The sequence below is a fragment of the Neobacillus sp. NPDC058068 genome (assembly GCF_042885335.1).
Classification (GTDB): domain Bacteria; phylum Bacillota; class Bacilli; order Bacillales; family Cytobacillaceae; genus Neobacillus.
Genome location: NZ_JBHVSI010000010.1, coordinates 1 through 115,343, shown reverse-complemented (window position 1 = coordinate 115,343; position 115,343 = coordinate 1). Strand labels below are relative to the sequence as shown.

Sequence of the window (115,343 nt, the reverse complement as noted above, 5' to 3'; positions counted from 1 at the left end):
ACGTGGAGCCAGTCCGCCTTGGCGAGATTAATGGCGAAACGGAGTATGCACTGAAACAATTCAATGCCGAGGTTCCGCGCTTGGTTGAAGCGGTGGCAGCTGAAGTTAATTCCGTTATTTTAGTTGACCATAATGAACGCCAGCAAAGTGCCAATGATATTACGGATGTGCGCGTCCTTGAAGTCATTGACCACCACCGCATTGCCAATTTTGAAACCAGTGACCCTTTATATTATCGCTGCGAGCCTGTTGGCTGCACGGCGACCATTTTAAATAAAATGTATAAAGAAAACGGCAAAGAGATAAAACCGGAAATTGCTGGGCTAATGTTATCAGCGATAATTTCTGACTCATTGTTGTTTAAATCACCTACTTGTACGGCTGAGGATGTGGCAGCAGCGCGTGAATTAGCGGCAATTGCCGGAGTTGATGCTGACGCATATGGGCTTGAAATGTTAAAGGCCGGCGCTGATTTAAGCGATAAGACAGTGGAGCAGCTCATCTCACTTGATGCAAAAGAATTTGAAATGGGCGGGAGCAAGGTGGAAATTGCTCAAGTCAATGCCGTTGATACTAATGATGTCCTCGCACGTCAAGCGGAATTAGAAGCAGTAATTGCGAAAGAAATCGCGAACAAGAACTTAGATTTATTCTTATTTGTTGTGACCGATATTTTAACAAACGATTCCGTTGGGTTAGCGTTAGGAAGCAAAACCGCTGCAGTTGAAAAAGCTTATAATGTAACATTAGCGAATAATACGGCTGTTTTAAAAGGCGTTGTTTCACGGAAAAAACAAATCGTTCCGGTGCTAACCGATATTTTTAATAAGGGTGAGATTTAACGAAAAACCGTTCATGCTTTGGTTGCATGAACGGTTTTTTGTTCATTCGGGTCCTCCGGGAGGATAGTAATAGGGAGGAGTCTTAAGCCAGCCGCGATCTTGCATCATTTTTTTTAAAGATGTTCCATACTTAATCATTTCAAATTGAATTTGGAAAAATGTTTGGCCGACATCCGTTCTAATGGACATCGCTAAAGCTTGACCAAGGAGTGTGATTTCGGCAGCAAGCTTTGCAGATATTAAATTTGCTAGTTCTGAATCGGTATATTTGACACCAAGTGGAACCGAGTTGGGATTAGACTTTGGTTTAGGTTCCGAGATGGGCGGCATCGATACTCCTTCTTTAATAAAAAAATTTCTTATCTGCTCAATCGTTTTAATCGATTCTTCTTGTCCGTTGGTGAGGGCATGGATTAATTGCTTATCAGTTGTCGTGTTAAGCCCTAATTGATAGACAGCTAAGCCTTCTTCCAGCAAAGTAAGCAATAACCAGAGGTTGTTAACTTCCCCCACATGTAACGGTTTTTTTGGCTCACCATCAACAAGTGGAGCTAAATAGTCTTTAATGGCTTCAAGTAAATTTGTCATATTAGTTGCTCCTTTTGCTGCACTCATTTTATGAAATAAAGCATGCTGTAAAATGCTAATTATAGATTGCTCATTATTCGGGATTTTATTTCCAATTTTTTAAGCTTTCATCCCACTATGTTGGCAAAATATTGTTTTAATAACAAACAATCTATAAAATAGAAGAGATAAAAAATAATCTAGGGGATACAGATATGCGTCAGGATATACGCATCAACCCCGCAAATGGAATTCAACAACTTCAAAGGGAGGCATGACAAACATGAATAGATGCGGCTGGGTTAATCAGGACCCGCTATATATCGATTACCATGACAATGAATGGGGTGTACCCGTTTATGATGATCGCTTACTATTTGAATATTTAAATCTCGAAGGGGCCCAGGCAGGACTAAGCTGGTATACGATTTTAAAGAAACGCAGCAATTACCGCCAAGCCTTTGATCATTTTGAAGCTGAAAAAATCATCCGCTACGATGATAAAAAAATCGAAGAACTTTTACATAATGAAGGAATTGTTAGAAATAAACTGAAAGTTAATGCGGTGATATCGAACGCGAGGGCCTATTTGCAGGTGATCGAGGAATTTGGCTCTTTCCAAAAGTACATCTGGTCATTTGTAGGTGGGAAACCGATCCAAAATCATTTCAAAGAGATGAAAGAGGTTCCGGCCACGACTGAAATAAGTGACAAACTAAGTAAGGATCTAAAAAAACGCGGTTTTAAATTTGTTGGTTCCACAATTTGTTATGCATTTATGCAGGCAACTGGCATGGTAAATGACCATATCGTTACCTGTGACTGTTATCAAAAGGCAGCCCTAAAAATAAAATAAAGAAAAAAGCGATTATCTCATCTGCGAGACATCGCTTTCTTTCGGTTGGGTAAAGGAAAAGATACAGCAGCCTGGACTGTTACTAAAGATATCAAAAAGCCCACCACGGTTGTGATGGACTTCCGGGGAAACGGAAAGGCTATGACTGTGTTGGTTTATCAATCAGAAAATCAGAGGCGGGAATCGGAATGATTTTTCCGCCGATTTGCACATGAATGGTATCGTTAAAAATGGCTTTTACAATTCCTTTTAAAGAAATGGTGGAATTTACAGCAATTTTTTTAGAGTCAGATTGATTCGCCAAAGTAATCAACACCTTTCTAATGTTGTAAATCATATTTATCATGAAATGAATTAAAATAACGATACATTAATGTATTCGCAAAAACATCATGATCTCCTTCATAGCTGATCATTTTTTTTGAAAAAAATTGTTCATGTTACCTTCAGTTCATTATTCAAGGGGTGTGAACAATAGCGAAGTGAGAGTAACATGAACTTTGGTTCAAGTATCACACGAATGGTCTTGTCTGTCAACTGAAATGTGAACTATGGTTCAATTTTTTATAATGTGATATGATAGAGTCTGAGGTGGTAAAATGGCAGACCGTGAAGAATTACTTGTTGGCGAATTTCCATTTGTCCCGAAACAGGAACGTGCCCAACAAAAAAGAAATGCATTGCTCGAGAGCGGGCATTCGTTGTTTTTTTCTAAGGGGTACGAACAAACGACGGCGAAGGAAATTGCTGCCCATGCAGGAGTAGCTACGGGGACCTTTTATCGTTATTTTTCAGATAAACGGCAGCTTTTAATGGCGCTTTTAGAAGATAAATTAGACAAACTTTTGCCTCCTGAACCGACTTGGTTATCCTGTGACCCTGAAGCCTTGCTAGCATCACTTTTGAAGGCCCATAATAATCGACTTCAAGAGGTAGGGCTTCGCCGTGTCCTGCCTGAATTATTGCCTAAAGATCCGGAATTGGCAGAGGTTTTAAGTGCAGCTAGAAGAAAAATTCATGGCAGAATTCTGTCAGGATTAAAGCATGCCAGTGATAGTGGGTTAACCTGGAAGGATCTGGATTTAGATACAGTTACTTGGTCGATTATGGTTTTAGCGGAGAATGGACCTGAAAAAGGTCAGCAAAGCGGAAAACAAGCAGATTTTCATGAACTTGCTAAAGTGATGTGCCGCTTGGTATTTCCGCCGGATGTACTGGAGCAACTACGGTCCAAGGAATCGGGTCCAGCAGAATAACCGGCAAACACCATAGAGAGGACGTTGCTGATTGAATATTGAGGAAATGATTGATATGAGAGAATTGAAAGCATTAAAAGTGGAACTGACAAGGTTCATGATGGCCTATAAATTTGCTTTGGACGAAATGAGTACGAAAATAAATATTCTAAAAGATGAGTTTAATTATATTCATGACTATAACCCAATAGAACATGTAAAGTCGCGGATTAAGTCGCCGGAAAGCATTTTTAAGAAGGTATATCGTAAGGGCTATGATTTTTCTTTAGCTTCGATAAAAGAGAATGTAAGGGATATTGCGGGGATTCGGATTACTTGTTCCTTTATCTCGGATATATATGAATTGAGTAAAATGATTGCCGGCCAGAAGGATGTTCGCGTTGTGGATTATAAGGATTACATTAAAAATCCGAAGCCGAATGGCTATCAAAGCCTTCATTTGATTTTGGAAATTCCGATTTTCATGTCTGACCGCGAGGAATTAGCCTATGTTGAGGTGCAAATCCGGACGATTGCCATGGATTTTTGGGCTAGTTTAGAACATAAAATATATTATAAGTACAATAAAGAAGTGCCGGACCGGATGGTCGCTGAATTAAAAGACGCTGCCGTAATCGCAGCGGAGTTAGATCGAAAAATGGAACGGCTTCATAAAGAAGTATCTGAAATTAAACAAGCTGAACAAGAAAAAGAAGAACTCCTGTCATTAAATAATGGAAGTTTTAATCTGCCATTTTTTGAAAATCTACTGCAACGAAGATAGATCCTTATTGGTTTTGAAGTGCAAAAAAGCCTCTCATTTTTAGTTAACATGAGGGGCTTTTTTTAAATTAGGCTGTATTAAAAGTGAATGTTGATTTCCGTTCCAGGCGCGAGCGGTTCGCGGGGCGGGAGGTGAGCCACCTCGGCGCTAAAGCGCCTGCGGGGTCTCACCTGTCCCGCTGCTCCCGCAGGAGTCTCGCGCCTTCCATTCCAATCAACATTGTGCTCAAAATCAACAATGTTCTTTAACACAGCCTTAAATTAAGATAAGAATTAGCGGGTCGGTTTTTCCAGTAGATATTCTGATGTTGGAAGGGTGATGATTTTTCCGCCAATTTGTACATGAATAGTATCGTTGAAAATGGCTTTCACGATTGCCTTTAAAGAAACCGTCGAATTAACGGAAATTTTTAGTGACTCAGATTGGTTTGACAAACGGAACCAACACCTTTCAGATTAGTTATGAAATTATTATAAATGATTTCCGCCGAATAATGCGAGTGTAAAGAACCAGAGATTTGGAAAAATCTAAAGAGATGTTAACAGAGGTTTTTTAGAATGAAGATAAAGCAGTATATCGTTTTACCCTACCGGGGTATGATATAATAAGCGAAAAAGGGGGCGGTTGAATGTCGTTTGATCAAGATAATATGGAAGAAATAGTGGATGAATCCTGCTGTGGCGATGAGGGCAGCCAGCGAAAAAGTCATCATTCAGATAAAGTGAAAAATAATCTAGTTACAAGACTTAACCGGATTGAAGGCCAAATTCGCGGCATTAAAGGGTTAATTGAAAAAGATACGTATTGTGATGATGTGATCAATCAGATTTCCGCCACTCAATCGGCATTAAATAGCGTTGCAAGGATTTTGCTGGAAGGTCATATGAAGAGTTGTGTGGTGGAACGAATTCAAGAGGGCGATTTCGAAGTTTTAGATGAAGTCCTAGTCACCATCCAAAAATTAATGAAAAAGTAATAGAATGGAAGTGGGTGTCAGGCACCAATTTCCAAATTAAGGGAGACTTCACGATAAGGTGAGGTCTCCTTTGGTTTAGTGTGATATTGAATTTGTTTTTGCTAGGTTGTTTGGTTCTGGTACGCGCAGGAGGATGATGCCGCCAATGATGAATAGGACGATTAGGCTGAAGACGCCGCTATTGGTGTTACCGGTCATTTGTGCAGTGAATCCAACTAAAAATGGTCCTAAGATGGCCGCGAATTTGTAAAATATGCTATAGAATCCGAAAAACTCGTTGACATTTTCTTTCGGGACAAGTTTGGCGAAATAAGAACGACTTAATGCCTGGATTCCCCCTTGTGAAGAGGCAACGAGCATCGCGAGAATCCAAAAATCTAAAGTCGTTTTTAAGAAATAGGCATAAGAACAAATTACGATATAAACAAAAATCCCCACTAGAAGCATTGTTTTGCCTTTAAATTTATCGGCAAGCTTCCCATAGATAATCGCGAACGGTGCCGCGACAACTTGGGTGGCAAACAGGATAATTAGCAGATTGTTGGAATCAATCCCTAAATCGGAACCGTATGCTGTTGACATTGTGATGATGGTATTAACCCCGTCAATATAAAAGAAATAGGCGATTAGAAACAGAAACAATGGGCGGTAAAGCTTTATTTTTTTGAACGTTTCAAACAGCTGTTTAAAACCATTGCTAATTGGGTTTGGCACCCGTTCCTTATAATAAACCTGGTTTACATTTTTTAACATCGGAATGGTGAACAAGCCCCACCATAATGCTGTAATCGCAAATGCGGCCTGGCTTGCGATGGTTACGGATAATGGTATTATGTTTTGCTGTGACAAAATGATAAGTGCAATGCTGATAATGAAGGGAATTGTACTTCCAATATAGCCATAGGCATATCCTTTGGAAGAAATCTGATTCATCCGGTCTTCTGTCGTCACGTCAACTAGGAAGGCATCATAGAAAATATTGGTTCCGCCAAAACCGATGACGGTGAGCATATAACAAATTAATAGAATGAGCCATTGGTTGCTTGGCACAACTGCAAGCAGCAGGGTGAAGACAACTCCGAGACCTAAGAAAAAGCTGAAAAATCGCTTCTTAAAGCCTTTGAAATCAGCGATGCTCCCCAATATGGGTGCGCAAAGGGAAATCAATAGTGTCGCAAAGGAATTGGCATAACCCCAGTAAGCAGTAGAAGTAGCTCCCGCTAGTCCAGCCTCATTGGCAGCTGCTTTAAAGTATAATGGAAAGATGGCGGTAGTAATGAGAATGGAGTAGGCAGAGTTTGCCCAATCATAAAACACCCAGCTCTTTTCTGGCTTTGACATTCGACTCATTCCAGTTCCCCCTTTTTAATTCATTAATAGTTCTTCGATCACCCTGCCGTCGGTACTTCCTAGGCTGACACCAAGAAGCCTTGCAAAGGTCGGTCCTTCATCAATCAGCCGAATGCTGGGCAGCGTAATCGGGTTAATCCCGGAGCCTGCTGCCATCAAAATCGTGTCGTAATTTTCTTTCTCAGGTGAATATCCATGGGAGGCTAAGGTGTACTTTTTATCGGCGGTGACATCCTCCTGCGAAATGGTTTTGAGATACTCCCCCTCAAAGTCTTCTAAAAAGTAATAACCCCTCTGGGCCTCGAGCATAAAGGCACAAGTACCGTCTGCTCCTTTTTCTGCCGCTTGTGCACCGGTCAGGACCTTTTCAATTCCCGAATCAGGGTTCTGGAGCAAAGAATCTACCAGAAGTTGCACTTCGTTAAATGCCGCGGTGTCGTGTTTGTCTCTCATGTAAATATATGCAGAGCCATCGCAACTTTTACAATAAGCCTTCCAATCAATGAGTTTAGATTTAGAGTTGGTTGTAATAAGCTCTTGTTTATGTAAAAGGACATTCAGGTTAATTGCTTTGTTTTCATCGAGAGCACTATGGTCTCCCAACACGACTATCGTTGAGTTTTCATCGAGACCGCTCTCCTTCAAGGCTTCCATAATTCTCCCCAGCCGCTCGTTGTGGCGATGGATTGCGGCAATTGCTTCATCGGCAGAAAAACCATGATAATGGCGCTGGGTATCCAGATCAGTAAAGTGGACCAGCAATAAATTTGGTTTCTTTGTTTTTATCGTGTGGACGGTTGATTCTAGAACAAAGTCATCCAGCGCCGGCTGATTCAATCCGTCGCGGATATGACCGTAGCGGTTATTAAGCTCCAATTGATATCCGGGAGTGCCGTTCATAAGCGAAACAAGGATTTGATTTTGCCAGGGGCGGTTAGCAAAAATCTCAGGCATGTTGTAGTCAAGCCCCTTCGCCTTCGCTGTTACTGGCCATAATAAAGCGGCGGTTATCAGATTGGCCTTTTTCGCTTCATCATAAAGAGTCGTGCCATGAATGCAATCACGGTACCAATTCCAATCCGGGGAAAGCCTGCCAGGCTGCAACATGGTGTTATTAATGACACCATGCCGGTTCGGATAATTTCCAGTGACAATCGTCGCATGACAAGGATAGGTGACAGATGGATAAATCGTTTCGACATTTTCGACATACGCCCCTTTTTCCAATAGGGTTTGGAAATGAGGTAAGTCTTTTAAAATCGGGAAGTCTAAGGCTGATAAGCAATCAAAGGAAATAATAATGAGATGATCGGTAAGTCGCTTCACGAAAAAACCTCCAGATTACATTTTTCGGTTACCTTAATTGTACAATACGCAATGGACAACTTGTTACAGAATTTTTACAAAAATCTTTAAGTTTCAGTAAATAACGCAGAATTTTTGACTGGAAGTTATCTGTAAAAAAGGCTTTTTCAGTATAATGAAAATAAAGAAATCGAAGCTTGAAAGGGAGATTGGGGTCATGCCGAGTTTCAAAAGTTATTTTTTAGAAAAAGTAATTAAACTTACGGCTAAGAGTGTGGGCGGAAAGAGTTTGGAAAAAAGGGGGATAGCGGAAAGGCGGCAAAAGCTGGATGCCGCTTCTAAAAGGTTGCGGATGCCAGAAAACTGCCTGGTTGAGCCGCTTCAAATCGAGGGAATCTACGCAGAGTGGCTTTCCTATCGTGACTCGCCGGATGACAAGGTGATTCTTTATCTCCATGGCGGCGGTTATGGCTATTGCTCTGTCCAAACACATCGAACGCTTGCCGCTGGGATTGGAAAAGCGGCGGGGGTTAAGGTGATTATCCCGGCTTACCGGCTTGCTCCTGAACATCCATTTCCGGCTGCGATTGAAGATGCTGTCCGGGTTTACCGCTGGCTGCTTGAGCAGGGTTTCCATTCCAGCCAGATTATTTTTGCCGGGGATTCTGCTGGCGGCGGATTGAGCATAGCCACTGCTTTGGTGTTAAGGGATCAGAATGAACCGCTTCCGGCCGCGCTTGTCTGTCTTTCACCCTGGGTGGATTTAACAAGCAGCGGGCAAAGTTACCAAAGAAATGGGAGTGTCGATCCGTATTTGAACGTGGACGGCGTGAGGAAAACAGCCCGCATGTATGCCGGAGAGGAAGCGCTTGACCACCCGCTGATTTCACCTGTGTTTGCCGATTTAGCGGGTCTTCCGCCGTTGTTCATCCAGGTTGGCAGTCACGAAATTCTGCAAAGCGATGCAGAAATGCTGGCGGCCGCGGCCCGCCATGCCGGAATAACAGTGAAGTTGAAAGTTTGGAATGGGATGTGGCATGTTTGGCAAATGAGCGGCGATTTTATACCAGAAGCGAGAAGGGCAATTAAGGAAATTGGGGATTTTGTAAAGAGGACATTCAGGGGTTGATAATGGACAGATCATCCGGTGCCTAACACTTTAAATTTACTACAAAGTTGAAAAATCTGAAAAGGTTTAAAGACCTTTTTATGGAATGATAGGTTAACAAGGCCATGGGATATTATTAAGAAAATCGTTTCTGCTCATACAGGAACGTTTTTTAAATTGAACAATATCGCTTTTCTGCCAATTTTGGATTATAAAATGATTCTAGTTGGCGCATAATGGGAAAGGTCTGAACTACAACATGAAAGAGGATAAAAATGAAGATTTGGTTTAACCGCTGGTTTACAACAGTTTCGCATTACATTGATATGATACGGGCTAATGAAGATAAGCGGCAATTTATCATTTATGGAACACATCCGAATAAAGATGCACTCTATTTACAAAATTGCGATTTTGCCTTCGTGGAACCCGATATATCTGGAGATGACTATATAGCGTTTTGTCTTGATTTTTGCAAAACGTATGGGATCGACATTTTCATACCCCGAAAAGAAAATGTGCTAATTTCGAAACGGCTTGCAGAATTTGCAGCACTCGGTGTCAAGGTTTTAGTGTGTCCAGATGCTGAACTGATGGAGACGATGGATAATAAAGCTGCCGCATACGAAGTGTTATCAAATGGACCGCAAATCTTTTCCCTTCCTGACTATTATGTGGTCAATACGGTCAGGGATTTTAAAAAGGCTTACATGCACCTTAAAGAAAAGGGCCATAATGTTTGTTTCAAGCCTGTGGTTGGTGAAGGGGCAAATGGATTTCGCGTGATTAAGGATGAAATTGAGTCAATTAATCAGCTTTTTAATAATGGGGTTGGTTATCGAATTCCCTACAGCTATGCTTGCGAGATATTAGCTCAGCAAGAAACCTTTCCTTATCTAATGGTTCTGGAGTATCTAGAGGGCAGGGAATATAGTATTGATTGCCTTGCTTCGAGTGAGGAGCTGCTGGCTGTCATTCCAAGGATGAAGGGGGACGGAAGGGTGCGGGAGCTTGTTGAAAGTCTGGAGCTAATCCAATTAGCACACAGGTTTCATCAAGAATATCGATTGCCCTATATGTTCAATATTCAGGTGAAGTATAACAATGGGTTGCCGAAGCTGCTGGAAATTAATCCGCGCATGAGCGGGGGAATGCACGTTAGTTGTCTCTCCGGCATCAATATTCCGTATCTTGCCATTAAGATTTTATTGGGGGAAAAAGTAGAACCTTTGAAGCCGCAATTTGGAATTCGCGCTAGTCATATTGAAAAAGAAATGATTCTTAAAATAGCTGATATCAGTTGAAAAATGACAAGTGCAGCTTTTCGAAACTTCGTACCTGCACTTGCCACTATAGGGAATTACTTATAGAAAACCTTGTCCACATTGTATTTTGCGTGAAGAGTATTAATGGCATAGGTTTCGTAAATTTCTCGTTCCATCGGATTATCGACGACAATGACGGCAATCTTGTAAACTTCATCACGATACGATTTAATCGGGGAAACAGTATCTTCAAAATGCCGCTTTACCCGGGGTCTTAATTTTCTGGCTTTGCCGACATACATTAATTCATCATCCGCATTGAAAAATAAGATTATTCCGCCCTTATCCCGTGGAATCTTATTATAATCTGTAAAGCCATATACGCTGCTTAGCGGTGCTTCAACCTTTTCGCCAACTTGTTTCTTTTTCGTAATCACGATATCCGGATTAGGTATTTCAATTTTTATCATCTGTAAGAATCGCTCCCTGCTTAATATAAACGGTCAACCCGTTTTGCTAATAGTTCATTATAGCACAACTATTATATCCGAGGTTTGACTTTCTTAATTTAACCCAATTTCTCTGCTGTTAATCTAATGGGGGATGAGATGACAGGGGGGTAAGGAAATAATGGTAGCAAAATATGGCTGGTTTTTGTACACTTAAGATAGGTATTGTTATTTTTAGTCTTAGATTTTTTTTTAGTCCATAATCAGTTGTGTGGATCCATTTTGTTATTAGCTTTCTATTTTTTTGGCTCTGTTAAAAGTGAATGTTGATTTCCGTTTCAGGCGCTTCGCTTTCCGCGGGGCGGGCGGTGAGCCTCCTCGGCGCAAAGCGCCTGCGGGGTCTCACCTGTCCCGCTGCTCCCGCAGGAGTCTCGCGCCTTCCACTCCAATCAACATTGTGCTCAAAATCAACAATGTGCTTTAACACAGCCATTTTTTTAGAAAGTTATATAAAAAATTAATTTCGAAAGGGTGTTTTTATGGCAATCTCATTGTCTAAAGGTCAAAAGGTAGATTTAACGAAAACGAATCCAGGTTTGTCGAAGGTCGTTGTTGGTCTTGGCTGGGACACGAATCGCTATGATGGCGGCAACGATTTCGATTTAGACGCAAGTGTATTTTTACTAGATGCAAATGGCAAATGTGCTTCAGACCGTGATTTTATTTTCTATAATCAGCTTGAAGGCGGAAATGGTTCAGTAATACATACAGGTGATAATCGCACGGGTGAAGGCGAAGGCGATGATGAGCAGGTAAAAGTTAGCTTAAGTGCTGTTCCTGCTCAAGTGGAAAAAATTTCGTTCGTGATTACAATTCATGATGCGGAAGCACGGAGCCAAAATTTTGGACAAGTGTCGAATGCATTTTGCCGGATTGTAAACGAAGATACCAATCAAGAAATCATCCGTTACGATTTGGGAGAAGATTTCTCCGTAGAGACTGCCATCATCGTTGGTGAATTATACCGCCACAACGGCGAGTGGAAATTCTCTGCAGTCGGTTCCGGCTACCAAGGCGGCCTCGGCCGCATCGCCACAGACTTCGGTCTGAACGTAGGCTAAACCACACAAAAAAATAGATTTAAAAAAAGGACACGCAGGCAATAAATAAACATCCTGCATGTCCTTTTTTCCATTTAAACTGTTTTCCTGCTAAATAGTTTTCCTTTTTTTAGTGTCCTCTCCACGTGGACAATTGTCTTTTTGTGGTGCCTGACACCCTGTTTGTGGTAAAATTATTTCCTATTGGGAAGGGAGGTTTGAAGTTGAGGTTTTTTGTGAAGTTACAAGGTTTTGCTATTTTGTTTGCGCTTTTTTGGGTTGTTTACATAAATATTTTGGCGTTTTTTGATCAGCCGGGGCGTGCTATGCAATATATTAACTGGTTTGTTTACGGGTTTGGCTTTTTGTTTGCTATTATTTATTTTCTCATCACCAAATATTTTATCGGCCGTAATTGGCGGGCGGTTCCACTTATCCTGATTCCCTATTTCCTTGTTTACCAGCCTATTTTCCACCAGCTGCTATTTAGTCTGGTTCATGATGGGTATGGGATGATGATCCGGTTCCTTTCACTTTCAACGGGAACCATCCATTTTTTGATGGTGCTTTTCGGCGTTATTTTCGGGATCATTTTCTCTGGTCGACACCAGAAGGCCTAGAAAGAGGGAAGAGGTGAAGACTTTATGGAAGGTAAGTGGCTGATAGCTGATCGGGATTTGAATGAGCGTGAGGGGCTAAAATGGCTGTTGAAAACTTCTTCAATTCCGGTGACGAACATTTTTTTGGCGGCGGATTATCAGGAATTTATCGTTTTGTTTGAGAAGGAAGCTCCTGATGTGGTCCTAATGGAACTCGATATGATCAGTAAAGAAGAGTGGTCAACCTTTCGAGGGCTGGTGCAAATTTACGCTCCCGTTTTATTGTTAACGAGTGCGGAAGCAACCTTCGAAAAGGCCCGCTTGGCGATTGACATGCAGGCACTTGATCTGATGATAAAACCTTTTTCGACAACCAAAGTAAAATCAGCCTATCAAAAAGCATCAAGAAAACTAACTGCAAAAAATAGTGCGGATGGAAGCTTCCATTCTAGCTATTATCATAAAGATATTTCATATGAAGCCTTATTTCTCTCACAGACAGCTGTCGTAGTGAACAGCCATATTGCTGCTTTTCAAACTGAAAATAATGAAACGACTCACCCCCTGCATTCTTTTTTAACAGAATATCCATTCAAAAATATTCAAGGTATTTTCCCTTTAAGCGATATGGTCATTCTGTTATTTAAGGAAACATGTGCAAATATAACGGAACAGTGCCAAAAAGCGATGCGAAGGTGGGAGGAGGAGTTTTCTGACCCGCTCGCGATTGTTATTCACAAAGGGCAATCTCAAACGCTTACGTTAAATCAAAAATATTTGCAAACTAGAAAAATGCTCGAGCTTACCTATTACAAGGGGTATCAGCAGATAATGGAGTTTGACCATCCGCCGGATTGGGTTCACACCGATCCCTTTTTAACGCCGCCCGAACAGCGTGCCTGGGTCGACATGCTGGCAAACTTTGCAATGGAAAAAATAAAAAAGTGGCTTTATGACGAGTTCTTACATTTAAATCATCCTTTTCCTGAACCAGGCTTAGTAAGAATCAGGCTGACTAGCATTCTCGCTCAAGTAAGAAGATTTATGAAAACGCATAATCTGAATAAAGACCAGGATTTTGAACGGGAATACCGCTATATTTTCAATTCGATTTTATATGACACCGTTCTGTATCGGACCGTTCAAAACCTGATTCTGTTTACTCAAAGACTTTTTTGGGGTGCCAAAACAAGCGCTCAAAATCTGAAGCAAAATCCGATAGAACGGGCAATCGCGTTCTTGGAGGCTAATTTTTCCAAGAGCAGCCTTCGTCTTGAAGACGTTGCGAAATATGTTGACCGCAATCCTTCCTATTTCAGCCATCTTCTTGCATCGAGCACGAACTCGAGCTTTACAGATGTTTTGGCCGGCATCAGGATAAAGGAAGCGAAACGGTTATTAGTGGAGACAAACAAGCCGGTTAAAGAAATATCCGCTCTGGTCGGCTATCATAATTCGAATTATTTTAGCAGAATCTTTAAGGAGCAATGCGGGTCGTCACCGCGGGAGTTCCGAATGAAAAAAGTAGAAATATTGAACGGAGAGATAGGCTCAGAATAAAACCTGAGTCTCTTTTTTATAAAAATAATGCTTATTACTAAAATTATTATCATTTAATTATGATAGCAGGCCTATATTATCTATCTATAGCTAAAAATTCTACCGTTTATCTAAGTTTTCAGCTGTTTTTTTCAGAAGATTTAATTTTTATAATATAGATAAATAAAGTTAAAAAGGGAGTGGCGATAATGGAAACAAATACGGCAAAACCACGTGTGATTAAAAATTATCAAGGGACTGAATTACACGCAAAGGGTTGGATTCAAGAGGCCGCACTAAGGATGCTGATGAACAATCTCGACCAGGAGGTTGCCGAAAGACCAGAGGATTTAGTCGTTTACGGCGGGATTGGCAAGGCAGCACGGAACTGGGCGTCATATGATGCGATTGTGAAAACGCTGCTTGAATTGGAAAACGACGAGACCTTGTTAATTCAATCTGGTAAACCAGTGGCTGTTTGGAAATCCCACAAGGATGCACCGCGTGTGTTACTGGCCAACTCCAACCTCGTACCGGCTTGGGCGAATTGGGAGCATTTCCATGAGCTTGATAAAAAGGGATTGATGATGTACGGACAAATGACCGCAGGAAGCTGGATTTATATCGGCAGCCAGGGGATAGTCCAAGGAACGTATGAAACGTTTGCCGAGCTTGCCCGTCAAGCGTATGGCGGAACCTTAAAACACACGATTACTCTTACAGCAGGTCTTGGCGGCATGGGAGGTGCGCAGCCTTTAGCGGTCACGATGAACGATGGGGTTTGTTTAGCGATTGATGTCGATGAGACAAGAATTGACCGTCGAATTGAAACCGCTTACCTCGATGTGAAAACAACTGACCTTGATGAAGCTTTAAAAATGGCTCAGGAGGCGAAGGCGGCCGGAAAGCCGTTATCGATTGGTTTATTAGGAAATGCAGCTGAAATATTACCAATAATGATTGAAAAAGGCTTTACTCCAGATGTGTTAACGGATCAAACCTCCGCACACGATCCATTAAATGGCTATCTGCCGATTGGCTTTACATTAGAAAAAGCAGCAGCAATGCGTAAGGCGGACCCGGTCAGGTTTGTGAAGCTCGCGAAGCAAAGTATGGCTGTACATGTGCAGGCGATGTTGAAAATGCAGGAAAAGGGAGCGGTCACATTTGATTACGGTAACAATATCAGGCAAGTGGCGAAGGATGAAGGTGTGGAAAACGCATTTGACTTCCCAGGCTTTGTTCCCGCCTATATCCGCCCGTTATTCTGTGAAGGAAAAGGGCCATTCCGCTGGGCTGCACTTTCTGGTGATCCTGAAGATATTCGCAAGATTGACGAAGCATTGCTACGCGAGTTCAATGAGGATGAGCATCTGTGTAAGTGGGTGAAAATGGCCCAGGAAAAAATCAGCTTCCAAGGGCTGCCGGCGCGGATTTGCTGGCTTGGCTACGGCGACCGGGCCCGTTTTGGAAAAGTGATCAATGACATGGTTGCTTCTGGTGAGGTTTCTGCTCCAATCGTTATTGGCCGCGACCACCTGGATGCAGGTTCGGTTGCCTCGCCAAACCGGGAAACTGAAGCAATGAGAGACGGCAGTGATGCGGTTTCTGACTGGCCGATTTTGAATGCGATGATCAATGCAGTTGGAGGCGCAAGCTGGGTGTCTCTGCACCATGGCGGCGGTGTCGGCATGGGTTATTCGCAGCACTCCGGAATGGTTATTGTGGCCGATGGATCGAAGGATGCGGAGGTTCGCCTTGAGCGGGTTTTAACCACTGACCCTGGCATGGGGGTTGTCCGCCATGCGGATGCGGGCTATGAGCTGGCGATTAAAACGGCTAAAGAAAAGGGCATCAAGATGCCAATGCTGCAACAAGACTAATAGACTGAGAGGATGTTGGAATTGACTAAAGCCATTTTTATTAGAAACGCGAATCAGCTTGTCACTTTACAGGGGAGTTCCCATGGTCCCCGTGTGAAAGCAGAGATGTCTGAGCTTGGCATCATTGAAAACGGCAGTGTCTGGATTGAGGACGGCGTCATTCAGGCGGTTGGTACGGATGAAGAACTGCTTGCAAAGTATGAAGCACGTTTGGCCGAAGCGGAGGTAGTGGATGCGAGCGGAAAGCTTGTGACACCAGGGCTTGTTGACCCGCATACCCATCTTGTTTTTGCCGGGAGCAGGGAAAATGAGTTTAACATGCGCCTGCAGGGTGCCACCTACATGGAGATTATGAATGCCGGCGGCGGAATCTATGCGACGACAAGACGGACGCAGGCGGCGACGCATGAAGAACTTTTTCAAGAAAGCTACGAACGATTGAATCAATTCTTGCGCCATGGTGTAACGACGGTTGAAGCAAAAAGCGGTTATGGAATGGAATGGGAGACCGAGTTAAAACAGCTGGAAGTGGCGAAGCAGTTGAATGAAAAGCATGTGGTCGATATTGTTCCAACCTTTATGGGGGCTCATGCGGTCCCGAAGGAATATAAGGACCAGCCGGATGAATTTGTGCGGCTCCTGATTGAGGAAATGATTCCGAAGGTGGCCGAACTTGGGCTTGCGGAATTTAACGATGTCTTCTGTGAGCATGGTGTATTTACCCCGGAACAATCTCGGAAAATTCTGGAGGCAGGAAAGCGCCACGGGCTGCTGGCGAAAATCCATGCCGATGAAATTGAGCCATATGAAGGGGCAGAACTTGCCGCTGAAGTTGGTGCGGTTTCGGCAGACCATTTATTAAAGGCATCGGAAAAAGGCATGAAGGCAATGGCTGAGAAGGGTGTTGTCGGTGTCCTGCTCCCGGGAACGGCTTACTTTTTAATGGCAGAGTCAGCGAATGGCCGGAAAATGGTTGATTTAGGGGTGCCAGTGGCATTGTCCACCGATTGTAACCCCGGCTCATCACCGACTGTATCGTTGCCATTTATTATGAATCTTGGCTGTTTAAAAATGGGGATGACACCTGCAGAAGTCATCACGGCGACGACGATTAATGCGGCGCATGCGATTAACCGGGGCGGCGAGATTGGCAGTTTGGAAGCCGGCAAAAAAGGCGACGTGACGATTTTTAACGTTGAGAATTATATGAAACTTCAATACTCGTATGGCGCCAATCATACGGATACCGTGGTGAAAAATGGTCAGGTGGTTGTTAGAGGGGGTCAGCTAGTTGAAAAGCTTTTTCTATCCTAAACTAAATCCACCGAGCTTTACATGGGTGAGACCGGAAAAGGGGGCTGTTGTTTCCAAGGTTCACGAATGGATTCAGCCCTTGACGGCTGGCTCAGTTCCAGAGAAAAACAATGTTGATTTTGTCGTTGTCGGCGTCCCGCTTTCCCGTTCATCGATTAGCGCCTCGGGGGCATCAGAGTTCCCTGATGCCTTCCGCCGTGCGTGGAAGGGTTTTACAACCTATAATCTGGATGAAGACGTGGATTTGGCGGAGAGGATTGCGGTGGACGCGGGCGATGTTCCCATGCACGTCACAGATATCCGGCGCTGTCATGAGAATATCATTGAAGCATCGGCGGCTCTCCATCAGCATTTTGAAAGCGCTAAGGTGTGTGCGATTGGCGGCGATCATTCGATTACGGCGATGATGGTTAAGGGCTTGCATCAAACGAAGCCTGCTGAAAAAATCGGCATTCTCCAGTTTGATACCCATTTTGATTTACGGGATATGTCAGATAATGGCCCTTCGAACGGCACACCGATGCGCAATTTGATTGAAAGTGGTGTGGTCAAAGGCTCCGATATGTACAATATCGGTCTGCATGGTTTTTTTAACACGAAGGATTTAAAGCAGTACGCCGATGAACAGGGCGTCAATTATATTACTCTTCGAAATGCAAGGAAAAAAGGCCTCGAAGAAACAGTCCGTCAATGTTTAGCGGCGCTCGAGGTAAAAGTGGATACGATTTATTTAACAGTGGATATGGATGTCCTTGATATCGCATATGCCCCAGGGGTACCGGCCTCAACGCCTGGGGGCATGACAACATCTGAACTGCTCGAAGGAGTGCTGGCAGCCGCCAGACATCCAAAAGTCAACGCCATGGACATCGTCTGCCTCGACCCGCTCAAAGACACACAAGCCCAACCAACCGTCAAACTCGGCACCCACGTATTTTTAACCTTTTTAACAGGTGGAATGTTGCGCTAACGAGTGGTGTCAGGCACCATATGTGATAGACAGTCTAAATCCCTTTTAAAATAGCAACCACCGTTCGAATTTCTCGATCGGTGGTTTTTTTATGGTTAAGGGGACGGAGCGCAGTAAAGATGCATCATATAGTTTTTTTGTATTTTAGCCGCTTGCCTATACATTTTCTTACATCCATGAATTAAATATAAAAAGAGACAAGACTCCTATTGTTTAAAAATAATAGGTTTTTATCAGACAAGCGTCTGGGTCAGGTCAAAAGATGGAAATTAGTAAATTGGCTTACGATCAACAATTGGATAACGATTGTTTGCTAATTTTTATAAGATTTTAAGGAGGTTATTATGGATACTAAGCAACTAAAAGAATGGATTAAAGATATCCAAGTTATAAATGCGGTAAACTCGGACGTTGAAGTTGTGAATAAGTCACCTTTAATAATGCTTGGAAAAGGGCGTCAAGGAGCGGTATTTCAAGTTTCTGAAGATATTTGCGTGAAAGTGTTTGGTAACACTGAAGATTGTGACCGGGAACACTATGCCTTATCGCTAGGACAGAAGGCAGAGATATTTCCCAAAATACATGCAAAGGGTCCGCTCTATATTGCGATGGATATTATTAGAGGGGTCGATGTGCGTGAATACCTGCAATCCCAGCCACTAACGCCGGCACTTTCTTCCAAACTAATTGAGATGTTAATCACATTTAAAGAAATCGGTTTTGAACGGATTGATCATCATAAGCGGCAAATTTACGTACAAGAAAATGGCAGCCTAAAAGTAATTGATGTGGCCAGAACGGTTTGGCGTGACCGAGTATATCCATATCCAAGGAAATTATTAAATTCGTTAGGGGATGAAAATAAAGCATTATTTTTAACACATGTCCAAGAAATGGCGCCAGACTTATACGAGGAATGGCTGCACTACATCCGGCTGGAAGAGATATCCCATCAAATTTACCAAACACTGCTACCGGAAAAACCTAACAAAGAGACATTGAAAAATCTCAGTAAAATGTTGTTAACAACCGAGGATGAGCAAAAATACGTTTATCAATTACAAGGCTTAGTTCAAAAGGTGTTCAAGGAAGAATGGGTCAAAACGATGCTTGCTCGCGGAAAGGACCCTGTAGCTGTAATGGAAAAAATCGATCAATATTGGGATTCACTTGAGCAGGGAATATCCCGCGGCAGGTATCGAGACAGGGATCGAGACAGGGGGCGAGACAGGGAACGAGTTAGGGATCGAGACAGGAATCGAGACAGGGATCGTGAAAGGGAAAAAGGACATAAAGGAGAAAAACGATTTGAAGGGGAAAACCGGCGCCCGCATGATAAACATCACCATGGGGGGAAACGGTATGAAGGAGAAAGACACCGTGAACGTTCAAGTGGCAAACGCAAAAGCCGGCACCATTAATAAATTACCGACAGGGCATGGTGAATTCGACCACTATTAAGGAGACAGGCGAACACAAAAGCCACACACAATGAGGAGGGGACCCAATCATACAAGGAGCTGACAAAATGAAAGTACTTGTAATTTGGCGGCTGCTCACTGTTGGCGGTGTCAATGCCGGATGGCGAAATCGTTCGATTTATTTTAAAAAGCAGGGAATTGAAACTGAGTTTCTCTATACGACCGACCACGGCGGGCTCCATATTATGCAGGATGTTGCCAACGTATATTTAACAAAAGATGAACGAAAGATTATTAAGATTATCAAGGACAATGCTTATGATGCAATCATTGTCGTCGACACGGGCGCCGCCTATAAATGGATCCGAAAGGCCAAATTTATAGGTCCTGTTTTTATTGAAGCTCGCACACCTGAGCTGATCAAGCTCCAGCCCCATTTAAAAACCTTCAAAGGAATTCTGCCGGAACTAATTATCGTTCCTTCACAATATCAAAGGCGTTTGGTTTCCATTCTTACAGAGGATATTCCTATTCACGTTATCCATAATGGCGTTGATACGTCTTTTTTTCGAGCATTATCGGATGAGGAAATTGATTACGACAGCGCTCCCACACTTCCGACCGGTAAAAAAATCATTGGCTGGATTGGCAGGCTGGACAAGCGGAAAAATTGGCCAATGTTGATTGAGGTCGCTAAAAAGATAAACAGTGAACGTGATGATATCGAAATTTGGGTTATTGGCGGAGCGCAAAGTGTGCAGCGTGAAGAATTCGCTGCTGTATGGCAAGAGGAGGAACTCACCGAAATTATCAAGTGGTTTCCTGTCATTCCCTATCAGCAAATGCCTCATGTTTATGCAAAAATCCGTCAATCTGGCGGCTGTACACTCGCCACTACTAAAGCAGAATCATTCGGCAATACCTTTATCGAATCAATGGTATGCGGCGTGCCTGTAGTTGCCTCCAATATTATGCCAATCAATGAACTCGTTGTAAATGGGGAAACCGGACTGCTTTATCGTGGCCAAAACGTAGAGGATGCTGTTAATCAAATTTATGGAATTATCGACGAATCGGAAGTGCATCAACATATGTCACAGGCCGCGATTCAAAGGGTGGAAGATTTGTTCGCGATTCAGTTGGTCGCGGAACAATATATTCATTTATTACAAAAATGGGTTCCAACTGAAACGAATCGCAATGGTGAGGTGGATCCACAATGACCGAACCCATTGCTTACCTAAGGAAACTAGAAGGAAAATCGAATGCTCATTTAATCACTTTTAGTGATGGAAAAGACTATGTCGTAAAATATTTTCAACCGGGTTTTGAAAAATCATTAGCAAATGAATGGGTCGGATATTGCTTAGGAAGATATCTTGGACTGCCGATTCCCTTTGCAAAAATTATCGAAATTCCTCCAGAATTCTTAGCACAGGTGCCCGAGCTCAGAGAGATGAGCCTTTCTCAGCACCAATTTGCTTCGTTGTATATTCCCAATTGTTTGGATGGTCATCAGGTTTCCAATATTTCGCAGATTATTAATCATCAGCCATTAGCAGGAATTATTCTTTTAGATTATTGGCTTTGTAACCGGGACCGCACGCGGAAAAACATTCTTTTGCGTGAAGAAACCGCGAATTCCTACCAATTATGGATGATTGATCAGGCGGAAATTTTCGGATCATACAGCTGGCTTCTGGATGAGCTCGATCATCTTCCCGTTGAATTGCTCAAAAGTGCAACCCATCAAATAATGGCATCCTTTATCGAGGAAGAAGAACTATTTTTCGAACAATTGGAAGTCATTCAAACCATTCCAATTCTATTAATAGAGGAAATCGTTGAAATCATCCCTGATGACTGGAATGTGTCAAAGGATGAAAAAAAGGCGATGGTCACGGCGCTAGTGACAAGACGAAAAAAAATACTGCCCGAACTAGTTCATAAATTTATCAAAAAAATATACAACCCCATCCATGCAAACAGTTAGAACACCAAGACACAACTAGGTCTGGAATTGAAATTCTTGATTTTTTTTTTCCAAAATATAAAGGGGTTTCAAAGAGGGTGTCAGGCACCACAAAAAGACACTTTCGGCAAATGTCCACCCCAGGTGGACATTTTGGTTTTTTTTGTAATTTCTTCAGTGATCCTCGTAATTTTAATGTGCTTTGTTTCTTTTGCACTGCTAATATAGTATTTTATCGTTCATCGTTTATAATGTAATTATTGCTTGGGAAAGCGCAAGAACTGACAATTATCGAGTTCAGGGGCGGCTTTCCCATTTTCATAGATAACCTGTGAAAAACCTAGAAAGAGGGGAAAATGATTAATGAAAAAACAGGTCATCGTCTATACGACAAACGACTGCATTGAATGTGATATGGTCAAAAAAGTCCTGACACAGGAAGGGATTTCGTTTGAAACTAGAAACGTGTCAGCCAATTCTCAATATCAAAAGGAAGTGGAGAACCTCGGCTTTATGGGTGTCCCAGTCACCGTGGTCGCTCATCGCGCGGTAAAGGGATTTACAAATGAACTAAAAGAGCTTATGGAATTAGCGAAAAGCTAAAATAGGGAATGGATATTCGACGAATGAGATTCTTAAAGCTAAATTCCATGGGCGAATTCGACGTTCCACCGGGCGAATATAGTGATTCTATGTGCGAATTTAAGAAATAAACAAATTTTAAGGAATGAGCATAAAACTGTTAGGAAAATGAGATTACCATTTAAACTGGAACAATTTTCTTTACAACTATGGGAGTTAGCGTTACTATGAACATAATTTAATATGTGATGTATCTACTAGGGGTGCCCTGAATTCAGGCTGAGAGAAAACGTTATGTTTTTAACCCTTTGGACCTGATCTGGGTAATACCAGCGTAGGAAAGTAGTTAAGTGAAATAAAGTTATTTTATTCACATGCTTACTAACCAGGTCCTTTTTGGGGGATCTGGTTTTTTTATTTTTAAAAAAAGGGAGAGAGTAAAATGGAAAAAATTAAATTATCCGAGACTTTACAAAAAGTAAGGGAGGTAAATCCACTTGTCCATAACATCACCAATGTCGTCGTCACAAATTTTACGGCAAATGGGCTTCTTACCCTCGGTGCGTCACCCGTCATGGCCAATGCCGTCGAAGAGGCAGCAGACATGGCACAGATTGCTAGTTCACTAGTTTTGAATATCGGGACGTTAAATTCACAGACGGTGGAGGCAATGATTTTGGCTGGAAAAGCCGCCAATGAGCACGATATTCCCGTAATTTTTGATCCGGTTGGCGCGGGTGCTACCCGGTACCGAACGGAAACTGCACAAAGAATCATGAACGAAGTCAAGGTTTCAGTGATTAGAGGGAATGCCGCCGAAATCGCCAATGTCATTGGGGAGAATTGGGAAATTAAAGGCGTTGATGCAGGGGATACAAAAGGAAACATTCTGGATCTCACCATCACTGCTGCCAAAAAATTAAATTGTGTCGTTGTCGTTACTGGAAAGGAGGATGTTGTGTCAGACGGAGAAACCACCTATCTAGTTGCCAACGGACACCCGATTTTGACAAAAGTAACAGGCACCGGCTGCCTCCTAACCTCCGTGATTGGAGCTTTTGCGGGAGTGGAAAAGGATCTGCTCACGGCCTCTGTAGCCGCCCTAGCATACTATGGCATTGCAGCGGAACAGGCAGCCCATAAAACCGCGGAAATGGGGCCGGGCAGCTTCCAAATCGAATTTTTAAATCAATTGTCATCGGTTTCGACTGAAGAGATAAAATTATATGCTTCTTTTAAAAAAATAACCGGAGGAATGTAAGATGAAAAAGGCATTAACAATTGCAGGTTCTGATAGCGGCGGCGGTGCGGGGATTCAGGCTGATTTGAAGACATTCCAAGAGTTAGAGGTTTACGGCATGTCGGCTTTAACTGCAATTACAGCTCAAAATACTTTGGGAGTTCATGCGGTTTATCCGATGACGGTTGAGGCAGTTGCCAAACAGATTGAGGCCATTGGGGAGGATATCGGTATGGACGCCGTGAAAACAGGAATGCTTTTTAGCGCAGAAATCATCGAGGCCGTTTCGGAACATCTCAAAAAATATCAATGGGAGAATGTAGTGGTTGACCCTGTGATGATTGCAAAAGGCGGCGCCTCCTTGCTCCAGCAGGAAGCTATTTTTTCAATGAAAAAGAATTTATTGCCGCTGGCTAAAGTGGTGACTCCGAATATTCCTGAGGCGGAAGTGCTGACTGGCATGGCGATTCAGACATATGAGGATAAGAAGGAAGCAGCCAAACGACTTTATGAAATAGGTGTGAAAAATATCGTTATCAAAGGCGGTCATGATGAAAATGAATCTGAATCAACTGATTTATTATTTGATGGCGCCGAGTTCTACACCTTTACGAGCAAGCGCATTCAAACAAAGAACACGCATGGAACAGGATGCACTTTCTCCGCCGTCATAACCGCTGAATTAGCTAAGGGCTCAAATGTATATCAAGCTGTTTTAACAGCAAAGGATTTTATTCAAGCAGCAATTGAAGATGGCCTAACGATTGGACAGGGACATGGACCCACTAACCATTGGGCTTATCGAAAAAGAAAATACATAAAGGAGTTGGCAAGGTCATGAAAGACTTGCGTGAGGCATTAAGTGTTTATTTTATCATGGGCACTACGAACTGCAGGAAAAATCCAGTCGAAGTATTAATGGAAGCCATCGCAGGTGGAATTACCCTTTTTCAGTTCCGTGAAAAGGGAGAAGGGGAATTAACGGGAGTTGAAAAGCGCGCACTTGCCAAAGAACTCCAGGCAATCTGCAAACAGCACCAGATTCCTTTCATTGTCAATGATGATATTCAACTAGCACTTGAGATTGAGGCAGATGGTGTTCATATCGGGCAGGAGGATGAGGCGGTCAAAACCGTGAGAGAGAAGATTGGCGACAGGATCCTTGGTGTTTCTGTACATAACAATGAAGAGGCGATGATCGCCATAAGGGATGGGGCTGATTATTTCGGGATTGGACCTGTTTTTCCGACAAAAACGAAGTTGGATGCAAAGCCGTCACGGGGGACAACTCTCATTCAAGCATTAAGGAAAGAGGGATACACCGTTCCAATCGTGGGTATCGGCGGAATCACAAGTGAAAATGCCGCTTCCGTTATCAAAGCGGGAGCAGATGGAGTTTCGGTGATTACTGCCATCAGCCAGGCAGATTCACCAATGGATGCTGCAAGTGTATTAAGAAATATTGTTGGGGAGGAAAAATGTTATGAACAAAACGTATAAACTGACGCTTACGGCAATGATGATTGCGATTGGCACGATTTCTAGCTCCATGATATCAATTCCGATAGGATTCACAAAAGTATTTCCAATGCAGCATTTTTTGAACGTTTTATCAGCAGTGCTATTAGGTCCCTTTTACGCCGTCGCTCAAGCCTTTTGTGTCTCCCTGCTCAGAAATATGATGGGAACCGGTTCTATGTTTGCCTTTCCCGGAAGTATGGTCGGGGCATTGCTGGCATCGCTACTATTTTTAAAAACTAGAAAAATCTATTTTGCATTCATTGGGGAAGTAATTGGAACGGGGATTATTGGCGCAATTCTTTGTTACCCTGTTGCAACACTTTTACTTGGAAAAGAAGCAACCCTTTTTGGATTCATCCCCTTATTTATCTTTAGCTCGTTCGCTGGAGCCCTGCTGGGGTTAGTGATCTTAACGGTTTTTTTAAGAAAGAAAGTTTTAATTAAGGCAGGTCAATCTATTAAAAACTGAGCACACGGTAAATATAGTTGGATGTGCAGATTCGCCGATAGGACCTCAAAATTCGCCGATAGACGGGTTGGCTCGTTAGAACAAAGACGATTTTTCAGGAATTCTGTCCGGCAAAAGGCAATAATTGAAGTTAAATGAAGAAAATGGGGGAGTAATCATGAAGTTTTCGTTGCGACTACATGAAAAGGTAAAAGAAATTTGGGAGAAAACTCATCAACACCCTTTTGTTGTCGGAATAGGCAAGGGGGACCTCCCTGTGGAATCATTCATCCGGTATATGAAGCAGGATTATGTGTTTTTAATCGACTATTCCAAGCTGTTTGCATTGGGTTCAGTTAAAGCAAGAGACCTCGACACGATGGCAGTTTTTGCAAAGCTGCTCCATGAAACATTGCATGGAGAAATGGAGTTGCACCGGGGATATGCTGCTAAATTCGGAATTACCCGGCAAGAACTTGAGGAAACAAAGCCGTATCCAACCAATTTAGCCTACACAAGGTATATGCTGAATGTCGCTCAAAATGGGACACTTGAGGAATTAATCTCGGCCCTTCTGCCTTGTATGTGGAGCTATTGGGAGATTAGCAAAATGCTATTAATAAACTATCCAAATGCTAGTGATCATCCTCTCTATGGTAATTGGATTAAAATGTATTCCTCAAACGAATTTGGTTCACTTGCCATTTGGCTTATTGAGTTGTTAGATCAATTGACAGAAGGAAAGTCAGAACGGGAGTTAACTATTTTAGAAGAACATTTCTTGACGACCTCCCGCTTTGAATACATGTTCTGGGATATGGTTTACGAGGGAGAGGAATGGCCTGTCTAACCCATCGATAATATCAATCGAAATACTTACATACCCTATCACGATGAGACAAGAACTGGAGCGTTTGATTCACCATGAAAATTAACTGGAAAAAATGGCTGGGAGAGTATGGTCTGTTTATACTTGTTTCCCTTCTATTAATTAGTGGGTGGGAGTGGGTTGTCAGGAATGGGTTGGTGCCGCCATTCATATTACCGTCACCTTCCGCAATTTGGGGGTCACTTATAGAAAACCGGCAGCTCCTATTGCAAGAACATCTGCCCGCGACCCTAATAGAGGTTTTGATTGGTTTTGCAATATCACTTGGATGCGGGTTGCTGCTTGGTGCGGGGATGCATTTTTCCCGTGCCTTAGAGAAAATATTGTACCCGTTTCTCGTCATTTCACAAACGATTCCGCTGATTGCGATTTCGCCGATCTTTATCATGTGGTTCGGATATTCGATCTGGAGCAAAATCGCTGTGACGATATTAATCTCTATTTTTCCAATCGTTGTAAGTACATATGATGGGCTGAAGTCAGGAGGGACGGAATACCGTGACTTACTGCTGACAATGGGTGCCAATCGCTGGACGATTTTTAAAAAAATTCAGGTGCCGATGGCCTTGCCGGCAATCCTGTCTGGGTTGAAGATGGCTGCCGTTTATTGTGTTGTCGGAGCAACGATTGGTGAATGGCTTGGTGCAAGTGTTGGCTTGGGCTACTTCAGCAGGCGGATGTCAGGGAATTTACAAGCGGATGCCGTGTTTGCCGCGATCTTCCTGCTGTCATTGCTGGGCATTGTGCTATTTTTATTGATTAGTTTAATAGAAAAACAGTTATTGAAAAATAAGATTCGCAACTTGAGAGGATGACTTCGCCAGTGAAAAAATGTTTTTTCATTATGATTTGTGTATTGATAATTATAGTAAGTGCATGCGGGAAAGGGGCATCAGAGAAAACCTCTGGTAGTGCTGATAATTTACAAAAGGTGAGTTTGATGCTGGACTGGTATCCAAATGCGGTGCACTCTTTTCTATATGCTGCTAAAGAAAAGGGCTATTTCAAAGAACAAGGGCTGGATGTGGAAATAGAAATGCCGGCTGATACGAATGATCCCCTTAGACTTGTTGCAGCAGACAAAATAGATATGGCGATCAGCTATCAGCCACAGGTGCTGGTGGCACGTAGTGAGGATATTCCGGTGCAATCATTTGCAGCAATTGTTCGCCATCCATTAATTCAATTGATGGTACCCACAGACGGGCCAATCCATTCACCTAAGGATTTAACGGGCAAAACAATTGGCTACCCAGCGATTCCGCTCGACGAAGCGATTATTCAAACGATGATGAAAACAGATGGCGGGGATGCGAAGAAGGTAAAGATGGTCGATGTCGGCTGGGACTTAATCCCGGCGATGGCGACGAAAAAAACCGATGCCCTGATGGGTGGATTTATCAATCATGAGAAATTATTGTTGGACAAAGAGGGCCACCCGATGCGTACCTTAAATCCCGCAGACTATGGGGTTCCGGATTATTATGAATTGGTTTTGGTCGCTAGTGAAAAAGGGTTAACAGCAAAACCAGAAGTATTTAAAAAATTCCTCGCTGCGATTACCAAGGGACAACAATTTGTTGTTGATCATCCAGAAGAAGGCTTGTCTATATTAATGGGGCATGAAGAGAAAACCTCACCACTGGAAAAGGATATCGAAACGAAAAGCTTACAAATCCTGCTCCCGCTGATGGACGCAAAAGACAAACCATTCGGCTACCAAGACAAAGAAACCTGGGAACAGGTCGCCGAATGGTTAAAAAGTACCAAAATGATAAAACACGCACTCAAAGCAGAAGAGGCATTTGTTAATTTCTAAGGTCATTGGGGTGTCAGGCACCACAAGTGTCCGCGGTACGCGGACATTTGTCCACGAGTGGTGCCTGACACCCAAGTTTTAAAGTGGTAAACTATTGATATAATCTATGTTTTGAGGTATGGGTATGATTATTTATGTGACGTTGAAGGGTTTGGGGAAGCGGAAGGATGTTCTTACGAAAAGGGAGTTTTTTATTCAAGGGGCGCCAACGACTCTTAGGAATTTTATCATTGAGTTAGTGACAACTCAGGTTCAGCAGTTTAATGAAAAGGATGTGGGGGTTCAGCTTGTTGACTTCCTCACGAACGAGGAAATCGAACGGCAGGGGATGGGCGGAAAAGTAGGCTTTCGGTCGAAATACAATGATCAAAAGGTGGACCCAAAGACGGCATCCCTGACGGCTGTTCAAGCATTTGAAGATGGTTTATTCAAGGTGTTTATTAATGAGGAAGAGCAAACCGAGCTAGACAAACCGTTGGACTTACAAGCTGGGGATCAACTGACTTTTATTAAGCTGACGATGTTGGCCGGCCGCATGTGGTGATGGAGGAATTTCGATGAAAACAAAGGATAGGCACATTTATTATAGTCAACTAGAAGCGAAGGCAGCCGCAAAACTAACAGAAACACAACAAAATATAGCGCTTCAAATAATAAAATTAAAGGAATGTAATTATCTCGAGAAAGAGGAACATTTACGAACACTCAAAAGGGCTTTAATTGAACAAAATGATCCTGTTGTGCCTAAATCTTTTCAACCACTTGTGGAAATCGTGCGAACCCTTTTAGGACCTAACTACGGAGGACTCTTTCAATACATTATTGATCATAAATGTGAGTATCCATACAGCACAGGCTATGAGCGCAGGCCATTCCGGACGAAAAATATGGAATATCACATTGACGGGATTATTAACGCACTTATCGATATCATCGAGCTCGACTTCGAAGATTTTTCGCCCCTAGATTACCTAACAAGCCGCGATGAGTCAACCAATTATTACGCAGTTATTAGTGATTTTATTGCCTATGAACTTGACCGCAACAATGAACAGGTATTTCAGGCGCTTAAAGAAATAATATTTGGTGACAACAATACGGCTTTACTTACCTCGTTCATGATCAAAGGTATTTTTAAAAGTCACCAGCAAGAAGGATATAAAATGTTGGGTGACCTATTAATTGCGGCCAGGCTTCAAGAAGGTCTTAGGCAGAGCATCGTCGAAAGCATGGACGAAGGTGTCTTAGAAGCCACTATTTATATGGTAGAAATCATCACTGCTAACGATCTCATTCGTTATAGTTCGGTCCTTCGGGCACTGAATGTTTGGACCGGCCTCAATCTTGAGACTTCGAATAAGCGAGTGGCCATTCAGTTGATTGATGATGTGAGCGTGAGTCTTACCAATCCCGAAATCCGGCTACAAGGGCTAAATAGTGAAAATCTTACTAAACTTTACATCAGTTTATGGGCAACGGCTGTTCAGGAAGAAGAGGATGTGAGAGAGACAGTCCAATTCCTGATGGAGAACGGGATGACTTATCAAAAAATTACCGCCCAATACTTTTTGACACAAAGTCAAAACACTAACCTTAAATTTTCATTGTCCTCCCCATATTTACACGAAAGCAATCAGGAATTGCAGAATTTCCTAGTCCAAAACTATCATTATGAAGGTGAGATTTCCTGGTCTTACTATTCTGAAAAAAACGAAAGCACGATGACGATTGAACGGGTACCAGTCTTAGAGGATAAACACATACGTACCCAACATTTTGAGCAGTTCATGAATATGCTTGTTCAAATGCCCAAAAAAGAAATTTCCATCGAATCGAAAGCCATACAAGGTCTTACGATCATATTCTCCACGGATGAAATCGCTAGAAAGTTGATGTTCCTAATCGCCTATGATATGGATCATGAATGGCTCGCTCAATTAATAAAATACAAAGACAAGCTGAGCTCTGAGCTAAGAGAAATCCTGTTAACCTTTTTTATTAAAGATATAACGGACAAAGTTCAACGAGAATTTTTGTTTGCGAGCCTCTCTGATAGAAGCGTCACCATTCGAGAAACTGCGCTGTCGCGAATCAAGTCTATCGAGCTTTTCGTGGAGGAAATCGAAAAAATAGAGGCAATATTAACATTAAAAACAGGTGCGCTGCGGCAAAGTGCGATTCAAATTCTTCTAAAACTTCCGAATGAAAACCTAGAACCGACCATTGAACGGTTACTTAACAGCAGACATGAGCTGCAAAAAACAGGCGCTATCGAGCTCTTAACAGAAATTAAAGGTCAGCCAGTGCACGCCGCGATATTCAATCGTTTTAAAACGAAAATAAAGCAGGTGAAAACCACCACTGCCAAAGAGCAAATTTTAATCAACAAGCTTTTTCAAATGGAAGAATACAGCTTGAAAAATGGGTTTGGCTTATTTGATCCCAATCGAACGGCAAACATCCATCTTGAGTACCCGAAAATTGATTTAATCGGATTTTTATCGGTCCCAATTGAGTCAATTAAACAATTTTTGCAAGGCTTAGCGAATTTGGTTCATGAACATCGTCATGTTGAATATGAAGCAGAGTGGTTTGATGGCTCGAAGGAGACGGTTCATGTTGGTGAGTATTTAAGGTGGCCGCATTCTAACAATGACAGCGAGACAATACATGATCTTCCATTAGCGGAAGTGTGGCAGGAGTATTTTAATAATCACAACTTGACAGCGGATGAGCTTATTCAAGCCGCGTTTTATCTCCATTCTGACAGGATTTACAGTTATTATTATCAGTTCATGGAAGTTTGGGAGGTAATGGAATACCCGCGAGTCGAAGGATGGCGGAAAGGATTTTTAGCAGAAATTTTTCCAATCGAAAAAATTGCAGAAATGAATCGCTATCTTTACGATTTCGATTACAGATCACAGGTCATTACCATTTTCGATGCCTATTTCGAAAGCCAAAATTCAAAGGAGATTTTTGGAAAAGTAAGTGCGGTTTTAAACTTTATGATCCATGCCATTCCGAAAGAATATCGAAAAAGCGAATTCAAATTGTATGATTTTATTTGCGGCCCGTGGCTTGAATGGACGAAATTATTTGCTGATGATGATGAAAGATTTGATGTGTATTTCAAACTGCAGTACCAATTATTTTCGCTGACGGATTTTGTGAACTTCCATTCTGCGCTGGAAGACTTAATAAAGGCCTTTCAACGAAATATCATTGACGAACAGATTATTTTCCAAGAGTTATTGATGCGTGGTGATCAAAGTAGATATCAAATCTCCGAATTAACCAATCCGAAAAGTGAGATTTTAAAAAAGTTTCCATTTATGGATCGGTTTAAAAATCTGGTGGTAGAAAGAATCCTAGAAATAGAATTAACTAGAGGAGACCTGCCAACAGAAGTAACCACCTTAGCATCGGGAATCGAACGATTTGCCGGCATGGAGTATTTTGTTAAGATCCTAATTGGTCTTGAAAAAGAATCGTTTGTGCGCGGCTATATCTATAGTTATGGAAGAGAATTAACGAAAAAAGAGATATTCAGCCAATTATTAAAGGTTTGCCAGCCAAATGAGGGAGAAGACAAGGAACTTCTTAATCGATTACTAAATGGCAAGAAAATTTCTGAACAAAGGCTGCTGGAAGCAGCGATGTACGCGCCGCGGTGGCTTGAGCTTGTAGGTGAGTTTTTACAGTGGGAAGGTTTACAAAGTACAGCTTGGTATTTCCATGCACATATGAATGAAACCTTTTCTGCAGAAAAAGAAACAAATGTTGCCAGATATTCGCCGATTTCACCACAAGATTTCCAAGATGGCGCGTTTGATATTGAGTGGTTTAAAGAGTCATATGAACAGTTGGGCGAAGAAAAATTTCAACTCCTTTATCATTGTGCCAAGTATATTTCCGGTGGAGCCAATCACCGCAGATCACAGCTTTTTGCTGATGCCGTGCTGGGGAAATTGGACCTTGAAAAAACGGCGAATTTGGTTCGAGAAAAACGGATGAAAGATCAAGTTTTATGCTACAGTTTGATTCCTGTCAATAATAATGAAGATGTTCTTGAACGGTACGAGTTCTTACAGCGCTTTTTCCAAGAAAGCAAGAAATTTGGAGCGCAGCGCCGGGCAAGTGAGGCAAAAACAGTGGTGATCGCCCTTGATAACTTAGCGAGAAATGCAGGCTACAAGGATGTTACAAGGCTGAAATGGGATATGGAAGCCAAGAAAATGGAAGAGATTATCCCCTATCTTGAGCCAAAAGTAATAGATGATCTAACCTTACAGCTTGTGATTGATGCAAATGGCAGAAGTGAAATTTTGGCTGTAAAAAATGATAAGCCGTTGAAATCAGTCCCAGGCAAGTACAGCAAACATGAATATGTTGTTCGCTTAAAAGACAAAAGAGCTGAATTAAGGGACCAATATAAACGGGCAAAAGCAGAGCTGGAACGATCAATGGAGCTTGAAAATGGCTTTACATTGAAAGAAGTCAGCGGCTTGAGAGAAAACCCAGTCCTGGCCCCGCTCCTAACATCATTGGTATTTAAAGTTGGAAACCATTTAGGGTATTTTGACGAGGGGGCTTTAAAGGAAGTTGGCACGGGTGAAAGGTATACCATTCAGCCCTATGATGAATTGTTCATAGCTCACCCCATCCATCTTTATGAAAGCGGGCAATGGAGCTGCTTCCAGAGGGATTTATTTACTCGAAAAATGAAACAGCCATTTAAGCAGGTATTTCGCGAATTGTTTCTAGCCAATCAGGATGAATTAGCGGCAGTAATGGGATCTAAAAGGTACGCGGGTCAGCAAATTCAGCCGAAGAAGACGGTTGCTTTGTTAAAAAGTCGAATGTGGACGGTTAGCTATGAAGAAGGGCTGCAAAAAGTTTATTATAAAGATAATATCGTCGTGAAGCTCTTTGCTCTCGCTGATTGGTTCTCACCATCGGATGTCGAGTGTCCAACATTGGAGACGGTTGAATTTTTCGATCGAAAAACGGATAAACCACTCGCTGTCAGGAGTATTCCAAAGCTTATTTTCTCGGAAACGATGAGAGACATTGATTTGGTTGTAAGTATTGCTCATGTGGGCGGGGTAGACCCTGAAGCAAGCTTAACAACAATCGAATTGAGAAAGGCAATTGTAGCAGAATCGATTCGACTGATGAAACTGGACAATGTCAAGTTAGAGGGGAATTTCGCGCTGATTACGGGAAGTCTTGGGGAGTACAGTGTCCATCTAGGGAGTGCGAATGTTTATAAGCAAGCCACTGGGGCCATCTTTATTGTACCTGTACACTCCCAGCATCGGGGACGAATATTTTTGCCATTTATGGACGAAGATCCGAAAACAGCCGAGATCGTTTCAAAGATTCTGCTGCTTGCGGAAGATAAGAAAATAAAAGACCCGTATATTTTGGAGCAGATAAAGAAGTAAAAACGGAGAGAAAATTGCAATTAGTGGGTAACAGTAGTAGCGTATAACTATACCTATTTATAGAAGGGGGTATGGATTTGCCAAAAGGGGGAAAGGTTTTACTGATATTTTGTCTGCTGTCTTTGGTAGGTGTCGGTGTAATTTTTACGCAAAATATACGGGATAAGGAAGTACAGAGTAAACCAACGGAAGAACAGGAAGAACCGAAGGGGGAAGAGGTAATGACGCAGAATATTTATATTGACCCAAAGATTAATATGAATAGCCCGGCAGAGGTAACGATCATTATTCACTTTAAAACAAAGCCCGCAAAAACGGCTGTTGCCTTGGCAGAAGCAAGTGGAATTCCCTTAACATTGGAACAAGCGGAACAGGACGTCAAAGATAGTCATGAACGGTTTCAAAAGGACGCGGAAAAGTATTTAGGCGAAAAGCAAATTCCCTATCGCATTGTCCATACCTATACAGCTGCCCTTAATGGCGTGGCCATCAAACTGCCTGCAAATGAGATTCAAACGTTGTTACAATCCGCTGAAATAGAGGCTATTTATGCCAACCGGGAAATCAAGCTTGTACCGCCGGTGCAGCCGTCTTAAATAAAAAATAGAAGCTTAGCGAGGGGAAGTGCCCCACCGCCAAGCTTTTTTTAGTAAAAAATCAATTGATAATGCGGTCTTGTAATCATACTCATGAGGTAAGCTGAAGTCTTCGGTTCGGGCTTTCTTTTTTTATTCAAAAAGTCAATAATGGTTTTTGCATTTTGGATTCCTACCCCGTGTCCGTAGTATTGATCGTCACCAAAATAAATCACATTTTCAGCCCGCCACCATGGCTGTTTCGGATCGAAGTCGGGATTATTGAAATGCAGGACATCCCCAGGCAGGTAATCATCTCCATATTTCTGTTGAATCGGCAGGTCGTCATCAAATTGCCAATCCATCAAGTAAAGCCTGGCAAACAGGATATTAAACCTCTCTTCTCCCAACGAATATAATGCAGCGATATATAAAACAATGGCAATCCCGGTGGAGCATTCAAAGGCGTATAGCTTTCCATTTTTAATGATGTCCAAAATGCCGACAGAAGGACGAACATCAGGCTTTAAGAGGAAGCCGCCGTTAGCTAGGCGACTCCAATACTTCTTATTGCTGAAGGCATAGCTATATGTGGTAAATTTTGCCCCACTTTTGTTCAGCTCCCGAGCTGCCTTCATCGTATTTGACCTAAACAGAAGTTCAAATTTTAATTGCTCAACAGTGCGATATTGAAAATTTTCATTAAAGGCTGCCATTTGTTTAAGAATGGATTTCTGTTCATCGTTTGTAATAGTGGAAAGGAGCTCCTCGGCCTTGACAGGTTGATGATTGATTAAGATCATGTTTCTCCCCCCGTTTTGCTAAAAATCAACTCACCTTCTAAAATATGAAACTTAGCATCGTTATATTTGTATTTTTCCTAAACCTTTTTTGCTTTTCATAAATTTAATATACATGAGTAGGAAGACAAGCGAACTCATAAATCTAAATATGGAAATCATCCCCATTGATTTTTGCATTCCGGTAGTTTCTAAAAGCCAGATTCCGATTTGCGGTGCCATAAAGGCGACAAACGATAACAGGACATTGTAGGTGGTAATACAGTATGTCCGTTTTTCCTTTGGAGATTGTTCGAGCAAAAGGTTGAACAACAACAGCATTGTTCCAGATACAAAGAAACCCGATGTCATTTGCACGAAGGTTAGATAGATAAGATTAGTAGACAATACCGTTAAAAACGGTGCTGTAGCCATCCCGGCTGCAACCCAGACAAGCATTAATGTGTTTGACTTCTGTTCTGCCCATTTTTTCCATAATGGGAAAGAGAAGATTTGCACCAACTGACTGCCCACGGAAAAGATACTAATCCAAAGAATGGTGGCATGTGCATACCTCACATTGTATATATTGAAAAGCCCCCAAGCCATCTGCCAAGAGAAGTTAAAGCATAATGCGGTAATCAGAAACCATTTATACCCCTGATCTTTAAAGATAGACCAGTCCATCGAGGCCTTCTTCTTCTCATTATTCAGTTTCGACTGCACGGTTTCCTTATGCTTCATTAGGAAGTATACTTCTATCAATCCAAAAATAAAGGCGAGAAAAAACAAGCCTTGGTAAGCAGCGGCATTATCGGTTTGTTTTTTCATTACCACACCGATAATTAAGGTAGTAACCATCCCTACTATGGTTAACAGCCGATTGCGGTCACTAAAAAAGGCTCCTCTGCGCTCATCACGAATCATCCCGCTAATCAGCGTTTGCCAGCCGATGTTCGAAATCGTTCCCGGAACATTCATCAATGCGATGATCATTAAAAAAGCCCATGCTTGGTAAGGAGCAGGTATAAAAATAACACCAACTAACAGGATAAATAGTGCCCGCGCTCCTAAAACTGACATCGCGACCGTCTTTTTTTGTTCGTCTAAGCGATTTAATAGAATCGCAGCTGGTATCGTCATGATTAAGGCGATTAGCGGCGGTAGGGAACTGATTAACCCAACTTGATAATTAGTGGCTCCCAGGATGGATATGGCAAATATCGGAAAGAAGTTACTTGCCAGATTTGCAGCAATGGTCGATACCATTCCATGATAGATACTTATTTTTTCATTATACGCACGCATGTGTTCCTCACCATTTTCACTTTAAAATTATACAATTCATTATACAATCGAATCGCGTTATTTCTACTAAATATTTTAAAATAAATATATTTTACAATAATTTTATTTTCAATAAAACGATTGAATTATCAAAAAAAAACACTTCGTTTCCTGACTGGGAATTTTTTCGAAAGCATTCTGTACTACCGTTGAATTATTTCGTTGACATTTTGACAACAACATCATATATTTTAATTAATCTAATAAACACTTAAAGTATTCTGTTAGGTGAGGCTCCTAAATAGAGAAACGCTTCTGCCCAAAAATGTCGAGAGACGCCAATGGGTCAACAGGAAAGATCGGAAGAAGGTCTTTTTTAATGAAGCTGGTAAACGTACCTATGCTATTTAGTGCTAAAACTTGAACGAGGGGAAACTTAGGTAATAATCTATTAAGCTGTCAATTTTCTAAAAAATTGTCGAGCGAATATAGTTTTTTTATGTGCAAACATAGCCTTTATTTCCACTAATTGAGAAATAAAGGCTATTTTTTCTGCCTAAAAAATTTATCTAGGTTGTGTCGAAGTTCACGATAATCGTCAACAAGAGGTGATGAAATGGACCTGAAACGGTTAAAAAAAATCGATTATTTATTAGTCATAACGACCATTTTCTTATGTTTGTTTGGACTTGTAATGGTATATAGTGCGAGCTTTCCGATCGCTTCGGTGGATTTCCACGATTCTCGCTACTTTTATACAAAACAACTTCACTCATTAGGAATCGGAATCGTCCTGATGGTCATAACTGCTGTATTTCCTTATCGTGTTTACGGTAAACTGAGCCCTATTTTGGTAGTAATATCGATTATTTTATTGATCATGGTGTTAATTCCAGGGTTCGGTGTGGAAAGGAACCATTCGCAACGCTGGCTCCAATTAGGCCCCATGCTGATCCAGCCTACTGAAGCGATCAAACTGGTGATGATTATTTATTTTGCTAACGTATATGCCAAAAAACAAGCCTATATTGCCCATTTTTGGAAAGGTGTCATGCCGCCGCTGTTCATTTTGGCTGTCGTTTTTTTACTGATCTTAAAACAGCCGGATTTAGGAACAGCAACGGCCATATTATTACCTTGTGGGTTCATCCTTCTGTGTTCGGGAGCGCGGATTATTCACCTGATCCTTTTGGGGGGTATAGCTGTAGGAGGAATTGGTTTTTTGGCCATATCCGCCCCCTATCGCATGAACCGAATATTGTCGTTTCGAAATCCGTTTGCCGACCCATACGGCGACGGGTATCAGTTAATAAGTTCTTACCACGCGATCGCATCTGGAGGGACATGGGGGAAGGGCCTAGGACATAGTATTGAAAAATTTGGCTATCTTCCTGAAGCACATACGGATTTTATCATGGCTGTTATTTTGGAAGAGCTTGGGATATTTGGATTATTGCTAGTTATTTTTTCTTATCTTTTTATCATGTACCGCGGGGTCCGTATTGCCCTTAACGCAAAAGATCCGTTTGCTAAATTATTGGCAATTGGTTTAACCTTTCAAATCATGGTACAGGTCATTTTTAATTTAGCGGCCGTTTCGGGTTTACTCCCGATAACCGGAGTACCTCTTCCGTTCGTAAGTTATGGAGGATCTTCATTATTATTTATGTTAATTTCCTTGGGGATTTTAACGAATTTATCAAGAAAAACTAAACATAGAATACCTCAAGTCAAGTTAAAAAAAGGAGGTTTTGATCATGGAACAAAACATGATGCTTGAATTGAAAACCATTTTACAAGAGCAAAATCAAGGCAATTTAAATGAATTAATAGGCGATTTACAGCCATTTGATATAGCTGAAATGGTGAGTGAGCTAGATACGGAAGAACAATTAACATTTTTCTTTTTAGTGCCAACCTCACTAGGGGCAGAAATTCTTGAATATTTAGAACCGGAGCTGCAATATAAAATTCTGCTTCGAATGAAGGAACAATATAAATCGGATCTTTTAAATGAAATGTCAAGTGATACGATCGTAAATCTGCTTTTATCGGTTCATCCGAATCAAGCGAAAAAACTAATGGACTATTTGCCAGACGATTATCGGGTCAAGATTAATACGCTGATGAACTATGAACCAAATACAGCCGGAAGATTGGCGGCAATCGATTATGTTGCGGCACGAATTCACTGGACTGTCGAGCACGCATTAGCACACATTCGAAAAGTGGGCCATGAGGCAGAGATTGTTTCCTACATTTATGTGGTAGACAAACACGGTGAACTAGTCGGGGTTGTTTCTTTAAAGGATATCATCTTGGCAAAGGAAGGAACAGTCTTGGAAGAAATCATCCAAGGAGAACCGATTTCCGTTTCTGTTGATGTTCATCAGCAGGAAGCAGCTGATATATTATCAAAATACGACCTTGTTGCCATTCCGGTCGTCACCCACAATCAGAGAATGATTGGAATCCTTACCGTTGATGACTTAATTGACGTCATTCACGAGGAAGCAACCGAAGATTTTCAAAAGCTTGGCGGAAGTCAACCGTTAACGGAACCATACTTTAAAAATTCGATCTGGAGCATTTATCGAAAAAGAATCGGCTGGCTGTTAATTCTGTTTGTTGCCGAGGCTTATACGGGAACAGTGTTACGACATTATGAGGACACACTTTCTGAGCAAATCGCCTTAGCCTTTTTTGTACCGCTTTTAATCGGGACAGGAGGAAATACGGGCTCACAAACGGTAACAACATTAGTACGGGCGATGGCCGTAGGGGAAGTTGAATTTAAAGATATTTTCAAAGTGTTTAGAAAAGAAGTATCGACAGGTTTTTTCCTTGGTGTGACGATGGGGACCGTGGCTTTAATCCGCGCCTTCTTCCTTGGTGTTAATTTCAACGTCGGGGCAGTTGTTGCGATTGCGGCATTATTTATCGTGATCTGGGCTTCGATGGTAGCGGCTGTTTTGCCGATGATTTTGAACAAGTTGAAGGTTGACCCGGCAATCGTTTCTGGTCCATTTATTACCACTTTAGTCGATGGAACAGGTTTAATTTTATACTTTACTGTCGCAAAAATTCTATTACATCTATAATTTTTATCAGAATTATATTATTGGCTGTATCACGGAAGAAGGCTTTAGACACAAGGCAAGAGCAGGCCAATCCCTCTTCAGGATTCTTTAAGAATCCTGAAGAGGCTGATGTCGATAACTCAAGAGAAATTGGCTGGTTAGAAGCGGTAAATCCAGGTGTGGCATTATCAGCGAATGCTCTTACGAATGGCTTAGGTGCCGGGCTTCTCGGTTTTTCTCCGCTTGCTATTTCACTTACCGCAGCGATTGGCAGTATTATCAGTGTTTGGACCGGAGTGAAGTTAGGCCATAAATTAGCTGCCGTCCGTATTGGTTCTTTTACACTAGGGGAATTTGGAACCATCATTAGCGGGATTATCATTTTAATCATTGCCGTTACAGCTTTCTTTTAAATTTTTCTAAATTGCCATTTTTGTTGACAAAATGTCAATTATCCGGTATATTCCACAATGATACAACTTTATTAATCTAAAAAAATAGTAAAAAATTCATTTTCTTATGTGAATAACAAGCTGAATTTTTCTGGTTGAAGGGGATAGAAGAGTATGGCGGATCAACCTAAAACGAGTAAACTTGGTTTATTGTTAAAAGAATTACTGAAGGAACGGTCATTATCAATGAGAAAGCTTAGTGAGCTTACTAACATTGATACAGCAACCATTTCAAGGATTATTAATGGAAAACGAAGGGCCAATCCTGAACATTTACAAAAAATCGCCGACTGCCTTAAAGTTCCAATCACTAATTTATTTGTAGCTGCCGGGTATCCGGTAGACCAAGGTCAGGAACAGCAGAGTTCAGATATTCACTCGTCGATTGACAGCATTCAAAGCATTCTCGAATCAACTGAATTGAACAACAAAACGTTTTCGATTGAGTCGGTTGAACAGCAATTGGCAAAATATCAACAATATGCAGAGACCGACGAGGGAAAAGAGACTATTCTTACTGGCTTTAAGAAAAAGCTGCGAAAAGTCGGCAGTATTGGTCCGTTTATCAGTCAGTTAAAGGAAATGTTTGAGCGGTTTCGCTTAAAGAAGGGTACTCCTTTTGAGCTAGCTATCATTGGCAGTGTGCTCATATATTTTATTATTTCGGTAGATGTGATCCCGGATTACATTTTTCCGATTGGCTATGTAGACGATGCAGTCGCCGTAAAACTTGGTTTAGATTTATTATCCAAAAATGCTTAAAACAAAAATGATATTGACAGGTGATAGGTGAAATGGAAAACAGAGTTAGAACAAAAAAGAAACGAAAATGGCTTAGAAACAGCCTTTTAACCCTGCTACTATTATTTATATCCGTCGTAATTTATTGTGTCTATCAATATAAAAATGGCTTAGCAGAAGCTAGTAATGGGAAGCATATGGACGAACAAACATCGTATGATGACTTCCAAGGCGCTGAACCTCAATTTGGCGAGATTAATATTTTATTGCTTGGCAGTGATTCGCGCGGTGAGGAGCATGCACGTTCTGATACCTTAATGATTGCTCACTATAATCAAAAAACACATAATATGAAGGTCGCTTCGATTATGAGGGATTCGTATGTCGATATTCCCGGACATGGCAAGAAAAAAATCAATGCGGCTTTTGCCCTTGGCGGCCCAGAATTAGTCAGGAAAACGATTAAGGAAAATTTTGATGTCGATATTAATTACTACGCCATTGTCGATTTTGAAGGGTTTTCAAAAATCGTTGACCTCGTTGCCCCTGACGGTATTGAAGTGGATATACCACATGAAATGTCCTATGGAATTGGGATGACACTTCTTCCTGGTAAACAAATATTACATGGGGATAAATTATTAGGCTATGTGCGCTTTCGTCATGATCGCTTAAGTGATTTCGGCCGGGTGGAAAGACAGCAAGAAGTAGTTTCAAAACTCAAAGAACAAGCAGTCGGTGTCCATAGTTTATTAAACCTGCCAAAAATCCTTGGGATGGCAACACCGTACATTGATACAAATGTCGATACGCCAACGATTCTATCAATTGGGAAAGGGTTAATTTCTGGCGACTCCAAAAAAGTGGAAAGTATTCGGATCCCACTTGAAGATGCCTATGAGGATGAAACGGTTAACGTCGGAGCTGTGCTTAGACTTGATTTAGAAAAAAATAAGCAGGCTTTACGTGATTTCTTGTCATCGTCAGATGGCAGCAGCCAATGAGCAAGGCCCGGATTTTAACCGATGTGTAAGCGGGGCATGCGTAATGGTTGATCAATTTGGTTTGAAGGTGAAATAAATGAACTCAGAAACAACAATTTTTAAACGATTAGATGGTGCCATCATGCTTATTTTGATGGCCTTTTTTATGATAAGCATCGTATTTATTTATAGCAGTCAGCAGACAGGGCAGTATGGTGCGCAAAACTTCGCCTTGAAACAGGGAATCAATTATTTGATTGGTTTTACCCTTTTATTCATGGTTGCTAAGCTCGATATTGACCAAATTGAAAGGTTAGCGTGGCCTGCTTATATTACGTTATTTGTAGCCATCATTCTATTGCGATTTTCACCGGAAAAGATTGCTCCGGTGATATATGGGGCGAGAAGATGGTATAGCATTCCCCTAATAGGTTCAATTCAGCCTTCAGAATATTTCAAAATAGCATTAATTATTCTGGTTGCCAGACTCATTTCAAGGCATAATGCAACGCATTTTCTTAGAACAGTTCAAACTGATTTATTACTTGTGGGGAAAATTCTGCTTGTAACGATTCCACCCTCCTTGTTTGTCTATCAGCAGCCAGATACAGGGATGGTCTTTCTCTATTTTATTGCAATTGCGAGCATGCTGTACTTAGCAGGTCTAAAAAGGAAGTTAGTGGCTGTTTTTGTTCTGGTGCCAACCCTTATTGCCGGGGTGCTCGTTTATTTGTATTTCTACCAGCCGGACATCATTTATAAAGATTTAATTCCTTTGTTAAAGCCGCATCAGCAGGAGCGGATTATCGGGTGGCTGGATCCTACAGGGGATAGTAAAGGAGCCTATCAAAGCCAAAAATCCTTGCTAGCTGTAGGGAGCGGTGAATTTGTAGGAAAAGGATACATGCAGGGGAATGTTTATATTCCTGAGAAACACACTGACTTTATCTTTGCAACTGTAGCAGAAGAAGGCGGTTTTCTTATTGCTGCGTTCGTTGTACTTTTATTTATGCTCCTGCTCTATCGAATTATTAGAATCGGGCATAAATCACAAACCTCTTTTGGTACATATATTTGTGCGGGAATTACCTTTAGTATGTGTGTGCAAATTTTCCAAAATATCGGAATGGTCGTAGGGATCATGCCGGTTAAAGGGATAGCCCTGCCCTTTTTAACGTATGGCGGCAGCTCCTTGTTTTCTAATATGATTTTATTGGGAATGATCTTATCAATACGAAAAACGTTTGGTTTATATATGTTTGGAAAAACAAAAGAGGAATCGAAACTATCTTAAAGAAATAAAAATCTTGTCCCAGTGCTTATTAATTTATTAGGTTGCATTATCCAATAGCATCTGTTATAGTTAAGTAGAATTATTTTTGTCTGGTCGGAAAGAACGATAAAGTGAAACTGCTTTCTGTCTTGAAGATTTGAGCAAGGATAGTAATACATTGTGCACAGCGCACAGCAGGAGGATATACAAATGGAACAAGGTAAAGTAAAATGGTTTAATGCAGAAAAAGGTTTTGGATTCATCGAACGCGAAGCTGGAGACGATGTATTCGTTCACTTCTCAGCAATCCAAGGAGAAGGTTTCAAATCTTTAGACGAAGGCCAAGCAGTAACTTTTGATGTTGAGCAAGGTCAACGTGGACCACAAGCATCTAACGTTCGCAAAGCATAATTTAAACCAACATAAATGAAAAAGACTCTCTCGCAGAGTCTTTTTTTTTTGAAAAAAAAGACTGAGCACTATGTTTTCTGCCGGAGTTCATGAAGCTTATTGTTTTCTCCCTGAAATGGTATAATCAAACCAAATACATAGTGGAAGGAAGTGAAGGAGTAGTTATGGCGCAAGCACATATCGAACAAACAGAGTTAACCCGCTATATTCCGCCGAAAGGGGACTACGAGACTTTTCGTGATGAGGAACATTATAAAGACAAACTGAAGGAGTGGGGACTTTCCTCGGCCAAGGAAGCGAAAAAGGAGTTTTGGTACAAGGATCGAAACTATCAGCGTCAGGTAACCATTAAAGGATATGAAACGTACGGGAGTGGAGGCGGATTTGCTACACTTGTGATTGAGTTTCAAGACGGGAATGTAACTTGTATCCACCCTGCATATTTAAAAGAAATGCAGCAATCCAGTTTTGGAAAAGAAAGCATGTTTACAGTTGAGGACAAAGATCCTGCAACATCAAAACCGGGTGGAGAGGTTACAAAAGAAATCGATCCAGCTAAGGACATAGAATCTCCCAAAAAAGAAGCAGCATCGAAACCTGCAAAAGCAAAAGAAGTGAAACCAAAGAAAGAAAAGGCTCCAAAGCTCGAACTTCCTGCCGATAAAGTTCACTTTACAGCCACTGTCAAACAATTTGCCCAAACTTACAATCCTTTTAATGAAGAAAATGATGAAGTAGTGGTTTTAGAACATGTACAAATTGTTCAGGAATCACCGCTAGAGCTCGGGCTTGCCTGGTGCAGCCACAGCAAAACACTTAAGAAATTCGAACTAGCCCCCGGTGATTTACTTGAATTTGATGGAAAAGTGGTCGCCAAGAAGTTGGCTAAAGGAAAAGATGTGGCTGAAGAATTCGTGGTTGATGCAGCGGTGCTGTACAAAATCAACAATCCATCAAAAATGATCAAGAAATAGGGCAAGGAAGGTCCGTGCTTTAAAATCTTAAGGAGTATCCTGTTATGAATCAAACGTTTACCATCAAAGAAAAGACAAAACAAATTTTTGTATTATTAATTCCAATTTTAATTACCCAGCTTGGCATGTTTTCAATGGTGTTTTTCAACACGATTATGTCAGGCAAATATGATTCCTCCAACCTTGCTGGTGTGGCGATCGGCTCCTCGATTTGGAGTCCGATTTTCATGGGAATCAGCGGGATCTTGCTTGCTGTATCACCGATTGCGGCGCAACGTTTCGGGGAGAAGAAAAACGCAGAGGTTTCCTCAATTGTCAAGCATGGAATCTACCTATCCGTCATCATTGCTGCAGTCGTAATCATCGCAGGTTTTTTCCTGTTAGATCCTCTCTTAGATAAAATGAAGCTGCCCGTCCGTGTGCAAGTAACAGCTTTTGATTATTTGGTTGGCCTCAGTTATGGACTGCTTCCTTTGTTTATTTTTAACGTGCTGCGCTCGTTTATTTATGCACTCGGAAAAACAAGAGTCGTAATGGTCATCCTCCTGTTAGCCTTACCACTCAATTTCTTCTTGAACTATTGTCTCATCTTTGGAAATTTGGGTTTTCCGGAACTCGGCGGAGCCGGGGCGGGGTATGCGACCTCGATTACCTATTGGGCAATAATGGCCATGACTATTTTCATCGTGAAAACACAAGTTCCATTTTCTTTATTTCCTGTGTTTGTCAATATGAAGGAGTTTTCATGGGATAAATGTAAGGAAATTTTAAAAATTGGCGTGCCGATGGGGCTGTCCACCTTTTTTGAAACGAGTATGTTTGCCGTCGTCACGATTCTTTTAAGTAAGTTTAGCGTCACGACAATCGCGGCCTATCAATCGGCGTTAAACATCGTCTCCTTTCTCTATATGATTCCAATCAGTATCTCGATGGCCCAAACGGTTCTTGTCGGATATGAGGTCGGTGCCCGCCGTTATAAGGATGCGAAACAATACAGCTGGCTCGGGATTTACCTAGCGATTTTAAGTGCGGTGATTAGCGGAGTATTTGTCGTTATATGTCGCTACCAGGTTGCCGGATTTTATTCCAATGAAGCAGCGGTCATCAACTTAACGGCGAACTTTTTAATTTTTGCTCTCTTTTTTCAAATTTGTGACGCGATTCAGGTAACAGCGCAGGCTGCGTTAAGAGGGTACAAGGACGTCAATCTTGCCTTTATTATGACGTTAATAGCTTACTGGCTGATTTGCCTTCCGGTCGGTTATCTCCTCGCCCATTTTACTAGCCTAGGAGCTAGAGGCTACTGGCTTGGATTAACTGTTGGATTACTGGCAGCAGGCATCGCTTTATCATTCAGACTGAACTACATTCAAAAACGGAAGTTCGTGGAAGTGAAAATAAAAGAAGTAGTTTAGAAATGCTTGTAATCGCTAAAAATATGAAATGACGCCATTTCCGAAGAAATGGCGTCAATCTTTTAATATAGTTTTTTAGAGCTGAACAATTTCGAAAATAGATTTTGCTGTTTATCGGTAATCATTAGTTCTTCCATTATTAATTTCTCGCGATTATTGGTTATCCAATTCTGTAATTCTTGTTTATCTTTGCAAAGAGTATAATATGTTTCCCCACCTTTTCCAAGTGCGTTGACAACATACCTGCAAGTGTTCCCCATAATGTCCACCTTTAAATAGTAATGTTTAGTATCTATATGGATTATAGCAGGCTTAAAAAATAAGTCCACCACTTTTTTTCAGCAAAATCATCCAAAATTTTATCAGGTTAAATAGACACTAATATTTCATAAGTGTCTTCGGGTGAAGGAAGCGATTTCACATCGAATTGTGATGTTTTATTAAAAAATTTCTAATTGAATCCGTTATAATAAAAATAGCAAACCATTAAAAAAAGAATTGAGGGATGCTTGTGGTGAAAACCTATCAAGCCAGAGCGGAAGTGCCAGAGAAGGAAAAATGGAACATGGAGGACATTTATCCATCGTTAGAAACATGGGAAGAGGACTATCGCGGTATCGAAGAAATGACAACCAAATTAAAACAATATGATGGCGCGATTCAAGATGGAACATCCCTTTATAATTATTTAGCAGAAAAAGAAGAAGTATCGAGCAAATTCAACCTTGTGTATGTGTATGGAATGCTGCAGTCAGATGTGGACACGAGGGATATCGAAGCGCAGTCACTGGTTGACAGGGCCAAGCAGCTAGCTGTCAAACTAAATGCCGCAACAGCATTCTTTATGCCCTATTTATTAAGCCTTGAAGAAAGTACCTTAAAAGAATTTATTCAACAAGAACCACGGCTGGATTACTTTGAAAAGGATCTATTCGAAGCGTACCGTTACAAGAAACATGTCTTAAGTAAGGAAAAAGAAGAAATTCTATCCCATCTAGGGGAAGCACTCTCAGCTCCTAGCCAAACCTATAACATGCTTAATAATGCTGATATCAAATTCGGTGAGGTAACAACGGATGATGGCGATAAAGTGGCATTAACGCGCGGCATGTACTCCAAATTGATTGAAGATGACGACCGAAATAAGCGCCAGGAGGCCTATAAGGCCTATTACCAACCATACCTTCAATTGAAAAATTCGCTTGCCTCCACCTTGGCTGCCAATATTAAAACAAATGTAACCCTGGCACGCCTAAGGAACTATCCTTCAGCATTGGAGAAGGGATTGTTCGGGGACATGGTTCCCAAGGAAGTCTATGAAAATCTGATTGCGGCAACGAAGGCTAATATCGCTCCGCTCCACTGTTATACAGCGATTCGAAAAGAAAAGCTGGCGGTAGAGGAATTGCATCAATATGATCTAAATGTCCCGCTTGTGAACGGGGTGAAAATCGAAATTTCTTATGACGACGCCTATGGCACCATTCTGGAAGCATTAGCGCCGCTTGGCGAAGAATACGTCAACACACTGAAAACATTTAAAGACGCCCGTTATATTGATGTACGGGAAACGCCAGGAAAGCGTTCCGGTGCTTATAATTTAGGGGTTTATGGTGTCCACCCATTTGTCCTGTTAAATCAACATGACGACCTAGACAGTATGTTCACGATGATTCACGAATTCGGTCATGCAATGCATTCCTGGTACTCTAGTTCACACCAGCCTAGAATCTCAGCCGGTTACAGCATTTTTGTCGCCGAAGTGGCCTCAACCGTGAATGAAGTATTGCTGATTAACTATTTACTTAATAAAGAAACAAATGAAGCGATTCGAAAGCATTTACTCAATCATTTTATCGATCAATTTAGAGGAACCTTCTATACACAGGTGATGTTTGCGGAGTTTGAAAAAATCACCCATGAGCTCGCGGAATCAGGCAAGCCGCTAAACGTAGCCGTATTTAATCAAACGTACGAATCGTTATTCAGGCAATACAATGGCGAAGAGGTTGTTTTTGATGATGAAGTCAAATACGGCTGGTCAAGAATCCCGCATTTCTACCGTCCGTTTTATGTATATAAATATGCAACCGGCTATGCCTCTGCTATTCATATTGCCGAGAAGCTGCTTGCCGGTGACCAAGCGACCTTAATGGCCTATTTAGAGTTTCTAAAAAGTGGAAGTTCCGATTATCCACTTGAATTATTAAAGAAAACAGGCGTCGATTTAACCTCGCCAGAACCGATTAACAACGCCTTAAAGCGTTTCGACCAGCTGGTAACAGAATTCGCGTCGCTTTGATATTAACTAATAGGCGGAGAGAATGTCCTTCATATGAGCTATGAAGGACATTACCCGCCAAGCTCAGTTAAAAGCCAACAAATGAATCTTTATCTTTTTCTCTCATCGCTGCTTTCATGGTGGTGTTCCTCTTCAAATTCCTCCGGAGCAAATCCAAACGGTCCTCTTGGCATTGGTTCGGCATGATAAATTAACACTATCGATTCGATTCTTATTGCCAAATTCACCGGACGAATTCTGCCCCTTCTTTCCAAAACAATCACATCCGTACCAACATTTATCAGCCGTCCGCTAAAATCCCTTCGAAGCGTAATAACCTCAACTTCCTTTTTTAGTAATTCATGGGCAATTTGATGAAAATTCGTTTCAGTCATGATCATCATCCTCCTTCACCTTACATTAAATGCAGCTATGTAAAAAGTGGCATCGTTTTTTGAAAAATATTTAGGTAATTGCCCTGATTTTGATACTAAAATGGCTTGTCTAACTATTCGAGGTTTTTTATATTGGCTGTGTTAAAAGAGAATGTTGATTTCCGTTCCAGGCGCTTCGCTTTCCGCGGGGCGGGCGGTGAGCCTCCTCGGCGCTAAAGCGCCTGCGGGGTCTCACCTGTCCCGCTGCTCCCGCAGGAGTCTCGCGCCTTCCACTCCAATCAACATTGTGCTCAAAATCATAAAACCCTTGGTTAAACACCGGATTTCCTGTACTGTTCATAAAACACTTTAAAAAGCCGTTCATCTCCTCCTCGATCAGGATGAAGAGCTTTAAGTAATTTTTTAAACTCTTTTTTTATCAAAGCTTTGTCAGCATCCGGATCTAATCCTAAAAATGCGGAATATGTAAAAGGTGGAGACTCGGATAGAGCATATTCTGCAGTTAACATTTTTTTTAAGCCGCGAACTTTGGATTGTTCGATGCGAATTATACTTTTTAATTCTTCGATTTCCTCTTTTAATTTCTGGTTTTCATGGAACGTTTTTTCCCAGTTTTGATAATCAACGCCAAATTGTTTGCTCTTTTTCTCAATCAGCATTTTTAATATGAATGCTGCTAAATCAGCTGGTTTGATTAAGTAATCAATATTTAAATTCTTCGTCCGCTTAGCTTTAATTTTCCCTTCCAAAATCCAACGTATAACGATCTGTTCGCTATCTGTTATCCCTGCGACCTTTAATTGGACAGTAACTTCTTTTACGCTCAACATGTAATCAACTCATTCTTTTTCGCTAAATAGAAGCAAAATTTATTCTTACAAACTCTCATGTTTTTTTAAAAGGCTAAAATCAATGTATCATACATAAAACCACTATTGTTTTACTGGATTATATAATTTTTATTAAGAATTCTTTTCGAAAGTAACGAATATATCAAAAGCTATACAATGTTACTTATTGCTGCTTGTTTTTCAAATTCGTTATCTATTATGTTAAAAAATCACAAAAAACACTCCAAAGGAATCTGTTTTAATAGATTCAGAATTGTTAAACTATTACTAACAGCATGGGTTGGCTTCAATTAAATCTGTTAGGAGGGAATTAGATGGAGCGAAAAGTACGCTTGATTCCGTACCAGGTGATTGCAGAGTTTGAAGAGGTAACCGAGGTGCCAACAGGGGTGGAATTGATTCAGGCCCCGGAAGTGTGGGGAAAAACAAAAGGGAAGGGGATCACAATCGCCATTTTGGATACTGGCTGTGAGAGTTCCCATCCCGACTTGAAGGATCGAATTATTGGCGGAAGAAATTTCACGAAGGATGACCGCAGTGATCAAACAATCTACAAGGATTACAATGGTCATGGCACACATGTTGCTGGTACGATGGCTGCAACCGCCAATGATCTCGGAGTAATAGGAGTTGCACCGGAAGCAAACCTATTAATAGTTAAGGTTCTTGATAAACATGGCTCCGGACAATATGAGTGGATTATTAATGGAATCTATTATGCGATTGAACAACAGGTGGATATTATCTCGATGAGCCTTGGCGGTCCTGCAGATGTTCCTGAATTGCACGAGGCCATTCAAAAGGCCGTCGCAAGTGGGATTCTCGTTGTTTGTGCGGCCGGAAATGAAGGGGACGGACGGGATTCAACAAACGAGTATTCCTATCCTGCTGCTTATAACGAGGTAATCAGTGTAGGCGCAACCGGACTGGGTCGCCATATCTCGGACTTTAGCAATTCAAATGAGGAAGTAGATTTAGTCGCTCCAGGTGAAAATATACTATCAACTTACCTTAATGGAAAATATGCAAAACTAAGTGGAACGTCAATGGCAACACCGCATGTATCGGGCGCACTCGCGCTGATTAAAGCGATATCGAATCAAGCTTTTGAAAGAAAGCTAACTGAGCCGGAACTATATGCTCAACTGATTAGAAGGACCGTGCCACTAGGAAATTCTCCAAAGCTTGAAGGGAATGGCATTCTATATTTAACGACCATCGATTATTTAGCCAATTTATTAGGTGCAGAGGAAAAACGAGAAGTGCTGAATGTTAATTAATCGATTTTACGAGTAAACTAGCTTTTTAAAAAGACTCTTCTCTATTAAAAGATGTAAGTCCTTTAACCTATTAAATAAAAATCAATAGTGTGAAAATTGGTAATTTATGCACTATTGGCAGATCCCTCCATATCCTACAATTGAATTTAATAGGGTAAAGGAGGGATTTAATGAAAAAGAGAGCGTTTTCTCTAGTAACCACTTTAGTAACAACCATTGCTTTAACGCTATCATCTGTGAATTATACAAATGCGGAAACAGTAGTGCCGAAAAAGAGTCAAGCAGTAAACTCGTTTGCAAATGTAAAATCAGAGGCGAAATATTCCTACAAGGATGCCATCCGCGAGACCGTTTTTGTCCAATCAAGCCTTGACACGGATGAAAACGGGGTTCCTGATCGAATTGCCGTAGACATCATTCGGCCGAAAGAATCTGACGCAGGTCTGAAGGTACCTGTGATTATGGATGCCAGCCCTTACTATGAGAGTTTAGGAAGAGGCAATGAAAGTGAAGTAAAGGACAAAGATAAAGACGGGATTAATGAGAAGTTTCCGCTTTATTATGATAATTATTTTGTTCCAAGAGGATATGCAGTTGTCTTGCCGGATATGGTAGGAACCAACCAATCAGATGGCTGCCCAACCACCGGCGGTTATGAAGAGATTGAAAGTATTAAAGTTGTAATCGATTGGCTTAATGGAAGGGCAACGGCAGTTGATAAAAATAATAACGAGGTAAAGGCCTCGTGGACAACCGGTAATGTTGGGATGATTGGTAAATCGTATGATGGCACATTAGCAAATGGTGTCGCGGCTACGGGAGTAGAAGGCTTAAAAACAATCGTTCCGATTGGCGCAATTAGCAATTGGTATAATTATTACCGCTATGCAGGGCTTACATACTATAATAATGGGCCTGGTGGATTGGCAAGCAGGGTAGTAAACAGTTCCCGGAAAGCAACATGTCAGCATGTGTTCGATCGTGTAAATCAAGCGGCAGATGACGCCACCGGCGACTACAATGATTTTTGGAATGAAAGAAACTATGTTAAAGATATCAAAAACGTAAAGGCCAGTGTCTTCGCCATCCACGGTTTAAATGACTTAAACGTGAAGATGAACCATTTCAATGACTGGTGGGAAGCACTAAATAAGGAGAAAGTGCCTCGCAAACTATGGCTTGCCCAAACAGGCCACGTCGATCCATTTGATTTCCGCAGAGCTGAGTGGGTCGATACGCTGCATCGCTGGTTTGACTACTGGCTCCTTGGCATGAAAAATGGCATCATGGATGAACCTGCTATAGATATTGAACGAGCAGCAGATGTTTGGGAAACCCATGCCTCATGGCCGGAGAAAAATGTGAAATCAACGAAAATTCGCTTTGCACCTGGGGAAAACGAAAATTCACCTGGAGTTTTAACAACTGGTCCGGTAAAAGGAAACTTTACGCAAACCTTTACAGACAATCCGAGGCAAACAGAGACGGCGATGGTCACAAATGAAATGACCGTGAAAAGCGACCGTTTAGTATTCCTCACTGAACCACTGAGCGAGGATGCCCGCATGAGCGGTGTACCGGAAATCTCACTTCGAGCAACTGTAGATAAGGATAATTCCAATTTAACCGTGATGATTGTCGATTATGGAATGGATACAAGGGTCAATCATACCGGAAGTGGAGAAGGAATCAAAACATTGGCAACTGTAAGCTGTTGGGGGGAAAGTTCGGATACAGATAGTGCTTGCTATCGAGAGACAGAAAAAACGTTCCGTACAGCAGCATATGAAATTGTCTCTAGAGGCTGGTTTGATCCGCAAAATTGGAAATCACTATTAGCAACAGATCCACTAAATCCAGGTAAAAATTATAAATTTGAGTGGGGCGCATTGCCTCATGACTATGTCTTTAAGAAAGGCCATCGCATCGGAGTCATTATAGCAGGAAGCTCGTATCAGCGGACACTTCCTTCGGCAACTGGAGCTACTTTCAATGTCCATCTTGGCCAAAGCGTTATAAACCTGCCAATCGTGGAAGGGAAAAAAGGCGTTAATTTTTAAAAGTAAGCTGTGTTGCTAAATCCTCCAATGATTTATTAAACGGTAGACTATGTTCCTCTGTAAATGAAAGCCAGCAGTTTCCCTTTGGAGGCTGCTGGTTTTAAATTTGCTTCCTATGAATCTATCTGTCTAAAAAAAGAGGTAATTCCCAAGGGGTATTACCTCTTTAACTATTATTCTTTAATTTCCATTACCAGGACCAACACGACGAGTCACGGTAGATTTCTTTCCTGCATCAGTCTCAGATGTGCTTGTGAAGGTAAGGTTTGTTGGTGTTGGCTGAAGCTGACCTTTGCCGCCTTTAGGAATCTTTACGTAAACTGGTACGGAAACCGTTTTACCAGCTTCCACTTCAATCACGTTATGTTGTAACTGAATTTCCCAGCCAGCATTAGTTTTGGCATTAAGACGAATGAGATCTGTTGCATTTCCTGTATTCTTTACATTGAAATAGTAGACTGCTACTTTACCTGGTGTAGCAAAGTCTGAACTACCGTTTGCAACAGATACACCACGTGCAAAGGAGCCAGCGCCATCCAGATGCCGCACTGCTACCCGATAGGAAAGAGCACCTGTTGCGTCATATTTTTTATCTAACATGTAGAAGTGAAGACGGTTATATTTATCTGTGTACTCACTGACCACGTCATCACCGGTCCCAGCCTTAAAGAGGGCGTCGGCTAACTGTTGATAATCCCCCTTGGAGAGCATGGCAGTGGATCCATCTGGACGTTTGAAGTCTACTTTATTGATATCTTCTATATGTGAGTCTACTACCCAGATGTTTGGTGCAGATTCGCTATTCTTTGTTTTCGCCAGTAATACACCTGAGTCCGGAACAAAAGAATCTGAACCTACGCGGTCGACTACTTCGACAGTATAGTTATCGTACCATTTAGCCCCGCGCTGCATGTCAGCACGCCAATCGTCATTTAGTGAGTTTGCTGGTGTGTTATCCACCATGCTGATATTGATGCCGTGTAATCCCTCGCGTCCAAATTCGCTGCCAGTAGGCACCTCACGCGCAAGAATATCGGCGAACACAGGTCCAGTTTCAGCAAGTTTGTCGCGGTCTAGACTCAGATATTGGTCCGGCGCGAGGAAGCCTTGTTTGATTTTATTTCGCAGCATATGGTGTGATGGTGCGGATGCTCCAAGAGTAGATGGGACCATCCAGCGAGTGTGTGAACCACCTGGACCGTTGAAGCTGCCGCGGCTCATAATTTCCCAAGGACCCGAGTAAGTTCGGGATACAGGAATAGCATATGGATTGTTATAGTTGTCGCCAAGATTCATAATATGACCAAATTCATGAGCAAAAACGCCCATTCCATCATTTTCACCTTGGATGGATGTGCCACCGCTGGCACTAGACCAGATACTTTTGGCAGCATACCAGGAGGTCCACGGTACGTACCGGGTAATCGCCGAATTGGGCATACCAGGTACATTTGCTCCAGCAACAATTGGTCCGAATGGATTTGTTATCGCATCGGCATTTTGAAACATCATTTCGCCAAATTCCTGCCAGACGCCTGATTCGTCATATCCTGCATGGATGACAAAATTAAAATCGAACTTTTCACCGGAAGCAGCCATATCAGCCTTCGCTGCGTTAACAGCTTCTGTCCTTAGGTTTCTACCTTTGAAGCCGGCAGGCATGTTTACCGTCTGCCCGAACTCGTTAAGACCATACTCGAATTCATTGCCCTCCATCCGATACGTACCAAAGGATTTGACCTCAATTTGCCATTTACCGAAGGAGTTTTCACGCCAATATTCATTTACTGTCCGATAGTTGTTTAGCGCTTGAGGTTTGTTGAGGAAGTCCTCCCAAAACTTTCCAAGATCATTGCGAGGTATTTTTCCTGATATGACCGGGTTGCCGGCTATCTCTGACCCTTTAGGCTGGCTCAAGATAAAATCCTGGTCTTTGAAATCCACAATAATGAGAGCGCCCCTGATGACTCTTTCGGCCTTAACGTCAGCAGTGTTCCAGTCTACTCCTGGAACAGGCTTGTAATCATTCCACGTCATATCCCGTGGAAGAACCCAGGACTGTGGGTCAACTGGTTCGGGGAAATCAGATAATCCTGGCTGCGCTGCATAAACGGTCGAAGATACAGCAACAGTCAAAATACTAACTAAAAAAATAAGTGTTCTCTTCCATAGCCTCAAAACATTATCCTCCTAAAATATAGTATGTACAGGTAAATAATAACATCGTAATATAAGACTGAATATATGGAAGAGTCATAATTTTAAAAATGATTAGGAGGTCCTGATGCTTAAGTCTCAAATACACCGTTTCTAGTGGCAGGTGCCTGACACCACTGTATCGTGGTAGTTTTTTCAAAACTCTGCCGTACTTGAACATTGCCCTGTGGAGCCTGACTAAGAGAGGTTTATATTGCCAGTGAAGCTGGAAAAATCCCGTTACAGTCATTAAGAGAGGTTCATAATGCCCGTGAAGCTGGAAAAAAGCCCGTCACGGTCACTAAGAGAGGTTCATAGTGCCCGTGGAGCCTGAAAATAGCGTGACATGGTCACTAAAAGGGGGGAATTATGCCTGTGGAGCCGGAAAAAAGGCAGTCGTGGTTACTTAGAGCGAGTAGTGGGGCAGGAATTAGTTTTTCCATTAACATTTACCAATAACTAATAAATTTTTTATTAATTTTTAATAATTAATGTGTAAAATAGAAGATACAGCTAGACCAGCTGTGTCAATTCTTTTTAGCTGAAAAAAATTTTTTGAAGGGTTAGAATTTAACGCTAATATAGAATATAATAAACTTATCTTTTTTTTCACTAGGAGGGGTACCTTATGAGCATAAAACAAAAAAAGTATAATGTTTTTCAACGGCTTGGACGTGCTTTTAAGTTAAACTTCTTAAAACTTCTTCGTTCTCCTGAAGGAGCCAAAAAGGTATCATTGGGATTTGCCCTTGGCTTTGGCTTGGAAATGCTCGTAATTTCAACTGCTTCACTTATATATATATTATTTGTACCAATTGTCCGTTTGGCAAAAGGATCATTACCAGCGTCTATCATCGGAAATGTCATTGGAAAACTAACGCTACTTCCCGTGATTCTTTTACCTTTTGCGAGAACACTTGGAAAAGCAATCTTTCCAATGCAAGTCAGAATCGGGCACCATACATCTTTCTCTTTTCATCAATTAATGCAAGGTGATTTCCACAGTTTAGTTGGCCTCCTTCATGGGGGAGTCCATGCTTTAATCGGAATGACCATTTTTGGAATTATCCTTAGCATTATTTCTTACTTTATTGTTCATTATTTCTATGAAAAAGAAAAAGCTAATAGACTAAAGAGAAGAAGACATAAACATGAGATTCGTATCAATAAAATCAATGAGAATTTAATATAAAATATGTCTTTTGAAAGCTCTTATGTTAAAATTAAGGGCTTTTTTTATGGAAAAGGGCGGAGCGCCGCAAAAACTAGTCAGTTTACCTAATCGAAGTGCACGGGACGAATTAGATTCGAATCACACGCCCCTTAAACGTGTTTTTCCAATAACCTTTCGTCATGTCGGCAATGGCGACACCGGTAGAGCTTTGGGATCCAATGAATTTTCCGTTTCCAAGATAGATCCCCACATGTCCGTCTCGTTTATACGTGTCAAAGAAGACAAGATCTCCTGGCTGCATTTCTTGAGGAGAAACTTGACGACCGTCTTTTTTTATCGAATCTGTATGGCTGCCAATTTCGATACCTGCTTGTGCAAACGCCCAATGAACAAAGCCGGAGCAATCAAACCTGCCTTGGGCAATATCACGGGCATTTCTTCCGCCGCCAAACACATAAACAGAGTTTCCAATGTACTTGTTCCCGGCGGTGGTGACCGTACTTATGTACTTATTCTTTACTTTCGGAATGGGCTCAATGTTTGTATGAGCAATCTCCTTTTTCCTAGATGCTTGGTCAAGCTTTTCTTTTAACACCACATATTCTTTTTGTTGTTTTGTTAGGTGAGCCTGCATTATTTCAAGATTTTTTCTCATACTGGCAAGCGCCGTAAGTTTCTTTTCTAAGGACAGCTTTTTGTTATCGTATTCCCGTTGCTGGCTTTCCTGCTGTTCCAACAGATTTCGGTCTGCCTCCGCTATGGCAGCTACTGCCCCAACGCGGTCAACAAAATCACTAAGACTTGTAGAACCTAGCAGTACGTCAAGATAGCCAGCGTGTTTTTCACTTTGTTGATAGGAAAGAGCACGCTGCTTTAATACCTGTGTCCGTTTATCGATACTATCTTTTAAAATAAGAACCTCTTGCTCAAGTTTTTCCACTTCTAATTTCGCCGCATAAGCCTCACGATCTGTTTTTTGGATTGCCAGATTATTCTCTTGAATAGCCTCGGAAACACGCTTCATTTGCTCATTTATGCTAACAAATTTCCCTTGGTGGTTTGGAATTGCTGGTTCAGCTGTTAATGGCCTTGTTTGAATGGCAGCCTGCTTTACTTGGGTTAAATCGTCTTGATTATGTAAGTCACTAAACGATTCAGCATATACCATATGTATAGAAAATTCTTTCCCGACGGCGGTAAGCATGATGGCTAAGCTAAACAATATAAGGATTCTTTTGATCACTCAACATCACTACTTTCTTTTTAGAATAATTATTTTATTATTAATCTTCCAAATGTTCATACTATTCAGTGTATCAAAATTGTAACAGATAATTCTGTCAACCATGTTATAAGAGTATTACAATTTGATAACAGTGAAATATAGCAGTTGAAACCCGCTTCATTAGATATTTTTTTATCTCTTGAATTGAATTAGCTTCCATGGTATGATAAAAAACATCAAATGTGAACAAATTGTGAACTTTTAAAAAATTATGAGTCGCTTTTAATACGAAATAGCGTTCCTGTTGATCGGTTAAAGGTATTTATTACTCTAGTAAACAATAACTGTTGGTACTTAACAGCGTCCCTGTTTAAGGCAAACCGTTGTAAGAATTCATTAAGATTCCTTTTTCTAAGGAACCTACAGTGAATTTTTTCAACGGTTTTTATTTGTTCACAAAGCTTTTACATAACATGAATTCCAAAAGGGAGAGGTAGGTAAATATGAAAAAGACAAAAAATAGGTGGCTGATTGCTTTATCGGCAGTTGGAATTCACATTTCAATTGGTTCCGTGTACGCATGGAGTAATTTTACAACCCCATTAAAAGACTTATTCGGTTGGACTGATTCTGAAGTGGCGCTGACATTCAGTATTGCTATATTATTTTTAGGTTTGTCAGCCGCATTTCTGGGTCACTTTGTTGAAAAATATGGCCCTAGAAAATCAGGGTTACTAGCTGCGATCTTTTTTGGAGTGGGAATCGTCGGGTCTGGTCTGGCTGTCCATTTAGGTTCAAAATACCTATTATATGTTTTCTATGGAGCACTTGGCGGAATTGGATTAGGAGTGGGGTATATTGCGCCTGTTTCCACTCTTGTAAAATGGTTTCCAGATCGAAGAGGACTGGCAACCGGACTTGCGATTATGGGTTTTGGATTTGCAGCCGCTATTGCTAGTCCAATTATGAACATGCTCATTGAGTCAGTAGGTGTTGCCATTACGTTTTACATACTTGGAATTTCGTACTTCATCATCATGATGCTATCTTCGCTTTATCTTGAAAAACCTGAAGAAGGATGGCTCCCAGACGGATATAAAGAGAAAATTAATAGTGGAAAAGCAAAACCTAATATGGATTTATCACAACTGATGGCCAATGAGGCGGTTAAAACAAAACGTTTCTGGTACTTATGGCTGATGCTATTTATTAATGTAACCTGTGGAATTGCGATTTTAGCAGTTGCAAAGCCACTTGCGATGGAAAGTATCGGCATTGATATGACGGCAGCCGCAGCTCTTGTCGGAGCGATTGGAATCTTTAATGGTTTAGGAAGAATTGGCTGGGCTAGTTTTTCAGATATTATCGGTCGACCTGCTACCTATACATCGTTCTTTGTCCTGCAAATGGTGATTTTCTACTTCTTACCAGAAGTATCGATTAAATGGTTGTTCATGGGGATGTTAATTATCGTCTATACATGCTATGGCGGTGGATTTTCCTCGATTCCGGCCTATATCGGTGATTTGTTTGGCACAAAGCAGCTCGGAGCAATCCATGGATATATTCTAACGGCTTGGGCAGCAGCAGGTCTTGCGGGTCCATTATTTGCCGCTTGGATCAAAGATACAACAGGCAGCTATTCAGGCAGCTTAACGGTCTTCTCAGGATTGTTTGTCATAGCGTTTGTCATCTCAATACTTATCCGTGTTGATATTAATAAGCTAAAACGAGGCCAAATGAATAAAAATACACCATTGAAAAATCAGGTAAGTTAAGAAAGTTGCAAATTTTCTAGTAAACTAATACAATATTAACAACGTTAACAGTGTGTTAACCTGAAGTAATAGCAAGTGAGATGAGTTTATTGAATAAATATGAGGCGGAATTTAGTAATATTGTTCGCGCGTATCGTAAACGGCATATGGGGAAAGGTCCTAGTCAAGTACGAACAACCTTTTGTAAGAACTGGGCAATCTGTGAATTAGAGGGGAATCTATCTCCGATTGAAAAATTTATTGCCACTGCCGAAGATGGAAAACAAATGCTGCGGGCAGCTCGGACCGAAATGGTAAAGGAGATTTATAAGAAAAATCATCCTGCTGAGATGGAGGAACTTTTAGGAGTAGAATTCGTTAAGGTATTTGTTGATATCAATATCGAAGAGGACAAAGGAATGTCCATCTTCGTCTTTGATCGGGATATTGAAGAGAAGTTTAAAAATTAATGACTACTAAAATAGTTGGTACTTGGCAGCGAACCTGTTGAAGACTAACCACCTTGGTGCATTCATCCTTTTTCGAGATGAATGCTGTCCTGGGTGGTTTTTTATTTGTTTTTTTAAAATTGGAGATTTTGAGGAGGAATGAAGGATGGGAAAAACATTACATCCGGGGCCACAGAAAAAATCAGTTGTGCCTGCACCCGAACACTGGGTGAGTCCAATTCCTTTTGGACTAGGAAAAATGAAACCAAAACATATTCGCGATACGATGAAGGTCGCTTGGGAGAATAAAGATAATCTCGGCTATGCCGCCAATATTTTAACAAAAGGGGTTTGTGATGGCTGCGCGCTTGGTGTATCCGGTTTATATGACCAGACGTTAACAGGGCCACATGTGTGTACAACTCGCTTAAATGTCCTACGACTCAATACCATGCCTGCGATTAAGCCTGAAATTCTTCATGCAGATATAGATGAATTAAGGAAATATGACAGCTCGGAGCTTCGGAAGCTGGGCCGAATTCCCTATCCGTTAATCCGCCGTAAAGGGGAACGAAAATTTTCCCGGATTACTTGGGATCATGCGATGGAAATGATTGCGTTGAAAATGAGAAAGCTGGATCCAAAACAATTTGCTTTTTATTTAACAGCACGCGGGATTACAAATGAAAGCTATTATGCAGCCGGTAAAGTAGCCCGTTTTCTTGGGACCAATCACATTGATAATGCATCACGGATTTGTCACGCACCAAGTAAAACAGCTTTAAAGCGTTCAATTGGTGTCGGAGCTTCAACATGCAATTATTTAGACTGGATTGGCACAGATGTCCTGTTATTTTGGGGAAGTGTCGCATCTAATTCCTCACCTGTATCATCGAAATATATGCTCGAAGCTAAGAAAAAGGGAACTAAAATCATTGTTGTCAACCCTTACCGGGAACCAGCGATGGATCAATATTGGATTCCTTCAAACCCGGAATCGGCCTTGTTCGGAACCAAAATTGCAGATGATTTCTATCAAGTCAACATTGGTGGAGATATCGCGTTCATGCATGGGATTATGAAGCATTGGTTTGATATGGAAGAAAAGGTGTATGGTTCTGCGATCAACCACGAGTTTGTTGAGGCACATGTGAATGGTTATGAAGAGCTTAAGAAAAAGGTTCAAGACCAATCATGGGAAGCCATCGTTGAATCTTCCGGCGTTTCGAAAGAACGGATTATTGAATTAGCTAAACTGTTAGCGGGTAGTAAAAATGCTGTGTATGCATGGGCATTGGGACTTACTATGCATTCATTCGCCACTGATAATATTTCTCAAGTAGCAAACTTGGCACTTCTTCGCGGACACCTGGGACGAAAGCATGCAGGTCTTATGCCGTTCCGGGGACATTCAAGCGTTCAAGGAAGCGGTGAAATGGGTGCTGATCCATTCGTCTTACCCGGCGGCGGCTGGGATGGGAATACTGTCGAGAGAATCGAACAGCTTTGGGGATTTGAACTTCCAAAGTGGCAGGGAGATATCGTGGGAGTTACTCTGGAAAACATTGTCCTTCCAGAAACCCATGAGCGCAAAGTTAAACTCTACTACTTATCTGGCGGTAACTTTTTAGAGACGATGCCTGACCCTGATTTTATAAAAAAGGCCTTATCTGAATTAGAAATTCGTGTGCACCAAGATATTATTTTAAACACCTCGACATTAGTCGATGCAAAAGAAGCAGTCATCATATTGCCGGCAAAAACACGTTATGAGCAGGAAGATGGCGGTACGAGTACTTCAACAGAACGGATGGTTTATTTTTCACCTGAGATACCCGGTAACAAACAAAAGGTGGAAGAAGCAAGGGCAGAATGGAAGATATTTATCAATCTTGCTAAGCGTGTGAAACCGGAAACGGCTCATTTGGTTGATTTTGCTGACGGTTATGCCGTTCGTCGGGAAATTGCGAAAGCAAACCCTGATTATGAGGGCATCCAACACTTGAAAGAACAGGGAGACGTCTTCCAGTGGGGCGGCGCTTGGCTATGTGAAGACGGGATTTGTCCAACTCCTGACGGAAAAGGAAGTTTAATACCTGTTGAAATTCCCGATTTAAATAAGAAACCTGAACAATTTATCGTCACCTCCCGCCGTGGGAAGCAGTTTAATTCAATGGTTTACAATGAGGTGGATCCGTTAAACGGGGCAGGTCGTTATGACGTGTTAATGAGTGCTGTCGATGGGCAAAAACTAAGCATTGCCGAGGGTGAAGGAATCGTCGTATATAACGGATTCGGCGTATTCCAAGGCACAGCAAAATTTGTTGAGATTGCACCAGGTAATATCGAAGTGCACTTCCCAGAGGGGAACTTCTTGCTGCCGCGGGGCAGATATGAGAAATTTGCTGGAATCCCTGATTACAATATCACCGTGCATGTGGAAAAAGCAGAACGATATAACGCTAGGAAAGATACTGTCTATCTTGAAAAGCCAATTCCTGAACTTGAAATAGAAGTAGGATAGTTTTCCATAGAAAGGGGCGAAGCATGTGTTAAATGAAATTACTACTTCACAAAACATTCTCAGGTTTAACGGACAAGACTTTTTTGAGGATGAGGATGATGTTGCAGTTGAATCAGCTTTAACAATTGTAGTAGATGGAAATGAGTTTGCCACCATGGTATGTACCCCTTCTGACTTGCAGGAATTGGTGGTTGGATTTTTAGCATCGGAAGGTGTTATTCGCGTTTACAAGGATATCAAATCCCTTCAAATTGATGAAAATAGGGGATTCGCGTATGTTGACCTGATAAACAAACATTCCGTTTTTAAAGAGTTTCATTCGAAGCGATTTATAGGTTCCTGTTGTGGAAAAGGTCGGCAGTTTTACTTTCATAATGATGTGAAAACAGCAAAAACGGTAATGACAAAATTGACGATCACGCCGGAGCAATGCCGGAAGTTAATGAGGCAGATGCAGGAGAGCTCTTCTCATTTTCAGCAAACAGGTGGCGTTCATAATGCAGCTCTGTGTACAAGTGATGGAATTGTAGTATCAAGAACTGATATCGGCCGTCATAATGCCTTAGATAAACTGTTTGGCTACTGCATTATCCACCGAATTTCACTAAAGGATAAGATAATAGCTTTTAGCGGCCGAATCTCATCAGAGGTGTTGCTGAAAGCCGCCAAGATTGGGGTTGGAATAATCCTATCGAAATCAGCGCCAACCAATCTTGCCTTAACCTTAGCCGAGGAACTAGGAATTACCGCGGTAGGCTTTATTCGCGGAAACGGGTTTAACGTATACACCCATCCGCACCGAATCCAAGGGATCGGATCACTTCCTGCAATCATTGGTTTAGATGATTGTTAGAAAGAGAGGTTCATAGTGCACTTGAAGCTGCAATAAACCGAATTAAGCTGCCTGCCCCCCAGTAAGTTAATACGTTACTTCACTGGGGGGCAATCATTCATTCCCCTTTTTATCAAAAAAAATTGATTATTAGTAAACAATCATTCTTTGTTACATAAACGATATAATTAGAGAGAGATTATTTACTAAGGGGTTGATATTTTTGGAGATTGGCAATCCATTTAAAAATATTATTGAGTCAGAAGAAGAACTGCGTTCCTTTGTTGGTTTTCCAAGTGAATTAGTTAAAAATAAGGTGATTACATCTATTGATCACCATTGTTCAAACTTTATTTCCAAGTCACCATTTTTAGTTCTTTCTACTGCTGATGCTTCCGGTTTTTGTGATGTTTCACCACGCGGGGATAGTCCTGGATTTGTTCATGTTTTAAATGAGAAATATCTAATTATCCCCGAAAGACCAGGGAATAAAAGAATCGATTCTATGCGAAATATTTTATCCAATCCAAAAGTAGGGCTGCTATTTCTCATACCTGGTTTAGGAGAAACGCTTAGAGTTAATGGCAGGGCAGCTTTAGTAAAAGATAACGAGTTGCTTGAAACGATGGCAGTACGAGGACGAAAACCACTTGTCGGGATTGGGGTAGAAGTAGAGGAATGTTTTATCCATTGCGCGAAAGCCATTAAACGCTCAGGATTATGGGAGCCGCACATATGGGCTGATCAAGAAACATTACCTTCAGCTGCTCAAATATTATTTGAACACGCAAAGCTTCCAAATAGCAGTGCTGAAACAATCGAAGCAAGCTTAAATGAAAGCTATACTAAACGGCTTTATTGAAATCAAACGACAGTTCACTGTCGTTTTTTATGATACAACATAATAATGTTATGTAAATCGGACTTTATTATTTGTAGCCATTTTTAAAAATACATAATAGTATTATGTAAACTGATTAAAATTAATTTCATTACCAAGTTTTATTCAGTCTGTTCAAGTGAAAAATAGGTTAATTAGCATATTATGTTTTAAAAAAGTTTTTGACCCCGTATCTTTTTATCCTTCTTGAAACGTTTATTGGGTAGAGAGTGCAAAAGGAGTGAAAACCATGCCACAAAAGCTTAGCCCTTTCAGCAATGAAAATTCACAGGTTGATGAGAGGCTGTGGAGCGAATATTATCCAAAGCTTCAGCGATATTGCCGCTTTCTAACCCAAAACTCATGGGATGGAGACGATATCGCCCAGGAGACCTATCTTAAGGCATTAAAATATAACCAGCAACAAATGAGTTCAGCTTTGTTAAATAAAATTGCTTATCATCATTGGATTGATTTGCTTCGAAAAAGAAAAAATGTGACGGTCGAGGCTGATTTTGATCATTCCATTCATGAATTAACAGCTCAACTCGATGATATGTCACATGCTGTTAAACTGCTCTTGACACATTTTACGCCAAAGCAAGCCGTTATCTTTATGTTAAAAGAGGCATTTCAATATCAGTTAAAGGAAATAGCGGAGCTGTTAAACACGACAGAAATGGCTGTGAAGGCAAGTCTTCATCGGGTGAAAAAACGTCTCGAAAAAGATGATCATTCCTATTCAGCCGAATCATTTTGGGATCAGGAAGAGCGGGTTCAGCTTTCAGACATTTTTTATGATGCCTTGAAAAATCAAGACCCAACCGTCTTGATTCAATCCATTCCATCGCTAACAAGTATTAGTGAAGTGCCAAAGCTTGTTTCACGGAATTTACAACCGATTCAAACTTATTCCCCTTCAAGCACTCTCTGTATGGCGGCATAGCCAATTAATCGCTTTAAGGAGGAAAAGTAAATGAGTACCATTCCATATGTGATCGAACAATCTAATCGTGGGGAACGTTCTTATGATATTTATTCAAGGCTGCTAAAGGACAGAATCATTATTATCGGTGATGAAATAAATGACCACACAGCAAATAGTGTCGTGGCCCAATTATTATTTTTAGCAGCGGACGCCCCAGATAAAGAAATTTCTCTCTATATTAATAGCCCAGGTGGGTCAACTTCAGCAGGATTTGCTATTTTCGATACGATGCAGTACATTAAGCCGGATGTTCGAACGATTTGCACTGGTATGGCCGCCTCATTCGGGGCCATGTTACTGCTTGCAGGTACAAAGGGAAAACGGTACGCCCTGCCAAATAGTGAAATCATGATTCATCAGCCCTTGGGTGGTGCCAGGGGGCAAGCAACAGAAATCGAAATATCAGCGCGGCGTATCTTAAAATTAAAAGAACATATCAATCAAATTATTTCAGAACGCACCGGTCAGCCAGTTGAAAAGGTGGCAAAGGATACCGATCGGGATTACTTTATGAGCGCTGAGGAAGCGAAAGAGTACGGGATTATCGATGAGATTCTTTATCCAAAATAAAACATCGCAATTTGACATTACAGGAAAAAAACGAGGAAGGCGGTCTCAAGCTGCCTTCCTCGTTTTTCTGTTTCCAACTTTGAAAAATAACCTAAGGAGCGGTGGTACGGCAAAATAGATAAAAAACAGCCGGAATAATTGGTACCCGGTTACCATCGATAAATCTGCATGGACTTCGTGAGCAAGAATCGCCATTTGATCCATACCGCCGGGAGCTAAGCTTAATAAACTGGTGGATGGGGTAATATGGTAATAATGAACAAGCACCAAACCTAAACCGACAGATCCGATAATCATCAGCAGCCCACTAAGCAGCGCAAGGGTAATTATTTTTGCCTTATGCTCCAGCTTCTCAGGCTTCAATAATAAGCCGATGTAGCCTCCAATCATAAATTGCGAAACGTCCAATATTGGCGACGTAAGAGCAGGACCATGGAAACCTGAAATGCTGGCGATGGCTGTTCCAAGTATGGGTCCCAATAAATAGGGAGTAGGAAACTTGAATTTTTTGGCAAGAAAAGCACAGAGCACACATATCACGGCAAACAAAACAATGGTTGAAAATAGCGGTCCTGAAGTTTGAATTGTCTTTACAACCAAATCCGATGTCGGTTCAATAGCCGTATTTTTAAAAAGCGGCCCAAAAATGAGAAAAGGGACGAAGAAAATGATCATCATTAATCTGGCCACTTGCAGGAACGTCACCGTGGTAATATCGATTCCTTTCATTTCTTCGGCAAAAATAATCATTTGCGAAAGTCCTCCTGGAATGCTGCCGGTAAGTACAGTTGGATAATCCACGCCCGTAAGCTTGGAAACAACCCAGGCAATTCCGGCACAAAAACAAACGAGTAAAACGGTCATGATCAGCATCGAAGGCAGTTTCGCCGTAATTTGCATGAGCGCTTCTTTCGTGAAAGATAAACCAATTGAATAACCGACAATGATTAATCCCGTATCCCGTATATAAGTTGGCCAATAATAATGAATCTTTCCAAACCTTGCACCAATTAAAACAGCCGCCATTGGTCCAAGCAGCCATGGAATTGGTGTATGAAGTGCGGTGAACACCAGGCCGCCGGTGAATGCAGTTAACACGGTTATCGAAAAACGAAGCATTTTAATGTCCTGTTTTTTTGAAAAATTAACCAAGGGAGCCATTCCTTCTGTCTATTAAAGTTTTTATACGTCTTTGTATTTTAGGTGATTAGCCTTCGTTTTATGTCTATAAGAAGGGGTATTTAAGACATTGTGGTTGTTTGGCCAGCGTAATTTCTCTTGCTATTCAGATCCCATCACCGTTTCCCCAAGAAAGAGCACCTTTAATTGTTCTTCGGGGAGCTGCCGCTTTTCCCATTCACGAAATAACCGTTTTAATGCTTCCGGTCCCGTGTCATCGGCTAAGCGATAGGCGCCATAATGCATCGGCACGAAGTGTTTCGCTTTTAATTCGATGAACGCTTTCACACTGTCTTCCGGAGAAATATGGGATGGGGCCATAAACCACTCCGGCTCATAGGCGCCAATCGGCATAAACACGGTGTCGATTGTAAAGCGGTCCGCAATCTGGTGAAAGCCGCTGAAATAGCCTGTATCGCCCACAAAATAAAACGTTTCTTCGGTAGTTTGAAAAATCCAGCCGCCCCAATGGGATGTATTCATATCACGCAACGTTCGTCTCGTCCAATGCTGGGCTGGGACGAAATGAACGGTTATCCCTCCGTATTCGGTGCTTTCCCACCAACTCATCTCAGTCACATTCTGATAGCCTTTTCGGATAAAAAGGGACTTTAACCCAACCGGAACAAAGTAATGCGGATTGCCTTTTAATTTTTTCAGCGTCGGGAAGTCCAAATGGTCGTAATGGCCATGGGAGATGACGACGAGATCAATTTCCGGCAGATCAGCTAAGGAAATGCCCGGCTCCGTTAATCTTTTTTGAAACCCCATCCGCATGGCCCACACAGGGTCAGTTAGGATATTGATGCCATTTAGTTGAAGCAAAAAAGTAGAATGGCCAACCCACGTATACGTAGTTCGACTTCTGTTTTCGAATAGTTCCCTCACTTTTTTAACGGGAGATTGTTCGATGTTTACCGATAAATCCTTTACTTTACTTCGACGTTCTTTCTGCCATTTCCTCATGTCTTTAAACGATTTGTTGTTTGACACATTATCTAAATTAGCGTATCTCATTGTCATCCACTCACCTTGATTTTCTTTGGAAAACTATCATTAGGAAAAGTATAGCAAAATACCCAATCAATCATCAAAAATTTGTTAACAGGAGGAATGTTCATGAGGAGAAATCAGCTGCGATATGGAAAAATATTGGAAATTAATTGGGTTAAGGATGGTTTTTCATGAATGGATAACTATACAAATGATAATAGCGCCAGACGTTATTAAGCGGGCGTGCAGAACTCCATTTTTTAACAACTTTCCCCCGATTTGAATAAAAATAAACGAATGGAGAATGGGGTAATTCAGAGTTGTTAATTGGGGGGAAACACTTGAAAATCGAATACGGATATACCTTCGGATTACCAAAGGGCATTGTATGGAGGGAATTAAAGGATGAAAACATCCTTCGGAACTCGCTGCCGGGTTGTAAATCATTCATAGAAAAGGCAAAAGGATTTTACCAAGCCGAGCTCGAGATTAACATCGGCCCGATTGAAGATGTTTTTATATTTGAAATCTGGCGGAATATAGAAAAATCACCTTCTTACTATCGCTTGATCGTGAAAGGGAAAGGGAATCTTGGCGAGATTGATACTACAATTGATATCTTGATGGAAGAATCCCAGGGTACGACCAAATTAACCTTTAGTGCTGATGCTCAGGTAATGGGTGCACTTTCTTTGGCAGGAGAGCGCATTTTAGCGGCAGGGGCGAAAAAGAGTTTAGAAAGTTTTTTTCTAAAGATGGAAAAGGAAATAAAGAGGCGGCTTTATCAATTGAAAAGGGGCAGCAGATAAACGGTGCCTCTTCTCTGCAGTGGAGTGGGGGAGAGGTACCAGTTTTATAGTTAAGGAAAATAGATTTCTAATTTGTTAGTCCCGTCCTTCTTGAAGAATGTATCACGCACTCCCATTTTTATCCAAATAATTTGAAATCCATCGACAAATATCTACATAAATCTGCTATACTATAAGCAATAAACGAAGGAGGTGAAAATAGATGGAAAAAACACTCAAGTTGATATTGGACAAGCTTGATAGTCTGGACCAAAAAGTAAATCAAGTAATTAATACCGTAGCTGCCACGAATGTTAAGATTTCTGAAACAAACCAAAGAATAGATGCCCTTGAAACGAAGGTGGACACTGTCGTAGAAGATGTCAAAGAAATCAAAAGTTCTATGGCGACAAAATTTGACCTTGAATTTTATGATCGAAAAATTTCTGAACACTCCAGGGAAATTTACAAGTTAAAAAACAACTAAGTCTCTCCAAAAATAATCCACAAATATACCTATTTCCATATATTATATTCCCCGATTCTACTTTTATAAGATACGGGGTTTTTTGAATTCCATAAACCAAGTAGCCCGTTTTTATGAATTTGATAAACAGAGCCAGTCCCCCAACAAATTAACAGGTTAATTGACCGGGAGACTGAGTCCATTAAAAAGAATTTTTAAAATATTTAGTTTTCCTATTTACATTAAACCCATTGGCATGGTAGGATTAATTTCATTAATCATTCAATTCTTATCTAGAGTGGCTGAGGAACTGGTCCAATGAAGCCCGGCAACCTGCAAAGCAAGGTGCCAATTCCAGCAAAATGACCTTCATTTTGGGAGATAAGGTGTTAACTGTGGTAGTTCTAACGCCTTTCCTTGATGGGGAAGACGTTTTTTTTTGAAAGGAGACGGATCAAACTGAAGGCAGATGAAAAGGAAGAACTGATCGCACATATTGAGAAAATGATGGAGACCTTAAAATATGGCTCGATCACCTTAGTTGTTCAGGATGGAAAAATTGTCCAAATAGAGAAAAATGAAAAGGTTCGTCTTAAACCGAATAAGCATCGCTGACTAGACAAACTAGAGGCGGTCTTCACTTTATCAAAGTGGAAGACTGCCTTTTTTTGTGGAATTTCGGACGGAGCGAATATTTTTCAGACAGGAATAACTGATTCGTTTTTCGATAGATGAAACTCAATTTAGTTTTAGTGATAAAGGAGGCATTAAGTCATGACTGAAGTAATAACGTATCAAAACTGGCAGCAAATATCTGATACTTTCCCAATTGAGGATAAAACCAAGGGGGCCCTTTCTGTGCTGGAGTGGGCTTACCGGGCTTACCAATCCGAGGAAATTGTGTATGCGTCCAGTTTCGGGGCTGAAGCGATTGTTTTGATTGACCTCATCCAGCAAATTAAAGCGGATGCCCGGATTGTTTTTTTAGATACGGGACTGCATTTCCCAGAAACATATGAGGTCATAGACAAGATTGAAGCTCGATTCCCGTCGTTAAGGATAGAGCGAAAACAACCGAAGTTAAGTCTCGATGAACAAGCGGAACAATATGGTTCGGCGTTATGGAAGGGTGACCCTAACCAGTGCTGCATGATTCGCAAGGTTATTCCGTTAAGGGAAGCATTAACGGGAAAACAAGCGTGGATCTCGGGGCTTCGCAGGGAACAGTCACCGTCAAGAGCGAGCACTGAATTTCTTAATAAAGATGAAAAATTCAGGAACATCAAAATCTGTCCTTTGATTCACTGGACATGGGATGAGGTTTGGAGCTACATCAGGGGACACGAGCTCCCGTACAACACCCTGCATGACCATCAATATCCAAGCATTGGCTGTTTTCCTTGTACCCAACGGGCTGCAGCTGATGGGGACTCACGTGCGGGACGCTGGGTTGGAAGCGGCAAAACGGAGTGTGGCTTACACAGCAAATAGGGAGGGCTAAAGCTTTGCTTACAATTATTGCGATAACAATTGGGTTATTTTTTGCAATAAATATTGGTGCCAGTGGTGCGGCGGCTTCGATGGGAATCGCCTATGGAGCCGGTGTCGTGAAAAAACGGCTGGCCTTACTGCTGTGCAGTATCGCCGTGTTCCTTGGTGCTTGGCTTGGCGGCGGTGAAGTAGTCAAAACGATTGGCAGCGGGATTGTCCCATCTAGTACATTTACCGTGCCTGTAGCCTTAATCGTATTAGCATCAGCGGCATTATCATTGTTTTTGGCCAATATTTTTGGTATTCCACTTTCTACCAGTGAAGTGGCAGTTGGATCTGTCGTTGGTGCCGGGATTGTTTACCAATCTGTGTTTGTCGGTAAGCTTGTCTGGATTATGTTGTTTTGGCTGCTTACACCTTTTACAGCGTTTTTCATCGCCATTGGTGCTTCGTATTTGTTGGAAAATAGAAGGCTTAAAGGCTGGATGAAGGCTCGGAAAGCTGTTCCATTTCTGACTGTGCTGGTTGTATTTATGGGCTTGTTCGAAGCCTTTTCAGCCGGGATGAACAATGTAGCCAATGCTGTCGGCCCGCTTGTGGGTGCCAACATTCTTGCTGTTGGAAGTGGTATTTTCTGGGGTGGGTTGTTTGTCGCAGCGGGTGCACTGCTGCTGGGTCAGCGCGTCCTAGAAACGAATGGAAAAAAAATAACGACGCTTCGGCTCGAAGAGGGCTGTGTCATCTCGGGAACAGGTGCAACCATTGTAACCGTTGCCTCGGTATTCGGGATACCTGTCCCACTTACCCAAATCACAACCTCTTCCATCATCGGAATGGGTTTCGCCAAGCATGGCAAAGCAGTATTGAAAAAAGACATTGTTGTTCAGCTCCTGACCGTTTGGATTGTTTCACCCGTCCTATCGATGGTGCTGTCATACACTCTCATCCAATTGATCATCGAACATAATTTTTACCCAATCATTGCCATGGTTGGGGTCCTGATCTCAGTGTTCGGCGTGTCGTCGTTGATGAAGCGGCAGAAACCCGCGGTAGCGGTGCAGCAACAAGCTGCAAAAGAATAGCCGGTTTTGGGTGGTGGAAGTGGGTAGCCGCCAGTGAACGGCGGTAAGTCGCCAGTAATGGGCAGGTTGTCGCCAGTAACGAGCGGTAGTCGCCAGTAAATGGCGGTAAGTCACCAGTAACGAGCGGGTAGTCGCCAGAAACGGGCGGTTATCCGCCAGTAAACATCCGATATCCGACACTAAGCCGCACATCGATACTGGTAAACAGTTAAATTTAGCAAAGGAAGGATTTGATTTAAATGTCATTTTTACCAAAACCACATGGAGGAACGCTGGTTCAAGCCTTTAATCCAAACTATGATGTAGCCCAAATTGAAAAAGAACTTGAGATTGACGCGATTGCTTTGAGTGACCTGGAGTTAATCGGCGTGGGGCTGTTCAGTCCGCTGACCGGGTTTCTTGGCAAAGCAGATTACGAATCGGTTGTCGACCACATGCGTTTAGCGGATCAAACGATTTGGTCGATTCCTGTAACGCTGCCAGTATCCGCTGAAACAGCAGCTTCCCTCACAGTCGGGGAAGAGATCAAGCTTATTTTTCAAAAAGAGGTTTATGGCGTGATTAAAGTAGCGGAATGGTATGAACCTGACCTAGACAAAGAAGCACTTGAGGTATATAAGACACACGAACTTGCCCACCCGGGAGTCAAGCGGCTTTATGAAAGAGGTCCAGTCTACGTGGCTGGTGAAATCACACTCGTAAAAAAACCTGAAAAAGGGGTTTTCGCCGATGTGTGGCTTGAGCCGAAGGAAACCCGGGCATTGTTTGAAGAAAAGGGCTGGAAGACAGTAGTTGGCTTCCAGACGAGAAATCCGATTCATCGTGCACATGAATACATTCAAAAAGCAGCACTGGAAACGGTTGATGGGCTATTCGTCAACCCGCTTGTCGGCGAAACAAAGTCTGACGACATCCCGGCTGATGTCCGCTTGAAGAGCTATCGGGTCCTGCTGGAAAATTACTACCCTGCAGAACGGGTACAGCTTGGTGTTTATCCTGCTGCCATGCGTTACGCAGGACCAAGGGAAGCGATTTTTCATGCGATAGCCCGTAAGAATTTTGGCTGCACTCATTTCATCGTCGGCCGCGACCATGCCGGCGTCGGGAATTACTATGGAACGTATGATGCCCAGCTTATTTTCAGCGAATTTCCTGAAGGGGAACTTGGCATTAAGCCGCTTTTCTTTGAACACAGCTTTTATTGCAATAAATGCGAGGGGATGGCGTCTGATAAAACCTGCCCCCATAGCTATCATGATCGTGTCATCCTATCCGGAACAAAAGTTAGAGAATTGCTGCGCGCAGGGAAGCTGCCGCCGTCCACCTTCAGCCGGAAAGAAGTCGTCGAAGTGCTGATTGAAGGATTGAAAGAACAGCAGACGGTGTAAGGAGGGGAAATAACCATGTCAAAATCAACAAATATCACATGGCATGCCGCGGCAATAACGAAGTCAGACCGCCGAATTCAAAATCGCCATGGAAGCTGTGTTCTCTGGTTCACAGGTCTCTCGGGCTCGGGAAAATCAACAATAGCCAACGCCGTTTCAGGTGAATTGCATCGCCGGGGAATTAATGAATATGTCCTTGATGGCGATAATATCCGTCATGGCCTTAACCGAGATCTTGGCTTTTCGGACAATGACCGGACTGAGAATATCAGGAGGATTGGCGAAGTGGCCAAACTATTTGTCGATTGCGGCACCGTCGTGACAACGGCATTCATTTCGCCTTTTCGTTCCGATCGTGACCAGGTCCGTGCCCTTTTTGAAAAAGAAGAATTTATCGAGGTCTACGTCGAGTGTCCGTTGGAAGAATGTGAACGCCGAGATCCAAAACAGCTATACGCAAAGGCCCGCCGTGGCGAAATAAAGGATTTTACTGGGATAGATTCGCCGTATGAGGCGCCGGAACGCCCGGAAATTACCGTCCGTTCCGATCTTTTGACAGTTAAGGATGCAGTAGGACAAATTTTTCAATACCTTCAGGAAAAAAACATCATTTAGTTGGGAAAGGATGGGAAGCCATGGCTGGCAAGGTTTATTTAGTTGGTGCGGGACCAGGAGATCCAGATTTAATTACCGTTAAAGGACTGCGGTGCCTCGAACAAGCCGATGTCATTCTCTATGATCGGCTCGTCAATCCCGAACTGCTGCAGCATGCAAAAAAAGAGGCACAGCTGGTGTATTGCGGCAAGCTCCCCCATTATCACACTATGAAGCAGGAGACGATCAATTCCTTTTTGGTCAAATATGCGAAAAAAGGGTATCAGGTTGTCCGCTTAAAAGGAGGAGACCCATTTGTTTTCGGCCGCGGCGGGGAAGAAGCGGAGGAATGTGTCAAGCATGATGTGCCGTTCGAAATAATTCCGGGCATCACGGCCGGGATTGCGGCTTCTGCTTATGCGGGAATTCCGGTTACCCATCGTACCTTAAGCAAAAGTTTTGCGTTTATTACTGGGCACCAGGCAGGCGATGTCGCGGCGGAGCACCAGTGGTACCATCTGGCAAACGGAGTCGATACCATTTGTGTCTATATGGGGGTTTCTCAGCTTTCAACGATAATAAAGCAATTAATCCGGCATGGTAAACCACCGCAAACGCTAATCGCCCTTGTTCAGTGGGGGACATTAAGCGACCAGCGAACCGTGACAGGCACGCTCGAGACAATTGAAGAACGGGTGAAACAAGAAGGAATTTCGAATCCAAGCATGATTGTCATTGGCGAGGTTGTTCGTCTACACAAAAAATTAAATTGGTTTCATGAAGAAATTGTTCCCAATTTGCCGGTCGTTCATGGATAAAGTTAGTGGGGGCGGTTAGGATGAAAGCCATTTTATTTATTGGCCACGGCACACGCTCTAAAAAAGGAGCAGAAGAAGCGAGGGCCTTTATCGAAAGAGTAATTGGTCGAATCGATCTTTCCATTCAAGAAATCTGTTTCCTTGAGCTGACTGATCCGTCGATTGAGGAAGGCTTCAAGCGCTGTGTGGATAAAGGGGCAACTGAAATCATTGTTGTTCCGTTGTTTCTGTTGGCTGCGGGCCACATCAAAACAGATATCCCGCAGGCCCTGTCTTTATTGCAGCTAAGATATCCTGATATTGAGGTTCAGGTTAAGGATCCTTTTGGGGTCCAGGAGAAAATTCTTGATGCAGCAGCTGAACTTGTCAATGATGCTGCAGGTGCCTTGGAGCCGCAGGACGGGTTATTGATTGTTGGAAGGGGAAGCAGTGATCCTGGAATACACGGTAACTTTGCCGTTATTGCGGAAGGTATCAGGGATCGGCTCGGAATAAATCACGTATCGGTTTGCTATTTGGCCGCAGCCGAACCAAGGCTCCAGGAAGCTTTACAGAATATTTGTAAAAAAAATGACGGCAAAATCATTGTCGTCCCTTACTTATTATTTTCAGGCCTGCTTATTGGCGAAATAAACAGAGAGATACTTAAACGGCAAAAACAGGGGTTTAAGATTCTCGACACTGGCCCATTGAGCGGGCATCAGATATTTGAAGATATCGTGATTGAACGGGCAATATGTAATAAACCTTGTGTAGCTAAATGAAGATACTGTTCATAGTGCCCGTCAACCGGAAAAAAGCGTGCCCACGGGCATTAAGAGAGGTTCATAGTGCCCGCCGACCGGAAAAAAGCGTGTTCTCGGGCACTAAGAGAGATTCATAGTGCCCGTTAACCGGGCAAAAGCGTGTCATCGGGCACTATAAGAGGTTCATAGTGCCCGTCACCCGGAAAAAAGCGTGTTCTCAGGCACTAAGAAAGGTTCATAGTGCCCGTCACCCGGAAAAAAGCGTGTCATCGGGCATTAAGAGAGGTTTATAGTGCCCGTCACTCGGAAAAAAACGTGACAACGGGCACTATGCCTTCAACTATCAAAAAAAATTTTGCGGCACTCCGCCGATATCCATAAAAACCTTTTATTCCAGAACGAGGTGGTTATATTGCAACTTCAGGTATTGAACAGTCCGTTTAGTCAGGAGCAGGCAGAGCTCCTAAATCGCATTCTGCCAACATTGACAGAATCTCAGAAATTTTGGCTCAGCGGTTTTCTCGCTGCATCTCAAATGAATTCCGCACTGAAAACATCAGATGCACAAATGACACAACAACTGGCAAAAGAACAAACACTCCCAAAAGAAATAACCATTCTTTACGGATCACAGACAGGCAATGCCCAGGGACTGGCGAAGAAGGCTGCCAAAACGCTTGAGGGGAACGGTTTTCAAGTAAACCTTACATCCATGAGCGATTTTAAACCAAATAAACTAAAAAAAGTCCAAAACCTTCTGATAATCGTCAGCACCCACGGAGAAGGTGACCCGCCAGATAGTGCGCTCACATTTCATGAATTTCTTCATAGCAAACGGGCACCGAAGCTTGAAGACCTTCATTTTTCCGTCTTAGCGCTAGGCGACAGTTCGTACGAGTTTTTCTGTCAAACGGGAAAAGAGTTCGACCAGCGCCTCGAAGAACTCGGCGGTACCCGGCTTTACCCGCGCTTTGACTGCGATGTCGATTATGATGAACCGGCGGCAGATTGGCTGGAAGGAGTCCTTGGTAGCTTAGGGGATGCAAAGGGCGAAAGTCCAACTCCGTCGAAATCAACAGCGCCTAAAGGAGTAGAATCGGCATACGACAGATCCAATCCTTTTCGAGCAGAGGTACTTGAAAATATCAATTTGAACGGCCGCGGCTCGAATAAGGAAACACGTCATCTTGAGATATCTCTTGAAGGTTCAGGCCTAACCTTCGAACCGGGAGACAGCCTTGGCATCTACCCGGAAAACGATCATGCACTAGTCGACCTGCTTATTGAGGAAATGAAATGGAATCCAGAGGAGCTTGTGACGATTAAAGCGGGAGATGTTCGGCCGCTTAGAACAGCCTTACTTTCCCACTATGAAATTACGATTCTCACAAAACCACTGCTAGTGAAGGCTGCACAACTTTCAGCGAGTAAGGAACTAAAAGAGTTGACCACACCGGGTAATGAACAACCGTTAAAGGCGTACCTTGAAGGCCGCGATTTATTAGATTTAGTTCGGGATTTTACCCCTTGGATTTGTTCGGCTCAAGAGTTTATAAGCATTCTTCGAAAAATACCGGCCCGGCTGTATTCGATTGCGAGCAGTTTAGCAGCCAATCGGGATGAAGTCCATATAACAATTGGAGCAGTCCGCTATGATGCACACGGGCGTGAACGAAATGGCGTCTGTTCGATTTTGGCTGCTGAGCGACTCAAGCCAGGAGACACATTGCCAGTTTATATTCAACATAACGAAAACTTTAAGCTGCCGAAGAACCCGGAAACACCGATCATCATGGTAGGACCAGGCACAGGTGCAGCGCCGTTCCGCTCCTTTATGCAGGAGCGTGAAGAAACCGGGTCCCCCCAAGGGAAATCATGGCTGTTCTTCGGAAACCAGCACTTCGTCACCGATTTCCTTTACCAGACCGAATGGCAAAAATGGCTGAAGAACGGCACACTGACGAAAATGGACGTTGCCTTTTCACGTGACACCAATCAAAAGGTATATGTGCAGCACCGTATCCTGGAAAACAGTAAAGAATTTTTCGAGTGGCTTCAAGAAGGAGCAGTGGTATACATTTGCGGCGATGAGAAACACATGGCCCACGATGTCCATCAAACGCTCCTCACGATTATCGAAAAAGAAGGCGGTATGAACCGTGAAAAAGCAGAAGAATATTTGGCCAAGATGCAACAAACCAGACGGTATCAGCGTGATGTTTATTGATTGTGTGGAAAAGGGGCGGAGCGCCGCAAAAACAAATCATTTTAACCAATTTGAGTGGTTTTTTCCAATTTTCACTTCGAATAGGAGAAGTTCTGCTCTGCTCGCACCGCCTTTATTGGCAGGGATGGACCTTTGAATAATTTTTCATAGTAAATGGTAGTGTAAAACGCTATATTGAATTTGGAGTGAAGGGAGTTTTTTCAACATGGTGAAGCAAATGTTAACAGCGCCAGTGGGAGAACCAAGCGATGTTGAGCGTATAAAAGAAGAAAGCAACTACCTTAGAGGCACTTTGGTGGAAGTAATGCAGGACCCCATCAGCGCCGGAATACCAGAAGATGATAACCGCCTAATGAAACATCATGGCAGCTATTTGCAGGATGACCGTGATCTCCGCAATGAGCGTCAAAAGCAAAAACTCGAACCTGCGTATCAGTTTATGCTCCGTGTCCGTGCTCCGGGTGGTGTGGTTACACCTGAACAATGGCTTGTATTAGATGAACTTGCAGAAAAGAATGCGAACGGAACGATAAAGCTGACGACACGGCAGTCGTTTCAAATGCATGGCATTTTAAAGTGGAACATGAAAGAAACGATTCAGGAGATTCATCAGTCCCTTTTGACCACACTTGCAGCGTGCGGCGATGTAAATCGGAATGTGATGTGTAACCCGAATCCTGATCAATCTGAAATCCATGCTGAAGTGTATGAATGGGCGAAAAAGTTGAGTGTTTACTTATTACCGCGCTCAAGGGCATATCATGAAATTTGGCTCGATGAGGAAAAAGTGGCTGGGACTCCAGAAATAGAGGAAGAACCCATGTACGGAGCACGCTATTTGCCGCGGAAGTTTAAAATCGGAATTGCTGTCCCGCCCTCGAATGATATCGATGTTTTTTCACAGGATCTTGGTCTCATTGCGATTGTTGAGGATGGTAAACTAAGCGGTTTTAACGTGGCCATAGGCGGCGGGATGGGGATGTCACACGGTGATAAGGCGACATACCCACAGGTAGCAAAGATCATTGGCTTCTGCCCCCCAGACAAAGTGGTGGAGCTGGCTGAACAAATAATTACGATTCAGCGTGATTACGGGAACCGTTCGGTCCGGAAAAATGCCCGCTTCAAGTACACAGTAGACCGCCTCGGACTCGAATCGGTTAAAGCTGAATTGGAAAAACGAATTGGCTGGAGCTTGGAAGAGGCAAAACCCTATCAGTTCAATCACAATGGCGATCGCTACGGTTGGATAAAAGGAATGCAAGGGAAATGGCATTATACGCTGTTTATCGAAAATGGTCGCGTCGCAGATTTTGCGAATTACAAGCTCAAAACAGGCTTACATGAACTTGCAAAAATCCATTCGGGAGACTTCCGGTTGACAGCGAATCAGAATCTAATCATTGCGAATGTATCAAGTCAGAAAAAGAAAAAAATAAATGAATTAATGGAAAAATACGGCTTGTCCGACGGCAAACATCACTCCGCATTAAGACGGAGCTCGATGGCGTGCGTCGCTCTTCCAACGTGCGGCTTGGCCATGGCAGAATCAGAACGCTACTTACCAGAACTTATCGATAAAATTGAGGAGGTTGTCGATGAAAATGGTCTGCGTGACGAAGAAATTACGATTCGGATGACCGGATGTCCAAATGGCTGTGCCCGTCCTGGGCTCGCGGAAATTGCCTTTATTGGCAAAACGGTCGGCAAATATAACATGTATCTTGGCGCAGCTCACAACGGGAGCCGCTTGAATAAAATGTACCGCGAAAACATTGGCGAACCTGAAATTCTGAGTGAGCTTCAGATACTTCTTTCCCGCTTTGCCAAAGAACGCCGGGAAGGTGAGCACTTCGGTGACTTTGTCATCCGCACAGAGATTGTCAAAGCAACAACAGACGGCACGAATTTTCATGAATAATGAGATGAAAAAGAGACAGGTTTCTGTCTCTTTTTGCACATCAAAAAAACAGCCGCCATTGGCAGCTGAAGTGAACATGCGAGCTAAGGTAATCACAGGTATTGAAGATGCTGATTTCCATGAAACATCTTCAAAATATACTCGGAATCCGGAACTTTAAGCCTGCTATATCCCAATAAAAATTCTTTATTATCATAAGGGACTTCTTTAAATGTTACGCCGATTTCACCATGTTCGCCGATCGACAAAATAGCATAAGAGGCGAACGGCTTCGGATAACATCCCAGCGAGCAGGGATTAAGATAGAGCCGTTTCTTCGTTTTATAATGATGGATTACATGATGATGGCCAAAACAGACGATATCAGCAGATGAATCTCGGTAAAGGAAGTCCAATTTTTTAATGGTGGGTTCATAATCAACTGCTAAAAAATCACCGAGTTCATCTAAATGATAGTGGACAAACAATAATTTTTTTCCATTAAATTCAGCTTCAATGGTTGTTGGAATAGAAATTAACCATGGCAGGAATTTCCGGTCTAATTGGGAGGCAATCCACTCGTGGTGCTCCTTTTCCCTTTTCTGACTGTATGGTTCTCTGCCTTCGATGATATCTAGGATTGCTTCATCATGATTTCCCATTACAAAAGAAATATCGCCACGAGAAAAAAGCAAATCAAGCACTTCGTTTGTTTCATAGCCAATTCCTACTAAATCCCCTAAACAATAGATGTGGTCCATTTTACTTTCTTGGCTGACATCTTCAAGTACAGCTTTTAAAGCAGATTGATTGCCATGAATGTCTGATATTATAGCGATTTTCTTCTCCATACCAAAATCTCCGTTTTTCACTAGTCTCCCTATTTTGGTAAAATTAATTCCAAAAAATTATTACTCATCGATGGCTATTTCTTTTTCTTTTTTGAATTATCAACAACCACTTTATTTTTAACGGTTTCTAAGACCACTTGTACATGAATATTTTTTTCATCTATTTGAATAACATTTGAAACTTTTGCTTTACGACCTTTAATTTTTAAATCTTCCCCAACAACTGGTACCCGTTTAAGCAACTGTGTTAATAAAACATTTTTCTTTTCTAAAAAATGAACAGCAAACATTTAGCCTCACCTACTCCATAAAGTATCTGTTACAAAAAAATGCTAATTTGTAACCTTACCAATAAAATATTTAACTATAGGTAGATTTAGACCAATTTACTACTATACTTCGGCTTCAAAAGTGATTTTTAAAGCCGTTTTTTCATATTGAGGTAATTTTTCTATCATTATGTTTTTGTTCGCCCCGGAAATTGACTTTTGAAACGATAACCAACGTTATCTGCGTTGAGTAAACATTAGTGCGATCCTATCCAAGACAGTGCCGACAATAATCCCTGCAGAATATCGAATTAGATCCGCAGTAAGAAAACCTTTGCCCAAGACCAGCGCACCAAGCACTGTCCCCCGAATCTGATTAATCCAGTCTGCCTGATAGAGCTGGCTGAATTCAATGCCGAAGCTGAATATAAGGCTGAGCCAAATGGCTGTGGGCAGGCTCTTACCAACCAATAAGAAACGGAATCCAAAATAGACCATCATTGCCCAGAGTGCATCCCCGGCGTTTTGCGCTACAAATTCCGGAAGGAGAGGGCTGTATTTTCTGGAGGCTAGGCCTAAGAAAATGGTGATCACAATGGCTAGAAAGTAACCAATCCTCATGTTACGGTAACTCTTATCCGTGGATTCGTTTTTTGATAGTTTGAAAGGCTGCATATAGATCACTCTCTTTTCTACATGGTATTAATATTCAAGTATTGAGTATGTGAAGTGCTGGCTCATATTCTTCCCTTAAGGTAATATAGATTTTGTCATGTATAAATAATAAGCTATTTTAAAAAAATACATAACCACTAATCTTCGATGAAAGAGGCATAAATATGAAAATTGACTCCCCTAAAATTTCAGCTGAATTACCGACAAGGAATTTCCAAGATATTTTTTATGAAGAAGATCGGGAATTAGAAATGTGTCAGGTTATTGACTCCGTTTTTGAAAATGAAGCTGTTGGCAGAGTTCGTTTATCGAATATGGTCATTAAGAATTGTCGGTTCAACAATACTGATTTTAAAAATATTGATATAACGGATGTGCGGTTTGAAAACTGCGATTTTTCCAATGCCAATTTAAGCAAGTCTTCTATTCACAGAGTGGTATTTAAAAATAGTAAATTAGTAGGTGTGGATTTTACCGAATCACGATTTGGAAATATTCAGTTTGACAATTCCGTCTTAAACTTGACGACTTTTGCAAATTCAAAGCTGGAAAAAGTAAAATTTCAGGAAACGTTATTAAAAAGTACCGATTTATTTGACTGTAAATTAAAAAATGTTGAATTTCTACATTGTAATCTCGATGGCGCAAACTTTGACCAAACGTCATTAAAAGGAATTGATATTAGCACTTCCACATTTGATACAATGACCGTGGCAATAGAGGATTTAAAGGGCTGCAAGGTCTCATCTTATCAAGCAATTCAATTTGCGACACTTATGGGATTAGTCATTAAGGATTAGGGGGGGTTGGTACTAAATCCCAGTTGGTGTCAGGCACTGAAACGATTTCGATAATATACATAGACTTTCTAGGTATAGTCATTATAGAATGATTGAGAAAAGAATTAGCAGGCTGGCACCAATTTTTTCGTGAGGTGGATTGTATAGTGAAAAATATCCTACTTGGGATTAGCAGTTTAATGTTGGCACTCTTAATCATCGTCTTAATTTATTTTCAATCTTCATTTGAACCGAGACAACATCATGAAAATCAAAGAACGGATATACAAGATAATCGAAAGGAACAAACCCGCTACACTGACGGCACCATTGATTACTCCTTTCAAAATGACTAACTCAAGATTTCCTTCGATAAAGGCAAAACCTGGAGGACCGTTCCAATTGTAAAAGATAAACTATTTGAAGGCGAGTACAGCGGCAATAAACAAGAGCTTATCGAAAATAGCTATATCCTTTCAACAAATCGGTTCGCATTTTTATATTCAGATGGCCCTGACTGGATCGCTAAAAAAATTATTTTAACGTATTCGCTTGACCAAGGTGACCATTGGCAGGACGCTGTTGTCGCCGAACAATATCCATCGCTCCGGTTTCGAAAAGTAGATTTTTTGAATGAAAATTTTGGTTATGTCATTCTTACCGGGGATCGGACAGTGTCACAGGAAATGTCCAATGTCTATGTCACCCATGATGGCGGCAAGTCGTGGAAGGAAACGAATCCAACGAACGTGACTAGGTTAATAAAAAACGGTGGCTTTGTGGATGAACAAACAGGTTTCTTATCCTCTGGATTTATCAATCCTGAAGAACCTGACCTATCTGTGACCCAAGATGGTGGGAATTCTTGGGTAAGAGCATCGATTCCGATTCCCGAACAATATAATAAAGTTTTCGTTACCGCCGAACTGCCCTTTAAAGAAGAAGACCATTTAGCCGTCCTTATTAATCAAGGACCAAGCGGTGATTATCGGGGCGGAAAAGTAAAAGGAAAGTTTCTATCGAAAGATAACGGCATGACATGGGAGTTTTCCACGGAAGTACTGCCAAATGAAACAGAATAGGAATCAAATGAGAAGAATCTTTGTCTGGGTTCTTTTCTTTTTTTACGTTGACCTCTTAAAACTTCTGATTTGTATTAACGGGAAATTTGGTGCCTGCCCCTATGTTGGTTAAAGAGTTAGCCTGCGGAGGGACAGGTTTTTTATTAATAAAATTTAATCCACTTAAAGTCTCTCTTTTTTAAATTATTAAAAATATTCTAAAAATTCTTTGACATTCTGAAAAGCATTGGGTTATTATAAAAAAAAAGAGGTGAGTTGGCTATGTTTGAAAGTGTTAACAGTTTACACTTTACGTTATTCTCAGGAAAAACAGTCATAGTTACCGGTGCTGCTCATGGGATAGGTGCAGCGATCTGTTGTGCATTTGTAGGTCAAGGCGCGAATGTAATAGGGACGGATATTTTAGCTGAGGAACTTGAACAGGTTAGAAATGATATAAATGATCGTTTTAAGGATTCTGAAACTCAAAATCAATTTGATATTTTTCCGTGTGATATAACGAAGGAAAGTCAAGTGATGGATCTCATTCAATACATAATTGATAAATATAAGAAAATTGATATCCTGGTGAATAACGCAGGCGGGGTTTGTGGACAGGTGAATCAACCAATTGAAGATGTTCAGGAAGATGAATGGCGAAAAATATTTAATGTAAATCTTGATGGGGCTTTTTTTACAACAAAAGCTGTCGCCCCATATATGAAGAAGCAAAAGTATGGACGGATTATCAATATTTCTAGCGGAGCCGGTCGAAGTACTAGTTTAACAGGTATTCAAGCATATGCGAGCGCCAAAGCTGGTCAAATTGGATTTACTCGTCAAATGGCTCAGGAATTAGGTCCTTTCGGAATCACGGTTAATAATATTGCACCAGGATTTGTCCTTTCCAATCCATCTACTCGTAAACAGTGGGAAAGAATGACTAAATCACAACAAGAGGGTTTGATTGAATCTATTTCTGTGAAACGACTTGGAGAACCGGTAGACATAGCAAACCCTGTGTTATTTTTTGCCTCAGATTTTGCTAGCTATATTAGTGGTCAAACGATTTCAGTAGATGGAGGGCAACAATTATTTTAAGGGGGCTCGATCATGGATATTACCATTATTGGAGCAGGTGCAATCGGAGGTGTCCTAGGGGCTTACCTTGTAAAGGATGGGAAACCAGTTACTTTTTGTGATATTGCTGAAGAACATGTAAATAAAATGAATGCCGAGGGTCTAACCATTGAAGGACCGGATCAAACCTTTACAGTGAAATGTTCGGCGTACACACCCAACGAATTAATCAAAAGGGGAAAAATGTTAGATACAGTTTTTTTATGTGTGAAAGCTCAGCACACGGAAGAAGCCATTAGATCAGTATTGCCTATATTGTCGGAAAATTCAAAAATAATATCATTCCAAAACGGACTTTGTGAACATGTGATATCCAAGATAATCGGGGATGAAAGAACAATTGGCTGCTTTGTTAATTTTTCCGCAGATTATTTATCTCCTGGGAGGATTCTTTATGGAGGGGTTGCCTCCATCTATTTAGGCGAGTTAGACGGAACAATAACGAAAAGGCTGCTGGATTTACAGGAAATTCTAACATGTTGGGGGCCAGTTGAGGTAACAAACAATATTTGGGGCTATTTATGGGGGAAACTATCCTATGCAGGGCTATTATTTGCAACGGCATTAGTTGATGAAACAATGGCAGAGGTTGTGAGAAAACAAGAGTTTCGTCCAATGCTTATGGAACTATGTACAGAAATACTAGAGGTTGCAGCGAAGGAAGGAATCCAGCCTGTAGGTTTTGATGATTGGGAACCAACCTATATCTATCCGAGAGAAACTAGAGATGAACTAGTTTTGAACGCACAATTAGAAAAACTCGCTAAGCGGATGGCATCCAATAAAAAGGCGAAAAGTGGAATCTGGCGGGATTTAGCAGTGCGAAAGCGCAAGACAGAAATCGATTTTCAATTAGTCCCCATTATTGAAATTGGTGCAAAGCACCAGATTCAAATGCCAGTAACTCGATTACTTATTTCCCTTATCAAAGATATTGAATCAGGGGCTGCACAAATGGATTGGAAAAATTTATCTAAACTAAAAGAAAAATATGAATCTGGTGAAACAGTATGTTAATAAACTATCAAAATCTTTCAGATCACGTGGCAGGTTTAATTAGGAAAATGATTATGAATGGGACGCTAAAACCTGGTGAGAAGGTAAATCAGGTTCAACTTGCAGAAAAGCTAAACATTTCGCGAGGACCCATTCGTGAAGCGTTAAGAATGCTTCAGAATGAAGGACTGATTAATCATGAAACAAATAAGGGCACATATGTAACGACATTATCTGATCAGGATGCTTATGAAATCTATACAATGCGAGCCTTGCTTGAAGGAAAAGCAGCTGAATTGGCCGCTCCAAACTTAACTGCCAAAGACTTTTTGAGATTAGAAGAATTATTGGGGGAATTTAAAACGGCCTATCAAGAGGAAGATTTGGAACGTGAGGCAAAATGCGATATTTCTTTCCATCATACGATTGTGCTCGCTTCAAAGCATCAACGGTTAATCCATATGCACCAGCAGTTAGATACTCAGGTTGGAGCAATGTTCCTTACTGTAGCAAGCGTAGTTCCTGAAAGGACAAAGCTCGTGGTCGAAATCCATAAACATCTTTTAGATGTCCTAAAATCAAAAGATTTAGAGAAAGTAAAAAAGGCATTCTCCGATCATTATCTCCACACCCTTAAAGACTTGAAAAATATGAATGTTTTTTGACATTAGGAGGAGGTGTTTTACCTATGCTGCTTCAAGTAAAAAACGTAGCTCTATCCTTAAAAAGAGAAGGAAAATATACAAAAATTTTAGATGATATTTCTTTCCAAGTTGAAAAAGGAGAAACAGTAGGAATTGTCGGCGAGTCTGGTTGTGGAAAAAGTTTAACAGCTTTATCGATCATGAGACTTCTTCCTGATAAGGCAAAGCTAGAAGGATCGATTCTCTTGGACGATGAGAATGTGACCGAATTTTCTAAACGGCGGCTGGAGAAAGTTCGCGGAAATCAAATGTCGATGATCTTTCAGGATCCGCTTACCTCTTTAAACCCGCTTCATACAGTTGGCAGGCAAATCGAAGAGGCGCTAATCCTTCATACGGATAGTAACAAGACCGAGCGAAAGCGAAGAGTCATTCAACTGTTAAAGGAAGTCGGCTTACCAAGAGCTGAAGACCTTGTGAATGAATACCCTCATCAATTATCGGGCGGGATGAGACAAAGAATCATGATTGCGATTGCCATGGCTTGTCATCCAAAGTTGTTAATTTGCGATGAGCCAACAACGGCTTTAGACGTAACTGTTCAAGCGCAAATCCTCGATTTGATGAACCATCTTAAACAAATAAATGATATGGGGATCATTATGATTACGCATGATCTTGGTGTTGTTGCTGAGGTTTGTGACAAGGTAATTGTTATGTATGCCGGAAAAGTGGTGGAACATGCAAATGTAAAGGAGTTATTCCTAAATCCTAAGCACCCCTATACAAAAGGATTGCTTGAATCAATTCCTAAACTAGGGCGAAGAAAGGAAAAACTAGGTTCCATTTCTGGGATGGTTCCATCACCCGATCAAATGCCGTCAGGATGCCGATTTTACGACCGGTGCAGTAAGAAAATGGATATTTGTAAACTGGAAATTCCGCCAATGCAAGCTGTTGGAGAAGATCATTTAACTGCATGCTGGTTGTATAAGAAGGAGGTGGAAGAGGATGTCACTTCTCGAAGTAAAGGATTTGAAACAACACTTCACCATTAAAAAAGGATTTTTGGGTGAAAAGAAAACGGTAAAAGCTGTTGACGGCGTTAGCTTCCACATTGAACACGGTGAAACATTGGGGATTGTCGGAGAATCTGGCTGCGGAAAATCCAGTCTTGGGCGCTCGATTCTCCAACTTTTAAAACCGACTTCAGGGGAAATCATTTTTGAAGGGAAAAGCATTACCCATCTGCCAAGACGTGAAATGAAATCTGTCCGTAAAGATATGCAGTTAGTCTTCCAGGATCCTTATGCTTCCTTAAATCCAAGGAGTAAAATTTGCAGTATCTTAGAGACTCCATTGATTGTCCATGGAATGAAAAACAAGGCAGAACGTATGAAAATCATCGAAGCGTTAATCGATAAAATCGGGATACGGAAAGAGCAGTTAGATCGTTACCCCCATGAATTTTCGGGCGGGCAAAGGCAAAGAATTGGTATTGCCCGCTCGCTAACGTTAAACCCAAAACTGATTATTGCCGATGAACCTGTTTCCGCACTGGATGTGTCTGTCCAATCGCAGGTGCTAAATTTAATGGTCGATCTGCAAAAGGAATTTAATTTAAGCTATATGTTCATTTCCCATGATCTTTCAGTTGTGCAACATATTTCCGATCGTGTTGCCGTGATGTATTTAGGAAAAATTGTGGAGATTGCTAATGTCGAAGATTTATATAGGAATCCGTTGCACCCTTATACAAAGGCTTTATTGACAGCTGTGCCTCTCCCAGATCCAACAAAGAAACGAGAAAGGATCATCTTACAAGGTGATCTCCCAAGCCCGGTGAATCCACCGAGTGGATGCCCTTTCCATACAAGATGTCCAGTAGCAACAGCCGAATGTAAAACTGAGGTTCCTGAACTGAGGGAAAAGGAAATGGGCCATTGGGCGGCTTGTATCCATGTTCAGCCAGTCCAATTGGAAAAGCCGCGGCTCATTATTTCATAACAAAAGAAGGAGGGGAGTAGGATTGGATGCGCTCCGTTACATAATAAAGAGACTTTTACTAATGATTCCGATTCTTTTTGGCATTACTGTCTTGACTTTCTTTATCTCAAATACAATTCCCGGCGATCCGGCAAGATTAGCTGCAGGACCTCACGCCGATGCAAAGGTGATTGAAGAGCTTCGTGAAACAATGGGGTTGAATAAACCAGTATTCGTTCAATATGGAACATATATGAACAACCTTTTACATGGTGACTTTGGATTTAGTAACTTTAGCCACCAGCCAGTAATCGAGGATATCAAGGCCTATTTTCCTGCCACACTTGAATTAACTTTATTCTCGATGTTCATCACTATTTTAATAGGGATACCATTTGGCGTAATTAGTGCGAATAAAAAAGATAAACTAGCAGATCAGTTTACACGCGTCATGGCGTTGACGGGCGTTGCCATGCCTGCGTTTTGGCTCGGAATTTTACTTCTCCTCTTTTTTTATCTCCAACTCGGGATTCTTCCAGGATCTGGACGATTGGACACGGGGCTGTCGCCTCCAGTAACGATTACCGGTATGTATACTCTCGATGCTTTACTTTCGGGAAATTGGACGGTTTTCCAATCAGCTATCATTCATCTTATTCTTCCTGGTATTACTCAAGCAGCCGTAACGATTGGGATGATTACAAGGATGACGAGATCTAGTATGCTTGAAGTTTTAAAAAGCGATTATGTTAGAACTGCCTATGCAAAAGGAGGGACAGATACGAGGGTACTTTACGGGCATGCATTGCGAAATGGAATGATGCCAATTTTGACGCTGCTGGGAATGACCTTTGGCCATTCCCTTGGAGGGAGTGTCCTTGTTGAATCTGTCTTTTCCTGGCCTGGTTTAGGGAAATATGCGGTAAATGCGATTACCTATTTAGATTTTCCTGCCGTGATGGCTGTTACAATGCTGATTGCGATTCTATTTATTACAGTCAATTTGATTATTGATATTCTCTATCAAGTCATCGATCCGAGACTAAATTATGATTAGAAGGGGGCTGAGTACATGACTAGACGTTTATTCTCCAGTCCATTAACGTTGATTGGACTTTTCATCGTATTAATGATCATTGTTCTTACCATTTTTGCCCCCTTGATTTCCCCAAAGGATCCATTGGAAGTGAATTTGGGACAGAAATTGCTGCCTCCAAGTTCAGAGCATTGGTTTGGAACTGATGAGGTAGGAAGGGACATTTTCAGCCGGATTATTTACGGCACAAGAATTTCTTTGAAAATTGGTTTGCTTGTGGTAATGATTGCCTTTCCGGTTGGCACCGTACTTGGTGCTATAGCTGGTTTTGTCGGTGGAGTGGTGGATCAAGTAATCATGAGGATTACAGATATTTTTCTATCGTTTCCAGGAATCATTCTTGCTATGTCAATTGCTGCGGCACTTGGACCTTCCATTGAAAATGTTTTGCTTGCGCTCGCCATCACCTGGTGGCCTTGGTATACAAGGATTGTCCGGTCCTCGGTTCTATCAATTAAGAATGCGGAGTTTGTCGAATCGGCACGAGTGATTGGCGCAAATCCAATTAGGGTCTTGTTCAAGGAGATTATCCCCAACTCGATTGCGCCGGCTAGCATTCAAGCATCCCTTGATCTCGGGTTTGTTATTCTCGCAGCCGCGGGTTTGAGCTTTATTGGTTTAGGGGCTCAGCCGCCTTCACCAGAGTGGGGAGCGATGCTTTCATCCAGCAGAGAAATTTTGCGTGATGCCTGGTGGGCTGCTACGTTTCCTGGTTTAGCTATCCTAGTGACAGTTCTTGGTTTTAATCTTTTAGGTGACGGATTACGAGACTTATTAGATCCGAAAAACCGCTGAGTGTTCAGAATTGAAAGGGGGTGATTGCACTTTTAAAAATTTAGTTCCACAATTCTAACGCTAACTATTTAAGGGGGAAAACGAATGCGGAAAAACAATTTTGCTGTAAAAATACTTGTTTTAGCTTTGACGGTTCTGTTGGCGTTGACTGGATGTAATAAGTATAACCAGGAGACAACAAAAACACCAACGGATGGAAAGGATAACCCGCCAAAGCAAACAGAGAAAGCAGGTTCAGGAAATCCAGACGTCTTTAATTATGCTACTAACCAAGATATTCCACACCTAGACCCTCACGGCACATCGTCCAATACTTCGTTTCGTGTAACCTATATGCTTTATGATCGTCTTGTTACCTACGATGGAACAGACACTGAAATCAAACCGCAGTTGGCTGAAAAATGGGATTTACCTGAAGATGGGGTAACCTATACGTTCTATTTAAATAAAAATGCGAAGTTTCATGATGGGACGCCAGTAACCGCTGAGGCAGTTAAGTATTCTTATACACGTGCCTTAAAAATAGGTAAATCAGCTGCTGGACAATTTAAGGGAGTTATTGATGAAAATAGCTTTGAAATTGTTGATGAGCACACGATCAAAATTAAATTACTAAAACCGTTTGCCCCATTCATGAAAACGCTTGGAACCGTGTTTGGAAATATCGTCAATCCTAAACTTGCTGAACACGAGGGAAAAGATAACGGCGAAGCTTACCTAGCGGACAAAGAAATGGGCTCAGGACCTTTCGTGTTAGATTCCTGGGCTCGCGGTCAAAAGCTCGTTTTGAAAGCAAACAACGATTACTGGGGTGAAGTTCCTAAATTAAAAACAGTCAATATTCAAATTGTAAATGAGCCAGCCACAGGACGATTAATGCTTGAAAAAGGTGAGCTTGATTTACTTGATGATACGATGCTTTCTCCGGATGTATTAAAACAAATGGAAAGCGCGGAAGGCATTGAGATTCTTAAATCTCCAGGATACGCAATTGATGATCTTTCGATGAATGTGGAGAAAAAACCATTAGATAATGTAAAGGTGCGTCAAGCGATTGCCCATGCCGTAAATTATAATTCGATTATTAACGATGTATTATTAGGTGCAGGGGAACGGATCGGCGGGATTATTCCAAAAGGCATGTTTGGCTACAATGACGCGGTGAAAACCTACGATTTTGATCTAGAAAAAGCAAAAGAACTTCTAAAAGAAGCTGGTCAAGAAAAAGGCTTTAAATTAGAAATTGCCATTTCAGAAAATAACGAAGTTCGCAAAAACATCGCGGTAATGTTACAAAGTGATTTCAAAAAAATTGGTATCGATCTTGAAATTAAACCATTGGCATGGCCAACATATCTGGATTTAGTTACGGGTGGCAAGCACCAATTAGCACTTGGCGGATGGACACCAGATTATGCGGATCCAGATTACAATCTTTGGTATTTTGCTCACTCTTCAAGTAAAGGACCTGGATTTAACCTAGCATTCTATGACAATAAGAAAGTCGATCAATTATTAGAAGAAGGCAGACAAACGGTTGATGAAGGCAGACGTGAAGAAATCTACAAAGAGGTTCAAAGCATCATGGCCGAGGAAGTTCCATATATTTTCCCTTCACAGCGTAAAGTCCAAGTACCAGTAAGAACATGGGTAAAAGGATATGAAATTAATCCGATGAACACTTGGTATGTGCCATTCCAAAAGATAACAAAAGAATAATCTGTTTGATGCAAAGCGATTGTGATTCTTGGATACGGTCGCTTTGTCTTTTATGTGAAAGGGGGAAATGAACATGTGGAATTTTGGCAACCTTTTTGTTGGCCATGGAGAAAAAGTGAAGGGACATTTACAATTTCCTCTAATTGAAGAAAAATTGCCTGTTTTTTTAATTAATGGAGAAGTAGAAGGAACTACAGTGCTCATACTAGGGGGAATCCATGGCTGTGAGTATACATCAATCGATGCCGCACTCGAAATTGGTAAAACCCTATTGCCACTAGAAGTAAAAGGGAAAATCGCTGTCATCCCGATTGCAAACCCAAGATCCTTTTATGCGCGAAGCATATATGTTCATCCAGAGGACAATAAAAATTTAAATCGATGCTTTCCTGGAAAAGTAGACGGAACTGCCGCGGAAAAACTGGCGTACTGCCTTAATGAAACAGCGATAAAAGAGGCCGATTATATCATTGATTTACATGGCGGCGACATGATCGAAGCCTTAGTTCCTTTTACGATTTATCATGTTAGCGAGGTTGCTGAAGTAACAGAGGATTCCAGGCGGTTAGCTTCATTATTTGGAATTGAATATGTTGTCGGTTCCACGGGGCAAGTGGGTGGCTCGACATACAGCTCAGCTGCATTGCAGGGAAAAGTGGCCATTATTGCCGAAGCCGGTCAACAAGGAATTTTAGACAAAGAAAACTCGCAGCTTTTACAAGAGGGCGTAAGAAATGCACTGCGTTCCATCGGTGCATTGGATGGTGCGGTCAAGCAAACACCTGCAAAACTATTAAGTACTTTTGATTGGTCATTTGCCGATTATACAGGATTATGGTATCCAAATGTAGCAATCGGTCAAAGTGTAACGAAAGGAGAATTAATGGGGGAAATTACTGACGAATTCGGTGAATCCATCAAAAAATACTATGCGGGAACGAATGGTGTTGTTTTGTTTTTAGTCACGTCCTTGGCCATTAATGTGAAAGATCCACTGTTAGCAATAGGGAATTAAATAACAATGAAAGGAAGAGGATAGTTGTCAACTATACTAGATTTCTTAAAAGAGAATCAAGAATCCATCAAAGAATCATTGTTGAGGTTAACTAGCGCAGAATCACCTTCTCATACGAAAGAACTCGTGGACCAATGTGGGGAAGTGTTAAAAGCAGAATTTGAATCCCTGGTTGGCGGTTCAGTAGAAATAATTATGAAAAAAGAAGTAGGGAATCAGTATAAATTTACATATGGAAAAGGGGATGAAACGGAACAAATATTAATCATCGGGCATATGGATACGGTTTGGGACAAGGGAGACATCCCAATCAAGCAAGATGGAGATATTCTCTATGGGCCGGGTGTGTTTGATATGAAAGGCGGTTTGACGATCACACTTTGGGCTCTGAAAGCGTTACGCGAAAAAGGCGTCCAAGGTAAACGAAAAGTTGTCTTTCTCGTCACGACAGATGAAGAAATCGGAAGTGAACACTCGAAAGAAATCATTCTTGAGGAAGCGAGGAAAAGTTCGGTTGTGTTTGTACCTGAATCCAGTATCAGTCCTCATGCCGCCGTTAAAACAGAGCGAAAGGGCGCAGGGAAATTTGTCCTTAAGGTAACAGGTGTTTCTGCTCACGCCGGCATAAATGCGTGGGATGGTGCGAGTGCCATTGAAGAATTAGCCTATCAAATCATCGATTTAAAAAAGCTTGCCAATAGGGAGGAGGGTATATCCGTCAATGTCGGTGTTATTAATGGCGGAACGAGATCGAACGTAATTGCAAAAGAAGCGATGGCCGAGATTGATGTGCGGATTACCAAGAAGAACCAGGCCGAAAAGCTGGCACAGCAAATTAGAAACCGCCCCGTTTTTGTCGAGGGGACAAAGGTAGAAGTAACCGGCGAAATCGAACGGTATCCATTGGAAAGAACGGATTCGGTCATCGAGTTATACAATCAGTTGAAAGAAATTGCCTACTCACATGGTTACGACCTTGGCGAAGGATCTTCAGGCGGAGCTAGTGATGGCAATTTTACTGCCGGACTTGGGATACCAACGATCGACGGGCTTGGACCACGGGGAGATGGGGCTCATTCAGAGGACGAACATGTTTTTTTATCGAATCTTCCTTACAGAGCAGCTTTATTAGCAGAAATTATTTTGAAGCATATCCATTAGGTTTTTAGAAGTCACGAAAATTTACTAAACAGAAAAATAATCTAAAGAGGTGAACTCGCGATGTATATGATGAACCTAACCGCGAAACAATTTACAGAATTTAAAAAAACAGTGACTACGGTTCTTTTGCCGATTGGAATGATGGAAACGCATGGACCGCACTGTTCGTTAGGGACAGATGTATGGATCCCAAGAGAATTTGTTCGTCGTCTAGATTTATTGATTGGCGAGAAAGTCTTGATAGCTCCAGAGGTTCCTTATGGACATTCTTGGGGATTAGCGCCTTTTGACGGAACCATCGATATCTCCGCTGAAGCGTTTTCCGCTTATGTGTATGAGATCGGTAAAGAGTTTCATAGAAATGGTCTTAAAAATATAATTCTCTTTAACGGCCACGGTGGAAATATTGCCAGTTTGAATACTGTTGTCGAAAAACTTGCTGATTTAGGAATGAATGTCTTAACGATTAACTGGTGGGTCGATTATCGGGAACAAATTTTAGAGATTACGAAAGGACCGGGTCATGGTGGCGAGGACGAAACATCTTTAATCCTTGCTATTGATGAAAAGCTTGCGGACCCAAGCCTTGTTGGAAATCACGAATCGAAGTTAAATCCGAAAATCAAATTTGAAAAAATGGGGACTGTGTTATTCAAAGATGGATATTTAGGTGATGCAGGTAGTGCAACCGCAGAGAAAGGCGAAAAGTTATACGAAATGATGCTTCAATTAATATTATCTGACATAGAGGATCTTTGGAGAGTTGCTGAAAAATAATTTTTCAAAAGGGAGAGATGGAATTGCTAAGATGGACAGATTCACCTATTGGGGGAAAAATCGTAGATATTGTTGTGAGTTTAAATGAGCAAACAAAGAAACTTTATAGCCAAGAGGTAGCAACTGCTAGCTATAGTGATGTAAAGCCAACGCTCAATACTTTTGATAAAATCGGCCTGGCACTCGATGAAGTAGAGAAGGCGATTTCGTCAACTGAAGGACATGAGGGTGAATATGTAAGAGCAATGTCAAACGGGTTCCGTTACTTTGCGCGCAGCCTGCAAGGCGATGATGTCCCTTATGAACAATTGATTGCTAATATTCAAGAACTTCCATCAACATTGATTACTGATAACCAAATAGAGCATGCTGGTGAACTGGTGGAAAAAGGGTTGACTGATTTAGGGTATAAAGGAACGTTACAGGAAAAGGCGGCTGCATGGCGCAACGATACTATGATTGAACCAGAGAAAGTGACAACAGTTGCCGAAAACTTTCGAGAATTAAGCAAGCAGGGGACTTTAAAGCGGGTCATCGGGCTTCCGGAAGAAGATGGAATTGATTGGATCAAACCGATACGCGGCGTTTTCTGGAGTGGCTATTCAAAATACACCGGGAACTTCAGAGGCAATCTAACCTTCAATATTGACCGTCCATGGACTGAACCTATCTTGGCCCAAATTATGACTCATGAAGGCTACCCTGGCCATCAGGCGTTTTATTGTCGGTGGGATTATTTATTCCAGCAAGGGAAACTTCCGCTAGAAGCTTCCTATTATTTAATTAACAGTCCAACGAATGCCTTATTTGAAGGCGGACCGGAAACAGCGCTTACTTTCATCGGCTGGGATGACCTCAACGATGATACACAAGGTGTTAGTAATGATCAGAAACAGCAATTTCTTTTAGCGAGAAATTACTTAGACTTTCAGCGAATGTTCACTACAAACGCTTGTTTTATGTATAACCTAGGCCAGACAACTAAGGAAGAAACCATCGATTATATGATAACCCGAGGTGGGATCACGGAAATTGAAGCAAACAATGCATTTCGCTTCTTCTCTGATCCTGTCCAGAAAACGTATTATCCATGTTATTACTACGGCCGTTGGATGGTAGGCAATGCCTACAAGGAAACCCCTAAAGAAAAAAGAAAAGAATATTTCTCAATCCTATATGATACCCCGCACACAACCAATACCTTTATCAAGGCAATTAGTCAGTTAATTGGCAAAGAGTTCGATGCTTTTCGGACAATAAATGTGAGGCAGGTAAAATGACTAGTGGATTAAGCCCCATTGAATCGGTGCAATATTTATTAATACCAGTTAATTATGTTGAAAAAGTTCATCTCATTCAGACTTCCTTAAGGAGAAAAATCAATTCGGTGAACTATTCTTTGAAACGAGCCATTGATGAAACGGAAGCGTTACGACGATTGGTAAAGAAGGTTCAAATAATATGATCGAGTTACAATTTTTTGAAAAACAAGATTTTCAGCAGCTTATGTCGTGGATAGATAGCCAGGATTTTCTCGTTCAATGGGCCGGAAATAGCATGCAATTTCCTTTAGATGAGCAACAGCTGGAGCACTATTTACGAATGTCCAATTCCGAAAGCGCGGACAATTTAGCTTATAAAGTCATTCTTGTGGAGTCAGGCGAAACAATTGGCCATATTTCTCTAGGAACTATTAATCGTAAAAATGAAACTGCGCGAATGTGCAGAGTGTTAATCGGGGATAAGAGCCTGCAAGGAAGGGGCATTGGAAGATTGATGGTTCATGCCCTTTTAAAGATAGCATTTGAACAATTGAATCTGCATAAAGTAAGCTTAGCCGTTTATGATTTCAACGAAGCGGCTGTCAATTTATATAAAAAGATCGGTTTTAAAACCGAAGGATTCATTAGGGAAGCAAGCAAAGTTGGGAATGCCCATTGGAGCTATTTTGAAATGAGTATGTTGAACAGGGAATGGCAGGCATTAAATAATTTTGATGCGAATCAGGTTTTCAAATAAATTAAAACAGGAAGGGGAGTCCCCTTCCTGTTTTAATATTTATTTAGAGATCATGTTATCTAAGTATTGCTTAATTGCCTCAACGTTTCCGGAGACCGCTTCTTCTCTGATCTCATCTTTCCTCATTTTGTCCAATGATTTTTTCAAAATGTCTTGTTCTTCAGACTGTGGTATTACCACAACACCGTCGGCATCACCAACAATAATATCTCCTGGATTTACAGATGTACCTCCACAAGAAATTGGAACATTAATTTCACCTAATCCAGCTTTTCCGCTAGCAGCTACAGAAGTCCCTTTAGAGAAAACAGGGAAATTTAGTTTCTTAATGCCAACAATATCACGAATCACACCGTCAACAACTATTGCACCAACTCCAAGAGTTTGAGCCATCCCTACAATAAAGTCCCCAGCTATGGCTCGATATTGATCCCCTTTAGCATCAATTACGATAATATCTCCAGGTTTGGCTTTACGGATTGCTCTTAGAACCGCTAAGTTATCACCAACAGGAATCTTCACTGTTAACGCTCTTCCAGTAAATTTGTATTCTTCTTTTAGTGGCTTAATACTTGGATGCATGTTATTTAAACCATCCATAACATCAGAGATACAGGTAGTGGGTATGTTTATTAATTGCTTAAGAATAGGTTCCATACATAGAATTCTCCTTAACAAATAAATATTTAATAAAATTATACAGTTGTTTAACTTAAATTAGAAATATTAAAAAGTTATCAATAGCTATAAGATAAGGTTATAATTTCGGTGATTTCTTTAGGGTGGTCGGCATACTCCCGACATTAAGGCGGTGATGCTGAATGACAGTTTTTCAAGCTTTAATGCTTGCAATATCTTTTGCTAGCTTAATCATAGCAATCCTGTCATTTCATAACCATAAAAAATAATCCACCCTTGAGTTAGCGCGCTATGGGTTTGAACCTTTTTCCGATAGTCCCACATCACCTAAGTCTTAAGTCGGATTGAAAAATCAAGCTCAAGAGCAATTATGAAACATGTAGAAAAAAGGTAAGATGAAATCAAGATAAATGATGTGTGAAACATAGGAGGAAAATAAAATGAAAAAATTTGCGTTACTTTTAGCAGGTGGCCTTGCCGCCATTATTTTACTTAAAACGATTGGCCCGATGGTTGGATTACTGGTTAGTTTAGCGATTCTATACTTTATCTTTAAACAGTTCTTAAAGACGGAATCAACAGGTTGGAAAATCGGGTTAATCATTATCAGCTTAATGGTGCTTTCATCAACCATTCACCATTTACCAGCTCTAATTGGAGTGGGTGCCGCATATGTGCTCTGGCTTGTTTATAAAAATTGGAATAAAAACAAAAATACATCAGCAAAAAATGAACAAGATCCATTTGTTAGTTTTGAAAAGCAATGGAATGAATTAAAAAAATACTAGAATTAAAGGAGAAGATAAATATGGGAAACTTATTTACAAGAATAAAAGATGTTATCGTCGCTGATTTAAACGAAACTCTTCAAAAAAAGGAAAAAGAAAATCCAATTGCTTTGCTCAATGAATATCTCCGCCAATGTGAGCAGGAAACAGCGAAGGTGGGCAAATTGGTTGAACGTCAATCCCAATTAAAGGATGAATTCAGGAGAGAGTATAGCCAGGCGATGGAATTAGCTGAAAAAAGAAAGTACCAAGCGGAAATTGCTTTAAAAGCAGGAGAAGAAGAGCTCTGCCAATTTGCAACAGCTGAGCATCAACAATATTCAGAGCGGGCGCAGCGCCTTAATGCTTCAATTGCATCAGTATCCAAGCAGCTACAAGAATTAGAAAGAAAACATGAAGAAATGAAGCGAAAATTAAAGGATATGCAGCTTCGAAGAATGGAATTAATGGGAAGAGAAAACGTAACTCGGGCTAACATCGGAATGAACCAGGTGTTAGAATCTGATTCTTACTCCAATCAATATAACTTAAAGTTCAAGGACATTGAAACCTACCTAGACCGCCTTGAGCAGAAGGTAACAAGTTACTTCAATGGTAATACAATTGATGCTCAGGTAGCACAGTTAGAAAAAGAGAGGGATACTAAGGAAAACAAATCATTGAACTTAATTAAAGAGTAAACTCATGACATTGTGGTCAGACCCCCGACGTGCTAATGCTTTAGTGCGCTTGGGGTCTGACCCTGTTTTCCTTTTATCGATTCATAAGAAATAGCTAGGCAGAATAAACATCAGAATAGTGTGGCTATTTTTTACTGGGAGGAAAAAGCATGAATGAAGTCTTTGAGAGAACAGCAAGATTTGAACATCGTTTTTGGCTTCAAATATTAGGTGATCATTCTCGGTTTATTTATGAAGCTTTAGCCCCCGTTCAAATGGTGGAAATTGAACAAGCTGCAAATTTTATTCAAGTTTTTGATTCGCTTTTGGAGGATGCAAATTCCATTGAATTGATGCAATTAACAGCCCAGGCTGAAACAGAGGCAATTAAATTAAGGGAATTTAAATTTGAATTAATTAGAAAACACCTTATTGGAAAAATCAAAATCCACCTTTCACCCACATTTATTAACCATATGGTAAACGAATTAGAAGAATATGTAAGAATCATAAACCACCTAAAAACTGGGCAAGTGCCACCTGTTTACCATGAACTGCATCATCATCTTTTATGGTTATTAGATGCTGCAGGTCATTCAGAGGCGATTTCCTCCAACTTAGACAGCCTTGAAAAGAAATTAAAGGAGCAAAGTCATTCCTTTACGAAAAATTTTGAAGGTTTTTACCTAAAAGCTGTAGAGCTTGCGGGATATTTAAGAACCAATTTGACCACGTTTCCTGCCCTGTCAAAAATGAATGTAGACGCCCAGTTAGAAATAAAGTTATTTCAAAACTTTTTAAATGAACTAGAAGAATTGGAACTGAGTAATCAAGCATTAGGAACATTTGCACCGTTAATGGCAGATCATATGTTACGTGAAGAATGTTATTACCTAATGAAGTTAGCAGAATCAGCAAATCTTGATCCAGCAAACTGTGATCCTACAAAACCTCGGATAAAGGACTGAAAAAAGGTAAATCAAAGTATGAAAATTGGTGGTTGCTATATTTGAGAATTTATTGTATTATGTAACAAATCTAAATTTATTGTTTATTATATTTAAAGCAATGATGAGGACATGAGCTACTTTTAATGGTTTCCAGAGAGGGAAGAGAACGCTGAAATCTTCCTAACACAAGAAAGTATCTTACCACCTCCTGAGCTGTATTGGGGAAAATAAGTATCCAATAACCGTCCATGCTACGTTACAGCACCAAAGCCATAAGTTTTTTTAATTATGGGAAATTGGGTGGAACCACGGGTAAACGCACTCGTCCCTTGCTATAGGGATGAGTGCGTTTTTATTTATTTAAAATAATGGCTGTGTTAAAGCACTTTGTTGATTTTGAGCACAATGTTGATTGGAGTGGAAGGCGCGAGACTCCTGCGGGAGCAGCGGGACAGGTGAGACCCCGCAGGCGCTTTAGCGCCGAGGAGGCTCACCGCCCGCCCCGCGGAAAGTGAAGCGCCTGGAATGGAAATCAACATTCACTTTTAACAGAGCCAAAATAATAAAGCTATGAAAAGGACATGAATTATTTTTTCGGTTTACAGAGAGGGAAGGAAAGGTGCGATCTTCCTAACTTAGAAAAATAGTTTACCACCTTGAAGCTGTATTGGGGAACTAAAGTATCCAATATCGTCTAATGCTGCGTTAAAGCACCAAAGCCATAAGATTTTTTTATACTTATGTGAAATTGGGTGGAACCACGGGTTTAAACACGCTCGTCCCTTGCTATAGGGATGAGCGTGTTTTTTTTATATTAATTTAAGGGAGGAATTTAGCTATGAGTGAAAAATGTATAAACATTCAATTTCCGGATGGAAAAATAATGGAGTTTCCGCAAGGCATTACAGTTGTGGATGTGGCCGAGTCGATTAGCACAAATTTACGAAAAAATGCAGTGGTTGGGAAATTTGATGAACAACTAGTGGATTTAAGCTTCAAGCTTGAAAAGGATGGGAAACTCGCTATTTATACTCAAGATTCGGAAGAAGGATTGCATGTTTTAAGGCATACTTCAGCGCATGTATTGGCACAAGCTGTGAAAAGGCGCTTTGGTAAAGTGGAATTAGGTATCGGGCCGGTGATTGAAGACGGATTTTACTATGATTTGAAATTAGAACATAGTCTGACATCCGATGATTTACGATCGATTGAAAAAGAAATGGAAAACATCATCAACGAGAATTTAGAAATAAAACGAATGGAAGTAACATATGAAGAGGCTAAAAAGTTATTTGAAGAAAAAGGTGAGCCATATAAGCTAGAACTACTAAGTGACATTCCGGAGGATGAAAAAATAACTCTCTATCAACAAGGAGATTTTATCGATCTTTGCCGCGGGCCACACCTTCCAGCGACTGGTTTCATCAAAGCATTTAAATTAACTCGAGTATCAGGGGCATATTGGCGAGGAGATAGTCAAAACGATGTGCTTCAACGAGTATATGGGGTAGCATTTCAAAAGAAAAAGGACCTTCAGGAATATTTACATTTCGTAGAAGAAGCAGCCAAACGTGATCATCGGAAGTTAGGAAAACAATTGGAGTTATTCATGTTTTCCGAAGAAGCACCTGGAATGCCATTTTATTTACCGAAAGGACAAATTGTTCGCAATGAGTTGGAAACTTTTTCACGTGGACTTCAGAGAGATGCAAATTATGAAGAGGTTCGCACACCGTTTATGATGAACCAACGCTTATGGGAAGAGTCGGGCCATTGGGACCATTATCATGAAAATATGTATTTTTCCGATGTCGACGAGACAAAATTTGCGATGAAACCAATGAATTGCCCCGGTCATATGCTGATTTTTAAAAACAGCCTATACTCCTATCGGGATTTACCAATTCGGATGGCCGAGTTCGGTCAAGTTCATCGTCATGAATCCAGTGGTGCCTTAAATGGGATGTTACGGGTCCGGACGTTTTGTCAGGATGATGCACATATCTTTGTTCGCGAGGACCAAATTGAAAGTGAAATTAAACAGGTGTTTTCGCTTATTGACCAAGTGTATCGTACTTTTGGTTTTGAGTATTCGGTGGAGCTTTCGAATCGTCCCGAGAAATCTTTAGGGGATGACAGCATTTGGGGAATTTCTGAAGGTGCATTAAAGAATGTACTTGAAAGCTTAGAAATTAATTACCATTTAAACGAAGGGGACGGGGCATTTTACGGACCAAAAATTGATTTTCATATTAAAGATGCACTAAAGCGGAGCCATCAATGTGCGACAATCCAACTTGATTTTCAAATGCCAGAAAAATTTGATTTGACTTATATTAATGAAAAAAATGAAAAGGTTCGTCCCGTTGTCATTCATCGTGCTATATATGGATCCATTGATCGGTTTTTTGGCATATTAATCGAGCATTTTGCCGGTGCTTTTCCTGTTTGGCTTGCACCGGTCCAAGTACAAATCATCCCCGTCTCACCCGTTCATTTAGACTACTGTTTAAAGGTTCAGTCGGAGCTGAAACAATCAGGCGTAAGAGTGAAAATTGATCAAAGCAATGAAAAGCTGGGCTACAAAATAAGAGAAGCCCAGATGCAAAAGATTCCATATATGCTGGTTCTAGGGGATCGTGAAGTCAATGAAGAAGCAGTGAATGTAAGAAAGTATGGGGATCAACAATCAGAAAGTACTTCTATCAATAGCTTTATAAGGAGAATTACAAATCAAATCAAAGAACGTAGTTTGTAAGCAGATAATCAACAAATGACCTCGAATAATGGATTTGAGTAATAATTTTGGTGCCTGACACCCAATGTGCTAAAGTGTAAGCACAGTGAGTGTCAGGCACCGACTTTCAATTAAGTGATTGTATGGCACTTTGTGGTTTTTCTAGTATTATCTAATTCTTGCATTACGATAACTCTGGAATATTTCAATCATATTGGAGAGAATGAGTGACGCTGCGAAGATCTTCCAGATCCATTCCAAGGAATAAGCTACAGCAGAAGAAGTAGTTTCAAACAATTCCGCCATATAGGGAATGATTTCATTGTTTAGCAAATTTGGATTGCTAGCGATGACGATAAAAGTAATCGTGCTTAATAAACGAATGATCGCATTCATAATTACAAGCTTCATTGTCCATTTTGCTACAGTCCATTTATAAACAATCAACCCTACTTCCAATACGATAAAAATCACGATGATTGGCCAGTATGACAACAAGGTATCCTGATTAAAAAAGGGCATAACGAATTGTAATCCGTGACCATCAATTGATCGATAAACGCCAACGAGATGGTCGGCATAGAAATAAGCAACGGTTCCAATGGCTATCCAGATGAAGCCGAAAACAATATCCCCTTTTGAAATGGCTTTTTTCTTAGGAATGATTTCGACATATTTTAAATCCTCTGGCGTCCATATCATTCTCTTCTTTTTATGTGGCAGATCAGAGTTTGATAAGCCAATTCTCTCTATGAAGGCAAATACAATCGTGAACCAAAAGAAAACTTGGATGAGCACATTTATGACATTGGCGATAATTATCCCCACCGATTTAATAGCCACAGAAAGAATGGCTTCCTTACCTGAAAAAAACACAATATTCTCGAAGATATGAATACAGATGGTAATCAAAATGGCCCAGGGGATAACCCTTTTCATTGTCAAAATGTAAATATTATATAGATCCGGTCCAATTAAATACATAGGTGTATCACGATAACTTGCAGCGAGCACTGCCGGATTGCCAAGTTTCGAAAGTGCTTCCTTCACATCTGCTTCTGAATAACTTTCCGGGAGCATATCCTCGATGGTGGACCTAAGCTCAAGGGCGATATCATCCCGTGTCTTAACAGGAAGCCTTTTTGTTACTTCATGTACATAAACCTCAATCAGATTCAACATTATCATCTCCTTGTAATAATGATTTCAGTTCCAGCGTCATCTTTTTCCATTCATCCTTCAATTGCTTGTAAACCTCAATCCCGTAGTCACTTAATACATAAAACTTCCGCGGCCTGCTTTCGGTTGTGTCCCAGCTGCTCGTTACGAGTTCCTGTTTCTCTAATCGCCGCAATAGAGGATATAATGTACTTTGCTCAATGGCCACACCGGCATTTTCAAGCTGCTGTACGAGTGAATAGCCATATTGGGGCGTCCGTAATTGACTTAAAACAGCCAATGTGAGCGTTCCTCTTCTTAGTTCCGTCGTGAATGTATCCAACAAAGAACCCATGCGTGTAATCACCTCATTCATTTATACTGTATATCATACACTATTATGATTAAAATAACAGTGCACAACGTATCTTATTCAAATTTTATAAAAATGATTAGGTTTTATAACTAAAAAACCCCTTAATTTATAAAAAATTAAGGGGACAGGGCTTATTCTTTTTTTAATCTTCCAGCCTTTTTGGCAGCCTCTTTTAAGATGACTTCGATTTGGGCGTTTACACTTCTAATTTCATCTTCCGCCCATTTTTCCAGTACTTCATATAGCTTAGGGTCAATGCGAAGCGGAAATGATTTTCTTTTCGTCATTTATGACACAACCTTAATAAATGCTTCCCGTATTGATAATGGGCTGCGTTCCTTTCTCAGAAACAATCGCGACCATTAGGTTATTAACCATCTGCGCCTTTTTCTCTTCATCGAGCTCGACAATATCTTGTTCCGCCAGCTGGTCAATCGCAGCCTTTACAAGCCCAACGGCACCATCGACAATCACCTTACGAGCAGATAAAACAGCTTGTGCTTGTTGTCTCTGCAGCATGGCAGAAGCGATTTCGGAGGAATAGGCAAGATGCATAATCCGTGCTTCGATAACATCCACCCCGGCAACATCCAATCTCTTTTGTAAATCATACATAAGTACATCTGCGACTTCATCGCTATTCTGCCGAAGGGTTAATGTCTCTTCCGCATGATCGAATGAATCATAGGCGTATCTGCTGGCAATATGACGAATACCAGTTTCGCTTTGAATTTGAATGAATTTTTCATAGTTTTCTACATCATATAATGCCTTTGCCGCATCTCTTACTTTATACACAACGACGGCTGCAATTTCAATTGGATTTCCTTGTAAATCATTTACTTTTAGCTTCTCGCTATTAAAGTTCGTCACGCGTAAGGAAACGCTCCGTTTGAAAGTAAAGGGAATGGTTGCCCATAATCCTTGGTCCCGGATGACACCGAGATAGGTTCCAAAGAACGTTAATACTTTCGCTTCGTTAGGCTGAACAATCGTTAAACTTGTGGCAATAATTAACCCAATAACGAAGACAACAATCCCGGTTATTATTCCCGTGATATCTCCGGTAATGAATAAATAAATTCCAAAACCAATACACAAAAGCGCGATAATCAGTGCAGCAAAACCATTCATTTTAAAAATAGATTTTTCTTTCATTTGGTCTCCCCCTTATTTTAAAAAGTGATATAAAAGTGATATCACATTTATATCATAATATAATTTTTGGAAAAAGTAAATAATATTATTATTTGCAAATATTTTCTTGAAAAATTTTTGGAAAGTCCCAATGCGTTTCATTGGAATTCATTAGGGAAAGAAGGTAATCTGTAACAGTGTTATTTTACTTTTTATAGCAGGGGAGTTGGATAAATGGAGAGATCAGGTAATAAACAGTCAATGATTGTGGGACTTTTGCTGGCGGGAACCTTTATTGCCATTTTGAATCAAACACTAATGATCACAGCAATACCTCCAATTATGGATGAAATGAACATTACCGCAAATAGTGCGCAATGGCTAACGACCGTCTTTATGCTGGTGAATGGGATCATGATTCCCATCAGTGCCTTTTTATTAGAACGATTTACCACAAGGCAGCTGTTTATCACAGCGATGAGTATTTTTGCGTTTGGAACCGTTGTGAGCGGGATTGCTCCAAATTTTGCAATTCTGCTTTTAGGCAGGGTCATTCAGTCGATTGGTGCAGGAGTGATGCTGCCATTAATGACTACTGTATTTTTACTAATCTTTCCAATCAATAAGCGCGGTGCGGCAATGGGGCTTGTAGGGCTTGTGATTTCCTTCGCACCTGCCATTGGGCCAGCACTGTCCGGATGGGTTACATCGCATTTTTCATGGAGAGTGTTATTTTTTATTATTTTACCAATTGCTCTTATCGATATCATTGTCGCATTTCTTTTCTTGAAAAATGTTACAGAGGTTTCCAGACCAAAAGTGGATGTCCTATCGATTCTATTATCTTCATTCGGGTTTGGCGGGCTTCTATATGGATTTACTTGTGCTGGAAATTATGGTTGGAACCATGCAGCAACCCTTCTTTCACTCGCCATTGGCGGTGTATCCTTGCTCGTGTTTATTTTCCGCCAATTAAGATTGAAACACCCCATGCTGGAATTCCGTGTTTTTAGCTTTTCGATTTTCCCGTTCGCCATCATCATTGGAATGATTGGCTTTATGGGCTTAATTGGAGCTGAGACGATTATCCCGCTGTTTATGCAGCGAATGAGGGGATTCTCAGCCTTAGAGGCGGGTCTTGTTTTATTACCTGGTGCCCTGATAAGCGGCTTCATGTCACCGATTGTTGGGAGAATCTTTGATAAAATCGGTGCGAGATGGCTTGTGATGATTGGCTTAACAATCATGACAGCTGCTTCGTTTGCGTTTACGAATCTAAGTCCATCGACAACGATGACCTATATTACGGTCCTTTATGGAATTCGAATGTTTGGTCTTTCGATGGTCATGATGCCTGTCGCAACAGCTGCCCTGAACCAGTTACCAAAACGATTAATTCCTCATGGGGCGGCCATGGATAATACGATGAAAATGATCGCCGCTTCGGTAGGAACCGCCATCCTTGTTACAGTAATGACAACAACAGCTGAAGTAGCGAAACAGCGCCCAGATATTGCCTTTCCGGATATCCACGGAGCGAATATCGCCTTTATGGTCGTGTCCATTCTTTCCTTACTTGCACTGATCCTCTCCTTTTTCATTAAGCATAACCGACAGGCCGAAGGTGAGACGGATGGAAAAAGGCAAAGAAACGTACGGGCGAAACTCCAGGAGTAATGGCTGAGGTCGACAAATTACAATAGATAAGTGAAAATTGGTGCTTATCCCTCCATCGTTGACCTTATGCTCCATTTCTTTTAAAGGAACAAATGGAGTAACTTACGAATTGGTATGAACAAGAAGCAAAACAATTTTAACAGTATAAAAATGCGTGGATAGCATTTTTATACTGTTATTTAGTTATTATTCATTGTTGATTTTCGTGTAGGTATGAGCATTCATAAGCGGAGAATTTCCGGCTAATGTCTATAGAGGAAGCTTAAGAAGCAGATATAAGCGGAGATATTCCGATTAACTGCTCTAAATTAGGCAAAATCCAACGGTTTGGATAATATAAACGGAAAAACTCCCTTTATTATTAAGGAAATATGGGTATTTCCCAATTTAAACGGAATTTTTCCGTTTATTTTTCAAACACAGTGAAATCAACATTCACTTTTAACACAGCCTAGTTTTAAAAGCAGACCTTTGTATGAAATTAATCTTTGCCTAGTATACTGGGGACCCTTTTTCAACATATGAACTTTTACAAATCATTCACCGTTGGTTCGGAAGATTGTACATGATTTATATTAATGACTTTCGGGTCTGTTGAATTGGAATTATCAATTTTTGTGATGATACACCATCGACCAGGGGTGGTTGAGGTAAGTGGAACTTCAATGTCATCACCGTTGTTCGTTTTGATTAAAACTCTTCCGTCATATTTTGCAAAGTTATCTTCCTTTTTGAGAAACCCAAAAATTCTAAAAATGTGTGTTGCAATAATGAGTTTTTCAACATCTTGCAGTTTTTTGATGATCAAATTTTCTTCGTTGTTCCCCGCAGAATTTCCGACACCGGAATCCTTATCGAGTGCGATATAGGGGGATTTTGTTAATTTACCTTTATTCCCAAAATAGATGTGTCCAAATGTTCCTTGCTTTGTGATGTAAAAGGCATGAAGATCTAAAATTTATTTGGTTTTTTGTGAGATCCACTCTCGCACCTTTTTGTACTTGTGTGAGCATGACCATTCTCCTTTAACTGATTAAAACTTTTACTAATTATACCATATGCCCGTATCCTATCTATCCAATGGATAACTAAAAAACTTGACTAGTACAAAAGATTTAGTTTAATCTTAATATCCAAAGTTTTCAAAATTAGCTAAAGAGGTGACGACTGAATAGGATGAGTGCCAAAGATCAAATGTCTGTCCGTGACCATAAAGATTATCAAACAGAAGTGGAACGCTTAGAGTTTACAAAGGAATATATCCGAACTGTTTTAGATATTTCTAAGGGGAATAAAGAATTTTTTGTTGAAAATATGAAGCAATCTTTTGCCGAGTTAAATTCTAAGGATAGTAGTACGAGCTACACGGATCTCCTCGCGAATGCAAGTTTTCTTGAATTAGCGGAAAGTGAACTGAAAAGGCTAGAAAGCGTGATTGGCAAGCCCTATTTTTCAAGGATCGATTATACGAGCAATAGTACGAATAAGGAAGAAATTTTGTACATCGGGAAGGTATCCTTGTTTGACCGTGTGACACAGCAGCCGATTATCGTCGATTGGAGGTCACCGATTGCTAATGTCTACTATGATGGCAGACTTGGAGACGTGTCATATGAAGCATATGGGGAGACACAAACCGGTTACTTAGCATTAAAGAGGCAGTATGAAATCATCGATGGATTATTAAAAGAAATCCGCGATATCGATTTGACGACGCACGATGAACTTTTGCAGAAATCTTTGTCAGGTAAAGCAGACAATCGATTAACTGAAATCGTTGCGACGATTCAAAATGAGCAAAATGAAGTGATCCGTGCCTCACTGAAGCACCCGATTATCGTTCAGGGGGCCGCCGGAAGCGGGAAAACAACCATCGCACTCCATAGAATATCCTACTTTCTCTATTCCTTTGGGTTTCAATTTCCTCCAGAAAAATTAATGATCCTTGCACCGAACCGACTGTTTATTGATTATATCTCAGCCGTCTTACCTGAACTTGGAGTTAACAAAATTAACCAGACCACTTTTATTGATTTTATGAAAAGTTGTTTGGGGCAGAAAATAAAACTATTTTCTCCAAATTCTAAGCTGATGAAGCTCCTTGAAGGGAATGGAAAATCTAAGCAAATGCAATGGGTTTCGAGCTATAAGGGGTCACTCGAATTTAAGGAATTAATCCATAGTTATGTAAAAGAATTAGAGTTAAAACTCGCACCTGCAGAGGATTTTATGGTAGAAAAATCGATTCTCATGAAGGGAAAAAATCTCAAAAAACTATTTTTAAACGAATATACATACTTACCAATCTACAAAAGGCTTAATAAAATAAAAGCCCTATTAACAAGTGATTTAAAAAAGAAGAAAGCCATTATGCTGTCAAACCTAAACGCGAAATATGAAACAGCACTAGAGAAGGCTCTTTATAGCAGGAGGCTGGAGCCAGAAAAAAGAAAGCAAAAAGTAGTAACCATGATGGAGAAGAAGGAACAAAGAGTAAAGAGGGTGGAGCAGGAGGCAAAGGTCGCAGTAAAAAAATATATGGATGCGTTTGTCATGAAAGATATGTTTACCTTGTATAAGGAACTAATGACTTCTCCTGAAATGCTCAAAATGCATTCCGCTACTCTTACAGATCAAGAATGTCAGCTGCTAAGTAAGTATTGTCAGCGGATCTTTGATCGAGGAGCATATGAACTTGAGGATTTAGCTCCGCTCTTTTATATGAAGACGAAATTGGAAGGAATCGATGAAAAATATAAAATGCGGAGTATCTTTATTGATGAGGCACAGGATTACAGCTATTTTCAATTTGCCGCATTAAAAGAAGGCTTTGATACAGACTTATTTACCATCGTGGGAGATTTAGCACAAGGGATTCATTCTTATCGCGGCTTGAATAGTTGGGCACCGGTATTGACAGATATCTTCCCGAATGCGAATTATCAAGCCTTACAAAAAAGCTATCGTACAACCGTTGAGATTATGAATTTGGCCAACGATATCCTTCAGTTGATCGACCAAGACTTGCCAAAGGTCAACCCCGTTATACGACATGGTCAAAAGCCATTATTTAAAACCATTGACACTACAAATCTAGAACAAGTCCGAATGCAGCTGGAAAATGAAATTACCTCACTTAAAGAGGAAGAGCTTCACTCTATTGCGATCATTGGACGAACGGACAAAGAGTCTCAAAGAATCCATCAAATCCTAAAAAATAGTCCTCTTCCGATTCAATTAGTTGAGGAAAAAGAAGATATGAAGAAGGGGCACATCGCAATAATACCTTCTTATTTATCGAAAGGGTTGGAATTTGATGCCGTTTTGATTGTTTGCTTGGAAGAACCATATGCCAAAGTAGAACTGGATATCAAATTGCTTTACGTGTCGATGACAAGACCAATGCATCGATTGTATTTATTCGGTAAGAGCCCGTCAGACTTTTTATTGCAGCATGCGGATGATTTACATTTTGATAAGTAAAAACTTCAAGGGTCAGACCCCCGGCGTGCTATTGCTTTAGCGCACTAGGGTGTAGACTCGTCATCTTTCTAGGATGGATGCTTTTATTAGCGATAATGTATAAGTATTTAATGGAAAGTATATTCTAACAACGGAAGATATGTCTTGAAGAAGTTATCCTAGTTGCTTTATTAATGAGGTGATTCGAATCCCAATATTAGCTGGTGTCGGGAGCGGAATTTATTATAATGTTATTGGTGAAGGCATACCTCTTGTGTTTATCCATCCTCCATTACTAACAAGTGCTAATTTTAAATACCAAGTTGAGGAGCTGTCGCAAAAATATAAGGTAATTACATTTGATATTAGAGGACATGGGCAGAGCGGCTTCTCCAAGCAGCCCATTACTTATCAAATGATTGCGAATGATATTACACAGCTGTTAGACCATCTCAAAATTGAAAAATCGATTATTTGTGGATATTCGACGGGGGGAACCATCGTATTAGAATTTATGCTTACACATAGAGAACGAGCTTTAGCGGGCGTTATCATTAGTGGAATGTCCGAAGTCAACGATTTCTATAACGAAAAAAGAATTGTCATTGCAAAACTGCTTTCAAAAATAAGAGCAAAAAAACTGCTAGGATTCGCGATTTCATGGGGGAACTCTAATACATTCCAGATTTTCAAACATATGTACAGAGAAGCATTAAAAGGGGATACACGAAACATCGCACAGTATTATAATTATTGTTTGCATTATAATTGCACCCAACAATTACATAGCATTGTTTTACCGACTTTACTGATCTATGGGAGTAAAGATAAAGCCTTTCACCGATACGCAAAAATTCTACATGAAATACTGCCTCACAATGAATTAAAGATTATACATGAGAAGCATCAAATTCCAACAAAAGCGGCGAAAGAATTAAATCAATTGATTGATGAATTTGTAGTGAAAATCTAGAAATTAATACGAAATAATAATGGGATCATTCCTGATTTTGGAATGATCCCTAAATACTTTAACACATATATGGTGTAGAGGTATGGAAATTGTTAAAGCGGGCGAAAGATTCTGCTAACAAGTGGGTTCCAAATTGTTTCGATTCGTTTAATTACGTATGCACTAACATTTCCAATTATGGCACTGCCTAAGATATCAGACGGATAATGCTGGCCAGTCCAAATCCGAGAAATTCCAACTAGGATGGATAGTAGCCATAAAAATGAACCAGCTAACCGATGATATACAAATACAGAGGTTGCCGCAGCAAACGCAATTGTCGTATGTTTGCTTGGAAACGATGAATCTTTTTTTGATGGAACCGGTGGTAATAAATGTACTAGATGGTTCACAAAAGGGCGAGGTTGAAAAACGAAGAGCTTAATTAGAAAGCTAATAACATAGGTAACTCCAACGGAAACACCAGTATATACGGTCATCTTTTTATAATCATTATGCCGAAGACAAAGAATGATAACGACCAAAAAATACACAAATCGAGCTTTTTTTGAGATCAATACCATAAGCGAATCTAAGAACTTTGATGAACCCGCATATTGGTTAATAGCTTTAAACATTCTTTCGTTCATAACAATTAACTCCTTTTTCACAAGCTAACGACCTATACTAGTATTACCGCCGGATTAGGGAATATGTACAATAGGCGTGGGTTACCATGAATCAATTATCAATTAGAGATACGAACGAAACTTATACAACAGAAATTCTTAATTGTAACGCTTTACTACATTGGGGGTCTGACCCTCGATTCGCTCGGGGGGGTCTGACCCTCTTTATCACAATGTTTAAGAACGACCCATCTTATCTTGTTACTGCGTGATATGCAATATAAACCAATATAGCCCCAATGGCTATGATATATGCAAGAAAAACGGGATTTAACGAAATCCAATTTTTTCTAATTGCACTATGAATTTCTTCATCCAATTCGCTATTTCTCACATTTACTGCTTTACCAACTCTAAGTGTATAAAATAAACCGCCTACTATTACAATTCCTCCGAGAATAAGCGCAATGGTCTATTTTTTGAAAATGTCGGTTTGCTATTCATGAACCTTTTTTCCAATACATCCAGATATCTTTTTTCGTAATTTGGATGGTGCCTGGCACTGTTTGGGTCTCTGGAAACTCTATGTAGCATAGTCTTCTAAAACAATGGGAAACCTACAACCATCAAAATATAAAGTATAAGATCTCATTTTTAGGTAAATAACTGCGTTCCTTGATCGCTTTATTGTTCTAATAACAAAACAGTGTTGGATTGCTAATTTTAATGATTACGGTTATAAGCATGTACCACTTCTGCCATGTTTTCTACCAGTGATTGGCACAGGATTTACCATCTGTTGCCAACGCATATACCAATTGAGTTATATCAAGAGAATATGGATATACAACTTTAAGAATTATAAGATATAAAAAAAGTCTAAAACCATCCGCATTTCACCGAGGAATTAGACAAATGGTCTTCAATAATCGCGCACTATAATGGAATAACGAAATTTTTTTATTAATGTTCAACCGAAACCCTCTTCATTAATCGCTTTAATTTATTTTCTGTATCTGTTTCCTCTACTGGTGTATAAATACTGCATCGTAAATCCATATCACCTTGAACTTGGAGAGAAGTTAAATTAAACAACATTTTGCCTACTTTAGCATGTCTGAATTCAATGATCATTTCTGGAGCCTTACTCACTTGACTTTCTTGCCATAAATCTTGGAATTCTGGATGTGAATGACTCATTTCTTTAATAAATTGGTTGTACCATTCATCGCCTAAATAGTGTCCATAATAAGTACGGAAAATGGCAAGAAAACCTTTTGCGAAATGTTCCCAATTGGCGGCCAAAGCTTTTAATTCTTTTCTAGTAAAAACTAAACGAATCAAATTTCTTTGGTCATTCGGTATTTGGTCAAAATCTAAAAAAATATGAGCAGCTGCAGGATTCCAGCCCACAATATGGCAATGTCGATCCGTAATGATAGTCGGGCAATATGTTAATTCAGCTAGGATTCGTTTTAAAGAAGGGCTAAGTTCTGATTGATCCTTTTTTGGAATAGTAATTTCCGATTTTGTTTCTAATGCTAGGTCATATAAGTAGTCTCTTTCATCCTTATTTAATTGCAATGCTGTTGAAATACAATCAAGTACAATCGAAGAAACTTTTATATCTCTTCCTTGCTCTAGCCATGTATACCAAGTGGTACTTACACCTGCTAATTGTGCAACCTCTTCTCTTCGTAACCCCGGTGTCCTTCTCCTGATTCCGGCAGGCAAGCCAATTGACTCTGGCTTAATTTGGGCACGCTTAGCTTTTAAGAATGTCGACAACGCTTCAAGCCTAGTTTTATCATTCATTTTTAAAACTCCTCATCATACCATTTATCCTAGTGGAATTTATACCAGGATAAACAATCACTTGTAATAGGATAAAAGGACGGTAAAATACAATTATATTATTGATTTGGAGTGATGAAAAGTGGAAAGAGTTGTGATTACCGGTATGGGAGTAGTCTCTCCTATCGGAAACAACCTCAAAACATTTTGGAACAATCTAATTAACGGGGAATCTGGTATATCCCTTATTGATACATTTGATGTTACTAATCATAAGGCAAAAATTGCAGGTATCATACGAGATTTTGATGCAGATGAAATTTTAGGAAAGAAAGAAGCAAGGCGTTTAGATCGCTTTTCTCAATTTGCTTTGGCCGCAGCTGATCAAGCTTGGACAGATTCTAAGTTAGACCTTGACAGTATAGATGCAGAAAGAATAGGTGTATACGTAGGTTCAGGCATAGGGGGAATTGAAACCTTTATTGAAAATATTGATGCGCTCAGACAGAAGGGGCCTAGAAAAGTCAGCCCAACTCTAGTGCCAGCTATGATTTCTAATGCTGCAGCAGCACAAATTAGTATTAAATGGAACGCAATGGGACCTTCTTTGTCGCCAGTTTCTGCTTGTGCAATTGGAAATACAGCTATTGGGGAAGCCTTTAGATTAATTCGTTCTGGAGAAGTTGACGTTGTGTTTGCTGGTGGAACAGAGGCAGCCATAACAGACTTATCAATAGCAAGCTTTGGTAATGCTACAGCTTTATCGACAAGAAACGATGACCCAACGAAAGCTAGTCGTCCATTTGATGAAAATCGAGATGGATTTGTCATGTCAGAAGGAGCTGGAATTCTAATCTTAGAATCCTTATCGCATGCTTTACGTAGAGAGGCAAAGATTTATGCAGAAGTCATTGGATATGGTGCAAGTTCAGATGCACACCATATGGTAGCTACACATCCAGAAGGTAAAGGGGCCTATCTTGCAATGAGATCAGCTTTAAAAAATGCAAATATAACTCCTGAAGAAGTTGATGTTATTAGTGCCCACGCTACAAGTACAAAAGTGGGTGACATATCTGAAACAATCGCTATTAAGCAACTGTTTGGAAAACAAGCTTATCAAATTCCAGTAACCGCTAATAAATCTATGTTGGGTCACATGTTAGGTGCAGCCGGTGGTGTTGAAGCAATTGCTTTGGCAATGAGCTTAAAGGAAGGAATAGTTCCTCCAACAATTAACTTAGAAAATCCTGATCCATTATGCGATCTTGATTATGTGCCGTCTGCTGCTCGTCAAGTGAAAATAAATACGGGTCTTTCTAACTCATTTGGGTTCGGAGGTCATAATGCAGCAATTGTTTTAAAGAAATACGAGTGAAAAAACTTTCTACCGTCAATCTGACCGTTTCCTCTAGAAACGGTTAGATTTATTCAATTAAAGGAGTGGCGAGAAGTTGTAATATCGTAAAGCAAATATCGATGACATTAATAAATTAATAGATTTAAGAAAAAACCAATTAATTGAAGAGGGGATAGAACCTAATATAGACATCGATGTGGATTGAAATAAAACCATAAATCAACCCTCGGAGATGAAGTGCCCCCTTTTTTAAAGACATTTTGTTTGGTTCTAGGGTCAGAGCTCCAACGTGCTAATTATTGATTATTAAAAGGAGCGACATATTTTGATGACTATAAATATAAAGATACAATTGTGGGATCGTCAACACGACTGTCTTTTTTACTAACGGACAGGTTAGTTGAAGAAGGTTGAAGGTATTTGTGGTAAAATATAGGGTATATTGCTGGATAGTTTAGGGGGAGTTTTAAATGGTTTTCGGTCCATCAGTAATTTCTATTATTCTTTGGATTTTTGGTCTATTTATTCTGTATTTAATTATTTCAACAGCAGTTAAGGATGGTATTAACAAGTCTTTAGTCGGTAAATTTATCGAGAAGCAATATGGAGTTAAAGAGGATAAAAAATCATTTCTTGATAAAGATTTGGATAATGAATAATAACACTTTTTTTCTAACTGGGTGTTTGAACTTAACAAGGGTCACTGCTGTGGCTCTATTTTCTTATTCAACTAAGTGGCAGGTTACTTGAATAAGCACACTTTCCTTGATATTAGTCTTTGTGAATTTTGGTATATTCTAACTTATTTCTGGATTTTTGAATTATTATAGTTTTAATTTGAATAGACTTTTTTAGGAGGTGTGCAAATTGACTAAAGTATTTATGCAAATAAGCAGATTGTTTCTAGGGGTCGTTTTTTTGGTTGCAGGTCTAAACGGTTATTTTGTCATCTTTGGACTTGAACCATTTATAGCAACTAGCCCCGAAGCAATGGCATTATTCAAATTTGAATATCTATTAATTGTAGAAAAATCTTTAGAGATTATATGTGGGATTTTACTCTTAATCAATCTGTTCATCCCATTAGCCATTGCAATATTGTCTCCAATTATAGCCAACATTTTTTTACTCCATTTGTTCCATGACCATTCATTACTTCTTTTAGCAATAATGCTTATCATCACTTATAGTTATTTGTTGTATTATTACAGAAATAACTTTAAAAGTATTTTGGAGAAAAAAACTTCTCGATAATTCTTTGTGCAGCTCATTATCTATTTTTCGTGCAAGGTTTCTTATTCAAGTAATGGGTGCTTTGCTTAAATAGGAGCAAGGCATTTTTCTTATTGAAGTAACGGACAGTTTAGTGTAAGAAGGAAAACCTTGATTTAAAACTAAAATATATAGATTGAAAATTATGTTATTATTTATATAAAAGAAAGTGAGAGTGAAAA

Annotated in this window: 112 protein-coding genes, 3 riboswitches and 1 other annotated feature (1 of these 116 running past the window's edge); of the genes, 86 read left to right on the top strand and 26 right to left on the bottom strand. The window is 40.9% G+C overall.

The features are described from left to right. On the top strand, positions 1–842 hold the 3' portion of the coding sequence (locus ACFVSW_RS13365) for a manganese-dependent inorganic pyrophosphatase (RefSeq protein ID WP_387316713.1). It extends 97 nt beyond the left edge of the window; only the last 842 of its 939 coding nucleotides appear in the window; the start codon falls outside the window, past its left edge; its stop codon occupies positions 840–842. Between the two features lie 42 nt (positions 843–884). Here the strand turns inward: ACFVSW_RS13365 and ACFVSW_RS13360 are convergent, their stop codons facing one another. Continuing rightward, on the bottom strand, positions 885–1,430 hold the full coding sequence (locus ACFVSW_RS13360; protein ID WP_387316711.1) for a DUF3231 family protein: 546 nt from the start codon (positions 1,428–1,430) through the stop codon (positions 885–887). Between the two features lie 262 nt (positions 1,431–1,692). Here ACFVSW_RS13360 and ACFVSW_RS13355 point away from each other — a divergent pair, with 262 nt between their 5' ends. Further along, a complete protein-coding gene (locus ACFVSW_RS13355) occupies positions 1,693–2,265 on the top strand; it encodes a DNA-3-methyladenine glycosylase I (protein WP_387316934.1) in 573 nt (190 codons plus the stop codon). A 139-nt stretch (positions 2,266–2,404) separates the two neighbouring features. Here ACFVSW_RS13355 and ACFVSW_RS13350 read toward each other — a convergent pair whose 3' ends face one another. Continuing rightward, positions 2,405–2,569 (bottom strand): hypothetical protein, encoded by a 165-nt coding sequence (locus ACFVSW_RS13350; protein ID WP_387316708.1) that lies wholly within the window; start codon positions 2,567–2,569, stop codon positions 2,405–2,407. A gap of 295 nt (positions 2,570–2,864) precedes the next feature. On the opposite strand from ACFVSW_RS13350, the gene ACFVSW_RS13345 reads away from it, so the two are divergent. Next, entirely contained in the window at positions 2,865–3,521 is a 657-nt protein-coding gene (locus tag ACFVSW_RS13345; RefSeq protein ID WP_387316705.1) for a TetR/AcrR family transcriptional regulator, read from the top strand. Between the two features lie 46 nt (positions 3,522–3,567). Then, positions 3,568–4,284 (top strand): GTP pyrophosphokinase, encoded by a 717-nt coding sequence (locus ACFVSW_RS13340; protein WP_387316931.1) that lies wholly within the window; start codon positions 3,568–3,570, stop codon positions 4,282–4,284. Between the two features lie 272 nt (positions 4,285–4,556). Here ACFVSW_RS13340 and ACFVSW_RS13335 read toward each other — a convergent pair whose 3' ends face one another. After that, positions 4,557–4,718 carry a hypothetical protein gene (locus tag ACFVSW_RS13335; protein ID WP_387316702.1) on the bottom strand — a complete coding sequence of 54 codons (162 nt, stop codon included), beginning with the start codon at positions 4,716–4,718 and terminating at the stop codon, positions 4,557–4,559. Between the two features lie 215 nt (positions 4,719–4,933). On the opposite strand from ACFVSW_RS13335, the gene ACFVSW_RS13330 reads away from it, so the two are divergent. Further along, entirely contained in the window at positions 4,934–5,260 is a 327-nt protein-coding gene (locus ACFVSW_RS13330; protein ID WP_387316929.1) for a metal-sensitive transcriptional regulator, read from the top strand. A 75-nt stretch (positions 5,261–5,335) separates the two neighbouring features. On the opposite strand, the gene ACFVSW_RS13325 is transcribed toward ACFVSW_RS13330, so the two are convergent. Together ACFVSW_RS13325 and ACFVSW_RS13320 are read right to left on the bottom strand one after the other, a co-directional pair. Then, on the bottom strand, positions 5,336–6,610 hold the full coding sequence (locus ACFVSW_RS13325) for an MFS transporter (RefSeq protein ID WP_387316699.1): 1,275 nt from the start codon (positions 6,608–6,610) through the stop codon (positions 5,336–5,338). Positions 6,611–6,625: 15 nt separating this feature from the next. Continuing rightward, positions 6,626–7,936, bottom strand: a complete 1,311-nt coding sequence (locus ACFVSW_RS13320) for an alkaline phosphatase family protein (protein WP_387316697.1) — start codon at positions 7,934–7,936, stop codon at positions 6,626–6,628. Between the two features lie 196 nt (positions 7,937–8,132). Between ACFVSW_RS13320 and ACFVSW_RS13315 the strand changes: the two genes are divergently transcribed. Together ACFVSW_RS13315 and ACFVSW_RS13310 are read left to right on the top strand one after the other, a co-directional pair. Further along, positions 8,133–9,044 carry an alpha/beta hydrolase gene (locus ACFVSW_RS13315; protein ID WP_387316694.1) on the top strand — a complete coding sequence of 304 codons (912 nt, stop codon included), beginning with the start codon at positions 8,133–8,135 and terminating at the stop codon, positions 9,042–9,044. A 254-nt stretch (positions 9,045–9,298) separates the two neighbouring features. Further along, complete coding sequence (locus ACFVSW_RS13310) at positions 9,299–10,327, top strand: ATP-grasp domain-containing protein (RefSeq protein ID WP_387316693.1); 1,029 nt, start codon at positions 9,299–9,301, stop codon at positions 10,325–10,327. Positions 10,328–10,383: 56 nt separating this feature from the next. Here the strand turns inward: ACFVSW_RS13310 and ACFVSW_RS13305 are convergent, their stop codons facing one another. Beyond that, positions 10,384–10,758 carry a nucleotide excision repair endonuclease gene (locus tag ACFVSW_RS13305; RefSeq protein ID WP_387316691.1) on the bottom strand — a complete coding sequence of 125 codons (375 nt, stop codon included), beginning with the start codon at positions 10,756–10,758 and terminating at the stop codon, positions 10,384–10,386. 518 nt (positions 10,759–11,276) lie between these two features. On the opposite strand from ACFVSW_RS13305, the gene ACFVSW_RS13300 reads away from it, so the two are divergent. The 20 genes from ACFVSW_RS13300 (at position 11,277) to ACFVSW_RS13205 (ending at position 34,080) form a co-directional block, all read left to right on the top strand. Further along, a complete protein-coding gene (locus ACFVSW_RS13300) occupies positions 11,277–11,858 on the top strand; it encodes a TerD family protein (protein WP_387316688.1) in 582 nt (193 codons plus the stop codon). Positions 11,859–12,061: 203 nt separating this feature from the next. Beyond that, the gene (locus tag ACFVSW_RS13295; protein WP_387316685.1) at positions 12,062–12,457 is read left to right on the top strand and encodes a hypothetical protein; all 396 of its coding nucleotides are present in this window, start codon (positions 12,062–12,064) and stop codon (positions 12,455–12,457) included. 24 nt (positions 12,458–12,481) lie between these two features. After that, positions 12,482–13,996 (top strand): helix-turn-helix domain-containing protein, encoded by a 1,515-nt coding sequence (locus ACFVSW_RS13290; protein ID WP_387316683.1) that lies wholly within the window; start codon positions 12,482–12,484, stop codon positions 13,994–13,996. A 188-nt stretch (positions 13,997–14,184) separates the two neighbouring features. Then, positions 14,185–15,858 (top strand): urocanate hydratase, encoded by a 1,674-nt coding sequence (gene hutU / locus ACFVSW_RS13285; RefSeq protein WP_387316681.1) that lies wholly within the window; start codon positions 14,185–14,187, stop codon positions 15,856–15,858. 21 nt (positions 15,859–15,879) lie between these two features. Continuing rightward, entirely contained in the window at positions 15,880–17,172 is a 1,293-nt protein-coding gene (gene hutI, locus ACFVSW_RS13280; RefSeq protein ID WP_387316679.1) for an imidazolonepropionase, read from the top strand. Next, positions 17,150–18,142, top strand: a complete 993-nt coding sequence (locus ACFVSW_RS13275) for an agmatinase family protein (protein WP_387316677.1) — start codon at positions 17,150–17,152, stop codon at positions 18,140–18,142. Before hutI ends, ACFVSW_RS13275 begins: the two co-directional genes overlap by 23 nt. A 344-nt stretch (positions 18,143–18,486) precedes the next feature. Beyond that, entirely contained in the window at positions 18,487–19,563 is a 1,077-nt protein-coding gene (locus ACFVSW_RS13270; RefSeq protein WP_387316675.1) for a hypothetical protein, read from the top strand. 107 nt (positions 19,564–19,670) lie between these two features. Next, positions 19,671–20,786, top strand: coding sequence for a glycosyltransferase family 4 protein (locus tag ACFVSW_RS13265; protein WP_387316673.1), 1,116 nt, complete (start codon positions 19,671–19,673; stop codon positions 20,784–20,786). Beyond that, positions 20,783–21,556, top strand: a complete 774-nt coding sequence (locus ACFVSW_RS13260; protein WP_387316671.1) for a HipA family kinase — start codon at positions 20,783–20,785, stop codon at positions 21,554–21,556. Before ACFVSW_RS13265 ends, ACFVSW_RS13260 begins: the two co-directional genes overlap by 4 nt. Before the next feature lie 342 nt (positions 21,557–21,898). Further along, on the top strand, positions 21,899–22,138 hold the full coding sequence (locus ACFVSW_RS13255) for a glutaredoxin family protein (protein WP_387316669.1): 240 nt from the start codon (positions 21,899–21,901) through the stop codon (positions 22,136–22,138). 228 nt (positions 22,139–22,366) lie between these two features. Further along, positions 22,367–22,475: riboswitch (TPP riboswitch) on the top strand. A gap of 84 nt (positions 22,476–22,559) precedes the next feature. After that, on the top strand, positions 22,560–23,378 hold the full coding sequence (thiM, locus tag ACFVSW_RS13250; RefSeq protein ID WP_387316667.1) for a hydroxyethylthiazole kinase: 819 nt from the start codon (positions 22,560–22,562) through the stop codon (positions 23,376–23,378). 1 nt (position 23,379) lies between these two features. Beyond that, positions 23,380–24,198, top strand: a complete 819-nt coding sequence (gene thiD, locus ACFVSW_RS13245; protein ID WP_387316664.1) for a bifunctional hydroxymethylpyrimidine kinase/phosphomethylpyrimidine kinase — start codon at positions 23,380–23,382, stop codon at positions 24,196–24,198. After that, a complete protein-coding gene (thiE, locus tag ACFVSW_RS13240; protein ID WP_387316661.1) occupies positions 24,195–24,857 on the top strand; it encodes a thiamine phosphate synthase in 663 nt (220 codons plus the stop codon). The genes thiD and thiE overlap by 4 nt, the downstream gene beginning before the upstream one ends. After that, positions 24,841–25,347 (top strand): energy coupling factor transporter S component ThiW, encoded by a 507-nt coding sequence (gene thiW / locus ACFVSW_RS13235; RefSeq protein ID WP_387316658.1) that lies wholly within the window; start codon positions 24,841–24,843, stop codon positions 25,345–25,347. Before thiE ends, thiW begins: the two co-directional genes overlap by 17 nt. Positions 25,348–25,504: 157 nt before the next feature. Then, on the top strand, positions 25,505–26,176 hold the full coding sequence (tenA, locus tag ACFVSW_RS13230; RefSeq protein WP_387316655.1) for a thiaminase II: 672 nt from the start codon (positions 25,505–25,507) through the stop codon (positions 26,174–26,176). A gap of 74 nt (positions 26,177–26,250) precedes the next feature. Further along, positions 26,251–27,030: an ABC transporter permease gene (locus tag ACFVSW_RS13225; RefSeq protein WP_387316652.1), complete on the top strand. Its 780-nt coding sequence runs from the start codon at positions 26,251–26,253 to the stop codon at positions 27,028–27,030. A gap of 8 nt (positions 27,031–27,038) precedes the next feature. Then, positions 27,039–28,034, top strand: coding sequence for an ABC transporter substrate-binding protein (locus tag ACFVSW_RS13220; protein WP_387316650.1), 996 nt, complete (start codon positions 27,039–27,041; stop codon positions 28,032–28,034). A gap of 124 nt (positions 28,035–28,158) precedes the next feature. Next, the gene (locus ACFVSW_RS13215; RefSeq protein WP_387316647.1) at positions 28,159–28,578 is read left to right on the top strand and encodes a hypothetical protein; all 420 of its coding nucleotides are present in this window, start codon (positions 28,159–28,161) and stop codon (positions 28,576–28,578) included. Between the two features lie 13 nt (positions 28,579–28,591). Then, positions 28,592–33,484, top strand: coding sequence for a DUF4132 domain-containing protein (locus ACFVSW_RS13210; RefSeq protein WP_387316644.1), 4,893 nt, complete (start codon positions 28,592–28,594; stop codon positions 33,482–33,484). Between the two features lie 77 nt (positions 33,485–33,561). After that, a complete protein-coding gene (locus ACFVSW_RS13205) occupies positions 33,562–34,080 on the top strand; it encodes a protease inhibitor I9 family protein (RefSeq protein ID WP_387316642.1) in 519 nt (172 codons plus the stop codon). Positions 34,081–34,130: 50 nt separating this feature from the next. Here the strand turns inward: ACFVSW_RS13205 and ACFVSW_RS13200 are convergent, their stop codons facing one another. Together ACFVSW_RS13200 and ACFVSW_RS13195 are read right to left on the bottom strand one after the other, a co-directional pair. Beyond that, complete coding sequence (locus ACFVSW_RS13200; protein ID WP_387316640.1) at positions 34,131–34,862, bottom strand: protein-glutamine gamma-glutamyltransferase; 732 nt, start codon at positions 34,860–34,862, stop codon at positions 34,131–34,133. A gap of 60 nt (positions 34,863–34,922) precedes the next feature. Then, entirely contained in the window at positions 34,923–36,146 is a 1,224-nt protein-coding gene (locus ACFVSW_RS13195) for an MFS transporter (RefSeq protein WP_387316637.1), read from the bottom strand. Positions 36,147–36,398: 252 nt separating this feature from the next. Further along, positions 36,399–36,564, top strand: a riboswitch (M-box (ykoK) riboswitch). A gap of 177 nt (positions 36,565–36,741) precedes the next feature. Between ACFVSW_RS13195 and ftsW the strand changes: the two genes are divergently transcribed. The 9 genes from ftsW to ACFVSW_RS13150 all read left to right on the top strand — a co-directional run bounded on the left by ftsW (position 36,742) and on the right by ACFVSW_RS13150 (position 45,454). After that, entirely contained in the window at positions 36,742–37,905 is a 1,164-nt protein-coding gene (gene ftsW / locus ACFVSW_RS13190) for a putative lipid II flippase FtsW (protein ID WP_387316634.1), read from the top strand. Then, positions 37,883–39,226 (top strand): magnesium transporter, encoded by a 1,344-nt coding sequence (gene mgtE, locus ACFVSW_RS13185; RefSeq protein ID WP_387316632.1) that lies wholly within the window; start codon positions 37,883–37,885, stop codon positions 39,224–39,226. The genes ftsW and mgtE overlap by 23 nt, the downstream gene beginning before the upstream one ends. A gap of 20 nt (positions 39,227–39,246) precedes the next feature. Continuing rightward, complete coding sequence (locus tag ACFVSW_RS13180; RefSeq protein WP_387316629.1) at positions 39,247–39,618, top strand: MntP/YtaF family protein; 372 nt, start codon at positions 39,247–39,249, stop codon at positions 39,616–39,618. A gap of 153 nt (positions 39,619–39,771) precedes the next feature. Then, positions 39,772–40,419: a helix-turn-helix domain-containing protein gene (locus ACFVSW_RS13175; RefSeq protein ID WP_387316627.1), complete on the top strand. Its 648-nt coding sequence runs from the start codon at positions 39,772–39,774 to the stop codon at positions 40,417–40,419. A 32-nt stretch (positions 40,420–40,451) separates the two neighbouring features. Next, a complete protein-coding gene (locus ACFVSW_RS13170; protein ID WP_387316624.1) occupies positions 40,452–41,402 on the top strand; it encodes an LCP family protein in 951 nt (316 codons plus the stop codon). A gap of 76 nt (positions 41,403–41,478) precedes the next feature. Then, positions 41,479–42,675, top strand: coding sequence for an FtsW/RodA/SpoVE family cell cycle protein (locus tag ACFVSW_RS13165; protein WP_387316621.1), 1,197 nt, complete (start codon positions 41,479–41,481; stop codon positions 42,673–42,675). Between the two features lie 189 nt (positions 42,676–42,864). Next, positions 42,865–43,065, top strand: coding sequence for a cold-shock protein (locus ACFVSW_RS13160; protein WP_024027764.1), 201 nt, complete (start codon positions 42,865–42,867; stop codon positions 43,063–43,065). Positions 43,066–43,229: 164 nt separating this feature from the next. After that, positions 43,230–44,039 (top strand): hypothetical protein, encoded by an 810-nt coding sequence (locus ACFVSW_RS13155; RefSeq protein WP_387316618.1) that lies wholly within the window; start codon positions 43,230–43,232, stop codon positions 44,037–44,039. A gap of 44 nt (positions 44,040–44,083) precedes the next feature. Next, positions 44,084–45,454 (top strand): MATE family efflux transporter, encoded by a 1,371-nt coding sequence (locus tag ACFVSW_RS13150; protein ID WP_387316616.1) that lies wholly within the window; start codon positions 44,084–44,086, stop codon positions 45,452–45,454. Positions 45,455–45,516: 62 nt separating this feature from the next. Here ACFVSW_RS13150 and ACFVSW_RS13145 read toward each other — a convergent pair whose 3' ends face one another. After that, positions 45,517–45,714: a hypothetical protein gene (locus tag ACFVSW_RS13145; RefSeq protein WP_387316614.1), complete on the bottom strand. Its 198-nt coding sequence runs from the start codon at positions 45,712–45,714 to the stop codon at positions 45,517–45,519. Positions 45,715–45,959: 245 nt separating this feature from the next. On the opposite strand from ACFVSW_RS13145, the gene pepF reads away from it, so the two are divergent. Next, complete coding sequence (gene pepF, locus ACFVSW_RS13140; protein WP_387316612.1) at positions 45,960–47,756, top strand: oligoendopeptidase F; 1,797 nt, start codon at positions 45,960–45,962, stop codon at positions 47,754–47,756. 89 nt (positions 47,757–47,845) lie between these two features. Here the strand turns inward: pepF and ACFVSW_RS13135 are convergent, their stop codons facing one another. Further along, a complete protein-coding gene (locus ACFVSW_RS13135) occupies positions 47,846–48,130 on the bottom strand; it encodes a hypothetical protein (RefSeq protein WP_387316609.1) in 285 nt (94 codons plus the stop codon). A 311-nt stretch (positions 48,131–48,441) separates the two neighbouring features. Further along, a complete protein-coding gene (locus ACFVSW_RS13130; protein WP_387316606.1) occupies positions 48,442–48,960 on the bottom strand; it encodes a DnaJ domain-containing protein in 519 nt (172 codons plus the stop codon). Between the two features lie 335 nt (positions 48,961–49,295). Here ACFVSW_RS13130 and ACFVSW_RS13125 point away from each other — a divergent pair, with 335 nt between their 5' ends. Both ACFVSW_RS13125 and ACFVSW_RS13120 read left to right on the top strand, forming a co-directional pair. Continuing rightward, positions 49,296–50,261, top strand: coding sequence for a S8 family peptidase (locus ACFVSW_RS13125; protein WP_387316604.1), 966 nt, complete (start codon positions 49,296–49,298; stop codon positions 50,259–50,261). Positions 50,262–50,431: 170 nt separating this feature from the next. Further along, positions 50,432–52,321 (top strand): Xaa-Pro dipeptidyl-peptidase, encoded by a 1,890-nt coding sequence (locus ACFVSW_RS13120; protein WP_387316602.1) that lies wholly within the window; start codon positions 50,432–50,434, stop codon positions 52,319–52,321. A gap of 180 nt (positions 52,322–52,501) precedes the next feature. Here ACFVSW_RS13120 and ACFVSW_RS13115 read toward each other — a convergent pair whose 3' ends face one another. Continuing rightward, on the bottom strand, positions 52,502–54,499 hold the full coding sequence (locus tag ACFVSW_RS13115; RefSeq protein ID WP_387316600.1) for a M6 family metalloprotease domain-containing protein: 1,998 nt from the start codon (positions 54,497–54,499) through the stop codon (positions 52,502–52,504). A 646-nt stretch (positions 54,500–55,145) separates the two neighbouring features. Between ACFVSW_RS13115 and ACFVSW_RS13110 the strand changes: the two genes are divergently transcribed. Next, positions 55,146–55,709: a DUF2062 domain-containing protein gene (locus tag ACFVSW_RS13110; RefSeq protein ID WP_387316597.1), complete on the top strand. Its 564-nt coding sequence runs from the start codon at positions 55,146–55,148 to the stop codon at positions 55,707–55,709. A 109-nt stretch (positions 55,710–55,818) separates the two neighbouring features. Here the strand turns inward: ACFVSW_RS13110 and ACFVSW_RS13105 are convergent, their stop codons facing one another. Next, entirely contained in the window at positions 55,819–56,931 is a 1,113-nt protein-coding gene (locus tag ACFVSW_RS13105) for a C40 family peptidase (RefSeq protein ID WP_483872066.1), read from the bottom strand. 488 nt (positions 56,932–57,419) lie between these two features. Between ACFVSW_RS13105 and ACFVSW_RS13100 the strand changes: the two genes are divergently transcribed. The 7 genes from ACFVSW_RS13100 (at position 57,420) to clpP (ending at position 64,916) form a co-directional block, all read left to right on the top strand. After that, a complete protein-coding gene (locus ACFVSW_RS13100) occupies positions 57,420–58,694 on the top strand; it encodes an L-lactate MFS transporter (RefSeq protein ID WP_387316591.1) in 1,275 nt (424 codons plus the stop codon). A gap of 89 nt (positions 58,695–58,783) precedes the next feature. Next, on the top strand, positions 58,784–59,143 hold the full coding sequence (locus ACFVSW_RS13095) for a Na-translocating system protein MpsC family protein (protein WP_024026596.1): 360 nt from the start codon (positions 58,784–58,786) through the stop codon (positions 59,141–59,143). Positions 59,144–59,288: 145 nt separating this feature from the next. Next, positions 59,289–61,646, top strand: coding sequence for an FdhF/YdeP family oxidoreductase (locus tag ACFVSW_RS13090; protein WP_387316587.1), 2,358 nt, complete (start codon positions 59,289–59,291; stop codon positions 61,644–61,646). 25 nt (positions 61,647–61,671) lie between these two features. Then, on the top strand, positions 61,672–62,499 hold the full coding sequence (fdhD, locus tag ACFVSW_RS13085; protein ID WP_387316584.1) for a formate dehydrogenase accessory sulfurtransferase FdhD: 828 nt from the start codon (positions 61,672–61,674) through the stop codon (positions 62,497–62,499). A 202-nt stretch (positions 62,500–62,701) separates the two neighbouring features. After that, a complete protein-coding gene (locus ACFVSW_RS13080) occupies positions 62,702–63,340 on the top strand; it encodes a pyridoxamine 5'-phosphate oxidase family protein (protein ID WP_387316581.1) in 639 nt (212 codons plus the stop codon). Positions 63,341–63,608: 268 nt separating this feature from the next. Further along, positions 63,609–64,304, top strand: a complete 696-nt coding sequence (locus tag ACFVSW_RS13075) for a sigma-70 family RNA polymerase sigma factor (RefSeq protein WP_387316579.1) — start codon at positions 63,609–63,611, stop codon at positions 64,302–64,304. 30 nt (positions 64,305–64,334) lie between these two features. Beyond that, positions 64,335–64,916 (top strand): ATP-dependent Clp endopeptidase proteolytic subunit ClpP, encoded by a 582-nt coding sequence (gene clpP, locus ACFVSW_RS13070; protein ID WP_387316577.1) that lies wholly within the window; start codon positions 64,335–64,337, stop codon positions 64,914–64,916. 45 nt (positions 64,917–64,961) lie between these two features. Here clpP and ACFVSW_RS13065 read toward each other — a convergent pair whose 3' ends face one another. Next, positions 64,962–66,068 (bottom strand): AbrB family transcriptional regulator, encoded by a 1,107-nt coding sequence (locus ACFVSW_RS13065; protein WP_387316575.1) that lies wholly within the window; start codon positions 66,066–66,068, stop codon positions 64,962–64,964. Between the two features lie 129 nt (positions 66,069–66,197). Continuing rightward, positions 66,198–67,118: an MBL fold metallo-hydrolase gene (locus ACFVSW_RS13060; protein WP_387316573.1), complete on the bottom strand. Its 921-nt coding sequence runs from the start codon at positions 67,116–67,118 to the stop codon at positions 66,198–66,200. 311 nt (positions 67,119–67,429) lie between these two features. Between ACFVSW_RS13060 and ACFVSW_RS13055 the strand changes: the two genes are divergently transcribed. The 11 genes from ACFVSW_RS13055 (at position 67,430) to cysI (ending at position 78,609) form a co-directional block, all read left to right on the top strand. Beyond that, the gene (locus tag ACFVSW_RS13055) at positions 67,430–67,897 is read left to right on the top strand and encodes an SRPBCC family protein (RefSeq protein WP_387316570.1); all 468 of its coding nucleotides are present in this window, start codon (positions 67,430–67,432) and stop codon (positions 67,895–67,897) included. 202 nt (positions 67,898–68,099) lie between these two features. Next, positions 68,100–68,363 (top strand): hypothetical protein, encoded by a 264-nt coding sequence (locus tag ACFVSW_RS13050; RefSeq protein ID WP_387316568.1) that lies wholly within the window; start codon positions 68,100–68,102, stop codon positions 68,361–68,363. Positions 68,364–68,628: 265 nt separating this feature from the next. Further along, positions 68,629–68,730: riboswitch (SAM riboswitch) on the top strand. 71 nt (positions 68,731–68,801) lie between these two features. Beyond that, positions 68,802–68,957: a YezD family protein gene (locus ACFVSW_RS13045; protein ID WP_387316926.1), complete on the top strand. Its 156-nt coding sequence runs from the start codon at positions 68,802–68,804 to the stop codon at positions 68,955–68,957. Between the two features lie 159 nt (positions 68,958–69,116). After that, a complete protein-coding gene (locus ACFVSW_RS13040) occupies positions 69,117–69,833 on the top strand; it encodes a phosphoadenylyl-sulfate reductase (RefSeq protein ID WP_387316565.1) in 717 nt (238 codons plus the stop codon). Between the two features lie 14 nt (positions 69,834–69,847). Continuing rightward, positions 69,848–70,915 (top strand): sulfate permease, encoded by a 1,068-nt coding sequence (locus tag ACFVSW_RS13035; RefSeq protein WP_387316563.1) that lies wholly within the window; start codon positions 69,848–69,850, stop codon positions 70,913–70,915. A 239-nt stretch (positions 70,916–71,154) separates the two neighbouring features. After that, positions 71,155–72,303: a sulfate adenylyltransferase gene (sat, locus tag ACFVSW_RS13030; RefSeq protein ID WP_387316560.1), complete on the top strand. Its 1,149-nt coding sequence runs from the start codon at positions 71,155–71,157 to the stop codon at positions 72,301–72,303. 15 nt (positions 72,304–72,318) lie between these two features. After that, on the top strand, positions 72,319–72,918 hold the full coding sequence (gene cysC / locus ACFVSW_RS13025) for an adenylyl-sulfate kinase (protein WP_387316557.1): 600 nt from the start codon (positions 72,319–72,321) through the stop codon (positions 72,916–72,918). A gap of 20 nt (positions 72,919–72,938) precedes the next feature. Next, a complete protein-coding gene (gene cobA / locus ACFVSW_RS13020; protein WP_387316554.1) occupies positions 72,939–73,715 on the top strand; it encodes a uroporphyrinogen-III C-methyltransferase in 777 nt (258 codons plus the stop codon). A 20-nt stretch (positions 73,716–73,735) separates the two neighbouring features. Beyond that, positions 73,736–74,479, top strand: coding sequence for a sirohydrochlorin chelatase (locus ACFVSW_RS13015; protein ID WP_387316552.1), 744 nt, complete (start codon positions 73,736–73,738; stop codon positions 74,477–74,479). A gap of 394 nt (positions 74,480–74,873) precedes the next feature. Continuing rightward, complete coding sequence (locus ACFVSW_RS13010; RefSeq protein ID WP_387316549.1) at positions 74,874–76,688, top strand: assimilatory sulfite reductase (NADPH) flavoprotein subunit; 1,815 nt, start codon at positions 74,874–74,876, stop codon at positions 76,686–76,688. A 205-nt stretch (positions 76,689–76,893) separates the two neighbouring features. Then, a complete protein-coding gene (gene cysI, locus ACFVSW_RS13005; protein WP_387316546.1) occupies positions 76,894–78,609 on the top strand; it encodes an assimilatory sulfite reductase (NADPH) hemoprotein subunit in 1,716 nt (571 codons plus the stop codon). A 92-nt stretch (positions 78,610–78,701) separates the two neighbouring features. Here cysI and ACFVSW_RS13000 read toward each other — a convergent pair whose 3' ends face one another. The 3 genes from ACFVSW_RS13000 to ACFVSW_RS12990 form a co-directional block, all read right to left on the bottom strand. Continuing rightward, complete coding sequence (locus ACFVSW_RS13000) at positions 78,702–79,439, bottom strand: metallophosphoesterase family protein (protein ID WP_387316543.1); 738 nt, start codon at positions 79,437–79,439, stop codon at positions 78,702–78,704. Positions 79,440–79,513: 74 nt separating this feature from the next. After that, positions 79,514–79,729, bottom strand: coding sequence for a hypothetical protein (locus ACFVSW_RS12995; RefSeq protein ID WP_024026616.1), 216 nt, complete (start codon positions 79,727–79,729; stop codon positions 79,514–79,516). Positions 79,730–79,945: 216 nt separating this feature from the next. Continuing rightward, on the bottom strand, positions 79,946–80,329 hold the full coding sequence (locus tag ACFVSW_RS12990) for a ribosomal maturation YjgA family protein (protein WP_387316540.1): 384 nt from the start codon (positions 80,327–80,329) through the stop codon (positions 79,946–79,948). 218 nt (positions 80,330–80,547) lie between these two features. Here ACFVSW_RS12990 and ACFVSW_RS12985 point away from each other — a divergent pair, with 218 nt between their 5' ends. From ACFVSW_RS12985 to ACFVSW_RS12905, 17 genes are all read left to right on the top strand, one after another. Further along, positions 80,548–81,183 (top strand): pentapeptide repeat-containing protein, encoded by a 636-nt coding sequence (locus ACFVSW_RS12985; RefSeq protein WP_387316538.1) that lies wholly within the window; start codon positions 80,548–80,550, stop codon positions 81,181–81,183. 146 nt (positions 81,184–81,329) lie between these two features. Continuing rightward, positions 81,330–81,518 carry a hypothetical protein gene (locus tag ACFVSW_RS12980; protein ID WP_387316535.1) on the top strand — a complete coding sequence of 63 codons (189 nt, stop codon included), beginning with the start codon at positions 81,330–81,332 and terminating at the stop codon, positions 81,516–81,518. A gap of 273 nt (positions 81,519–81,791) precedes the next feature. Next, entirely contained in the window at positions 81,792–82,244 is a 453-nt protein-coding gene (locus ACFVSW_RS12975; protein ID WP_387316533.1) for a WD40/YVTN/BNR-like repeat-containing protein, read from the top strand. A 261-nt stretch (positions 82,245–82,505) separates the two neighbouring features. Continuing rightward, positions 82,506–83,324, top strand: coding sequence for an SDR family NAD(P)-dependent oxidoreductase (locus ACFVSW_RS12970; protein WP_387316530.1), 819 nt, complete (start codon positions 82,506–82,508; stop codon positions 83,322–83,324). A 12-nt stretch (positions 83,325–83,336) separates the two neighbouring features. Beyond that, the gene (locus tag ACFVSW_RS12965) at positions 83,337–84,380 is read left to right on the top strand and encodes a ketopantoate reductase family protein (protein ID WP_387316527.1); all 1,044 of its coding nucleotides are present in this window, start codon (positions 83,337–83,339) and stop codon (positions 84,378–84,380) included. Further along, positions 84,374–85,024: a GntR family transcriptional regulator gene (locus tag ACFVSW_RS12960; RefSeq protein ID WP_387316524.1), complete on the top strand. Its 651-nt coding sequence runs from the start codon at positions 84,374–84,376 to the stop codon at positions 85,022–85,024. The genes ACFVSW_RS12965 and ACFVSW_RS12960 overlap by 7 nt, the downstream gene beginning before the upstream one ends. A 23-nt stretch (positions 85,025–85,047) precedes the next feature. After that, entirely contained in the window at positions 85,048–86,061 is a 1,014-nt protein-coding gene (locus ACFVSW_RS12955; RefSeq protein ID WP_387316523.1) for an ABC transporter ATP-binding protein, read from the top strand. Further along, the gene (locus tag ACFVSW_RS12950; protein WP_387316520.1) at positions 86,015–87,010 is read left to right on the top strand and encodes an ABC transporter ATP-binding protein; all 996 of its coding nucleotides are present in this window, start codon (positions 86,015–86,017) and stop codon (positions 87,008–87,010) included. The genes ACFVSW_RS12955 and ACFVSW_RS12950 overlap by 47 nt, the downstream gene beginning before the upstream one ends. 22 nt (positions 87,011–87,032) lie before the next feature. Further along, positions 87,033–88,046, top strand: a complete 1,014-nt coding sequence (locus ACFVSW_RS12945) for an ABC transporter permease (protein WP_387316518.1) — start codon at positions 87,033–87,035, stop codon at positions 88,044–88,046. Between the two features lie 15 nt (positions 88,047–88,061). After that, entirely contained in the window at positions 88,062–88,880 is an 819-nt protein-coding gene (nikC, locus tag ACFVSW_RS12940; protein ID WP_387316515.1) for a nickel transporter permease, read from the top strand. Positions 88,881–88,964: 84 nt separating this feature from the next. Further along, positions 88,965–90,599: an ABC transporter substrate-binding protein gene (locus ACFVSW_RS12935; protein WP_387316512.1), complete on the top strand. Its 1,635-nt coding sequence runs from the start codon at positions 88,965–88,967 to the stop codon at positions 90,597–90,599. Between the two features lie 73 nt (positions 90,600–90,672). After that, positions 90,673–91,614: a M14 family metallopeptidase gene (locus ACFVSW_RS12930; RefSeq protein WP_387316509.1), complete on the top strand. Its 942-nt coding sequence runs from the start codon at positions 90,673–90,675 to the stop codon at positions 91,612–91,614. Positions 91,615–91,638: 24 nt separating this feature from the next. Beyond that, positions 91,639–92,775 carry a M20 family metallopeptidase gene (locus ACFVSW_RS12925; protein WP_387316508.1) on the top strand — a complete coding sequence of 379 codons (1,137 nt, stop codon included), beginning with the start codon at positions 91,639–91,641 and terminating at the stop codon, positions 92,773–92,775. Between the two features lie 60 nt (positions 92,776–92,835). Then, complete coding sequence (locus ACFVSW_RS12920) at positions 92,836–93,552, top strand: creatininase family protein (protein WP_387316507.1); 717 nt, start codon at positions 92,836–92,838, stop codon at positions 93,550–93,552. 23 nt (positions 93,553–93,575) lie between these two features. Further along, positions 93,576–94,832, top strand: a complete 1,257-nt coding sequence (locus ACFVSW_RS12915; RefSeq protein ID WP_387316505.1) for a hypothetical protein — start codon at positions 93,576–93,578, stop codon at positions 94,830–94,832. Beyond that, positions 94,829–95,017 carry a hypothetical protein gene (locus tag ACFVSW_RS12910; protein ID WP_387316502.1) on the top strand — a complete coding sequence of 63 codons (189 nt, stop codon included), beginning with the start codon at positions 94,829–94,831 and terminating at the stop codon, positions 95,015–95,017. Before ACFVSW_RS12915 ends, ACFVSW_RS12910 begins: the two co-directional genes overlap by 4 nt. After that, positions 95,014–95,571, top strand: coding sequence for a GNAT family N-acetyltransferase (locus ACFVSW_RS12905; RefSeq protein ID WP_387316499.1), 558 nt, complete (start codon positions 95,014–95,016; stop codon positions 95,569–95,571). The genes ACFVSW_RS12910 and ACFVSW_RS12905 overlap by 4 nt, the downstream gene beginning before the upstream one ends. A gap of 39 nt (positions 95,572–95,610) precedes the next feature. On the opposite strand, the gene ACFVSW_RS12900 is transcribed toward ACFVSW_RS12905, so the two are convergent. Then, positions 95,611–96,228 carry an RraA family protein gene (locus ACFVSW_RS12900; protein ID WP_387316498.1) on the bottom strand — a complete coding sequence of 206 codons (618 nt, stop codon included), beginning with the start codon at positions 96,226–96,228 and terminating at the stop codon, positions 95,611–95,613. A 164-nt stretch (positions 96,229–96,392) separates the two neighbouring features. On the opposite strand from ACFVSW_RS12900, the gene ACFVSW_RS12895 reads away from it, so the two are divergent. From ACFVSW_RS12895 to thrS, 5 genes are all read left to right on the top strand, one after another. Beyond that, positions 96,393–96,479: a putative holin-like toxin gene (locus ACFVSW_RS12895; RefSeq protein WP_387316925.1), complete on the top strand. Its 87-nt coding sequence runs from the start codon at positions 96,393–96,395 to the stop codon at positions 96,477–96,479. A gap of 171 nt (positions 96,480–96,650) precedes the next feature. Continuing rightward, entirely contained in the window at positions 96,651–96,998 is a 348-nt protein-coding gene (locus ACFVSW_RS12890) for a lmo0954 family membrane protein (protein ID WP_387316495.1), read from the top strand. A gap of 20 nt (positions 96,999–97,018) precedes the next feature. Further along, the gene (locus ACFVSW_RS12885) at positions 97,019–97,678 is read left to right on the top strand and encodes a PspA/IM30 family protein (protein ID WP_387316492.1); all 660 of its coding nucleotides are present in this window, start codon (positions 97,019–97,021) and stop codon (positions 97,676–97,678) included. A 149-nt stretch (positions 97,679–97,827) separates the two neighbouring features. Beyond that, positions 97,828–98,625, top strand: a complete 798-nt coding sequence (locus ACFVSW_RS12880; protein ID WP_387316489.1) for a DUF2935 domain-containing protein — start codon at positions 97,828–97,830, stop codon at positions 98,623–98,625. A gap of 543 nt (positions 98,626–99,168) precedes the next feature. Further along, positions 99,169–99,394: a binding site (T-box leader), on the top strand. 51 nt (positions 99,395–99,445) lie between these two features. Then, on the top strand, positions 99,446–101,365 hold the full coding sequence (gene thrS / locus ACFVSW_RS12875) for a threonine--tRNA ligase (protein ID WP_387316487.1): 1,920 nt from the start codon (positions 99,446–99,448) through the stop codon (positions 101,363–101,365). Between the two features lie 147 nt (positions 101,366–101,512). On the opposite strand, the gene ACFVSW_RS12870 is transcribed toward thrS, so the two are convergent. The 4 genes from ACFVSW_RS12870 to ACFVSW_RS12855 all read right to left on the bottom strand — a co-directional run bounded on the left by ACFVSW_RS12870 (position 101,513) and on the right by ACFVSW_RS12855 (position 104,036). Next, a complete protein-coding gene (locus ACFVSW_RS12870) occupies positions 101,513–102,526 on the bottom strand; it encodes an HAAS signaling domain-containing protein (RefSeq protein ID WP_387316485.1) in 1,014 nt (337 codons plus the stop codon). Further along, the gene (locus ACFVSW_RS12865) at positions 102,510–102,857 is read right to left on the bottom strand and encodes a PadR family transcriptional regulator (RefSeq protein ID WP_387316483.1); all 348 of its coding nucleotides are present in this window, start codon (positions 102,855–102,857) and stop codon (positions 102,510–102,512) included. Before ACFVSW_RS12865 ends, ACFVSW_RS12870 begins: the two co-directional genes overlap by 17 nt. Before the next feature lie 152 nt (positions 102,858–103,009). Further along, a complete protein-coding gene (locus ACFVSW_RS12860; RefSeq protein WP_007083705.1) occupies positions 103,010–103,165 on the bottom strand; it encodes a type II toxin-antitoxin system antitoxin in 156 nt (51 codons plus the stop codon). Positions 103,166–103,178: 13 nt separating this feature from the next. After that, on the bottom strand, positions 103,179–104,036 hold the full coding sequence (locus tag ACFVSW_RS12855) for an SPFH domain-containing protein (RefSeq protein WP_387316481.1): 858 nt from the start codon (positions 104,034–104,036) through the stop codon (positions 103,179–103,181). 213 nt (positions 104,037–104,249) lie between these two features. On the opposite strand from ACFVSW_RS12855, the gene ACFVSW_RS12850 reads away from it, so the two are divergent. Beyond that, complete coding sequence (locus ACFVSW_RS12850) at positions 104,250–105,692, top strand: DHA2 family efflux MFS transporter permease subunit (protein ID WP_387316479.1); 1,443 nt, start codon at positions 104,250–104,252, stop codon at positions 105,690–105,692. Positions 105,693–106,221: 529 nt separating this feature from the next. Here the strand turns inward: ACFVSW_RS12850 and ACFVSW_RS12845 are convergent. Beyond that, positions 106,222–106,500 (bottom strand): hypothetical protein, encoded by a 279-nt coding sequence (locus tag ACFVSW_RS12845; RefSeq protein ID WP_387316476.1) that lies wholly within the window; start codon positions 106,498–106,500, stop codon positions 106,222–106,224. Between the two features lie 368 nt (positions 106,501–106,868). Here ACFVSW_RS12845 and helD point away from each other — a divergent pair, with 368 nt between their 5' ends. Then, positions 106,869–109,175, top strand: coding sequence for an RNA polymerase recycling motor HelD (gene helD, locus ACFVSW_RS12840; protein WP_387316473.1), 2,307 nt, complete (start codon positions 106,869–106,871; stop codon positions 109,173–109,175). Between the two features lie 187 nt (positions 109,176–109,362). Then, positions 109,363–110,127, top strand: coding sequence for an alpha/beta fold hydrolase (locus ACFVSW_RS12835; protein ID WP_387316922.1), 765 nt, complete (start codon positions 109,363–109,365; stop codon positions 110,125–110,127). Positions 110,128–110,219: 92 nt separating this feature from the next. On the opposite strand, the gene ACFVSW_RS12830 is transcribed toward ACFVSW_RS12835, so the two are convergent. Together ACFVSW_RS12830 and ACFVSW_RS12825 are read right to left on the bottom strand one after the other, a co-directional pair. Next, complete coding sequence (locus tag ACFVSW_RS12830; protein ID WP_387316470.1) at positions 110,220–110,756, bottom strand: undecaprenyl-diphosphatase; 537 nt, start codon at positions 110,754–110,756, stop codon at positions 110,220–110,222. A 942-nt stretch (positions 110,757–111,698) separates the two neighbouring features. Next, positions 111,699–112,550 (bottom strand): helix-turn-helix transcriptional regulator, encoded by an 852-nt coding sequence (locus ACFVSW_RS12825; RefSeq protein ID WP_387316468.1) that lies wholly within the window; start codon positions 112,548–112,550, stop codon positions 111,699–111,701. 121 nt (positions 112,551–112,671) lie between these two features. Between ACFVSW_RS12825 and fabF the strand changes: the two genes are divergently transcribed. The 3 genes from fabF to ACFVSW_RS12810 all read left to right on the top strand — a co-directional run bounded on the left by fabF (position 112,672) and on the right by ACFVSW_RS12810 (position 115,143). Beyond that, the gene (fabF, locus tag ACFVSW_RS12820; protein WP_387316465.1) at positions 112,672–113,907 is read left to right on the top strand and encodes a beta-ketoacyl-ACP synthase II; all 1,236 of its coding nucleotides are present in this window, start codon (positions 112,672–112,674) and stop codon (positions 113,905–113,907) included. Positions 113,908–114,359: 452 nt separating this feature from the next. Then, entirely contained in the window at positions 114,360–114,548 is a 189-nt protein-coding gene (locus ACFVSW_RS12815; protein ID WP_387316463.1) for a hypothetical protein, read from the top strand. Positions 114,549–114,756: 208 nt separating this feature from the next. Beyond that, on the top strand, positions 114,757–115,143 hold the full coding sequence (locus ACFVSW_RS12810) for a DoxX family membrane protein (RefSeq protein ID WP_387316461.1): 387 nt from the start codon (positions 114,757–114,759) through the stop codon (positions 115,141–115,143). Positions 115,144–115,343: the final 200 nt, after the last annotated feature.

Excerpts from the sequence above, each read along its gene's own strand:
- ACFVSW_RS13200 (WP_387316640.1), bottom strand. The coding sequence starts at position 34,862 with ATGATCTTAATCAATCATCAACCTGTCAAGGCCGAGGAGCTCCTTTCC.
- ACFVSW_RS12850 (WP_387316479.1), top strand. The coding sequence starts at position 104,250 with ATGGAGAGATCAGGTAATAAACAGTCAATGATTGTGGGACTTTTGCTG.
- thiW (WP_387316658.1), top strand. The coding sequence starts at position 24,841 with ATGAACAAAACGTATAAACTGACGCTTACGGCAATGATGATTGCGATT.
- ACFVSW_RS13050 (WP_387316568.1), top strand. The coding sequence starts at position 68,100 with ATGGAAAAAACACTCAAGTTGATATTGGACAAGCTTGATAGTCTGGAC.
- ACFVSW_RS13260 (WP_387316671.1), top strand. The coding sequence starts at position 20,783 with ATGACCGAACCCATTGCTTACCTAAGGAAACTAGAAGGAAAATCGAAT.
- ACFVSW_RS12960 (WP_387316524.1), top strand. The coding sequence starts at position 84,374 with ATGTTAATAAACTATCAAAATCTTTCAGATCACGTGGCAGGTTTAATT.
- ACFVSW_RS12860 (WP_007083705.1), bottom strand. The coding sequence starts at position 103,165 with ATGACGAAAAGAAAATCATTTCCGCTTCGCATTGACCCTAAGCTATAT.
- thiM (WP_387316667.1), top strand. The coding sequence starts at position 22,560 with ATGGAAAAAATTAAATTATCCGAGACTTTACAAAAAGTAAGGGAGGTA.
- ACFVSW_RS13000 (WP_387316543.1), bottom strand. The coding sequence starts at position 79,439 with ATGGAGAAGAAAATCGCTATAATATCAGACATTCATGGCAATCAATCT.
- ACFVSW_RS13175 (WP_387316627.1), top strand. The coding sequence starts at position 39,772 with ATGGCGGATCAACCTAAAACGAGTAAACTTGGTTTATTGTTAAAAGAA.
- ACFVSW_RS12890 (WP_387316495.1), top strand. The coding sequence starts at position 96,651 with ATGAAAAAATTTGCGTTACTTTTAGCAGGTGGCCTTGCCGCCATTATT.
- ACFVSW_RS13120 (WP_387316602.1), top strand. The coding sequence starts at position 50,432 with ATGAAAAAGAGAGCGTTTTCTCTAGTAACCACTTTAGTAACAACCATT.
- ACFVSW_RS12990 (WP_387316540.1), bottom strand. The coding sequence starts at position 80,329 with ATGAGGATTGGTTACTTTCTAGCCATTGTGATCACCATTTTCTTAGGC.
- ACFVSW_RS13215 (WP_387316647.1), top strand. The coding sequence starts at position 28,159 with ATGATTATTTATGTGACGTTGAAGGGTTTGGGGAAGCGGAAGGATGTT.
- ACFVSW_RS12870 (WP_387316485.1), bottom strand. The coding sequence starts at position 102,526 with ATGTTGAATCTGATTGAGGTTTATGTACATGAAGTAACAAAAAGGCTT.
- ACFVSW_RS13265 (WP_387316673.1), top strand. The coding sequence starts at position 19,671 with ATGAAAGTACTTGTAATTTGGCGGCTGCTCACTGTTGGCGGTGTCAAT.
- ACFVSW_RS12935 (WP_387316512.1), top strand. The coding sequence starts at position 88,965 with ATGCGGAAAAACAATTTTGCTGTAAAAATACTTGTTTTAGCTTTGACG.
- pepF (WP_387316612.1), top strand. The coding sequence starts at position 45,960 with ATGCTTGTGGTGAAAACCTATCAAGCCAGAGCGGAAGTGCCAGAGAAG.
- ACFVSW_RS13130 (WP_387316606.1), bottom strand. The coding sequence starts at position 48,960 with ATGTTGAGCGTAAAAGAAGTTACTGTCCAATTAAAGGTCGCAGGGATA.
- ACFVSW_RS13100 (WP_387316591.1), top strand. The coding sequence starts at position 57,420 with ATGAAAAAGACAAAAAATAGGTGGCTGATTGCTTTATCGGCAGTTGGA.
- ACFVSW_RS12910 (WP_387316502.1), top strand. The coding sequence starts at position 94,829 with ATGACTAGTGGATTAAGCCCCATTGAATCGGTGCAATATTTATTAATA.
- ACFVSW_RS12995 (WP_024026616.1), bottom strand. The coding sequence starts at position 79,729 with ATGTTTGCTGTTCATTTTTTAGAAAAGAAAAATGTTTTATTAACACAG.
- ACFVSW_RS12815 (WP_387316463.1), top strand. The coding sequence starts at position 114,360 with ATGGTTTTCGGTCCATCAGTAATTTCTATTATTCTTTGGATTTTTGGT.
- ACFVSW_RS13060 (WP_387316573.1), bottom strand. The coding sequence starts at position 67,118 with ATGACAATGAGATACGCTAATTTAGATAATGTGTCAAACAACAAATCG.
- tenA (WP_387316655.1), top strand. The coding sequence starts at position 25,505 with ATGAAGTTTTCGTTGCGACTACATGAAAAGGTAAAAGAAATTTGGGAG.
- helD (WP_387316473.1), top strand. The coding sequence starts at position 106,869 with ATGAGTGCCAAAGATCAAATGTCTGTCCGTGACCATAAAGATTATCAA.
- ACFVSW_RS13225 (WP_387316652.1), top strand. The coding sequence starts at position 26,251 with ATGAAAATTAACTGGAAAAAATGGCTGGGAGAGTATGGTCTGTTTATA.
- ACFVSW_RS13330 (WP_387316929.1), top strand. The coding sequence starts at position 4,934 with ATGGAAGAAATAGTGGATGAATCCTGCTGTGGCGATGAGGGCAGCCAG.
- sat (WP_387316560.1), top strand. The coding sequence starts at position 71,155 with ATGTCATTTTTACCAAAACCACATGGAGGAACGCTGGTTCAAGCCTTT.
- ACFVSW_RS12930 (WP_387316509.1), top strand. The coding sequence starts at position 90,673 with ATGTGGAATTTTGGCAACCTTTTTGTTGGCCATGGAGAAAAAGTGAAG.
- ACFVSW_RS13090 (WP_387316587.1), top strand. The coding sequence starts at position 59,289 with ATGGGAAAAACATTACATCCGGGGCCACAGAAAAAATCAGTTGTGCCT.
- ACFVSW_RS13355 (WP_387316934.1), top strand. The coding sequence starts at position 1,693 with ATGAATAGATGCGGCTGGGTTAATCAGGACCCGCTATATATCGATTAC.
- ACFVSW_RS13170 (WP_387316624.1), top strand. The coding sequence starts at position 40,452 with ATGGAAAACAGAGTTAGAACAAAAAAGAAACGAAAATGGCTTAGAAAC.
- ACFVSW_RS13135 (WP_387316609.1), bottom strand. The coding sequence starts at position 48,130 with ATGACTGAAACGAATTTTCATCAAATTGCCCATGAATTACTAAAAAAG.
- ACFVSW_RS13345 (WP_387316705.1), top strand. The coding sequence starts at position 2,865 with ATGGCAGACCGTGAAGAATTACTTGTTGGCGAATTTCCATTTGTCCCG.
- ACFVSW_RS13290 (WP_387316683.1), top strand. The coding sequence starts at position 12,482 with ATGGAAGGTAAGTGGCTGATAGCTGATCGGGATTTGAATGAGCGTGAG.
- ftsW (WP_387316634.1), top strand. The coding sequence starts at position 36,742 with ATGGACCTGAAACGGTTAAAAAAAATCGATTATTTATTAGTCATAACG.
- thrS (WP_387316487.1), top strand. The coding sequence starts at position 99,446 with ATGAGTGAAAAATGTATAAACATTCAATTTCCGGATGGAAAAATAATG.
- ACFVSW_RS12825 (WP_387316468.1), bottom strand. The coding sequence starts at position 112,550 with ATGAATGATAAAACTAGGCTTGAAGCGTTGTCGACATTCTTAAAAGCT.
- cobA (WP_387316554.1), top strand. The coding sequence starts at position 72,939 with ATGGCTGGCAAGGTTTATTTAGTTGGTGCGGGACCAGGAGATCCAGAT.
- ACFVSW_RS13255 (WP_387316669.1), top strand. The coding sequence starts at position 21,899 with ATGAAAAAACAGGTCATCGTCTATACGACAAACGACTGCATTGAATGT.
- ACFVSW_RS13145 (WP_387316614.1), bottom strand. The coding sequence starts at position 45,714 with ATGGGGAACACTTGCAGGTATGTTGTCAACGCACTTGGAAAAGGTGGG.
- ACFVSW_RS12950 (WP_387316520.1), top strand. The coding sequence starts at position 86,015 with ATGTCACTTCTCGAAGTAAAGGATTTGAAACAACACTTCACCATTAAA.
- ACFVSW_RS13340 (WP_387316931.1), top strand. The coding sequence starts at position 3,568 with ATGATTGATATGAGAGAATTGAAAGCATTAAAAGTGGAACTGACAAGG.
- ACFVSW_RS13040 (WP_387316565.1), top strand. The coding sequence starts at position 69,117 with ATGACTGAAGTAATAACGTATCAAAACTGGCAGCAAATATCTGATACT.
- cysC (WP_387316557.1), top strand. The coding sequence starts at position 72,319 with ATGTCAAAATCAACAAATATCACATGGCATGCCGCGGCAATAACGAAG.
- mgtE (WP_387316632.1), top strand. The coding sequence starts at position 37,883 with ATGGAACAAAACATGATGCTTGAATTGAAAACCATTTTACAAGAGCAA.
- ACFVSW_RS12885 (WP_387316492.1), top strand. The coding sequence starts at position 97,019 with ATGGGAAACTTATTTACAAGAATAAAAGATGTTATCGTCGCTGATTTA.
- ACFVSW_RS12895 (WP_387316925.1), top strand. The coding sequence starts at position 96,393 with ATGACAGTTTTTCAAGCTTTAATGCTTGCAATATCTTTTGCTAGCTTA.
- clpP (WP_387316577.1), top strand. The coding sequence starts at position 64,335 with ATGAGTACCATTCCATATGTGATCGAACAATCTAATCGTGGGGAACGT.
- cysI (WP_387316546.1), top strand. The coding sequence starts at position 76,894 with ATGGTGAAGCAAATGTTAACAGCGCCAGTGGGAGAACCAAGCGATGTT.
- ACFVSW_RS12985 (WP_387316538.1), top strand. The coding sequence starts at position 80,548 with ATGAAAATTGACTCCCCTAAAATTTCAGCTGAATTACCGACAAGGAAT.
- ACFVSW_RS13150 (WP_387316616.1), top strand. The coding sequence starts at position 44,084 with ATGAATCAAACGTTTACCATCAAAGAAAAGACAAAACAAATTTTTGTA.
- ACFVSW_RS13360 (WP_387316711.1), bottom strand. The coding sequence starts at position 1,430 with ATGACAAATTTACTTGAAGCCATTAAAGACTATTTAGCTCCACTTGTT.
- thiD (WP_387316664.1), top strand. The coding sequence starts at position 23,380 with ATGAAAAAGGCATTAACAATTGCAGGTTCTGATAGCGGCGGCGGTGCG.
- ACFVSW_RS12905 (WP_387316499.1), top strand. The coding sequence starts at position 95,014 with ATGATCGAGTTACAATTTTTTGAAAAACAAGATTTTCAGCAGCTTATG.
- ACFVSW_RS13015 (WP_387316552.1), top strand. The coding sequence starts at position 73,736 with ATGAAAGCCATTTTATTTATTGGCCACGGCACACGCTCTAAAAAAGGA.
- ACFVSW_RS12865 (WP_387316483.1), bottom strand. The coding sequence starts at position 102,857 with ATGGGTTCTTTGTTGGATACATTCACGACGGAACTAAGAAGAGGAACG.
- ACFVSW_RS13305 (WP_387316691.1), bottom strand. The coding sequence starts at position 10,758 with ATGATAAAAATTGAAATACCTAATCCGGATATCGTGATTACGAAAAAG.
- ACFVSW_RS13075 (WP_387316579.1), top strand. The coding sequence starts at position 63,609 with ATGCCACAAAAGCTTAGCCCTTTCAGCAATGAAAATTCACAGGTTGAT.
- ACFVSW_RS13125 (WP_387316604.1), top strand. The coding sequence starts at position 49,296 with ATGGAGCGAAAAGTACGCTTGATTCCGTACCAGGTGATTGCAGAGTTT.
- ACFVSW_RS13160 (WP_024027764.1), top strand. The coding sequence starts at position 42,865 with ATGGAACAAGGTAAAGTAAAATGGTTTAATGCAGAAAAAGGTTTTGGA.
- ACFVSW_RS13310 (WP_387316693.1), top strand. The coding sequence starts at position 9,299 with ATGAAGATTTGGTTTAACCGCTGGTTTACAACAGTTTCGCATTACATT.
- ACFVSW_RS13155 (WP_387316618.1), top strand. The coding sequence starts at position 43,230 with ATGGCGCAAGCACATATCGAACAAACAGAGTTAACCCGCTATATTCCG.
- ACFVSW_RS13300 (WP_387316688.1), top strand. The coding sequence starts at position 11,277 with ATGGCAATCTCATTGTCTAAAGGTCAAAAGGTAGATTTAACGAAAACG.
- ACFVSW_RS12880 (WP_387316489.1), top strand. The coding sequence starts at position 97,828 with ATGAATGAAGTCTTTGAGAGAACAGCAAGATTTGAACATCGTTTTTGG.
- ACFVSW_RS12855 (WP_387316481.1), bottom strand. The coding sequence starts at position 104,036 with ATGAAAGAAAAATCTATTTTTAAAATGAATGGTTTTGCTGCACTGATT.
- ACFVSW_RS12965 (WP_387316527.1), top strand. The coding sequence starts at position 83,337 with ATGGATATTACCATTATTGGAGCAGGTGCAATCGGAGGTGTCCTAGGG.
- ACFVSW_RS13315 (WP_387316694.1), top strand. The coding sequence starts at position 8,133 with ATGCCGAGTTTCAAAAGTTATTTTTTAGAAAAAGTAATTAAACTTACG.
- ACFVSW_RS13210 (WP_387316644.1), top strand. The coding sequence starts at position 28,592 with ATGAAAACAAAGGATAGGCACATTTATTATAGTCAACTAGAAGCGAAG.
- ACFVSW_RS13195 (WP_387316637.1), bottom strand. The coding sequence starts at position 36,146 with ATGCGTGCGTATAATGAAAAAATAAGTATCTATCATGGAATGGTATCG.
- ACFVSW_RS13270 (WP_387316675.1), top strand. The coding sequence starts at position 18,487 with ATGGATACTAAGCAACTAAAAGAATGGATTAAAGATATCCAAGTTATA.
- hutU (WP_387316681.1), top strand. The coding sequence starts at position 14,185 with ATGGAAACAAATACGGCAAAACCACGTGTGATTAAAAATTATCAAGGG.
- ACFVSW_RS12970 (WP_387316530.1), top strand. The coding sequence starts at position 82,506 with ATGTTTGAAAGTGTTAACAGTTTACACTTTACGTTATTCTCAGGAAAA.
- ACFVSW_RS12920 (WP_387316507.1), top strand. The coding sequence starts at position 92,836 with ATGTATATGATGAACCTAACCGCGAAACAATTTACAGAATTTAAAAAA.
- ACFVSW_RS13325 (WP_387316699.1), bottom strand. The coding sequence starts at position 6,610 with ATGAGTCGAATGTCAAAGCCAGAAAAGAGCTGGGTGTTTTATGATTGG.
- nikC (WP_387316515.1), top strand. The coding sequence starts at position 88,062 with ATGACTAGACGTTTATTCTCCAGTCCATTAACGTTGATTGGACTTTTC.
- thiE (WP_387316661.1), top strand. The coding sequence starts at position 24,195 with ATGAAAGACTTGCGTGAGGCATTAAGTGTTTATTTTATCATGGGCACT.
- ACFVSW_RS13165 (WP_387316621.1), top strand. The coding sequence starts at position 41,479 with ATGAACTCAGAAACAACAATTTTTAAACGATTAGATGGTGCCATCATG.
- ACFVSW_RS13110 (WP_387316597.1), top strand. The coding sequence starts at position 55,146 with ATGAGCATAAAACAAAAAAAGTATAATGTTTTTCAACGGCTTGGACGT.
- ACFVSW_RS12830 (WP_387316470.1), bottom strand. The coding sequence starts at position 110,756 with ATGAACGAAAGAATGTTTAAAGCTATTAACCAATATGCGGGTTCATCA.
- ACFVSW_RS12955 (WP_387316523.1), top strand. The coding sequence starts at position 85,048 with ATGCTGCTTCAAGTAAAAAACGTAGCTCTATCCTTAAAAAGAGAAGGA.
- ACFVSW_RS12900 (WP_387316498.1), bottom strand. The coding sequence starts at position 96,228 with ATGGAACCTATTCTTAAGCAATTAATAAACATACCCACTACCTGTATC.